This window comes from Mesorhizobium metallidurans STM 2683, from assembly GCF_000350085.1.
Taxonomy (GTDB): Bacteria; Pseudomonadota; Alphaproteobacteria; order Rhizobiales; family Rhizobiaceae; genus Mesorhizobium; species Mesorhizobium metallidurans.
This window is the reverse complement of record NZ_CAUM01000013.1, coordinates 1-107,811: the sequence shown is the minus strand read 5'-3', so window position 1 is coordinate 107,811 and position 107,811 is coordinate 1. Positions and strand designations below refer to the sequence as shown.

The 107,811-nt window shown below is 63.0% G+C and carries 107 protein-coding genes and 4 pseudogenes; 44 read left to right on the top strand and 67 right to left on the bottom strand.

Going from position 1 to position 107,811, the window contains the following annotated elements:
• Positions 1 to 32: 32 nt before the first annotated feature.
• From MESS2_RS03445 to MESS2_RS03415, 7 genes and pseudogenes are all read right to left on the bottom strand, one after another.
• Positions 33 to 326, bottom strand: a pseudogene (locus MESS2_RS03445) (transposase); the annotation flags it as partial.
• 48 nt (positions 327 to 374) lie between these two features.
• Positions 375 to 1,406: a hypothetical protein gene (locus tag MESS2_RS03440; protein WP_244439856.1), complete on the bottom strand. Its 1,032-nt coding sequence runs from the start codon at positions 1,404 to 1,406 to the stop codon at positions 375 to 377.
• The gene (locus MESS2_RS03435) at positions 1,406 to 2,356 is read right to left on the bottom strand and encodes a sugar phosphate isomerase/epimerase family protein (protein ID WP_244439854.1); all 951 of its coding nucleotides are present in this window, start codon (positions 2,354 to 2,356) and stop codon (positions 1,406 to 1,408) included. The genes MESS2_RS03440 and MESS2_RS03435 overlap by 1 nt, the downstream gene beginning before the upstream one ends.
• Before the next feature lie 14 nt (positions 2,357 to 2,370).
• Positions 2,371 to 3,435 (bottom strand): alcohol dehydrogenase catalytic domain-containing protein, encoded by a 1,065-nt coding sequence (locus tag MESS2_RS03430; protein ID WP_008872679.1) that lies wholly within the window; start codon positions 3,433 to 3,435, stop codon positions 2,371 to 2,373.
• Positions 3,422 to 4,498 (bottom strand): ROK family protein, encoded by a 1,077-nt coding sequence (locus MESS2_RS03425; RefSeq protein WP_008872678.1) that lies wholly within the window; start codon positions 4,496 to 4,498, stop codon positions 3,422 to 3,424. The genes MESS2_RS03430 and MESS2_RS03425 overlap by 14 nt, the downstream gene beginning before the upstream one ends.
• Positions 4,495 to 5,724 (bottom strand): family 4 glycosyl hydrolase, encoded by a 1,230-nt coding sequence (locus MESS2_RS03420; protein WP_008872677.1) that lies wholly within the window; start codon positions 5,722 to 5,724, stop codon positions 4,495 to 4,497. Before MESS2_RS03420 ends, MESS2_RS03425 begins: the two co-directional genes overlap by 4 nt.
• A 145-nt stretch (positions 5,725 to 5,869) precedes the next feature.
• Positions 5,870 to 7,090, bottom strand: a complete 1,221-nt coding sequence (locus MESS2_RS03415) for a sedoheptulose 7-phosphate cyclase (RefSeq protein WP_008872676.1) — start codon at positions 7,088 to 7,090, stop codon at positions 5,870 to 5,872.
• Between the two features lie 311 nt (positions 7,091 to 7,401).
• On the opposite strand from MESS2_RS03415, the gene MESS2_RS03410 reads away from it, so the two are divergent.
• A complete protein-coding gene (locus MESS2_RS03410; RefSeq protein ID WP_008872675.1) occupies positions 7,402 to 7,698 on the top strand; it encodes a VanZ family protein in 297 nt (98 codons plus the stop codon).
• Positions 7,699 to 7,741: 43 nt separating this feature from the next.
• On the opposite strand, the gene MESS2_RS03405 is transcribed toward MESS2_RS03410, so the two are convergent.
• The 10 genes from MESS2_RS03405 to MESS2_RS03360 form a co-directional block, all read right to left on the bottom strand.
• Positions 7,742 to 8,740: an NAD-dependent epimerase/dehydratase family protein gene (locus tag MESS2_RS03405; protein WP_008872674.1), complete on the bottom strand. Its 999-nt coding sequence runs from the start codon at positions 8,738 to 8,740 to the stop codon at positions 7,742 to 7,744.
• Positions 8,737 to 9,615, bottom strand: coding sequence for an NAD-dependent epimerase/dehydratase family protein (locus MESS2_RS03400; protein ID WP_008872673.1), 879 nt, complete (start codon positions 9,613 to 9,615; stop codon positions 8,737 to 8,739). Before MESS2_RS03400 ends, MESS2_RS03405 begins: the two co-directional genes overlap by 4 nt.
• Positions 9,612 to 10,529, bottom strand: a complete 918-nt coding sequence (locus MESS2_RS03395; protein WP_008872672.1) for a sugar phosphate nucleotidyltransferase — start codon at positions 10,527 to 10,529, stop codon at positions 9,612 to 9,614. Before MESS2_RS03395 ends, MESS2_RS03400 begins: the two co-directional genes overlap by 4 nt.
• Positions 10,526 to 11,719 (bottom strand): glycosyltransferase, encoded by a 1,194-nt coding sequence (locus MESS2_RS03390; protein WP_008872671.1) that lies wholly within the window; start codon positions 11,717 to 11,719, stop codon positions 10,526 to 10,528. Before MESS2_RS03390 ends, MESS2_RS03395 begins: the two co-directional genes overlap by 4 nt.
• Positions 11,719 to 12,735, bottom strand: a complete 1,017-nt coding sequence (locus tag MESS2_RS03385) for a class I SAM-dependent methyltransferase (RefSeq protein WP_244439852.1) — start codon at positions 12,733 to 12,735, stop codon at positions 11,719 to 11,721. The genes MESS2_RS03390 and MESS2_RS03385 overlap by 1 nt, the downstream gene beginning before the upstream one ends.
• 46 nt (positions 12,736 to 12,781) lie before the next feature.
• Positions 12,782 to 12,955, bottom strand: a complete 174-nt coding sequence (locus MESS2_RS34065; protein ID WP_083918338.1) for an AraC family transcriptional regulator — start codon at positions 12,953 to 12,955, stop codon at positions 12,782 to 12,784.
• Between the two features lie 204 nt (positions 12,956 to 13,159).
• Positions 13,160 to 14,143 carry an NAD-dependent epimerase/dehydratase family protein gene (locus MESS2_RS03375; protein WP_008872668.1) on the bottom strand — a complete coding sequence of 328 codons (984 nt, stop codon included), beginning with the start codon at positions 14,141 to 14,143 and terminating at the stop codon, positions 13,160 to 13,162.
• 113 nt (positions 14,144 to 14,256) lie between these two features.
• Positions 14,257 to 17,715, bottom strand: coding sequence for a chromosome segregation protein SMC (gene smc, locus MESS2_RS03370; protein WP_008872667.1), 3,459 nt, complete (start codon positions 17,713 to 17,715; stop codon positions 14,257 to 14,259).
• A gap of 66 nt (positions 17,716 to 17,781) precedes the next feature.
• Positions 17,782 to 18,525 carry a DsbA family protein gene (locus MESS2_RS03365; protein ID WP_008872666.1) on the bottom strand — a complete coding sequence of 248 codons (744 nt, stop codon included), beginning with the start codon at positions 18,523 to 18,525 and terminating at the stop codon, positions 17,782 to 17,784.
• Positions 18,526 to 18,667: 142 nt separating this feature from the next.
• Positions 18,668 to 19,168 (bottom strand): DUF721 domain-containing protein, encoded by a 501-nt coding sequence (locus tag MESS2_RS03360; protein WP_008872665.1) that lies wholly within the window; start codon positions 19,166 to 19,168, stop codon positions 18,668 to 18,670.
• Positions 19,169 to 19,220: 52 nt separating this feature from the next.
• On the opposite strand from MESS2_RS03360, the gene mutY reads away from it, so the two are divergent.
• From mutY to vapC, 4 genes are all read left to right on the top strand, one after another.
• Positions 19,221 to 20,399: an A/G-specific adenine glycosylase gene (mutY, locus tag MESS2_RS03355; protein WP_008872664.1), complete on the top strand. Its 1,179-nt coding sequence runs from the start codon at positions 19,221 to 19,223 to the stop codon at positions 20,397 to 20,399.
• Between the two features lie 134 nt (positions 20,400 to 20,533).
• Positions 20,534 to 21,145, top strand: coding sequence for an HAD family hydrolase (locus tag MESS2_RS03350; protein WP_008872663.1), 612 nt, complete (start codon positions 20,534 to 20,536; stop codon positions 21,143 to 21,145).
• A gap of 181 nt (positions 21,146 to 21,326) precedes the next feature.
• Positions 21,327 to 21,539, top strand: a complete 213-nt coding sequence (locus MESS2_RS03345) for a type II toxin-antitoxin system VapB family antitoxin (RefSeq protein WP_008872662.1) — start codon at positions 21,327 to 21,329, stop codon at positions 21,537 to 21,539.
• Positions 21,536 to 21,925, top strand: coding sequence for a type II toxin-antitoxin system VapC family toxin (gene vapC, locus MESS2_RS03340; protein ID WP_008872661.1), 390 nt, complete (start codon positions 21,536 to 21,538; stop codon positions 21,923 to 21,925). The genes MESS2_RS03345 and vapC overlap by 4 nt, the downstream gene beginning before the upstream one ends.
• Before the next feature lie 114 nt (positions 21,926 to 22,039).
• Here the strand turns inward: vapC and MESS2_RS03335 are convergent, their stop codons facing one another.
• On the bottom strand, positions 22,040 to 23,173 hold the full coding sequence (locus MESS2_RS03335; RefSeq protein WP_008872660.1) for a site-specific DNA-methyltransferase: 1,134 nt from the start codon (positions 23,171 to 23,173) through the stop codon (positions 22,040 to 22,042).
• 179 nt (positions 23,174 to 23,352) lie between these two features.
• Between MESS2_RS03335 and MESS2_RS03330 the strand changes: the two genes are divergently transcribed.
• Positions 23,353 to 24,042, top strand: a complete 690-nt coding sequence (locus tag MESS2_RS03330; protein ID WP_008872659.1) for an HAD family hydrolase — start codon at positions 23,353 to 23,355, stop codon at positions 24,040 to 24,042.
• A 39-nt stretch (positions 24,043 to 24,081) separates the two neighbouring features.
• On the opposite strand, the gene MESS2_RS03325 is transcribed toward MESS2_RS03330, so the two are convergent.
• The gene (locus MESS2_RS03325) at positions 24,082 to 24,804 is read right to left on the bottom strand and encodes a hypothetical protein (RefSeq protein WP_008872658.1); all 723 of its coding nucleotides are present in this window, start codon (positions 24,802 to 24,804) and stop codon (positions 24,082 to 24,084) included.
• A 127-nt stretch (positions 24,805 to 24,931) separates the two neighbouring features.
• On the opposite strand from MESS2_RS03325, the gene thrC reads away from it, so the two are divergent.
• From thrC to MESS2_RS03305, 4 genes are read left to right on the top strand one after another with little or no spacing between them, the layout of a single operon-like run.
• Positions 24,932 to 26,329 carry a threonine synthase gene (thrC, locus tag MESS2_RS03320; protein ID WP_040591979.1) on the top strand — a complete coding sequence of 466 codons (1,398 nt, stop codon included), beginning with the start codon at positions 24,932 to 24,934 and terminating at the stop codon, positions 26,327 to 26,329.
• Between the two features lie 14 nt (positions 26,330 to 26,343).
• The gene (locus MESS2_RS03315) at positions 26,344 to 27,636 is read left to right on the top strand and encodes a M16 family metallopeptidase (protein WP_008872656.1); all 1,293 of its coding nucleotides are present in this window, start codon (positions 26,344 to 26,346) and stop codon (positions 27,634 to 27,636) included.
• A gap of 16 nt (positions 27,637 to 27,652) precedes the next feature.
• A complete protein-coding gene (locus MESS2_RS03310; RefSeq protein WP_008872655.1) occupies positions 27,653 to 28,249 on the top strand; it encodes a GNAT family N-acetyltransferase in 597 nt (198 codons plus the stop codon).
• A 3-nt stretch (positions 28,250 to 28,252) separates the two neighbouring features.
• Positions 28,253 to 31,141, top strand: a complete 2,889-nt coding sequence (locus MESS2_RS03305; RefSeq protein WP_008872654.1) for an EAL domain-containing protein — start codon at positions 28,253 to 28,255, stop codon at positions 31,139 to 31,141.
• Positions 31,142 to 31,204: 63 nt separating this feature from the next.
• Here the strand turns inward: MESS2_RS03305 and MESS2_RS03300 are convergent, their stop codons facing one another.
• Positions 31,205 to 31,813, bottom strand: a complete 609-nt coding sequence (locus MESS2_RS03300) for a YqgE/AlgH family protein (RefSeq protein WP_008872653.1) — start codon at positions 31,811 to 31,813, stop codon at positions 31,205 to 31,207.
• A gap of 215 nt (positions 31,814 to 32,028) precedes the next feature.
• Here MESS2_RS03300 and MESS2_RS03295 point away from each other — a divergent pair, with 215 nt between their 5' ends.
• The 3 genes from MESS2_RS03295 to MESS2_RS03285 all read left to right on the top strand — a co-directional run bounded on the left by MESS2_RS03295 (position 32,029) and on the right by MESS2_RS03285 (position 33,996).
• On the top strand, positions 32,029 to 32,835 hold the full coding sequence (locus MESS2_RS03295; RefSeq protein ID WP_008872651.1) for a protein-disulfide reductase DsbD domain-containing protein: 807 nt from the start codon (positions 32,029 to 32,031) through the stop codon (positions 32,833 to 32,835).
• Between the two features lie 163 nt (positions 32,836 to 32,998).
• Complete coding sequence (locus MESS2_RS03290) at positions 32,999 to 33,481, top strand: peroxiredoxin (RefSeq protein ID WP_008872650.1); 483 nt, start codon at positions 32,999 to 33,001, stop codon at positions 33,479 to 33,481.
• Positions 33,482 to 33,519: 38 nt separating this feature from the next.
• A complete protein-coding gene (locus tag MESS2_RS03285; protein WP_008872649.1) occupies positions 33,520 to 33,996 on the top strand; it encodes a DUF2938 domain-containing protein in 477 nt (158 codons plus the stop codon).
• A 108-nt stretch (positions 33,997 to 34,104) separates the two neighbouring features.
• Here MESS2_RS03285 and MESS2_RS03280 read toward each other — a convergent pair whose 3' ends face one another.
• The 13 genes from MESS2_RS03280 to coxB all read right to left on the bottom strand — a co-directional run bounded on the left by MESS2_RS03280 (position 34,105) and on the right by coxB (position 43,927).
• The gene (locus tag MESS2_RS03280; RefSeq protein WP_008872648.1) at positions 34,105 to 34,416 is read right to left on the bottom strand and encodes a type II toxin-antitoxin system RelE/ParE family toxin; all 312 of its coding nucleotides are present in this window, start codon (positions 34,414 to 34,416) and stop codon (positions 34,105 to 34,107) included.
• A complete protein-coding gene (locus MESS2_RS03275; protein WP_008872647.1) occupies positions 34,406 to 34,687 on the bottom strand; it encodes a ribbon-helix-helix domain-containing protein in 282 nt (93 codons plus the stop codon). The genes MESS2_RS03280 and MESS2_RS03275 overlap by 11 nt, the downstream gene beginning before the upstream one ends.
• A gap of 104 nt (positions 34,688 to 34,791) precedes the next feature.
• A complete protein-coding gene (rnhA, locus tag MESS2_RS03270; protein ID WP_008872646.1) occupies positions 34,792 to 35,331 on the bottom strand; it encodes a ribonuclease HI in 540 nt (179 codons plus the stop codon).
• Complete coding sequence (locus MESS2_RS03265; RefSeq protein WP_008872645.1) at positions 35,328 to 36,290, bottom strand: homoserine kinase; 963 nt, start codon at positions 36,288 to 36,290, stop codon at positions 35,328 to 35,330. Before MESS2_RS03265 ends, rnhA begins: the two co-directional genes overlap by 4 nt.
• Before the next feature lie 7 nt (positions 36,291 to 36,297).
• Entirely contained in the window at positions 36,298 to 37,302 is a 1,005-nt protein-coding gene (gene ispH, locus MESS2_RS03260) for a 4-hydroxy-3-methylbut-2-enyl diphosphate reductase (RefSeq protein WP_040591963.1), read from the bottom strand.
• A gap of 91 nt (positions 37,303 to 37,393) precedes the next feature.
• A complete protein-coding gene (locus MESS2_RS03255; RefSeq protein WP_008872643.1) occupies positions 37,394 to 38,149 on the bottom strand; it encodes an SURF1 family protein in 756 nt (251 codons plus the stop codon).
• On the bottom strand, positions 38,146 to 38,532 hold the full coding sequence (locus MESS2_RS03250) for a DUF983 domain-containing protein (RefSeq protein ID WP_008872642.1): 387 nt from the start codon (positions 38,530 to 38,532) through the stop codon (positions 38,146 to 38,148). Before MESS2_RS03250 ends, MESS2_RS03255 begins: the two co-directional genes overlap by 4 nt.
• A 141-nt stretch (positions 38,533 to 38,673) precedes the next feature.
• On the bottom strand, positions 38,674 to 39,555 hold the full coding sequence (locus MESS2_RS03245; protein ID WP_008872641.1) for a cytochrome c oxidase subunit 3: 882 nt from the start codon (positions 39,553 to 39,555) through the stop codon (positions 38,674 to 38,676).
• A gap of 1 nt (position 39,556) precedes the next feature.
• Complete coding sequence (locus MESS2_RS03240; protein WP_008872640.1) at positions 39,557 to 40,186, bottom strand: cytochrome c oxidase assembly protein; 630 nt, start codon at positions 40,184 to 40,186, stop codon at positions 39,557 to 39,559.
• 1 nt (position 40,187) lies between these two features.
• On the bottom strand, positions 40,188 to 40,349 hold the full coding sequence (locus tag MESS2_RS03235) for a hypothetical protein (RefSeq protein ID WP_083918346.1): 162 nt from the start codon (positions 40,347 to 40,349) through the stop codon (positions 40,188 to 40,190).
• Between the two features lie 2 nt (positions 40,350 to 40,351).
• The gene (locus tag MESS2_RS03230) at positions 40,352 to 41,296 is read right to left on the bottom strand and encodes a heme o synthase (RefSeq protein ID WP_008872638.1); all 945 of its coding nucleotides are present in this window, start codon (positions 41,294 to 41,296) and stop codon (positions 40,352 to 40,354) included.
• A 74-nt stretch (positions 41,297 to 41,370) separates the two neighbouring features.
• Entirely contained in the window at positions 41,371 to 43,023 is a 1,653-nt protein-coding gene (ctaD, locus tag MESS2_RS03225) for a cytochrome c oxidase subunit I (RefSeq protein WP_008872637.1), read from the bottom strand.
• A 37-nt stretch (positions 43,024 to 43,060) separates the two neighbouring features.
• Complete coding sequence (gene coxB / locus MESS2_RS03220) at positions 43,061 to 43,927, bottom strand: cytochrome c oxidase subunit II (RefSeq protein ID WP_167332426.1); 867 nt, start codon at positions 43,925 to 43,927, stop codon at positions 43,061 to 43,063.
• 376 nt (positions 43,928 to 44,303) lie between these two features.
• On the opposite strand from coxB, the gene MESS2_RS03215 reads away from it, so the two are divergent.
• From MESS2_RS03215 to MESS2_RS03200, 4 genes are all read left to right on the top strand, one after another.
• Positions 44,304 to 44,888 (top strand): invasion associated locus B family protein, encoded by a 585-nt coding sequence (locus MESS2_RS03215; RefSeq protein ID WP_083918336.1) that lies wholly within the window; start codon positions 44,304 to 44,306, stop codon positions 44,886 to 44,888.
• Positions 44,889 to 45,024: 136 nt separating this feature from the next.
• The gene (gene tldD / locus MESS2_RS03210) at positions 45,025 to 46,437 is read left to right on the top strand and encodes a metalloprotease TldD (RefSeq protein WP_008872634.1); all 1,413 of its coding nucleotides are present in this window, start codon (positions 45,025 to 45,027) and stop codon (positions 46,435 to 46,437) included.
• A 135-nt stretch (positions 46,438 to 46,572) separates the two neighbouring features.
• Positions 46,573 to 46,848: an AbrB/MazE/SpoVT family DNA-binding domain-containing protein gene (locus MESS2_RS03205; protein WP_008872633.1), complete on the top strand. Its 276-nt coding sequence runs from the start codon at positions 46,573 to 46,575 to the stop codon at positions 46,846 to 46,848.
• On the top strand, positions 46,835 to 47,224 hold the full coding sequence (locus tag MESS2_RS03200) for a type II toxin-antitoxin system VapC family toxin (protein WP_008872632.1): 390 nt from the start codon (positions 46,835 to 46,837) through the stop codon (positions 47,222 to 47,224). Before MESS2_RS03205 ends, MESS2_RS03200 begins: the two co-directional genes overlap by 14 nt.
• 57 nt (positions 47,225 to 47,281) lie before the next feature.
• Here MESS2_RS03200 and MESS2_RS03195 read toward each other — a convergent pair whose 3' ends face one another.
• The 10 genes from MESS2_RS03195 to MESS2_RS03150 all read right to left on the bottom strand — a co-directional run bounded on the left by MESS2_RS03195 (position 47,282) and on the right by MESS2_RS03150 (position 55,405).
• Positions 47,282 to 47,566, bottom strand: a complete 285-nt coding sequence (locus MESS2_RS03195; protein ID WP_008872631.1) for a hypothetical protein — start codon at positions 47,564 to 47,566, stop codon at positions 47,282 to 47,284.
• A gap of 110 nt (positions 47,567 to 47,676) precedes the next feature.
• A complete protein-coding gene (locus MESS2_RS03190) occupies positions 47,677 to 48,918 on the bottom strand; it encodes a class I SAM-dependent RNA methyltransferase (RefSeq protein WP_008872630.1) in 1,242 nt (413 codons plus the stop codon).
• Complete coding sequence (locus MESS2_RS03185; RefSeq protein ID WP_008872629.1) at positions 48,915 to 49,679, bottom strand: TlyA family RNA methyltransferase; 765 nt, start codon at positions 49,677 to 49,679, stop codon at positions 48,915 to 48,917. Before MESS2_RS03185 ends, MESS2_RS03190 begins: the two co-directional genes overlap by 4 nt.
• Positions 49,676 to 50,077, bottom strand: a complete 402-nt coding sequence (locus tag MESS2_RS03180) for a hypothetical protein (protein WP_008872628.1) — start codon at positions 50,075 to 50,077, stop codon at positions 49,676 to 49,678. Before MESS2_RS03180 ends, MESS2_RS03185 begins: the two co-directional genes overlap by 4 nt.
• Positions 50,078 to 50,225: 148 nt before the next feature.
• Positions 50,226 to 52,139 (bottom strand): 1-deoxy-D-xylulose-5-phosphate synthase, encoded by a 1,914-nt coding sequence (gene dxs, locus MESS2_RS03175; RefSeq protein ID WP_008872627.1) that lies wholly within the window; start codon positions 52,137 to 52,139, stop codon positions 50,226 to 50,228.
• 133 nt (positions 52,140 to 52,272) lie between these two features.
• Entirely contained in the window at positions 52,273 to 53,193 is a 921-nt protein-coding gene (locus MESS2_RS03170) for a pirin family protein (RefSeq protein WP_008872626.1), read from the bottom strand.
• Between the two features lie 9 nt (positions 53,194 to 53,202).
• Entirely contained in the window at positions 53,203 to 53,469 is a 267-nt protein-coding gene (locus MESS2_RS03165; protein WP_008872625.1) for a DUF2277 domain-containing protein, read from the bottom strand.
• Between the two features lie 49 nt (positions 53,470 to 53,518).
• Positions 53,519 to 53,770, bottom strand: coding sequence for an exodeoxyribonuclease VII small subunit (locus MESS2_RS03160; RefSeq protein ID WP_008872624.1), 252 nt, complete (start codon positions 53,768 to 53,770; stop codon positions 53,519 to 53,521).
• Between the two features lie 3 nt (positions 53,771 to 53,773).
• Complete coding sequence (locus MESS2_RS03155) at positions 53,774 to 54,700, bottom strand: histone deacetylase family protein (protein ID WP_040591976.1); 927 nt, start codon at positions 54,698 to 54,700, stop codon at positions 53,774 to 53,776.
• 72 nt (positions 54,701 to 54,772) lie between these two features.
• Positions 54,773 to 55,405, bottom strand: coding sequence for a TetR/AcrR family transcriptional regulator (locus MESS2_RS03150; RefSeq protein WP_040591958.1), 633 nt, complete (start codon positions 55,403 to 55,405; stop codon positions 54,773 to 54,775).
• A 121-nt stretch (positions 55,406 to 55,526) separates the two neighbouring features.
• Between MESS2_RS03150 and MESS2_RS03145 the strand changes: the two genes are divergently transcribed.
• Positions 55,527 to 56,750 carry an MFS transporter gene (locus tag MESS2_RS03145; protein WP_008872621.1) on the top strand — a complete coding sequence of 408 codons (1,224 nt, stop codon included), beginning with the start codon at positions 55,527 to 55,529 and terminating at the stop codon, positions 56,748 to 56,750.
• 211 nt (positions 56,751 to 56,961) lie between these two features.
• Here MESS2_RS03145 and ribB read toward each other — a convergent pair whose 3' ends face one another.
• Together ribB and aroC are read right to left on the bottom strand one after the other, a co-directional pair.
• A complete protein-coding gene (ribB, locus tag MESS2_RS03140) occupies positions 56,962 to 58,062 on the bottom strand; it encodes a 3,4-dihydroxy-2-butanone-4-phosphate synthase (RefSeq protein ID WP_008872620.1) in 1,101 nt (366 codons plus the stop codon).
• A 107-nt stretch (positions 58,063 to 58,169) separates the two neighbouring features.
• Complete coding sequence (gene aroC, locus MESS2_RS03135) at positions 58,170 to 59,279, bottom strand: chorismate synthase (RefSeq protein ID WP_008872619.1); 1,110 nt, start codon at positions 59,277 to 59,279, stop codon at positions 58,170 to 58,172.
• A gap of 181 nt (positions 59,280 to 59,460) precedes the next feature.
• Here aroC and MESS2_RS03130 point away from each other — a divergent pair, with 181 nt between their 5' ends.
• Positions 59,461 to 59,724, top strand: coding sequence for a DUF1344 domain-containing protein (locus tag MESS2_RS03130; RefSeq protein WP_008872618.1), 264 nt, complete (start codon positions 59,461 to 59,463; stop codon positions 59,722 to 59,724).
• A gap of 971 nt (positions 59,725 to 60,695) precedes the next feature.
• A pseudogene (locus MESS2_RS03125) lies at positions 60,696 to 62,219 on the top strand (adenylate/guanylate cyclase domain-containing protein).
• Between the two features lie 56 nt (positions 62,220 to 62,275).
• Here the strand turns inward: MESS2_RS03125 and MESS2_RS03120 are convergent.
• Entirely contained in the window at positions 62,276 to 63,169 is an 894-nt protein-coding gene (locus MESS2_RS03120) for an alpha/beta fold hydrolase (RefSeq protein WP_008872613.1), read from the bottom strand.
• A 123-nt stretch (positions 63,170 to 63,292) separates the two neighbouring features.
• Here MESS2_RS03120 and MESS2_RS30565 point away from each other — a divergent pair, with 123 nt between their 5' ends.
• The gene (locus MESS2_RS30565; RefSeq protein ID WP_008872612.1) at positions 63,293 to 63,865 is read left to right on the top strand and encodes a CGNR zinc finger domain-containing protein; all 573 of its coding nucleotides are present in this window, start codon (positions 63,293 to 63,295) and stop codon (positions 63,863 to 63,865) included.
• 180 nt (positions 63,866 to 64,045) lie between these two features.
• Here MESS2_RS30565 and MESS2_RS03115 read toward each other — a convergent pair whose 3' ends face one another.
• The 3 genes from MESS2_RS03115 to MESS2_RS03105 all read right to left on the bottom strand — a co-directional run bounded on the left by MESS2_RS03115 (position 64,046) and on the right by MESS2_RS03105 (position 66,543).
• Positions 64,046 to 64,633, bottom strand: coding sequence for a histidine phosphatase family protein (locus tag MESS2_RS03115; protein ID WP_008872611.1), 588 nt, complete (start codon positions 64,631 to 64,633; stop codon positions 64,046 to 64,048).
• 57 nt (positions 64,634 to 64,690) lie between these two features.
• Positions 64,691 to 65,509, bottom strand: a complete 819-nt coding sequence (gene fabI, locus MESS2_RS03110) for an enoyl-ACP reductase FabI (RefSeq protein ID WP_008872610.1) — start codon at positions 65,507 to 65,509, stop codon at positions 64,691 to 64,693.
• A 107-nt stretch (positions 65,510 to 65,616) separates the two neighbouring features.
• A complete protein-coding gene (locus MESS2_RS03105) occupies positions 65,617 to 66,543 on the bottom strand; it encodes a DnaJ C-terminal domain-containing protein (protein WP_008872609.1) in 927 nt (308 codons plus the stop codon).
• Positions 66,544 to 66,772: 229 nt separating this feature from the next.
• Between MESS2_RS03105 and MESS2_RS03100 the strand changes: the two genes are divergently transcribed.
• Entirely contained in the window at positions 66,773 to 68,176 is a 1,404-nt protein-coding gene (locus tag MESS2_RS03100; RefSeq protein WP_040591975.1) for a M20 family metallopeptidase, read from the top strand.
• Here MESS2_RS03100 and MESS2_RS03095 read toward each other — a convergent pair.
• Entirely contained in the window at positions 68,173 to 68,634 is a 462-nt protein-coding gene (locus MESS2_RS03095) for an RT0821/Lpp0805 family surface protein (RefSeq protein WP_008872607.1), read from the bottom strand. The two genes, MESS2_RS03100 and MESS2_RS03095, sit on opposite strands and share 4 nt — an antisense overlap.
• 41 nt (positions 68,635 to 68,675) lie before the next feature.
• Between MESS2_RS03095 and pdxH the strand changes: the two genes are divergently transcribed.
• The 4 genes from pdxH (at position 68,676) to MESS2_RS03075 (ending at position 70,631) form a co-directional block, all read left to right on the top strand.
• Positions 68,676 to 69,293 (top strand): pyridoxamine 5'-phosphate oxidase, encoded by a 618-nt coding sequence (gene pdxH, locus MESS2_RS03090; protein ID WP_008872606.1) that lies wholly within the window; start codon positions 68,676 to 68,678, stop codon positions 69,291 to 69,293.
• Between the two features lie 66 nt (positions 69,294 to 69,359).
• Positions 69,360 to 69,992: a LysE family translocator gene (locus MESS2_RS03085; protein WP_008872605.1), complete on the top strand. Its 633-nt coding sequence runs from the start codon at positions 69,360 to 69,362 to the stop codon at positions 69,990 to 69,992.
• A 103-nt stretch (positions 69,993 to 70,095) separates the two neighbouring features.
• Positions 70,096 to 70,341 (top strand): CopG family ribbon-helix-helix protein, encoded by a 246-nt coding sequence (locus MESS2_RS03080; protein ID WP_036241144.1) that lies wholly within the window; start codon positions 70,096 to 70,098, stop codon positions 70,339 to 70,341.
• Positions 70,338 to 70,631, top strand: coding sequence for a type II toxin-antitoxin system RelE/ParE family toxin (locus tag MESS2_RS03075; RefSeq protein ID WP_008872603.1), 294 nt, complete (start codon positions 70,338 to 70,340; stop codon positions 70,629 to 70,631). The genes MESS2_RS03080 and MESS2_RS03075 overlap by 4 nt, the downstream gene beginning before the upstream one ends.
• A 36-nt stretch (positions 70,632 to 70,667) precedes the next feature.
• Here the strand turns inward: MESS2_RS03075 and MESS2_RS03070 are convergent, their stop codons facing one another.
• Both MESS2_RS03070 and MESS2_RS03065 read right to left on the bottom strand, forming a co-directional pair.
• Positions 70,668 to 71,423, bottom strand: coding sequence for a crotonase/enoyl-CoA hydratase family protein (locus MESS2_RS03070; RefSeq protein ID WP_008872602.1), 756 nt, complete (start codon positions 71,421 to 71,423; stop codon positions 70,668 to 70,670).
• A 32-nt stretch (positions 71,424 to 71,455) separates the two neighbouring features.
• Positions 71,456 to 73,222: an acyl-CoA dehydrogenase family protein gene (locus tag MESS2_RS03065; protein WP_008872601.1), complete on the bottom strand. Its 1,767-nt coding sequence runs from the start codon at positions 73,220 to 73,222 to the stop codon at positions 71,456 to 71,458.
• Positions 73,223 to 73,427: 205 nt separating this feature from the next.
• Between MESS2_RS03065 and MESS2_RS30560 the strand changes: the two are divergent.
• From MESS2_RS30560 to MESS2_RS03050, 4 genes and pseudogenes are all read left to right on the top strand, one after another.
• Positions 73,428 to 73,663, top strand: a pseudogene (locus MESS2_RS30560) (hypothetical protein).
• Between the two features lie 85 nt (positions 73,664 to 73,748).
• Complete coding sequence (locus MESS2_RS03060) at positions 73,749 to 74,042, top strand: type II toxin-antitoxin system TacA family antitoxin (RefSeq protein WP_008872600.1); 294 nt, start codon at positions 73,749 to 73,751, stop codon at positions 74,040 to 74,042.
• 62 nt (positions 74,043 to 74,104) lie between these two features.
• Positions 74,105 to 74,542, top strand: coding sequence for a GNAT family N-acetyltransferase (locus tag MESS2_RS03055; RefSeq protein WP_157357597.1), 438 nt, complete (start codon positions 74,105 to 74,107; stop codon positions 74,540 to 74,542).
• Between the two features lie 189 nt (positions 74,543 to 74,731).
• Positions 74,732 to 75,838 carry a glycoside hydrolase family 25 protein gene (locus MESS2_RS03050; RefSeq protein ID WP_008872598.1) on the top strand — a complete coding sequence of 369 codons (1,107 nt, stop codon included), beginning with the start codon at positions 74,732 to 74,734 and terminating at the stop codon, positions 75,836 to 75,838.
• Positions 75,839 to 75,847: 9 nt separating this feature from the next.
• Here the strand turns inward: MESS2_RS03050 and MESS2_RS03045 are convergent, their stop codons facing one another.
• Entirely contained in the window at positions 75,848 to 76,723 is an 876-nt protein-coding gene (locus MESS2_RS03045; protein WP_008872597.1) for an AraC family transcriptional regulator, read from the bottom strand.
• Between the two features lie 212 nt (positions 76,724 to 76,935).
• Between MESS2_RS03045 and melA (MESS2_RS03040) the strand changes: the two genes are divergently transcribed.
• The 6 genes and pseudogenes from melA (MESS2_RS03040) to melA (MESS2_RS03015) all read left to right on the top strand — a co-directional run bounded on the left by melA (MESS2_RS03040) (position 76,936) and on the right by melA (MESS2_RS03015) (position 85,870).
• Positions 76,936 to 78,402 (top strand): alpha-glucosidase/alpha-galactosidase, encoded by a 1,467-nt coding sequence (gene melA / locus MESS2_RS03040; RefSeq protein WP_008872596.1) that lies wholly within the window; start codon positions 76,936 to 76,938, stop codon positions 78,400 to 78,402.
• Between the two features lie 60 nt (positions 78,403 to 78,462).
• Complete coding sequence (locus tag MESS2_RS03035) at positions 78,463 to 80,547, top strand: ABC transporter substrate-binding protein (protein WP_008872595.1); 2,085 nt, start codon at positions 78,463 to 78,465, stop codon at positions 80,545 to 80,547.
• Between the two features lie 112 nt (positions 80,548 to 80,659).
• Positions 80,660 to 81,665, top strand: a pseudogene (locus tag MESS2_RS03030) (ABC transporter permease).
• Positions 81,666 to 82,802 (top strand): ABC transporter permease, encoded by a 1,137-nt coding sequence (locus MESS2_RS03025; RefSeq protein ID WP_008872592.1) that lies wholly within the window; start codon positions 81,666 to 81,668, stop codon positions 82,800 to 82,802.
• Between the two features lie 10 nt (positions 82,803 to 82,812).
• On the top strand, positions 82,813 to 84,480 hold the full coding sequence (locus tag MESS2_RS03020) for an ABC transporter ATP-binding protein (protein ID WP_008872591.1): 1,668 nt from the start codon (positions 82,813 to 82,815) through the stop codon (positions 84,478 to 84,480).
• Between the two features lie 19 nt (positions 84,481 to 84,499).
• Positions 84,500 to 85,870: an alpha-glucosidase/alpha-galactosidase gene (gene melA, locus MESS2_RS03015; RefSeq protein ID WP_008872590.1), complete on the top strand. Its 1,371-nt coding sequence runs from the start codon at positions 84,500 to 84,502 to the stop codon at positions 85,868 to 85,870.
• Positions 85,871 to 85,888: 18 nt separating this feature from the next.
• Here the strand turns inward: melA (MESS2_RS03015) and purD are convergent, their stop codons facing one another.
• Positions 85,889 to 87,175 (bottom strand): phosphoribosylamine--glycine ligase, encoded by a 1,287-nt coding sequence (gene purD / locus MESS2_RS03010; protein ID WP_008872589.1) that lies wholly within the window; start codon positions 87,173 to 87,175, stop codon positions 85,889 to 85,891.
• A gap of 131 nt (positions 87,176 to 87,306) precedes the next feature.
• A complete protein-coding gene (locus tag MESS2_RS03005) occupies positions 87,307 to 88,104 on the bottom strand; it encodes a phytanoyl-CoA dioxygenase family protein (protein ID WP_008872588.1) in 798 nt (265 codons plus the stop codon).
• An 87-nt stretch (positions 88,105 to 88,191) separates the two neighbouring features.
• Between MESS2_RS03005 and MESS2_RS03000 the strand changes: the two genes are divergently transcribed.
• Positions 88,192 to 89,103, top strand: coding sequence for a LysR family transcriptional regulator (locus tag MESS2_RS03000; protein ID WP_008872587.1), 912 nt, complete (start codon positions 88,192 to 88,194; stop codon positions 89,101 to 89,103).
• Positions 89,104 to 89,146: 43 nt separating this feature from the next.
• Positions 89,147 to 90,127: a 4-hydroxybenzoate octaprenyltransferase gene (ubiA, locus tag MESS2_RS02995; RefSeq protein WP_008872586.1), complete on the top strand. Its 981-nt coding sequence runs from the start codon at positions 89,147 to 89,149 to the stop codon at positions 90,125 to 90,127.
• A 48-nt stretch (positions 90,128 to 90,175) separates the two neighbouring features.
• Here ubiA and MESS2_RS02990 read toward each other — a convergent pair whose 3' ends face one another.
• The 3 genes from MESS2_RS02990 to MESS2_RS02980 all read right to left on the bottom strand — a co-directional run bounded on the left by MESS2_RS02990 (position 90,176) and on the right by MESS2_RS02980 (position 93,407).
• Positions 90,176 to 90,745 (bottom strand): DUF6101 family protein, encoded by a 570-nt coding sequence (locus MESS2_RS02990; protein WP_008872585.1) that lies wholly within the window; start codon positions 90,743 to 90,745, stop codon positions 90,176 to 90,178.
• Positions 90,746 to 90,929: 184 nt separating this feature from the next.
• Positions 90,930 to 92,357, bottom strand: coding sequence for an FAD-binding oxidoreductase (locus MESS2_RS02985; RefSeq protein WP_008872584.1), 1,428 nt, complete (start codon positions 92,355 to 92,357; stop codon positions 90,930 to 90,932).
• A gap of 24 nt (positions 92,358 to 92,381) precedes the next feature.
• Positions 92,382 to 93,407 (bottom strand): L-threonylcarbamoyladenylate synthase, encoded by a 1,026-nt coding sequence (locus MESS2_RS02980; RefSeq protein WP_008872583.1) that lies wholly within the window; start codon positions 93,405 to 93,407, stop codon positions 92,382 to 92,384.
• A 97-nt stretch (positions 93,408 to 93,504) separates the two neighbouring features.
• Here MESS2_RS02980 and MESS2_RS02975 point away from each other — a divergent pair, with 97 nt between their 5' ends.
• A complete protein-coding gene (locus MESS2_RS02975; RefSeq protein WP_008872582.1) occupies positions 93,505 to 93,945 on the top strand; it encodes a hypothetical protein in 441 nt (146 codons plus the stop codon).
• An 18-nt stretch (positions 93,946 to 93,963) separates the two neighbouring features.
• On the opposite strand, the gene MESS2_RS02970 is transcribed toward MESS2_RS02975, so the two are convergent.
• The 3 genes from MESS2_RS02970 to glyS all read right to left on the bottom strand — a co-directional run bounded on the left by MESS2_RS02970 (position 93,964) and on the right by glyS (position 97,640).
• Positions 93,964 to 94,485: a hypothetical protein gene (locus MESS2_RS02970; protein WP_008872581.1), complete on the bottom strand. Its 522-nt coding sequence runs from the start codon at positions 94,483 to 94,485 to the stop codon at positions 93,964 to 93,966.
• 181 nt (positions 94,486 to 94,666) lie between these two features.
• Positions 94,667 to 95,038 (bottom strand): hypothetical protein, encoded by a 372-nt coding sequence (locus tag MESS2_RS02965; RefSeq protein WP_008872580.1) that lies wholly within the window; start codon positions 95,036 to 95,038, stop codon positions 94,667 to 94,669.
• A 166-nt stretch (positions 95,039 to 95,204) separates the two neighbouring features.
• On the bottom strand, positions 95,205 to 97,640 hold the full coding sequence (gene glyS / locus MESS2_RS02960; RefSeq protein WP_008872579.1) for a glycine--tRNA ligase subunit beta: 2,436 nt from the start codon (positions 97,638 to 97,640) through the stop codon (positions 95,205 to 95,207).
• 343 nt (positions 97,641 to 97,983) lie between these two features.
• Here glyS and MESS2_RS02955 point away from each other — a divergent pair, with 343 nt between their 5' ends.
• Complete coding sequence (locus MESS2_RS02955; protein ID WP_040591947.1) at positions 97,984 to 98,163, top strand: hypothetical protein; 180 nt, start codon at positions 97,984 to 97,986, stop codon at positions 98,161 to 98,163.
• On the opposite strand, the gene MESS2_RS02950 is transcribed toward MESS2_RS02955, so the two are convergent.
• Complete coding sequence (locus MESS2_RS02950; protein ID WP_083918340.1) at positions 98,160 to 99,104, bottom strand: glycine--tRNA ligase subunit alpha; 945 nt, start codon at positions 99,102 to 99,104, stop codon at positions 98,160 to 98,162. The genes MESS2_RS02955 and MESS2_RS02950 overlap by 4 nt on opposite strands.
• A 239-nt stretch (positions 99,105 to 99,343) precedes the next feature.
• A complete protein-coding gene (locus tag MESS2_RS02945) occupies positions 99,344 to 101,119 on the bottom strand; it encodes a tetratricopeptide repeat protein (protein WP_040591971.1) in 1,776 nt (591 codons plus the stop codon).
• Positions 101,120 to 101,439: 320 nt separating this feature from the next.
• Here MESS2_RS02945 and MESS2_RS02940 point away from each other — a divergent pair, with 320 nt between their 5' ends.
• Positions 101,440 to 102,540: a helix-turn-helix transcriptional regulator gene (locus tag MESS2_RS02940; protein ID WP_008872576.1), complete on the top strand. Its 1,101-nt coding sequence runs from the start codon at positions 101,440 to 101,442 to the stop codon at positions 102,538 to 102,540.
• A 133-nt stretch (positions 102,541 to 102,673) separates the two neighbouring features.
• Here the strand turns inward: MESS2_RS02940 and MESS2_RS02935 are convergent, their stop codons facing one another.
• The 4 genes from MESS2_RS02935 to MESS2_RS02920 all read right to left on the bottom strand — a co-directional run bounded on the left by MESS2_RS02935 (position 102,674) and on the right by MESS2_RS02920 (position 105,693).
• Complete coding sequence (locus MESS2_RS02935; protein WP_008872574.1) at positions 102,674 to 103,090, bottom strand: DUF1284 domain-containing protein; 417 nt, start codon at positions 103,088 to 103,090, stop codon at positions 102,674 to 102,676.
• Positions 103,091 to 103,095: 5 nt separating this feature from the next.
• Positions 103,096 to 103,686: a biotin transporter BioY gene (locus MESS2_RS02930; protein ID WP_008872573.1), complete on the bottom strand. Its 591-nt coding sequence runs from the start codon at positions 103,684 to 103,686 to the stop codon at positions 103,096 to 103,098.
• Positions 103,687 to 103,917: 231 nt separating this feature from the next.
• On the bottom strand, positions 103,918 to 104,586 hold the full coding sequence (locus tag MESS2_RS02925; RefSeq protein ID WP_008872572.1) for a GntR family transcriptional regulator: 669 nt from the start codon (positions 104,584 to 104,586) through the stop codon (positions 103,918 to 103,920).
• Between the two features lie 90 nt (positions 104,587 to 104,676).
• Positions 104,677 to 105,693, bottom strand: coding sequence for a polyprenyl synthetase family protein (locus tag MESS2_RS02920; RefSeq protein ID WP_008872571.1), 1,017 nt, complete (start codon positions 105,691 to 105,693; stop codon positions 104,677 to 104,679).
• Between the two features lie 162 nt (positions 105,694 to 105,855).
• Between MESS2_RS02920 and MESS2_RS02915 the strand changes: the two genes are divergently transcribed.
• The 3 genes from MESS2_RS02915 to MESS2_RS02905 form a co-directional block, all read left to right on the top strand.
• On the top strand, positions 105,856 to 106,080 hold the full coding sequence (locus MESS2_RS02915) for a putative signal transducing protein (protein ID WP_008872570.1): 225 nt from the start codon (positions 105,856 to 105,858) through the stop codon (positions 106,078 to 106,080).
• On the top strand, positions 106,080 to 106,880 hold the full coding sequence (locus MESS2_RS02910) for a tRNA1(Val) (adenine(37)-N6)-methyltransferase (RefSeq protein WP_008872569.1): 801 nt from the start codon (positions 106,080 to 106,082) through the stop codon (positions 106,878 to 106,880). The genes MESS2_RS02915 and MESS2_RS02910 overlap by 1 nt, the downstream gene beginning before the upstream one ends.
• An 82-nt stretch (positions 106,881 to 106,962) precedes the next feature.
• Positions 106,963 to 107,811: S49 family peptidase (locus MESS2_RS02905; protein ID WP_040591969.1), on the top strand; the 849-nt coding region annotated here is incomplete at its 3' end.

Sequence of the window (107,811 nt, the reverse complement as noted above, 5' to 3'; positions counted from 1 at the left end):
TGCGATTGCGGCGGGAAGACCCTGCGGCAATCTCAGAAACGGAGAACTGTTACTGATCTCTGTCTCACCCGAGGGGTGCACTTCAGCACTTCAATGGGTGACAACCTCGTGCCGAACGGGTTGTCGATGGTCTGCAAGGTCCTCTGTTCCAGATCGATATATCCCAGATCATAGTGCATGAAGCTCACGAGCCAAATGCCGTCGTCGATTTCGGTGATGCCGAGCCTCTGACCGGCAAGCACGGTCGAGATGTTGATCTTCTTGCGATAGCAGCAGATGCGGCCGCAGGTGGTGACGGTGACGGCCTTGTCGTGAAATGGGTATTCGACCCGAAAACCCGGTTTGATCGGGCGCATAATTTTCGTTTAAGCGGCCTATTGCGAACGCTGTGCCGTGTTGTGTGCCTTGAACGCCGCGCGAAGGCTTAGTGCCTCCGGGCTGGTGCTGCCCAGCTTGGTGTCGCCGTTCTGCGATCCCCACGCGTAGGCAAAGTCAAACACTGGATTGGGGGTGTAGGTGGCCCAGCGCGCGAACATCTGGTTCGCCTGGTCAGGTGTCGGCAGTTTATAGACGTCTTTGACCCCGCCGGTATAGGTCCTCCAATTGCCGCCGCCAAAGGCTTGGAACACCGGCACGATCTTATTGAGCGGGATTCCAGCGGCAACAGCCGCCTCGACCGTTCTGTCGATGAAGTCCAAATCGAAAACCTTGCCGCGCACCGGATACGGATCGAGGCCGAAGAAATCGATCCCGGTGTTGGCGGGATTGAAGGTGTTCATGTAGCTGGGGGCGTCAAAAGACCCCATGTCCATCAGCGTGATGAACGTCACGGCCCCGGGCACATTGGCCCTGATCCAGTCGGCCTCGGCTTTGAGGGCTGCCGGGCTAACTGCCGGGGAGTGGTACTTGCCGGTGATGTCAGGCTCATCACCGAGGCGAAAGCCGAACAGCTTCGCGTTGCCGATGAACGGCTTGACCTTGGCGATGAAACGCGGCGTCACGCCGCTGGTCTCATTTAGCCAGATCAGCCCCTTCATCCCGGGAGGGAGCGCATTGAGTTGCTCGACATATTGTACATCAGCGAGGTTGAAGCCCGCGGCCGCGATTGCAGCCGCAGAACCGCCAGAGGTGTAATGCAGGGTTATGCCATTCTCCTCTGCCGACAGTTTCGGTTGGTCAAACAATAGAATGAGCAGGGCTGAGACGCACAGGATGCTTGTCCCTGCCATCATTGAGCCACCGAAAGAAATCAGAGAACCAAGACGTTCAAGCTGTGGTCGAGACCTTGCTGGCGCGGCGCCATGTTTCGGCTCGATGTTTTGCACCGCAACGGCCGGATCGACGACGATCAGCCTGGCGAGGCAGGCTGTTACAAGCCGGCAGGCATTCGCAATGGTCGATTTCATCATACAGCCCCCCATCTATCGATACATTCAAGCAGAGACATGCCTTCGGCTCTGGAGACACCGCTTCCACCTACGCAACCAACACCATCGGGGCAGCCCAGGCCACCCGCCAACATCGACCTCCCGATGAGTATCTTCAGCCGGGCAAGGTCGCGACCAATTCGAGATCCAGAATCTTCGCGATAATCGCCCTCGAGTGTGAAGGATGTAGGCCCCGGTTGGCGCGCGAATGCAATGAACGTAAGCTCCAGCTCGGCTACACCGTCGCCCAGCGGCACATCCCCATCGACCGACACCCCCAAAGCATCCTTAAGGTGGACGTCCGGAGAGGCGACGTCAGCAAGTCGCGCCCAAATTGAGGCGGCGGAATGCCCGTAGATAGCGGGATTTCCCGTATCAAACTGCAAGCAGATACCCGGCTGGCCAACGGCTTGAAGGATCTGGAGTGTTCTTTCGGAGTCGAGCCCGCTTTCATATGCCAAAGTAATCCCTGCAGCTTGGGCGGGACCAAGTGCGAAACGCAGCACTTCAGCTGTTCTAGCCACGTCCTCGGGCCTCCGAACGAGGCTTCGGCGAAAGCCCGGAATGATAATCCTGGGCACCCGCAGACGATCCGCCACTCTAATCGCGTGCGAGATACTTCGCCGGGCTTCCAACGCTTCCTCGCTACCCCTTGGCGCAGTCAGGCCAAGATCGTTGAGCCGATTGACTGCAAGAGCGGTGATCGGAAGCGCGAAACGGCGTGAGGTTGCGTCGAAGGCCGCCAGCACTTCGACATCCGTGAGATCGGGACCGCGGTTCGGGCCACCCAAGTCGACGTGAACGTGATCGAGACCCGCGGTGGCGGCGGTCTCAAAGCCGGCAAGGCCCCGATCCGCCACCTTCCAGAGCGCAACCCCGATTTGTGGTCGATAGCTACTCTGCACTACAGTCAATCGCGCGTTGCTCATCAACGGACGTTCTCTCAAGTTCGCCACCTCCGCAGGTCGATCCCAAGCTTGGTCCAAGGTCTAACCGGCGGATCCCCGACAGCTTCGCGTAATGTGCGGACAGCTTCCTCCGGGTCTGTCACGATCGTAAGAAGCGGCCGATAGGTATCGGGGCGAGCGCTAAGCTCGATCATTGCCTGGGTCAGCATCGCATTGGAAGAACCGCGGTGCCCCGTGATCGACACCCGCTTGTGGCCGATGGTTGTTTGGCACTGCTCGGTCAGTGACCGACCGACACGTCCACCGGTGTTTCGTGCGCGGACTTCGCTGAGATTGACCCCGGGCAGCCGCGGGTCTCGATACTCAGATGGGAGACCTCCGAAGAGATGGAGGGTGCCACCGTCGCACAAGGCGTCGAACCCGATACTGAGGGCGGCGGCTACATCCTGCCGCGAGGAACATAGGATCACAGTGTCGAATGTTTCGTCCTCAATACCGGACGTCTCTTTCGTCCCTGTGACGACGACGTCCCGAACCGACGCGCAGGCAGTTTTGAGCGCAATACGAAGCAGTTGGCCGATTGTACCTCGTCCTACCGCCAACACTCGTATCGGTTCCGCGACCCGCTTGAGAATGCTTCCGCAAGTCAGGACGGATGCCAGCGGCTCAGCGAGAATAGCGAGATCGGCAGCCAGTTCTGCGGGCGGCGAAACGACCAAAGACCGCAACCGAGCAGGCACGAGGAAGCGCTGCTGCATCATCCCATCGAGAGTATGGCCGAGTTCAGCGCTGCCCCAGTCTGGCGTTGGATTCACGGCAATCGTCGCGCCTAGCCAGCGCTGGTCCGCTTTCGCAGCCACTTCCTCGACAATCGCGACGCCCTCATGTCCGAGGATCCGGGCTGGATCGTCACGCACGCCGCGCAGAATCTGGAGGTCGGTTCCGCAGACGCCGGCAATGAGGGTCCGGCACACAAAATCGCCCGGTAGCGCCACGGGTTTCCGAACCTGCTCCAGTCTTGGGGCGCCCACGCCCGGCGGCCGCACCAGAGCGAGGTGCGACTTCGATCCGGTCAAGCTGATCCGATCACTGGAAAACATGGATGCTTCGCCCCTCCTCCGCCATTTCAGCGAGATGGCCAGCACCGATAAGTCCTGACAGGTCTCCCGGCGCGACGATACGGAGCCGGCGGGCGAAATAGGATGAATCGCATTCGGTGATCTGGAATAATCCGTGGTCGCGGAATTGCCGATCAAGGCTAGCCGAATAGGCTGGTTCGAGTGCATCCACGACACCCCCGGCGAGAACAATTGAATCAAGTAGCGGATCGTGCGTCAGGAGCGCCGAGAAAATAAGTGCCAGCGGTCGCGTGATCGTAGCGAGGACGTCCAAGGCAAGCGCGTCAGCGGCCGCCACCCCATGCGAGAACTCCGCGAGCATGGCATCATCGTCGCCGTCGCGTGCCGCGGCCATCGTCGAGACTGCTAGCGCATCCGGGGACCGAGATGGCAACTCGCGGAGCAGTTTCAATACGCCGCGTCCGGACGAATAGGCGTTCAGATGGTCGCATCCACCGCAATCGCAGGTAAACTTGAGACGCGTGCCGCGGAAGAAAGCTTCTACTTTGATGTGGCCAATTTCACCTTGTATCCCGTGCACGGGATCGACCGGCACGCCGCCTCGCGCGAAATCGTAGAGCCTCGCCCCGATTCCGGTGCTCACCGTGACGAACAGGATACGCGAATGGCTCCCGGGATCGCAGGTCTGTATGTAGGACGCCAGTCCTGCGGTCACGTCATTCGCGATCGTCCAGCGGGTGTCCAACCGCCGGCGTGTCAACGCCGCCTGGAGTTCGAAGGGTCCTGATCTCGGGCCCCAGAGTGGACCAGATTGCAGCACACAGCCGCTACGAGCGTTCACGGGTGCTCCAAGTGAGATGCCGGCATGCTTTATCGAGGTTCCGCTCCCCAACTGCAGGCGCTCAGTCTCGGCCACCAGGTAGTCGGCCAAAGCCTCCTGGAGTTCGACGGGACTGCGGTGAGCCGTGTTAAGGTAGTTGATCGCAGGTCGTCGCGTCACTGGACCCAGCCTTCCATTTGTCCACAGGGCCGAGCGAAAATGCGTGCCGCCGATATCAAAGACAGCAATGTCCTTGTTGGTCATTGCTGTTCTCGCACGGTCGGCGGATTGCTGGCAGCATCGCGCCAGGTCCGGAAAATTCGTGCAGCTGCAGTCCGAACTTTGTCGGAAGGCGTGATTCGATCGACTTCGAGCGCCGCACCGATCGTATCCGGTGTAGGGTCGGCGAGCGCTGCCAGGCACAATCGTTCGTGATGGTCGAACGCGGCGAGCCAGTCGCGGAATGGACCGCTCGCTGGTGCGGGATCAAGAATATCGATGCGATCACCGAGGACGCGGGCACGCAGCTCGTGAACGAGGGGGCCATCCGTCGCGACGTTTATGGTGGCGTCGTAGCCCTGCGCTCCGACGCGGGCTGCGACGAGCGGTACGACTGCTTGCGCATACCAAGGCATATCACGCTTTGCTATTTGTGGTGGGCATTGTGTGGGATCCGCGATAAGATCCTTGGCAATCGCATCTCGCAGAGAAATCAGCGCGACCGCCCGACCCTTCCCGTGCGAAGACCGGTCATCGAAAAGAGCGAAGTATTTCGTGGGTATTGCGCCAAGGCGAAGAATATCGTCCCGGAACTTCTGCGTTGCGGTATCGGAGGTCAAATCGAGGACGTGCTGCAGGAGATCCTCCCCGTCTCGGGTCCTGACGATGGGGATAAAGCCTCTGTGATTGAGGCCCTCGTAACTCCAGTTAAGTTCGGTCGAGTCGATGCGCAGCGCCCTCGCGAAGGCCTGGAGTGTGGCGAGGGGAAGCTCGCAGATGCCGACGGCAGCCAAGCCGCGGCGAAGCATCATGGCCGTCGTCAGGCTCAGCGGGTTGATCATGTTCACGACGAAGGCATCGGGACAGACTGCCTTCATACGGATCGCGAGATCGTCTACCGGCCCTATTTGACGGAAGGCAGAGAGCAGGCCGCAGGGGCCCAACGTTTCGTCAGCGATGCATCCCAGATCGCTTGCAAAGCGTTCGTCATCAGCCCTCGCCTCAAGCCCGCCGAAGCGCGTCTGGACAATCACGATCTCGGCATCGGCCAGGGCCGCATCGAGGTCCGTGGTGGATATGACCGAGGTTCCGAATGCTCCCAGCCGGTGCCGGGCATAATGTGCAACCGCATCGAGGTTTTGCACGTTGCGCCCTTGGAGGATTAACACCCATTCGCCCAGCCGGCGACTTAACGCCTTGCTTGCCTCAATCGCATCGACGAGCGCCACCGTGAAGGGCGAACTCCCGCCGAGGACGCAGACCCGCGTCATCAGGGCGTCCGGGACGAGCCGACAGTCGCAGTGACGTAGACGGTCTCCTCATCGGGCATGCACCGCACCCGACCGATGAGGAGACCGCCGTCCCATGAATTGAGATCCGGTCCGGACCTGACTTTGACAGGAAAAGGCCCTCGGCTCATTGCAGACCAATCCTGGCCAAATTTCCCTCGGCGGGGAGTTCCACCCCATATTGAGCCGTACCACTATTGGACATGCCCTCCTGCCAGCTCCGAGCGCGCAAATAAGTCAGAACCTCAAGTATCATTCCTGGCGGACACTGATCTTCCCGCTTGAGGAAGCGATAGCGGCCAATGTCGGTCGGCACGACCATGTTGATATTGCCGCCTCGATGCTTGGCGGCGGCCCGGAACGATCTCAAGACCAAGTCTTCGTTCAGATGCCCGTGCCAGACCGGCAAACCAACCGCCACCAGCAGATCGACTATGCGCAGGGCCGTTTCCTCCCTGAGCCAACCGAGGTGCCAACCGACGACACTGGAAAAAGCGAGGTCGATGGCGACGGCAAAGCCGTGGTGGAGTTCGTAATGGGTCGAAGCTTCAAGCGGGTGGGCGATCGTGTGACCCAGATCTACCGCCCTCTCATAGGATGTAACCTCGAAGGGGTTCTTCGAAAGCTCTCCCAGCATGGCGGCGATGGCCCGCTGGATGGGCTCGTGAGCCAACGAGTCGCCGTTGAGAACCCAGGACTGCAGCCCACCTCCACGAGTCTCCTCGATCATCCGGAAGAGATCTGTGTCGGAGGTACAGGCGACCTTGATCATTTCGGCCACCCCCTGCCTGACCGTATCGACGCCCAGGCTCTTGAGCAATGACGGGATCACCGCGACAGCTTCCGGTGGGTGGAAACAACCAAGGTAGTTCTTGCCTTCTCCGAAATTGACGCCACCCTTTAGTCCGATTCCGGCATCGACCTGCCCAATCAAGGTGGTGGGGATGCGAAGGTGAGACAAACTCCGGCGTAGCATTGAAGCCGCCAGCGTAACGATATCTGAGCAGACACCACCGCCGATCGCCACCAACGCACCCCGGCGATCAATCCCGGCGTCTGAGGCTGCGCTACAGACGGTCAACACGGATTCCATGGTCTTCGTCCGCTCGGTGCAATTCAACACGAGCCAGGACGGCTTCAAACCGACACTTGCGAAGGCTGCACGGATATCGTTGCCATAGAGCCTCTCGACAGTAGGGGTGGTGACCGCCAGCACAGTCCGATTACGGGTGTAGGCCTCAATCCATTCGCAGAAATCCGACGAGTGGAGACCCTCAAACAGAGCGACATTGAAGGTGTGGTCACGGGAAGACCGAAGGGAAAGCTGCTCTGGGGTGGACATCCACATGATTGAACCCGATGTTCGGCCAGAACAACTCACCTGCATGCTTGAGAGCATCTCAGCAAAAAGTCGCTCCGCATTTCTCTACGATATACTATGTACGAATTTATTAGGCTTCATCCGTTCGACCGATGCGCAGGTCGTTGCGAAGTGAAACGCACAATTTGCAAGCACAGCCGTGAGACTGAACCTTTGGATCAAAGACTGATAGACCATTGTCGCATGTAGGATCGTTCATCATCTCGGCAAGGACTGTCTTTCTAGCCACTCTGGCAGGTGTTCTCCTGCCAACCCTTTCGCCTGGGTAGCTTTTGCAGATGTTCGGCATCGCCGTTGCCCTTGGTCATGACAGACTCAATCATGTCGCTGCGTTTGGCGTGCTGGCGACCATCGGATACTTTGCCTGGCCGGACCACAGGGCAAAGCTGACTGTCCTCCTCGTTCTGACTGCCGCCGCGATCGAAGGTCTTCAAGGTCTGCAGCCGATCGGACGCTATCGGGATGCTTGGGACTGGGCTGCCGGCTGTCTCGGCTTGGCGTGTGGATTGCAGATCGCGAACTGGACAGGGAATTTCACCGGCGCCCTGAGATACGACAAGCAAAGATCCCTGTAGCTCTAGTTCGGATTTGCGAACGACTGCCCAGCGTGCCCAAGCGTCACGCTTTGGTCTCCAGTTCGAGATAATAGCGCATGACGTCGTCGACGCTCTGCGGAAGATCGACACGGGGCTGCCAGCCGAGCGCGCGCACCCTGCTGACATCGACCACCTGCCGCGCGATATCCACTCCCCGCCCCGGCAATTGCGTCAGCGCCGGATCGGCAATCCCAGCCGCGGCGACGAGCAGATCGTAGATGGTGGCGATCTGCGTCTCGCACCCTGAGGCGACGTTGTAGAAAATATCGCTGGCCCCGGCGAAGCCGATCGCGACCAGTGCACTCGCCACGTCGCGCACGTCGATGAAGTCGCGCCACGCGGTCAGCGGCCCGAGGGCGACGCCATTGCGGCGTCCTACCCCTAGCTCAGTGAGTTGGCTGGCGATGCGGCCGGCGATATGGCGCTCCTCCTGGCCCGGACCGACGACGTTGAAGATGCGCGCCACGCGGCCGTCGATCCCTCCCGCGCGCGTTGCTATCCGCACGATGTCTTCGCTGGTGCGCTTGGTCGCGGAGTACAGGTCGATCGGCTCGGTCGCGCCAGTTTCGACCAGCGGCACCCCCCCACCGCCGAGTTCGCCATAGATTGAGCCGGAGGATCCCAGCACCAGCACCGCGCCCTGCGCCGCCAGCGCATCGCAGAGATGGCGCGTAACGGCGATGTTGTTGGTCACCAGCCGATCGAATGGTTCGTCGCGCAGCGATCCGGCAAGATGGAAGACGATGTGAGGCGCCGTTTCGGCGATCAGCCGCGCCGCTGCCGCTGCATCCGACAGGTCGGTGGCGACATAGGCATAATTCGGTCCGTCGGGCACCAGGGCATCTGGCAGCGGCGCGGCGCGCTCGCCACCGCCGGAATGGATGTTGTGCGTGAAGCGTGTCGTATTCCCCGGCGAGCGCCCGACGCCGATCACCCGGCAATCGCCACGATCGCACAAGGCGCGCACCAGATAGCGGCCGATGAACCCTTGCGCGCCGGTGACCAGGATCGTCCGCGTCACGCCATCTCACCCAGGCAATCACACACGCCATCGGCCAGGGTAATCTCCGTCCGCCAGCCAAGCGTCTCGCGCGCCAGCGACACGTCGGCGACGAGATGCGCGATGTCGAGGGCGCGCGATCGGTCGCCCTGTCCCTCGACGATCAGCGCGTCCGGTCCGCCACCGGCCCTCGCGAAGGCGGCGGCGAGCGCGGCGACGTCGGTGCCGATGCCGGAGGCCATGTTGAGCGTCATCAGGCCAGGCTCGTCGCGTGCGGCAGCCATCAGCAATCCCCGCGCCAGATCGTCGACATGCAGGTAATCGCGCACCGTATCGGCCGAGAAGACGCGCATCGGCTGTCGCAGGCGCGCCTGTGCCGCCAGCCGGCCGACCAGCCCGTTCGCGCGCATCCCCGGGCCGTAGACCGAGAAGGGCCGAACAATGGTTGCCGAGTCCAGCGCCCCTCGCCGTACCGCACCCGAGACGAGTTGCTCTGCCGCCACCTTTGCCGCGCCATAAGGCGAAAGCGGCAGGAGCGGCGCGCTCTCCGATACGCACGCTGTGTCGGGGCGACCATAGACTTCGGCCGACGACACATGGACGAAGCGCCGCACGCCGATCCGCTCGGCGGCGGCGAGCAACGTCGCCGTGCCCAGTACATGCGCGCGGGCGAATGCCGCCGGCGCGTTGAACGAGGCCGCGACGGCGCTGGGCCCGGCAAGATGAACGACCGTGTCGATACCGGCGAACAACGCCTCCAGCGCCGACTGATCGCAAATGTCGATCGCCCCCGCCTCCCCGTCGACCGGGCCGACATGCGCCACGCACGCCTCCGCGCCGATCCGGCGCAGCACCGCCCGGCCGATAAAGCCGTTTGCACCGGTGATGCCGATCACGCCCCCTGCCCCCGTGCGGCAAGGCGATGGCGCACTGGCTCCGGCAACTCGTCGTCACTGAGCGTACCCGCGGCACCGACGTGGACGCGCAGCACACCGGCTTCCGTCATTGCGTCGCATACATAGCCTACATTGCCGCCCGCGACCCGGATTTCGCGTGCGACCTCCCCCGGCCACCATGCTTCGAAAGCGGCGTCACCCGAAAGCAAGGTTTCGGCGGCGACCAGCTTGGCGGCGTCGTTGACGTCGATCCATGCGGCCTGGTGGCGATAAAGCCGCACCGCCGCGCCACCAGCCGTCAACCGGTTGGCGGCATCGACAAGGCCGAGCGGCGTGCCCCGCGGCAAGCTGCGCAAAGCGGCAGCGGTCACCACTGCCAGCCCACTGCCGACCAGGATCGGATAGACCGGCTTCTCGCGATAGGCGATGAGCAGATCGGGATCATGTGCGTCCACCTCAAGCGCGCCATAGGGCATGCGAAACGGCTCGTCATGCGCCGCCAGCGTCATCGCCGCGCCGGACGCACGGTGCGCCGCGGCCAGCGCCGCCAGATCGAGCGTGGTGAGATTGTCGGCATACACCACCAGCACATCGCCGGCGTCGCCCGACAACATCGTCGCTGCACCGAAATTGCCCAGCGGCGCCTCCTCGATCAAGGGAGCTAACGCCACGCCGATGCCGGCGGCGCGCGCGGCGAAATCGGTGATCCTGTCCGCCTCACGCACTGCATCGGCACGGGTCAGCGCGATGAAGATGCGCCGGCACCCGCCACGCGCCATCATCCAGATGTTGCGCTCGAGCAGGCTGACCCCGCCGACCTCGACCAGCGGCTTGCGCCCGACCACTCCGGAGCGCGCCATTCGCTCGCCCTGGCCGCCGGCCATGATCAGACCGGTCCATGCGTCATCGCTCATGGCGGCGTCTCAATACCGGTGCGGCGCATCGCTGCCAGCGTCGTCTCCACCATGTGCTGCCGGGTGAAGCCGGACAGGAATCGGGTATAAGCAGCGGTCCGCAGCCGCTCGGCGAGGCCGGGTTCGCGGATCATCCGCTCCAGCGCATCGGCCAGCGGCGCCGGTGCGTGCGGCGGCACGACCAGTCCTTCGATTTCGGGTCGCAGGAAATCGCGCACCCCGACATTGTCGCACGCGACGATCGGGCACCCCGAGGACGCGGATTCAAGCAAGGCGGTCTGCAATCCCTCGCGATACCAGGATGGGATGCAGGCGATGTCCGCCCCGGCATACAGCGCGGTGATGCTCGGCTGGTACCCTATGAACGCTACATCGGGATAGGATCGCGCCCGCGCCAGTTCCGCTTCCGTCAGCGCGTCGGCGCGGCCGCTCATCGGGTTCGAGGTAAACACCATGCGATGCGCCACGCCCCGTTCAGACAGGATGCCCGACGCGGCGGTGGCGTCCATCACGCCCTTGTCGCGCAACAGCCGCCCGGGGACGAGTATCGTCGGCCGCGCGCCGACCGCGCGCGCTTGTTTGTAGGGGAAGTCTTCCGGCATGACGCCGCAGCCGCCGGTGACGATCACGCGATCCGGTGCGACGCCGGTGCGCCTGATCAGTTCGGCCTTGTCCTCGTGATTGTGGACGATGACGATCGCGCGCCGGCTAGCGAAGACGAAGCGATAGACTATACAGATCAGCCGCGTCGTCAGGCTGTCGCGCTGCGCGACTGAGAAGCACGCGCCCAGTCCGGTGACCAGATAGATGGCATGCCGGTTGCCGAGCCGGACCCACGGCCCGGCCAGCATGATCGACAGCGCCGACCACAGGATGAACACACTGCCCGGGCTGAACAGCGCCGCGCGTGCAACCATCAAGCTGGCGCGCGCCAGCCGCAAGAGGCTCGGCCGCCCGCGATTGCGCGAGAACGGCATGGTCCGCGTCGAGATGCCTGGCGCCAACGCATCGCGTGCGGCATCGATCGCCGGCCTGGAATCCCAGCCGGCGGTGGCGAGCCCATTGTCGTCCGGCGACCAAACTTCCACGGCGTGGCCCGCCTCGGCCAACGCGGTGCTGACATGGTTGAAATCGGAAATCCAGCGCGGCAGCGCGGTGACGACGATGATGATGCGGCGTCCCTTGCGCATCACGCGCTGTCGGTCTTGTGCCGTGCGGCGACGAACGCGGTCTGCGGGCCGCCCATCGGGAGCCACCGGCCTATCCCGTAACGCAGGAACATGTGCAGCCGGTAATAAGGCGCGGCCGCCCAGCCCTGTGCAAGAGGGGCGTGGCTGTCCGGTGCCGCTGCGACGCGCCGGCTGCCCAGCACCGTACTGAGCGCGGTCGACAGCCCGACCGGATAGCGCCGCATCGCGATTAGCTTCAGTCCGGCTGCGTCGAGCAAACGCTCGATGGCCGGCGCATCGAAGAACCACATATGCGTCGGCATGTTCGGCCGCCCGACAAGGCGCTGCCAGAAGGGCGACAGATTGGAAAACAGCCCGACCTCGAAGCAGACCGTGCCGCCAGGCGCCACCTTCGCCGCGATCGCCCCTAGCGCCGCCACCGGATCGGGGAAGTGACTCAGCAGATCGACATGGAAGGTGGTGTCGTAGCGGCCTTCGGGCAGACGGCTGTCCTCGATCAGCGCGCGCTCGACCGTGATGCCCAACGTGCGTTCAACGCGCGTGGCGCGTTCGTCGGACGGTTCGACCGCCTCGACGGTAAAACCGGCTCGGATCGCCGCCGCGGTGAACTCGCCGTCACCGCAGCCGATCTCAAGCAGCCGTCCACGCCGCGTGAATGCCTTCACCCAACCGACTCGCGCACGCGCCGGTGCGGAATAATAGACTCGGTGGTGATGATCGACCGTCGCGTCCGCCAGATGGTCCGGCAGCGGATCGATATAGATAACCCCGCACGCACACTGCCTGCCGCTGTACTCGCCTTCGCGCAACGCCACCGGACCGGCATTGGTCCGGCAGACTGGACAGGCGCCCGATCGTTGCAATTCTATGTCCCTCCATATCGCATCATCATACATGCAGCAGGACGCTTCCTTGACATCTATCTGGATGATGCCATCGTCTATAAAGCCGTTTTCAAGAACGTCATTGGTACGATCATCTGGACGCATACCTACCGGCAAGGATTCTCCCGCCATGCGAAACTGAGATTCGAGTGGCGCCTTTCCGATAACCCGCTGAAGCTCAGGCCGAGCCCTTCCTGCCTGCCCGGTCCGATTTCATCGCATCGCGCGGCGTCAGGCCGAACCGGCGTCGGAATGCTGTCGCGAAGTTCGCCGGGCTGGCATAGCCGGCAATATCGCTGGAGCGCTGGACGCTCGCCTCTCCGGATCTCAATGCGGCGAAAGCGCGTTCCAGTCGCGGTGCGACTCTTTGGTGCTTTCGCGACTAACGTTCCAGCTGTGAGGCATCGCCCAATTGGCAAGGCATCGGTCTCTTGGTACCGACATCCCCATGTTCGAAAGCGGATGACTCAGCCAATCGTCTGTCACCTTGGAGCGCGTCGTGTGATGGATCATACGGCGCGCTTTTCATCATATATGCCGCGCGCAGCAATCTTCGTTACCTACGATCTGTTACCGCCATCCATTCCGACCGGTACCAGTCGACGAAATTCTTCAGGCCATCTTCTATCGAAACGCTCGGCCGGAAGCCGAAATCGCGCTCCAGCGCCGCAATGTCGGCATAGGTTCGTTCCACATCGCTCGCCTGCATCGGCTCGTTCTTGCGGACTGCCGTGACGCCGAGCAGCTTTTCCAGAATGTCGATGAAATCGCCCAGCCGCACCGGCCGGTTGTTGCCGACATTGTAAAGCCTGTTCGGCGGAACGTCCGTGGGGGGCTTGTCGAGCACGGCGACGACAGCCTTCACCACATCGTCAACATAGGTGAAATCGCGCCACATCTCGCCATTGTTGAACACCCGGATCGGCCTGCCTTCGAGCATCGCCTCGGTGAACATCCAATAGGCCATGTCTGGCCGGCCCCAGGGACCATAGACGGTGAAAAACCGCAGGCCGGTTTGCGGGATGCCGAAGAGATGGGCGTAGGTATGGCTCATCAACTCATCCGTCTTCTTGGTGGCGGCATAGAGCGACACAGGCTTGTCGACCTGGTCGGCCTCACTGAACGGCACGGTGCGGTTGCCGCCATAGACGGAGCTCGACGAAGCATAGACCAGATGCTCGAAGGCCGGCTCGGCGCGGCAGAATTCGAGCACTTCGAGATGGCCCATGACATTGGAGCGGACATAGAGCCGCGGATTGTCGAGGGAGTGGCGCACGCCCGCCTGCGCGGCGAGGTGGACGATCCTGACGATGCCTTTGCCGGCCAAGGCGGTGGTGAGCGCGCCCGGTTCGGCAATGTCGAGCTGATGAAATGAAAAATCCCGGTGGGGCAGAAGGCGGGCGAGCCGCCCCTTCTTGAGCGTCAGGTCGTAATAGTCGTTCATGTTGTCGACGCCGACAACGGCCTCTCCCCTGTTGAGGAAATGATGGCAGACATGGCTGCCGATGAACCCCGCGGCTCCGGTGACAAGTACAGGCAACGAGGTTCTCCACACACCGATCAGGCCGGTCTCTCAGAAGAGCCAGCTGTTTCAGCAGGTGCTATAGTCGAAAGCCGGAATTGAGGCCACCGGCAAGCCGCGCTATCGGTGCCTCAGCTCGCCTCGCGCATGGTCTCGGCCGCCTGCAGGTCGACCGACACGAGCTGGCTGACGCCCTGCTCGGCCATGGTCACGCCGAACAGCCGGTTCATCCGCGCCATGGTGATCGGGTTGTGCGTGATGATGACGAAGCGCGTATCGGTGGTGGCAGCCATTTCGTCCATGAGGTTGCAGAAGCGCTCGACATTGTGATCGTCGAGCGGCGCGTCGACCTCGTCGAGCACGCAGATCGGCGCCGGATTGGTCAGGAACACGGCGAAGATCAGTGACATCGCCGTCAGCGCCTGCTCGCCGCCGGACAGCAGGGTCATGGTCTGCGGCTTCTTGCCGGGCGGGCGGGCAAGGATCTCAAGCCCGGCCTCGAGCGGGTCGTCGGATTCGATCAGTTGCAGTTCCGCGGTGCCGCCGCCGAACAGATGCGAGAACAGCCGCTGGAAATGGCTGTTGACGATGTCGAAGGCGGCGAGCAGCCGTTCGCGGCCCTCACGGTTCAGGCTCTGGATCGCTTGCCTGAGCTTGCGGATCGCCTCGATGATGTCCTCGCGCTCGGAAACGATGGTCTCCAGCCGGTCGGACAATTCCTTCTGCTCTTCCTCGGCGCGCAGGTTGACGGCTCCGAGCCGTTCGCGCTCGATCTTCAGCCGCTCGAGCTGGCGCTCGATCTCGGCCATTTCGGGCATTGGGCTGTCGGCCTCCAGTCCGGTATGGCGGATGACCAGATGCGGCGGCGTGTTCAGCGTTTCCTGGATTCGCGCCTCGACCTCCAGCCGCCTTTCGTCGGCGGCCGTCAGCCGCTCTTCGGCGCGGACACGCGATTCACGCGCCTCGGCCAGCGACTGGATCGCCGCGGTCGCGGCCTTGTCCAGCTCGGATTGCCGGTTCTCCGCCTCCTGCAGGCGATCGCCCGCCGCCTGGCGCAGGCTTTCCGCCTCGGCAAGCTGCGAAAGAAGCGCACGCCGCTTGGCGTCGATCTCGTCGGGGGCGTCGGCCAGTCTTTCGCGCTCGGCCTCGGCTTCGGCCTTGCGTTCGCCAAGTGCGGCGATCTGCGTCGATGCGTTTTCGGCGCGCTCCAGCCAGTTGCGGCGTTCCGCGCCGATGGCCTCGAGCCGGCGCATACGCGCCTCGGCTTCCCGCCTCAGACCCTCATGAACGGCGCGCGCATCGGCAAGGGCGGCGCGGTCGCGGGCGACATTGGCCGAGGACTGTTCGAGCTGCAACTGCAGATCGCCGAGATCGGGTGCACCTTGCAGCAGCATTTCCGCCTCGACGAAAGTAGCCGCCGTCTCCTCGTGGCTGTCGACGATGCGGGCGCGCGCCTCGTCAAGTGCAGCACGCCGGCTCGACAGCTCGCCGCCGGCCTTCTCGGCCTCGGCCAGCACGTTGCGCGCGGCGTCGAGCCCATGCTGGGCATCGCGCCCGGCCTGCCTGGCATTGCGTTCAGCCTCGCTGTTTAGCGCAAGCGCCTGTTCGGCTTGCGCAAGCGCCGCTTCGGCGTCGCGCAGGACTAGCGTGGCTTGCACGGCTTCGGCATCGAGCTCGGCCAGCCGGTTCTTCTGCGCCAGCCGTTGTGCTGCCGCGGTCGGCGCATCGGCGCTGGCGGTGAAGCCGTCCCAGCGCCAGAGCGCACCTTCGCGACTGACCAGCCGCTGGCCGGGCGCGAGCTGCGTCTGCAGCCGCCGTCCATCGCCTGCTTCGACGATGCCGATCTGCGCCAGCCGGCGCGCGAGTTGCGCCGGCGCGCGGACAATGCTGGCAAGGCTCCTGATACCTTCGGGCAGAGTGGCGTCGCCAGGCCGGATTTCGCTTCCGTCCCAATGCACTGGCGCGCTACGGTCAAGCGGCACGTCAAGGTCTTCGCCGAGGGCGGCGCCAAGTGCCGTCTCATAGCCACGCTCGACGCTGATCTGCTCCAGCACAGAGGGGAAGAGGTCGCCACTGGCGGCATTCAGGATCTTGGCAAGCGTGCGCGCCTCGGTCTCGATCCGCGCCAGCTCGGCCTTTGCATCCTGCACCGGCGGGCGGGCGGCACTTTCAGCCGCGCGCGCCTCGGCAACCGCCTGTTCGGCAGCGATGGCGGCAGCCTCGGTTTCTTCGAGCAGCGCCATGGCGTCCTCGACCAGAAGCCGCTTCTCGGCCGGATCGGGCAGACCGGCAACCCTGGATATGATATCGGACAGTTCCCGGTCGACATCGGCGAGCTGGCGGGCAAAGCGGTCGCGGCGCTCGGCGGTATCGCGCAGCGTGCGCTCGATCTGGTTGCGCGAGGCGGCGGCCTCGGCCCGTTCGGCGGTCAGCGCCGCCAGTTTCGCTTCGCTCGCGGCAAGCGTCGCAGCAGCCTGTTCGAAAGCCGCGCGGGTGGTGGCCTCGCGCTCGGCGGCACCTGCATCTTCGGAATTCAGCTCGGCTTCTTCCGTGCGCAGGCGTTCGAGAATGTCGGCGTTGTCGCGCACCATCCGCTCCTCGCGGGCGATGTCGCCGTCGAGCTGCTGGAGCCGGCGGTCGAGTTCGGCCTGGCGGGCGCGGATGCGGCCCGCTTCCTCCTCGATCTGCGCCTTGGCGATCGACAGGCGCTGGAAGGCGGCGGCGGCGGCGGCTTCCGCGTCGCGCAGGTCCGGCAGCCTGTGCGCCCCGATCCCTTGCTCCCTGGCGGCTGCCATTTGAGCGGAGGCGCGGTCGCCGACCAGCGCCGTGGCAGTCGCCAGCGCCGAGCGTGCCTCGCCTTCCTGCGTCTTGGCCAGCGTCCAGCGCAGATGCAGCAGCGTCGCTTCGGCCTTGCGGATATCGGCCGACAGGTTCTTGAAGCGCGATGCCTGACGGGCCTGGCGCTTCAGGCTTTCGATCTGGCTTTCGAGTTCGCCGACGACGTCGTCCAGCCGTTCCAGATTCTGCTCGGCCGCCTTGAGGCGCAGTTCAGCCTCATGGCGGCGTGTGTGCAGGCCGGAAATACCGGCCGCCTCCTCCAGCAAGGCGCGGCGCGCCTGTGGCTTCGCCTGGATCAGTTCGCCGATGCGGCCCTGCCCGACCATCGACGGCGAACGCGCGCCGGTCGACTGGTCGGCGAACAGCAGCTGTACGTCCTTGGCGCGGGCTTCCTTGCCGTTGATGCGGTAGAGCGAGCCCGCCTCGCGCTCGATGCGGCGCGAAACCTGCAACTCGTCGGCGTCGTTGAAGGCGGCGGGCGCGCTGCGGTCAGTATTGTCGAGGAACAGCGTGACTTCGGCGGTGTTGCGGGCCGGACGCGTTCCCGAACCGGAAAAGATCACGTCGTCCATGCCGGAGGCGCGCATGTTCTTGTAGGAGCTTTCGCCCATCACCCAGCGCAGCGCCTCGACAAGGTTCGACTTGCCGCAGCCGTTCGGCCCGACGATGCCCGTCAGGCCGCGTTCGATGACGAACTCACCGGGTTCGACGAAGGACTTGAAACCGAGCAGGCGAAGGCGCGAAAACTTCATTCGCGCCGCCCCACAAGAGACAAAGTGGCACGCACGCCGAAGCGCGGTCGCTTCGCTGCCGGAGCGTCAAAGCAGAGGGTCGATGATGGCCGACATTTCCTCAATCGACATCGCCCCTCTGTAGGTCTTTCCGTTGATAAAAAAGGTCGGCGTCGAGTCGACCTTGAATTCATCGGCGCCGCGTTTCTGGACCGACCTCACATCGTCCAGAAGTTTCTGGTCCGTCAAGCAGGCTTCGAAGGACTCCTGTGTAAAACCGGCGAGCTTGGAGATTTGCAGCAGCGCGTCCTTGGTATTGTTCCCGCCCACCCAGCTCCGCTGCTGCTTGAACAATACGTCCACCATCGGGAAATAATTGTCCTTGGCGCAGCGCGCCAGCATGAAACCGGCCTCGGAGCTGGGGTCGAACGGAAATTCGCGCAGGATAAAGCGGGCCTTGCCGGTATCGATATATTTCGTCTTCAGTTCCGGAAAGGTCGTCTCGGCGAAATTCGCGCAATGCGGGCAGGTCATCGAGGCATACTCGACGATGGTGACCTTCGCGTCGTCCTTGCCGAGTTGCTGCTCGGGCAGCGCACCCGGCTTCAGCAATGCCGCCATATCCACCGTGCCCTGAGCTTCAGGCGCCTGCACGGCAGCGGGAGTGGCCGGCTTCGCAGGATCGGCGGGAGCCGCAGGCTTCACAACCTCCGCCTCGGCTTTCTCGCCCGAGTCGCTGCATGCGGCGAGCAGAACCACCGCTGGAACGGCGGCCAGCGAAGACAGAAGGTTTCTGCGAGACAAGCTTTTGCTAAACGGGGAACGGGTCATACGAATCACCTGATATCGGTTGGATATTGCAATGCAAAGGCTAGAAAAGGCGAGAGTTGGTGCGAATTAAGGCATCGCCATCCCCATTCCAATCGCCAAACTTTTTGGGCGCGATCACGAATACGCGAGATTGGCGACAGTACTATGGCTTTCTTTGGCTGAGAATAGTCGCGCCAAGCCGTTCCAGCGAGGCGCGCAGTCCATCGTCCTCGATCTTGCCGACTGTTCGCGAAAGCTTTGATTTTTCCGCATCATTGAGTGGTCTGGCGGCCGGTTTCGGGCGGAGCTTTTGCGACAGAACCGGCTTCTGCACGATCCTGATCCGGCCAATGGCGTTGAAGCCAAGGAAGGCATTGACCCGGTTGATGATCTCGCCGGTCTCGTGCTGGAGATGCAGCGCGGCCATGCCTTCGCAGGCGATGACCAGCACCGCCGGCTCGAACGGATCGCCTTCATGCATGCGGCGCGGCCACTGGATCTTTTCAGGGCGCGAGCGGCCGGCGAGTCTTGGCCCGGCAATCTCTTCCCATGATTGGACAAGGCCGATCGACATGCCGGCCCGCTTGCGCAATACCGGATCGAGGATCTCGGTGGCGAGATCGCTCACCGGAACGGGATTGCCGAAGGGCCTTTTCCCTGCCATGTGCGTTCTCCAGTCACAACCTTCGCCGAGCGGTTAGGCCAGTCCTCGATCAATGGCACTGCACGACCAGACCCGCAAGTCCGCATCACAGGACAGCAGCAAAGCTGCGTCCGGGGATACCAGCAAAGCTGGATCCGGAGACAGCAAAGCCGCGTCCGGGGGGAGCGGCCATATCGCGTCTCGCCTGCTCGGCTGGTACGATATGCACCACCGCGACTTGCCCTGGCGCATCGCGCCGCGCGACCTTGCGCGTGGCATACGGCCCGATCCCTACCGCGTTTGGCTTTCCGAAGTCATGTTGCAGCAGACCACGGTCGAAGCGGTGAAATCCTATTTCCGAACCTTTGTCGGAAAATGGCCTGATGTCGAGGCATTGGCGGCGGCCTCGACCGAAGATGTCATGAAGGCCTGGGCCGGGCTCGGCTATTATTCCCGTGCACGCAATCTCAAGGCCTGCGCCGATCTCGTCGCACGGCAAGGCGGCCGGTTTCCGGACACGGAATCAGGCCTGAAGGAACTGCCCGGCATCGGCGCCTATACGGCGGCGGCGATCGCGGCGATCGCCTTCGACCATCCTGCCGCGGTCGTCGACGGCAATGTCGAGCGGGTTGTTTCGCGATTGTTTTCGATCGCAACGCCGCTGAGCGAGGCCAAGGCCGAGATCCGCGCGCTTGTCGAATGCATGGTTCCGGACAAAAGACCGGGCGATTTCGCCCAGGCGATGATGGATCTGGGCGCGACAATCTGCACGCCGCGCCGGCCGCGCTGCATGCTTTGTCCGCTGCGCGAGGATTGCAGCGCCACCGTCTCGGGCGATCCCGAGCATTTTCCGGTGAGCCTGCCGAAGGCGGAAAAGCCGTTGCGGCGCGGCGCCGCCTTCGTCGCCGTCAGGGCCGATGGCGCCGTTCTTTTGCGAAAACGCGCGGAAAAAGGCCTGCTCGGCGGTATGACCGAGGTGCCGACGACCGGCTGGACCGCGCGGATCGACGGCGCCACCACGGACGCTGCGGCACCCTTCCCCGGCGACTGGCGGCCTGCCGGGCGGATTGGCCACGTCTTCACCCATTTCGCGCTCGAACTCGACGTGTTCAAAACGGCGACCGATTGCGCCGCTCCAGCGGGACATTTCTGGTCGCTGGCCCATGAAATTTCCGGGGAAGCCTTACCCACTGTCATGAAAAAGGTAATCGAAGCGGCGATACCGGGCGCGACCAAAGCGCGTCGCGTGTGACTTGATCGTACCGCAACAACGCGCTTTGGATTGTTTGTTTTATGCATGTCGTGTTCCCAAAACCGCTGCACACTTTTGGGCGACATGCACCAAGAAGCAACGCCCGCATTGAATTGCATTGAATGAGGACGACAATGACTGAAATCCGCCACATCGTTTTCGACATCGGCAGGGTGTTGATCCACTACGACCCGAACCTGCCGTTCAGCCGTCTCATTCCGGATGCCGAGGAGAGAAAGTGGTTTTTCGACAACGTCTGCACGCATGACTGGAACGTCGAGCAGGATCGCGGACGGGCATGGGAAGAAGCCGAGGCGCTGCTGATCGCCGAGCATCCCGACCATGCTGAAAACATCCGCGGTTTCCGCCGCCACTGGCACGAGATGGTGCCGCATGCCTATGAGGACAGCGTTGAGATCATGGAGAAGCTGATCGACAGCGGCCACGACGTCACCATGCTGACCAATTTCGCCTCCGACACGCTCGCCGAAGCCCGGCAGCGTTTCGACTTCCTCAACCGTCCGCGCGGCGTGACCATTTCGGGCGAGATCGGCCTGATCAAGCCGGATCGCGGCATTTACGATCATCACGTCGCCACGTTCGGCCTTGAGCCGGCGGCCACATTGTTCATCGATGACAGTCCGAAAAATGTCGAAGGCGCCAAGGCGGCCGGCTGGCAGTCGGTGCTGTTCACCGACGCAAAGACGCTCGAAGCGGACCTGCAGCGCCTGGGGATCACCGTGTGACCCCGGGGATCACCGTGTGATTTGAATCACTTCGACAAGCCGATTGATAACCCGCTTCAAGTTTGCGCGACAATATCGAAGATAGTCCCCTCTTTCGTCGTGACGACTGTCGGCGTGACGGCTTGTTGGTCGAGAGCAGAATGTGTATATTTGGTCCAATTTATACACATCGAGCATTGCCATGCGAACCAACATCGAACTCGACGACAAACTGATCGCGGAGGCCATGGCCGCCTCCGGCCTCAAGACCAAGAAAGCGACGATTGAGGCGGCCTTGCGCGTTCTGATACGCCGGCACCGGCAAGATATGGCTATCGCCGCACTTGCTGGCGCCGGCTGGGACGGCGATCTTGAAACCATGCGGGAAGGTCGTTCGCCCGATCAGCGTCGATGATCGTCGTAGACAGTTCCGTCTGGATCGCCCATCTCCGCAACACGGACAGCGTCTCGGTAGGTAAGCTCAGGCATCTCGACGACACTCAGGAGATTCTGGTCGGAGACTTGATCCTGCTGGAGGTGCTACAAGGCGCGCGCAACGAACCGCATGCCCAACTGATTGAGCGGAACCTTCGACAGTTCGCCATTGTGCCGATGCTGGATCCGGCGACGGCAGTCGAAGCTGCCCGAAACTACCGCATGCTCCGGCATCGGGGCATCACCATCCGCAAGACAATCGATATGATCATCGGCACATTCTGCATCCAGGGCGGACACGCGCTGCTGCATGACGACCGAGACTTCGACCCGATGGTTCATTACCTCGGTCTGCAACTCGCTTGACGAAGACCCGACGACGGGACCGGCGGAACGCTTCGCGGCACTTCTCGGGTCAAGAAAGCACGATCCTGCTTCCTTCGGAAACGATGTGCAGAGAGATCGCCATAGCGGTTATTGTCAGGCCCCTGCCCGCTCCATGCCGAGGCGGGCGATGCGGCGGAGTTCGTCGATCGGGGTCAGGCCGCCGCTGCGCTCGTAGTGCCAGAAGGTCCAGCCGTTACAGGCGTCCAGCCCCTGCACTTCGGCGCCGATCTTGTGGATCGATCCGGCGCTGTCGCCGATCGCCACCGTGCCGTCGGCGCGCACCTTGGCGGCCCAGCGCTTCTTGGCATCATAGAGCGTGGCGCCCGGCTGCATCAGCCCGGTGTCGATCAGGCTGACAAAGGCGACGCGCGGCTCGGCGCGCTTGCCGGTGAGCACGGTGAGATCCGCTCCGTCCAGCGGCCGGACGGCATCGATGCGTTCATTGGCGGCGTCGATATAGGCCTGCTCGCGCTCGATGCCGACGAAATGGCGGCCAAGGCGCTTGGCCACCGCGCCGGTGGTGCCGGACCCGAAGAAGGGATCGAGCACGATATCGCCTGGCTTCGTCGAAGCCATCATGATGCGGGCAAGCAAGGCTTCCGGCTTCTGCGTCGGATGCAATTTGTCGCCATTGTCGTTCTTCAGCCGCTCGCCGCCAGTGCAGATCGGGAACAGCCAGTCGGAACGCATCTGGACGTCGTCGTTCGACGCCTTCAGCGATTCGTAGTTGAAGGTGTAGCCCTTGCCCTTCTGGTCGCGCGAGGCCCAGATCATCGTCTCATGGGCGTTCTGGAAGCGGCGGCCGCGGAAATTCGGCATCGGATTGGTCTTGCGCCAGACGACATCGTTGAGGATCCAGAAGCCGAGATCCTGCATCCTGGCGCCGACCCGGAAAATATTGTGATAGGAACCGATGACCCAGATAGTGCCATTGGGCTTCAGCACGCGCCGCGCCGCCAGCAGCCAGGCCCGGGTGAAGGCGTCGTAAGCCTCGAAACTCTCGAACTGGTCCCAGTCGTCGTCGACCGCATCGACCTTGGACTGGTCGGGCCGGTGCAGGTCGCCGTCAAGCTGCAGATTGTAGGGCGGATCGGCGAAGATCACGTCGATGGATTTTTCGGGCAGCCGGTCGAGCGCTGCGACGCAGTCGCCTTTGAGGATCGTATCCAGCCACTCGGATTGGTGAGGAGCATGGGAAAGCTCGTCGAGAAGACGCACGGCAGACATTGTTACACCCAAGGCACGCGTTACTGTTTACTCCCCGTTATGGTTACCGATCAGCGTAAATATTCGGTGAAGGCCGCAGGATCCGGACCCGGTAATTTGCGCCAGCCGGCCCATTGGTGTATGCCCGCGCCGCCCGGGCTTTCTCGGGCCAATGCCCGCCCTCCCGCTTCCGGACCGCCATGCCACAGCCAGACCTTGTTATCTTCGATTGCGACGGCGTGCTCGTCGATTCCGAAATCATCGCCGCGCGCATCGAAGCCGAGCTTCTGACCTCGGCCGGCTATGAGATATCGGCCGAGGAGATTGGCGAAACCTATGCCGGGCTGACCTTCAAGGACATCATGATGCGGGTCGAGGAGAAGTCGCGCATCCCGTTCCAGGCCTCGCTGATCGACCGCGCCGAGGAGCTGGTCGACCGCAAGTTGCGCAGCGACGTTCGCGCCATCGATGGCGTGCGCGAGGCGGTCGCCGCGGTGACGGTGCCGCGCTGCATTTGCTCGAACTCGCGCTCCGAGCGGATCGAGTTCATGCTGGAGAAGGTGCATTTGCTGCCGTTCTTCACCGGCCGGATTTTTTCGGCGATGGAAACACCGACCGGGAAAACCAAGCCGGCCCCCGACGTGTTTCTCTATGCCGCGGAAAAGCTCGAGGCCGATCCGCAAAACACCTTCGTCATCGAAGATTCCGTGCATGGCGTGACCGGCGCCAGGACGGCGGGCATGCGCGTCATCGGCTTCACGGGAGCCAGCCACAGCTATCCCGGCCACGCCGATGCGCTGACCGAGGCCGGCGCCGAAACGGTCATTCGCCGCTGGGCCGAGGTGAAAAGCGTTATCGCCGCCCTGTCGGAATGGTCGGCGGACGCGTAAGGCATGCGCCTCCGTCTGGAGGCGCGGTTCCAACCGCCGCTATTGCGTTGCGGCAACCTTCTTCTTGTCGCTCTTCTTCGGCGAGGCTTCATCATAGCCGGCAAACGCCTGGTAGTCCTTAGCGCCGGGCTCGGGAACGACGACGCTGGAATCGGTGAAGATGAACTGGGTAGCCGTCGAAGGGTCGGTAACCTGGACCTGATATTGGTGAAGCTGCGAGTAAAGGACCTCGGTGCCACGCATCACGGCGACACGGATCGGCATGGTGATGGCGCCGGGACTGAACATCGGCCCCGGAACGATTTTGCCGGCGACGCCGATCTTCATCGACAACTGGCCGTTGGCGCGGCTGCAATCGCGGGTCACGTCGGTGATCGAGGCCTGGTAGATGATCTTCGTCGGATCTTTCTGCGGATCAACTATGGTGCCGTCCGGCGCAGGCTGGTCGGCCTGTGCTGCGTCAGCGGCGGCGTCGGCCTTCTTTTTCGGCCTCGGGCCGCTCTTGGCATAGGTGTTGAAGAAAGCGGTACCGTCACGCAGCGTCACTTTCGGGCAATAGGCCAGCAATTGGCTGGAGAGAACCTTGGGGTCCGGAGGCGGCGGCGGCGACGTATCCTTCTTGCCGAAGCCGAGGATGCCATTGTCGCTCGATTGGCAGCCGGCGGCGGCAAGCATAAAGCCGGTGAGCGCCAGACCCGCGACAAAGCGACGGTTAAATGGGCGATAATAAAATGGGCGACCGTTGAACGAACAAAACGCCATGAACTGCTCTTCCCTCTCGCAAAGCCGGTGACGTATATCAACCGCGCGGCAAAAATGCGACTGAGCCAGCGTAGAAATTAACCACTTTGCCGGGATGGAGCCGCCCGGCGGCAATGGACATGTGACGATGCAATATGTGAGTACCCGCGGGGAAGCGTCCGTGCTTGGTTTTTCCGACGCGGTGATGGCTGGACTGGCGCGCGACGGCGGGCTTTACGTGCCCAGTGCCTGGCCGCATCTTTCGGCAGCCGAAATCCGCGCCATGCGCGGCCTTGCCTATCCAGATCTCGCCATTCGCGTGCTGGCGCCGTTTCTGGGCGGCGAGATCGCGATGCCGGTGTTCGAACAGCTGGTTCGCGAAGCCTATGCGACCTTCCGTCACGAGGCCGTCTGCCCACTGGTGCAGACCGGTCCCAACACATTCGTCCTCGAACTGTTCCATGGCCCGACGCTGGCTTTCAAGGACGTAGCCATGCAGCTTCTCGCCCGGCTGATGGACCATGTGCTGACCGAACGCGACCAGCGTGCAACAATCGTCGGGGCCACGTCAGGCGACACCGGCGGGGCTGCCATAGATGCCTTTGCCGAGCGCGCCCGCACCGACATCTTCGTTCTGTTCCCGCATGGCAAGGTCTCGCCGGTGCAGCAGCGGCAGATGACGACATCCACCGCCGCAAACGTCCACGCGCTGGCGATCGAAGGCAATTTCGACGATTGCCAGGGCCTGGTGAAGGACATGTTCAACGACCACGGCTTTCGCGACCGGGTGTCGCTGTCCGGGGTCAATTCGATCAACTGGGCCCGCATCATGGCCCAGATCGTTTATTATTTCTCGTCGGCGCTGTCGTTGGGCGCGCCCGACCGGCCTGTCTCCTTCACTGTGCCGACCGGCAATTTCGGCGACATCTTCGCCGGCTACGCCGCCAAGAAGATGGGCCTGCCGATCGAGCGGCTGATCATCGCGACCAACGACAACGACATTCTGGCGCGCACCCTGTCGAGCGGCGAATACCGCACGAAAGGCGTCTTTTCGACGACCTCGCCGTCGATGGACATTCAGGTGTCGTCGAATTTCGAGCGCCTGCTGTTCGAGGCGGCCGGCCGCGATGCCTCGACCGTGCGGCGCTACATGAACGGGCTGAAACAGTCCGGCGCCTTCACCATCGAAGCGGCGGAGATCGCCAGGATCCGCGCCGAATTCGATGCCGGCCGTTCGACGATGGACGAAGTCGCCGCCACCATCCGCTCGACGCTTACGGCCAGCAACTACCTGCTCGACCCGCACACCGCCGCGGCCATGCATGTTGCCGCCGCAATGGCCGCCAACACTGTGCCGATGGTGGTGCTGGGCACCGCCCATCCGGCAAAGTTTCCGGCTGCCGTCGCAGACGCCTGTGGCGTGTCGCCCGCCCTGCCCGCATGGCTAGGCGGGTTGATGACATCAGAGGAAAAATACACGGTACTTCCATCCGACCTGAAAATGGTGGAAGATTACGTTAGCCACCACACGCGGGCGGCAAGTTAGGGAGTACCAGCTATATGGGTGTTGAGGTAAGCCGTCTGTCGAACGGCCTGACAGTCGCCACCGAAACCCTTCCAAGCCTCGAATCAGTTGCTCTTGGTGCCTGGGTCAAATCAGGCGCCCGCAATGAGCGTGACGAAGAGCACGGAATGGCCCACCTGCTTGAGCACATGGCGTTCAAGGGAACCAGGCGGCGAAGCGCTTTCGAGATCGCTTCGGAAATCGAGGATGTCGGCGGCGAGATCAATGCCGCCACCAGCGTCGAGACAACCTCCTATTATGCAAGGGTGCTGAGCGACGACGTGCCGTTGGCCGTCGACATCCTTGCCGACATCCTGCAGGAGTCCGAATTCGATCCGCAGGAGCTGGAACGCGAGCAGCATGTGATCCTGCAGGAGATCGGCGCCGCGCACGACACGCCCGACGACGTCGTCTTCGATCGCTTCACCGAGACGGCCTTCCGCCACCAGACGATCGGCCGCTCCATCCTCGGCACGCCGGAAACCGTCAAATCCTTCACCTCGAAGCAACTGCACAAATTCATCGAACGGCAATATGCCGCCGAGCGCATGGTGATCGTCGCCGCCGGCGACATAAAGCACGACAATTTCGTGCGTGAGGTCGAACGGCATCTCGGCGGCTTCCGCGCCAAGGCCGAAGGCTACATTCCGCAATATGCGCAGTATGTCGGCGGTGATTTCCGCGAGGACCGCGACCTGATGGACGCCCAGATCGTGCTGGGATTCGAAGGCCGCGCCTACCATGTGCGCGACTTCTACGCCTCGCAGGTTCTGTCGATGATCCTTGGCGGCGGCATGTCGTCGCGTCTTTTCCAGGAGGTCCGCGAGAAGCGCGGCCTGTGCTATTCGGTCTATGCCTTCCACTGGGGCTTTTCCGACACCGGCATATTCGGTGTCCATGCCGCGACCGGACAGAGCGACATCGCCGAACTGGTGCCCGTCATCATCGACGAACTGCAGAAGGCCGGCGAGAATATCCTGCAGGAAGAACTCGACCGGGCGCGCGCCCAGTACCGCGCCGGACTGATCATGTCGGCCGAAAGCCCGGCCAGCCGCGCCTCGCAGATCGCCCGGCAACTGCTGCTGTTTGGCCGGCCGATCGCCAAGGAAGAGCTGATGGAGCGGCTGTCGGCATTGACGATTGATCGTCTGACGGACCTGTCGTCGCGGCTGTTCTCGACCAAGCCGACGCTGACCGCTGTCGGACCGGTGGGTACGCTCGCGCCCTATGAAGCGATCCTCGACTCGCTTTCGGGCACGCAGACCACGGCCCGCAAGCTCGCCGTCTAAGCCTGTCCAGGCGCCCGTGTTCGCGCTCCCTTTCTTTCGCCGAGACCTGCCGGCGCTGAAGGGTGACCAAGTCACGCTGCGCGTGCCGCTGACCAACGACTATCGCGAATGGACGGCGCTGCGCGGGGAAAGCCGCGCCTTCCTCGAGCCGTGGGAGCCGCGATGGACCCCCGATGAGCTCGACCGCACTTCATGGCGCCATCGCATCGGCCGCTACCGCGAGGACTATGCGCAAGGAACGGCGATCGCCTTCTTCATCTTCGAGAAAGGCAGCGGCAAGCTTGCCGGCGGCATCACGCTCGGCAACATCCGCCACGGCGTCGCGCAAAGCGGCCATATCGGTTACTGGATCGGCGAACGCTACAGCGGCCGCGGCCTGATGACCGACGCGGTCAAGGTCGTCTCACGCTTTGCCTTCGATACGCTGAGGTTGCACCGGATCGAAGCTGCCTGTATTCCCGACAACGCCCGGTCGATCCGCGTGCTTGAAAAAGCCGGATTCCGGCGCGAAGGACTTCTGCGATCCTACCTCAGGATCAACGGCATCTGGCAGGACCACTACCTCTACGCCCGGATCGCGGACGATCCGCCTGGCGCGGGAACGAAGGACTGATTTTTGACGAATTTCCTGCGAATCGGGCCGCTGTTCGCCTTTGTCCTGGCGGCAATCGTCACGCTTGGCGCGGTGTCCCCGGCCTTCGCCGTCGAACCGATCAAGATCGCCCGCGACGATGTGGCGCTCGACCTTTCGGGCGCCGTCGAAATCTATCGAAACCAGGGCGAGAACTTCCAGGTGTCGACTGCGCCTGGGCCTGACGGCATCGTGCGGCGCATCGAGGTCGAGGCCAACGATGCGCGTTCGACCGGCGACTGGGCGGTGTTCGCACTGGCCAACACCACGGACCAGCAGCTCGACCGGCTGATCGTCGCACCGCATTTCCGGCTGGTGAATTCCGGCATCTTCTGGCCTGATCTCGGCTCGACCCGCATTGCCGCGATCACGCCGAGCGAAGGCTTCGCGCTCGACCGCCAGACCAGCCCCGACGCCGATGTGTTCCGGGTGACGCTGAACCCCGGAACGGTGGTCACCTTCATCGCCGAGCTTGCCTCGCCCAAACTGCCGCAGGTCTATCTGTGGGATCCGGAATCCTACAAGGACTCGGTCAATTCCTACACGCTGTTTCGCGGCATCGTCATCGGCATCGCCGGGCTGCTGGCACTGTTCCTGACCATTCTGTTCGTCGTCAAGGGAACCTCGATGTTTCCAGCGACGGCCGCGCTCTCCTGGGCGGTGCTCGCCTATATCTGCGTCGATTTCGGCTTCCTCAACAAAATCATAGAAATATCGCCCGGCAATGAGCAGATGTGGCGGGCCGGAACGGAGGTGGCGCTGGCGGCGACCTTCGTGGTCTTCCTGTTCGCCTATCTCAACCTCAACCGCTGGCACGGCCATTTCAGCTACGGCGCGCTGGTCTGGATCCTGGGGCTGGTGCTGATCGCCGGCGTCGCCATCGTCGATCCGGCGGTCGCCGCCGGCATTGCCAGGATTTCCTTCGCCGCCACCGCGCTGACCGGGCTTGGCCTGATCATCTTCCTCGGCATACGCGGCTACGACCGGGCGATCATGCTGGTGCCGAGTTGGGTCATGGTGCTGCTATGGCTGTGCGGGTCGTGGATGGCGGTCACCGGCATGCTCGACAACGACATCGCCCAGCCGGCGCTGGGCGGCGGGCTGATCCTGATCATCCTGTTGATCGGCTTCACCGTCATGCAGCATGCCTTTGCCGGCGGCGCGCTGCATCAGGGCCTGTTCTCCGACCTCGAACGCCAGGCGCTGGCCGTCGCCGGATCGGGCGACACGGTGTGGGACTGGGACGTGCTGCGCGACCGCGTCGTCACCAAGCCGGATGTCAGCATCCAGCTCGGGCTGGCGCCCAACAGCCTCGGAGGTGCTGCCCGCAACTGGCTGCCGGTGCTGCATGCCGACGACCGCGACACTTTCCGGACCACGCTCGACGTGGTGCTCGAACACCGGCGTGGCCGCGTGGCGCAGAATTTCCGCCTGCGCGGCGCCGACGGGCACTATCACTGGTTCTCGCTCAGGGCGCGCCCGGTGATCGGGTCGGACGGCGAGGTCCTCCGCTGCGTCGGCACGATGGTCGACGTGACCGAGCAGAAGAAATCCGAGGAGCGGCTGCTGCACGACGCCGTGCACGACAATCTGACCGGCCTGCCGAACCGCGAGCTGTTCATGAACCGGCTGGAGGCGATCATTTCGATCGCCCGCACCGAAGACAAGGTGCGCCCGACCGTCTTCGTCATCGACATCGACCGCTTCAAGCAGGTCAATGACGGGCTCGGCATCTCGGCCGGCGACACCATCCTGCTCACCATCGCGCGCCGGCTGCACCGGCTGCTCAAGCCTAAGGATTCGCTGTCGCGCTTTGCCGGCGACCAATTCGCGCTGATGCTGTTGTCGGAGCAGGATCCTGCCCGCATCGCGGCCGTGGCGGACGCCATCAAGCATGCGATCAACAACCCGATCACCTTCGCCAAGCGCGAAATCGTGCTGACCGCTTCGATCGGGCTGATCACCTGGACCTCGGCGCAGACTTCGGCCGAGGACATGGTCAAGGACGCCGAGCTTGCCATGCATCAGGCCAAGCGCTTCGGCGGCGACAGGATCGAGCCGTTCCGCCCGGCCTTCCGCACCGTCGGCACCGACCGGCTGCAGCTCGAATCCGATCTGCGCCGCGCCATCGAGCGGCGCGAATTCACGCTTGCCTACCAGCCAATCGTGCGGCTGGAAGACGGCAGCGTTGCCGGGTTCGAGGCGCTATTGCGCTGGGACCATCCGCGCCGCGGCATGATCCCACCGGCGGATTTCATCCCCGTCGCCGAAAGCTGCGGGCTGATTGTGCAGCTTGGCCTGTTCGCCATGCAGCAGGCGGCCGAAGACCTCGCGGCATGGCAGAAGCAGATCGGCGACGCGCCGCTGTCGGTTTCGGTCAATCTGTCCAGCCGCCAGCTCATCCGCCGCGATCTGGTGAGCGACGTCCGCTCGGTGATCGCGCGCGCCAATCTGAAGCCCCGTTGCTTCCGCCTCGAACTCACCGAATCGCTGGTAATGGACAATCCCGAACAGAGTGCCCATGTGCTGACCAAGCTGAAGCAGCTCGGCATCGGCCTGTCGCTGGACGATTTCGGCACCGGCTATTCATCGCTGGCCTATCTGACGCGCTTTCCCTTCGACACGATCAAGATCGACAAGAGCTTCGTCGACGACGCGACGCCGAAGCGCGCGGTGCTGCTCAAATCGATGGTCAGCATGGCGCACGATCTCGGCCTCTCGGTCGTGGCCGAAGGCATTTCGGATGAAAGCGACGCGCTCGAACTGCGCCAGATGGGCTGCGAATACGTGCAGAGCTTCATGTTCGGCGCGCCGATGCCTGGCGATCAGGTGCTGAAGACGCTGAAGGAGCAGTATCCGCTGACTCAGGCTTGACTGGATTTCAGGTGTAAGTGTCGCTGTGCAAAAGATTAGCTCTAGATGATGATGTTGGAGCATTCAGGCGTGACCGGCGGCCACGCTGAGATGCGCCAGGTCGATACCGATGGAGGCGAGGATCCGGTCGTATTTGCGCTCGATGTCGGTATCGAACAGAAGCTCGGCACTTGCCGGGCAGGTCAGCCAGCCGTTCTCGGCGATCTCGGTTTCCAATTGTCCCGCGCCCCAGCCCGAATAGCCGAGCGCCATCAGCGCGTGCCGCGGCCCGCGGCCCGACGAGATCGCGCGCAATATGTCGACGGTTGCGGTCAGGCAAATATCGTCGGACACGGTCAGCGAGGATTCCACCCGGTAGTCGCCCGAATGCAGGACAAAGCCGCGGCTGCGATCGACCGGCCCGCCATTGCGCACGACGAAATCGCGGGCCTGCGCCGGCAGGCGGATCGCCTCCTGCTCGTTCATGATGCCAAGCTGCACGAGCAGGTCGGGAAACAGCATCTGCTGCGTCTGGTTGATGATCAGCCCCATCGCGCCTTCGTCGCTATGCGCGCAAACATAGATGACGGAGCGCGTGAAACGGTCGTCCTTCATGCCGGGCATGGCAATCAGGAACTGGTCGTCGAGGAAGCCGCGTGCGGCAGCCGTCTTCTTGTGGCGCAACAAGTCCATCAAGGGAGGGTAACGCGTTTCCGCACCGCCGAAAAGATGCGCAGCGCGCGATTTGGCCAAAGCTCTGCACCCGAGGCCATGCGAAACTGTGCCCGAGTCACGCGAAGTCGCGTGCCCGGGTCACGCGAAGCCGCGTGACCGAGGTCACGCAAATATGATATCAGCGACGCCATGAAATCATTGCACAGCCATCAACTGACGCTCAAATCAGCGCCATGCAAAGCTTGAGAATCCTGCTGCTCGGCGCCGCTGTCGGATTGGGAACAGGTCTTCCCGCGGCCGCCTCATCGTCGATCTGGTACAACAGCGAAGGCGGCAAGGTGCGGCTGGTGACGAGCGGCAAGCCCGACGAAGCCGGGCGCATCCACGGCGTGCTCGATATCGCGCTCAAGCCCGGCTGGAAGACCTATTGGCGCGATCCGGGCGACGCCGGCGTGCCGCCGCAGCTCGATATCTCGGCCAGCACCAATATTGCCGACGCGACTTTTTCGTTTCCACCGCCCCAGCGTCACGACGACGGCTACGGCAAATGGGCCGGCTACGACCATCCGGTCTCGTTGCCGGTGACGTTCACGCTGTCGGCGCCGAACCAGCCGGCCGTCATCGATGCCAATATTTTTCTCGGCATCTGCGAGACGATCTGCATTCCGGTGCAGACGAGGCTGACCGTCGACCCCGGCTCCGATCCGGACAATGCCGAGGACGCCGCGCTGGTGAAGGCTGCCCTTGCAACGCTGCCCACCCCCGCAAGGCCCGATTTCGGCATCAATATCTTGCCGGGCGACCACGAGACGCTGATCGTCGAGGCGAGCTTTCCCGGCGATCCGGCGGCGGCGGATTTCTTCGTCGCCGGCGAACGCGATTACATGTTCGGTGCCCCTGCGCGCGGCGAAAAGGACGGCAAGCTGGTGTTTACGGTGCCGATCCTCGACCGGCCGTCGACAACACCGACGGATGGCGGTCTCTACTATACGCTGACCAGCGCCGAAGGCGCTGTCGAGGGACTTCTGCCGTTCCCCTAGGGGTTGTTTGCTTCATGCATGTCGCCCAAAACCGCTACGCAATTTTTGGGCGACATGCATTGATGCTGGCCGCTCTGATGCCGGTTGCCGGCCAGTTGCGGGGACAGGTCTGGTCCGCTAGATCGGGACACCTTCTTCCCATTCTTCCCAAGCGAGAGAGACAATGACCATTTCCGTTGGCGACAAGCTGCCCGAAGCGACTTTCAAGACGATGACCGCCGACGGCGCCAAGGCGATCACGACGGCCGAGATTTTCTCCGGGAAGAAAGTGGTGCTGTTCGCCGTTCCCGGCGCCTTCACGCCGACCTGCAGCAACAACCATCTGCCCGGCTATCTCGACAATTACGACGCCATCCTGGCGCGCGGCGTCGACACGATCGCCGTCGTTGCCGTCAACGACGTTCATGTCATGGGCGCCTGGGCCCGCTTCACCGGCGGCGAAGGCAAGATCCTCTATCTGGCCGACGGCAATGGCGATTTCGCCAAGTCTGTCGGCCTTGACGCCGACCTCTCTGGCGGCGGCATGGGACTGCGCTCGAAGCGATTTTCGATGATCGTCGACAACGGCAAGGTCGCGGCGCTCAATGTCGAGAGCAAACCGGGCGTCGGCACATCAGGTGCGGCTCACATTCTCGGTCAGCTTTAGCTTCCGTTGGCCATCGCCTGCTTGGGGGGACTTCGGTGATGTTTGATATCTTCTGGCGCGCAGTGGCAATCGGCGTCGGCGCCACGGTGTCGATGGATATCTGGGCGATTTTCCTCAGTTTGGCGTTTGCCCAACCGCGGCCGAACTGGGGACCGGTCGGCCGCTGGGTCTGGCATCTGCGTGAGAAAGTCTTTCACGACGATATCGGCAAGGCCGCACCCTATGCGCATGAAGCGGCGCTGGGCTGGGCGTTCCATTATCTTGTCGGCATCGCCTACGGCATCATTCTTGTCGTCCTGGCGGGATCGGCATGGCTCAACACGCCGACCTTCCTGCCGGCCTTCATCCTCGGCATTGTTACCGTCGGCGCGGGCTGGTTCCTGCTGGCGCCCGGCATGGGCGCCGGCTGGGCTGCCTCAAAGCGCCCCAACCCGATGCAGATCCGGGCCCTCAACCTGGTGTCGCATACAGTGTTTGCGCTCGGGCTTTACGGGACGGCGCTGCTGATCCGCTGAGCGCCTAAAGCGCGTCGCGTTTGACCATCCTCATGCGACGCGCTTTAGGTCGTTGTCATTATGCATGTCGTTATCGCAAAACCGCTGCACACTTTTGCGCGACATGCATTAGAATAAACGGTTCAAATCTCGTCGCGCGTCCACCACACGGATAATCTCAACCCACTCAACAGCGCCTTCGTCCGTGTCTGGAGACGTTTCATAGAGCAATACAAACGGCGCCTCCACCAGCATTCGCGCCGAGGGCCGGATATCCGGTCGCCTCAAACCCATTCGCGGCTGATCCGCCAGTTGCATGGCCCGCTCTTCTATCCGATCATAATAGCGGTCGGCTGCCTGTGTATTTTCGGCGCCTATGGTCACATAGATGTCGATAAGGTCGGTCCTAGCCGCAGGCGACCAGACTATCTTAACGGCCATTCGGCGAAGCTTCCATCAGCTTCAGCCGAGCTTCCTTTCGCAAGGCGTCGAAGTCCACGGGTTCGGGTTTCCCGCTTGCCTTGCCTTCGTCCCACAGCTGCCTCAGACGGCGCACATCCTCATGCCGCAGTTCACGCTTGGCCAGCCAGTCCCGCATCGCTTCGCGCACAATCTCGCTTGTGGTGGCGTACTCGCCCGCTTCCACAGCTTCGCGCATGACGGCCGCCTGTTGCGGGGTCACGGCCACACTCATTTTTTCCACGCCTGCCATGACGCCTCCTTATTGCTCTTTGGTAGGAAATATTACTCCTATCACACCCTTGGAGCAACAGTTCGTCGTCAGCCACCGACATCGCGGCGCGGCATCTCAGAGCCTCAATAACTCTGGGTCGAGCGTCGGACAGGTTTTGATGCGGGCTTTTTCGGTGAGGCAGCTTCTTTCGCCGGCGTGGCTGCGGGCGCGGGCCTCGCTAGCCTGGGCTTGAACGGCGCCATGCCTTCCCGCGCCAGTTCGTCGGCACGCTCGTTCTCGGCATGGCCGGCATGGCCCTTGACCCAATTCCAGGTGACCTTGTGGCGCCTGTTGGCCTCATCGAGCGCCTGCCAGAGTTCACCGTTCTTCACCGGCTTCTTGTCGGCGGTCTTCCAGCCGTTCTTCTTCCAGCCATGGATCCATTTGGAAATACCGTCCATGACATATTTGCTGTCGGTATGAAGATCGACCTCGCAAGGCTCCTTCAGCGCGTTCAGCGCCGAGATGGCGGCGAGGAGCTCCATGCGGTTGTTGGTGGTTTCGGCCTCGCCGCCCGACAGCTCTTTCGTTTTGCCGTTGAAGCGCAGGATCGCTCCCCAGCCGCCTGGTCCAGGATTGCCCGAGCAGGCACCGTCGGTGAAGATTTCAACGTGCTTGTTCATGTCAGTCCGTATTCGGAGGAAGAGCTGATCGCCCGGTGGAAGCGCATGCGCCTGATATATTCGGTCGGATCGCGTTTCATGACCAGACCGCCATCGGGAACAGTCAGCCAGTCGTAGAGCCGGGTCAGCATGAAGCGCAGCGCCGAGCCGCGCGCCAGCATCGGAAGTGCGGCCTTCTCGCCGCCGCTCAAGGGCCGAACGCTCTGGTAGCCGGCAAGCAGCGCGGTGCCCTTGGTCAGGTTGAAGGAGAAATCCTTTTCGAAGCACCAGGCGTTGAGGCAGGTGGCGACATCATAAGCGTACAGATCGTTGCAGGCGAAATAGAAGTCGATCAGGCCGGACAGCTTCTCGCCGAGAAAGAAGACGTTATCGGGGAAAAGATCGGCGTGGATGATGCCTTGCGGCAGGCCCTTCGGCCAGTTGCGCTCGAAATCGGCGAAGTCGGCGTCGACCTCGGCTGCCAGTCCCGGCTCGACCTCGTCGGCGCGGACATGGGACGCGCTCCACAGCTTGCGCCAGCCATCGATGGCAAGCGCGTTCTGCCGGGTCATCGGAAAGTCGGCGCCGGCCAGATGCAGCGCCGCCAGCGCCTTGCCGACTTCCGCGCAATGCGCCGATGTCGGCCGCCGCAGCGAAAGGCCTTCGAGGAAGGTGATGATGACGGCCGGCCGGCCGGCAAGCGTTCCGATGACGCCGCCGTCGTGCGCGGTCACCGGAAGCGGGCACGAAATGCCCTTCCTGGCGAGATGGCCCATCAGGCCGAGGAAGAACGGCAGATCTGCCTTGTCGACGCGCTTTTCATAGAGCGTCAATATGTAGGAGCCGCTGGTCGTGTGGAGCAGGAAATTCGAATTCTCGGTGCCTTCGGCGATGCCCTTGTAGGACAGCAGGTCGCCGACCGGATAGGCATTCAGGAACGCGCCGAGCTCGCCTTCATTGACATCGGTATAGACCGCCATGGGCTGTTCACGCGGCTCCGTTGACGAAAGCCATGTCGGCCTTCGTCAGTTCGACATCGCGCAGCACCCGCATGACGGGGAAATCCTCGGTTTCCGTCGCCGTGATCGCCAGATCGATGGTCACGTCGAAGCGCTGGCGGAACGCATCGATGATCTCGTCGACGATGATTTCCGGCGCCGAAGCGCCGGCAGACAGGCCGAGCGTCGAGATGGCGCCGATGTCATTCCATGGAATCTCGGAGGCGCGCTGCACGAGAAGCGACATCGAGGCGCCGGCCCGCTCCGCCACTTCGACAAGACGCCGCGAGTTGGAGGAATTGGGCGCGCCGACGATCAGGAAGAGATCGGCGCCCGCGGCGGTCTCCTTGACCGCTTCCTGGCGGTTGGTGGTGGCGTAGCAGATCGATTCGGCGGCCGGCGCATGCAAATCGGGAAAACGATCCCTGAGCGCCCGGATGATGCCGGCGGTGTCCTCGACCGACAGCGTCGTCTGGGTGACGAAGCCGAGCGCCCGCGGGTCGGCGGGCACCAGTTTCGCGGCGTCGGCTTCGGTCTCGACCAGGGTGACGGCGCCATCCGGCAGTTGGCCCATCGTGCCGATCACTTCCGGGTGCCCGGCATGGCCGATCAAAAGCACATGGCGGCCGAGCCGCTGATGGCGCATCGCCTGCTTGTGAACCTTCGACACCAGCGGGCAGGTGGCGTCGAGATAGAAGAGGTTGCGCGCCACAGCGTCCGCCGGCACCGACTTCGGCACGCCATGCGCCGAAAAGACGACCGGGCTCTGGCGATGCTGCGCCGGGATCTCGGACAATTCCTCGATGAACACCGCGCCCAGGCTTTGCAGCCCTTCGACGACGTAGCGGTTGTGCACGATCTCGTGGCGCACATAGACCGGCGCGCCGTATTTCTTCAGCGCCAGCACGACGATCTGGATGGCGCGGTCGACGCCGGCGCAAAAGCCGCGCGGCTGGCAGAGCCGGATCGTCAGCGGTGGCTTGGTCTGAAGCATGATTGCGGGCCGGTTGATCGGATCGTGGACTCGTAAACTCAAGCGCGAAATGAGGTGCGCACCCCTGCCCTGTCAAGGGCGGCGACGGCGATCATGTCTCTTTCGCCGGGTGGCGCAGCTTGATGATGAGGACCGCGGCCAGTGCCGCCGCAAGGCCGTACCAGGTGAAAGCATATTGCAAATGGCTGTTCGGCAGATCGATGATGGTGACGCCGCCGACCGGCAATCCGCCGGGGTTTGGCGCCTTGTCGGCGTCGATGAAGAATGGCACCAGGCGAGCCCCGGCCGGCAGGCCGGCGCTCTGCGCCATCGCGTCGCGGTCCTTCCAGTAGAAGATGTTCTTCTTCGGATCGTTGTCGGGAAGCATCACCGAGGGCTTCGCCGGCAGCGGGTTGCGGGCCAAGCCCGTCACCGTCACTTTGCCCGCTATTTGGCCTTGTGGACGCTTGGTCGCGTCCTTCAAATCGTAAGGCACGAAGCCGCGATTGACCAGGACGAAACGGCCGTCGTCCAGCTCAAGCGGCGTGAAGACGTCGAAACCGGAAGCGCCTTCCCAGGTCGCGAAGAAATGCCGCTCGCCTTGATGCAGGAAGGTGCCGGTCGCCGTCACCGGCGTGTAGTCGACATCGCTGCTTGACGCGAATTCGTTTTCGACCTCGGCCAGCGGCCGGGGCGCGGAATGCGTGCGCTGGCCGATGGTCTGCAGAAGACCTTCCTTCCAGTACAGACGCTGGACCTGCCAGGTGCCGAGCGCCAAAAGGAAAAGGAACAGCACAAGGCCGAGGCCAAGCAGCAATGCCGTCTTCGGCCGCGAATGGGCGGCAATGGAACCGGATGCTTCGCTCATTCGCCGCGGTCCAGCGTGCCCTCGGCCGCCTTGTTGCGGTATTGCAGCGTCAGGAGCACGCCCTTGATCAGCCTGAGCGCCGTCAGGCACAGAACCAGCGCCAGCGGTATCCACAGCAAGAGATGCAGCCAGAGCGGCGGGCTCAGCGTCACTTCCGTCCACAGCGCCAGCCCGACGACGATGAAGCCGATGATCAGGATAACGAACACCGCCGGTCCGTCGCCGGCATCGGCGTAGGAATAGTCGAGGCCGCAGTTGACGCAGCGCTTGCCTACGGTGAGGAATCCGGAAAACAGCCGTCCCTCGCCGCAACGCGGGCAGCGGCCGTGCAGGCCAGCCGAAATCGGATCGACCGGTGGCCAGATCGCCTTGTCTTCACTCATGCCATCATCCTTGAAGCATGATCTCGTCCGAAAACCTGCTCCCACTTTTCGGGATCATGCTCAGACCTTAATTCGCTTTGCCGCAAAAGATAAGGCGGCCACGTCGCCGCAGCCGCCTCATCAAGTTCCGGAAGCCCTTTGTCAGCCGCCTTCGATCATCGCGCCGTTCGAGGCCCAGACATAGATGGACGCGAACAGGAACAGCCAGACCACGTCGACGAAGTGCCAGTACCAGGCGGCGGCCTCGAAGCCGAAATGCTGCTTGGGCGTGAAATCGCCTTTCATCGCGCGGACCAGGCAAACAGCCAGGAAGATGGTGCCGATGATGACGTGGAAACCGTGGAAACCGGTCGCCATGAAGAAAGTGGCGCCGTAGATGGAATCCCTGAAGGCGAACGGCGCATTCATGTACTCGTAGGCCTGCACCATGGTGAACAGTATGCCGAGGCCGACAGTCAGCACCAGGCCGTTGATCAGCCCCTTGCGGTCGCCATGGATGAGCGCGTGATGCGCCCAAGTCACCGTGGTGCCCGACAGAAGCAGGATGACGGTGTTGTAGAGCGGCAGGTGGAAGGGATTGAGAACTTCGAGGCCCTTGGGCGGCCAGACGCCACCGGTGAAGGCGGTGCGGGCGTATTGCTGTGCCTCGCCGGGAAACAGGCTGGCGTCGAAGAAAGCCCAGAACCAGGCGACGAAGAACATCACCTCGGAAGCGATGAACATGATCATGCCGTAGCGCAGATGCAGCGACACGACACGGGTGTGGTGGCCTTCATGCGCTTCCTTGATGGTGTCCGACCACCAGGCGAACATGGTGTAGACGACGATCAGGAGGCCGATGAAGAACAGCCAGGGATTGGCGATGTTGTAGCCGAAGATCGGGAAGTCGCCGGCCTTGAGATACTGCATCAGGCAGACGCCGCCGATCGCGGTCACCAGCGCGCCGACCGAACCCAGGAAAGGCCACGGGCTGGGGTCGACGAGATGGTAGTCATGCTGTGGTTTTGCGTGCGCGTCTGCCATGTCAACCCCCGAGGCTTCCTTCGGTATTTGAAATCTTGTTGCTGCTTTCGACCGGCACCGACGGCGCCACCGGCTTTTTCTTCTCGACCGGGAACATCGTGTAGGACAGGGTGATGGTACTCAAGTCCTTCAGTTCCGGCACGTTGACGATGTCGGGATCTACATAGAACACGACCGGCATGTCCAGCGTCTCGCCGGGCTTCAGCGTCGTGTTGGTGAAGCAGAAGCACTCGACCTTGTTGAAGTAAGGCCCCGCCAGTTCCGGCTGCACGTTGAAGGTGGCGCGGCCGGTGGTGGCGCGGCTGAACTTGTTGGTCGCACTGTAATGCGCCTGCGTCGTCTCGCCTATCTTGATGGTGACCGAGCGGGCGACCGGCTGGAACTGCCAGGGAACGCCGGCCGTGTTGGCGTCGAAGCGGATGGTGATATCGCGGTCGAGCACGCGGTCGGCATATTGCTGGGTGGCGCGCTTGACCGTGCCGCCATAGCCGGTCACCTTGCAGAACATCGCATAGAGCGGCACCGCGGCGTAGGCCATGCCGATCATGCCGGCGAAGAAGGCGACGCACACGCCCGCGACGATGCGGTTCGTGTTCTTCTTCTTGGGATCGGTCACGGTGTCGCGGTTCATCTCACATTGTCCCGGCAAGGTTGTGGCCAAACTTCACGACGGTGGCGACATAGAAGATGACGACAAGCAACGCCAGCGCCACGCCGATGGCGACCGAACGATTGCGCCTTGCCTTCTGCTGACGTTCGGTCAGCGAAACGAGTTCAAGATTCTTGTCAACCATGGTCATGCTCCACCGACCGCCAGCGCGCGCCCGACAACGCAATCGGCGAGATAGACGGCGAAGATGGCGAAGAGATAAAGCAGCGAGTAGCCGAACAGAGCCTTGGCCGGTCTCATCACCTTGTCGTCCGCCGCCATGCGCAGCACCTTCCAGGCATACCGGACGAAGCCGGCGCCAAGCAGGGCCGCGACGACGCCATAGGCAGGCGTGGTGAAGCCAAGCGCCCATGGCAGCACGCCCACCGGCGCCAGGATCAGCGCGTAGGCAAAGATCTGGCGCCTGGTCGATGCCTGGCCAGCGACATTCGGCATCATCGGGATGCCGGCCCTGGCATAATCCTCGGACTTGAAGAGAGCGAGCGCCCAGAAATGCGGCGGCGTCCACAGGAAGATGATCAGGAACAGGATGAGGCTTTCCAGGCTGACCGTCCCGGTCGCCGCCGCCCAGCCAATGACCGGCGGAATGGCGCCGGCGGCGCCGCCGATAACGATGTTCTGCGGCGTCCAGCGCTTCAGCCACATCGTGTAGATGACGGCATAGAAGAAGATGGTGAAGGCGAGCAGCGTGGCCGACAGCCAGTTGACCAGCACGCCGAGCGTCATCACCGACATCACCGAGAGCACCAGGCCGAAGCTCAGCGCCTCGCCGGGCAGGATGCGGCCAGCCGGCACCGGACGGCTGGCGGTTCTGGTCATCACCGCATCGATATCGGCATCGTACCACATGTTGAGCGCGCCGGAAGCGCCGGCGCCGATGGCGATCGACAGGATCGCGATCACCGCCAGAAGCGGATTGACGGTCACGGGCGCGGCGACCAAGCCGACAAAGGCGGTAAACACCACCAGCGACATGACGCGCGGCTTCAGCAGGGCAAAGAAATCGCCCGCCGTCGCTTCCGACATGTGGAAGCCCGCTTCGTCAGTCAATCTCTTGTCGACAAGGGCCATGCGTACTTAAGTCCATCATTCCGTTGGCCAAAACCGCCGGGCGAGCCGGCGATTTCGTATTCGCAGGCAACTGCCTATTTGATCTTCGGCAGCTGTTCCCACTGGTGGAAGGGTGGCGGCGAAGGCAGTTGCCATTCGAGTGTCGTCGCACCCTCGCCCCATGGATTGGCACCGGCCACCCGCTTCTTCTGGAAGGCCTCGAACACGCCGTAGAGGAAGATGACCACGCCGACCGCCGAGATGTAGGAGCCGTAGGACGACACCATGTTCCAGCCGGCGAAGGCATCCGGATAATCGATGTAGCGGCGCGGCATACCGGAAAGGCCGAGGAAATGCTGCGGGAAGAAGATGAGGTTGACGCCGACGAAGGTGACCCAGAAATGGGTGTTGCCGATGACAGGCGAATACATGTAGCCGGTCATCTTCGGGAACCAGTAGTACCAGCCGGCGAAGATGGCGAAGACCGCGCCAAGCGACAGCACGTAATGGAAGTGCGCGACGACGAAATAGGTGTCGTGCAACGGGCGGTCGAGGCCGGCATTGGCGAGCTGAACGCCGGTGACGCCGCCGACAGTGAACAGGAAGATGAAGCCGATCGCCCACAGCATCGGGGTCTTCAGCGAAATCGATCCACCCCACATGGTGGCGATCCAGGAGAAGACCTTCACGCCTGTCGGTACTGCGATGACCATGGTGGCGAAGACGAAATAGCGCTGCGTGTCGAGCGACAGGCCGGTCGTATACATGTGGTGCGCCCAGACGATGAAGCCGACGGCGCCGATCGCGACCATGGCGTAGGCCATGCCGAGGTAACCGAACACCGGCTTTTTCGAGAAGGTCGAGACGATGTGGCTGATGATGCCGAAGCCGGGCAGGATCAGAATGTAGACTTCCGGATGGCCGAAGAACCAGAACAGGTGCTGGAACAGGATCGGATCGCCGCCGCCGTCCGGCGTGAAGAAGGTGGTGCCGAAATTGCGGTCGGTCAAAAGCATGGTGATGCCGCCGGCCAGAACCGGCAGCGACAGCAGCAGCAGGAAGGCGGTGATCAGCACCGACCAGGCAAACAGCGGCATCTTGTGCAAGGTCATGCCAGGCGCACGCATGTTGAAGATGGTGGTGATGAAATTGATGGCGCCGAGGATGGAGGAGGCGCCGGCGATGTGCAGCGACAGGATGGCCAGATCCATCGCCGGTCCGGGCTGGCCCGATGTCGATAGCGGTGGATAGATCGTCCAGCCGCCGCCGACGCCGTAGGCGCCGGGCGCGCTTGGCATGAACATCGAGGTGAGCAGCAGGATCAACGCCGGCGGCAGCAGCCAGAACGAGATGTTGTTCATGCGCGGGAAGGCCATATCCGGCGCGCCGATCATGATCGGTACCATCCAGTTGGCAAAGCCGCCGATCAGCGCCGGCATGACCATGAAGAAGATCATGATCAGCGCATGCGCGGTGGTGAAGGCGTTGTACATGCTTTTGCCGCCGTCGATGGCGGCGTCGCCGTTCATGCCGTAGACCATTTGCGCCAGGCCGGTGAATATCTGGATGCCCGGCTCCTGCAGCTCCATGCGCATGACGACCGAAAGCGCGCCGCCGAGGCAGCCCGCGATGATGGCGAAGATCAGGTAGAGCGTACCGATATCCTTGTGGTTGGTCGAATACACCCAGCGGACCCAGCCATGATAGGGCTTGTGGTCGTGATCGTCGTGAGCTGCAGCCTTTGCCATGTTCCGCTCCGTTCCCTGATCTTTCCTGGCCGCGGCATCAGTTGCCGGCGGCCGCTACCTTGTCTGCGCTGTCGACCTTGGCCATCAGTGCCTTGTTGGCGCCGGGCAGGTCGGTCCTGGCCGCTGCCAGCCAGGTGTTGTACTGCGCGTCGGAAACGACGCGGATCGCGATCGGCATGAAGGCGTGGTCCTTGCCGCAGAGCTCCGAACACTGGCCGTAATAGAGGCCTTCCTTCTCGGCCTTGAACCAGACCTCGTTAATGCGGCCGGGAACCGCGTCGGTCTTGATGCCGAAGGACGGCATGGCGAAGGCGTGGATCACGTCGGTCGCCGTGACCAGCACGCGCGTCATGGTGTTGACCGGCACCACCATCTCGTTGTCGACGGCAAGCAGGCGCGGATAGACGGCGCGATCTTCCTTGCCGGCCGCCGCGCGGTCGGCATCCGTGAGGATTGCGGAATTGAAGGAAAGCGTCTTGTCGACCTGATATTCGTAATCCCAGTTCCACTGGTTTCCCGTCGCCTTGATGGTCAGCTTGGCTTCTTCCGGCGGCGTGTATTGCGCGGTGAGCAGCTGGAACGAGGGAATGGCGAGGCAGAGCAGGATGACGACCGGCCCGACGGTCCAGATCACCTCGATCAGCGTATTGTGGCTGGTCTTGGAAGGAACCGGGTTTACGCTCGCGCGGAACCTGAAGATGCAGTAGGCGAGCAGAAAAAGCACCAGGGCGGTGATTGGGACGACGAACCACATCGAATAGTTCCCGAACCACTCGATCTGCCGCATAATGTCGGTCGCCGGAGGCTGAAAGGTGGTTTCCCAGGGTTGCGGCTGGGCCGCATGAGCGGACGCGCCGGTGAAGAACGCGGCGGCGGCGCCAGCACTTGCCAGGAATTTTCTCATCGCCCTCATCATCTCCCAGTTCCTCGCGATCGGACCGCAAGACTATCGAACAGGACGGGACGGGAATCCCGGACAGTCCCAAGGGTGGTTCAAACCATACTCTATTTCCCTCCGCAAGAAAGGAGCGGAGGAAACCGTGCGGCATTTTTGCGCGCAAGCCCCGGCCGCGCCGTCGGGGTGACAAAACGCCCTCCACCGATCACCGGCGCGTGAACAGCAGCGACTGCTCCGGAGCGATGCGCCGGGCGGTCGCAATTCGGGCGAATTTGCTAGGGAAAAGCGCATAAACGCCCAGATCGGGGCAGACCGGCAGCGGTCTCATCCTTTACTTGGCCTTGGCGCGGCTTAAAGTGCCGTGATTCGCAATGGAGCCGTCATGACCTCTGGGCTTTCGAGACTTGGGCTTTCGAGACTTGGGTATTCGAGACTTGGGTATTCGAGAACCTTGGCGAAGTTCGTCTTTCTCGCAGCGTTTGGCATTGGCCTGTCGGGGGGCTTGTCCGGCATCGGCCAGGCCAGCGCCGCGCAGCCAAGCGGCACGGTCAAGTCGACGCATGGCGCGTGGTCGATCATCTGCGACACGCCGGCCGGCGCGACTTCAGAACAATGCGTGATGATGCAGAATGTCGTCGCCGAGGACCGCCCCGAAATGGGGCTTTCCGTCGTCGTGCTGCGCACCGCCGACAACAAGGCCGAGATCCTGCGCGTGCTGGCGCCGCTCGGCGTGCTGTTGCCCAACGGGCTCGGTCTCAATGTCGACGGCAAGGATATCGGCCGCGCCTATTTCGTGCGTTGCTTCCAGGATGGCTGTTACGCCGAGGTCATTCTTGAAAAACCGCTGCTCGACACGCTGAAGAGCGGCACCTCGGCCACCTTCATCGTCTTCCAGACGCCGGAAGAAGGCATCGGCATTCCCGTCGACCTCAAGGGTTTTGCCGACGGCTTCGCCGCCCTGCCCTGAAATCTGGGTTCCGCATCCAAGTCCTTGACGATGAACTGGCGCAGCCGTGTTTGGCGTCTTTGCCGATTGTCTGAGCGTGTCTTCGCGCCTACATCGTAGGGAACGACGACCAATTCTTCCCATGAATGGACCTGCCATGAACAGCCTGATCGGCCAATTCGACATTTCCGACGACCGCATCAAGGAGATCGTCAGTGAGACCATCAATGGCGCCGACGACGGCGAACTGTTTCTCGAATACAGCGAGAGCGAAGCGCTGATGTTCGACAATGGCCGGCTGAAGACCGCCAATTTCAACACCGACCAGGGTTTTGGGCTGCGCGCGGTTGCCGGCGAGGCCAGCGGCTACGCGCATTCCAGCGATCTTTCCGAGGCCTCGCTGCTGCGCGCGGCGGACGCCGTTTCAACGGTCAAGGGCGGCTATTCCGGCACGCTTGCCGCCGCCCCCGCCCGCACCAACCGCCATCTCTATGGCGAAGATAACCCCATCCCCTCGCCCTCCTTCGAGGCCAAGGCCAAGCTGCTGCAGGAAATCGACGCCTGGCTGCGCGCCGAGGATCCGCGCGTGCGGCAGGTGACGGCCTCGCTCGCCGCCTCCTGGCAGCATGTCGAGATCGTGCGCGCCGACGGCCAGGTGGTGCGCGATATCCGCCCGCTGGTCAGGATCAACGTGTCGGTGGTGGTCGGCAATGGCGACCGCCAGGAGAGCGGCTCCTACGGCATGGGCGGTCGTAAGGCGTTTGGCGAGTTTCTGGTCGAGGAGAGTTGGAAGCACGCGGCCAAGGAGGCGCTGCGCCAGGCGCTGGTCAATCTCGAGGCCATTCCGGCGCCTGCCGGCACGTTCGACATCGTGCTGTCCAGCGGCTGGCCGGGCGTCATGCTGCACGAGGCCGTCGGCCACGGGCTGGAGGGCGATTTCAACCGCAAGAAGACCTCGGCCTTCGCCGGTCTGATGGGCCAGCAGGTGGCCGCTAAGGGCGTTACCGTCGTCGACGACGGCACCTTGCCCGAACGGCGCGGCTCGCTGACCGTCGACGACGAAGGCACGCCCTCGGCCCGCAATGTGCTGATCGAGGACGGCAAGCTCGTCGGCTACATGCAGGATCGCCAGAACGCCCGGCTGATGGGCATGAAGGCGACCGGCAACGGAAGGCGCGAGGGCTATGCGCATCAGCCGATGCCGCGCATGACCAACACCTACATGACTTCGGGCGACATGCAGCCGGAAGAGATCGTCGCCTCGGTCAAGAACGGCATCTATGCCGTCTCCTTCGGCGGTGGCCAGGTCGACATCACCTCGGGCAAGTTCGTGTTCGGCTGCACCGAGGCCTACATGATCGAGAACGGCAAGGTGACGCAGCCGATCAAGGGCGCCATGCTGATCGGCAACGGCCCGGACGCCATGCATCGCGTTTCGATGATCGGCAACGACATGAAGCTCGACAATGGCATCGGCATGTGCGGCAAGGCCGGACAGGGCGTGCCTGTCGGCGTCGGCCAGCCGCATCTCAGGATGAATCAGATGACGGTGGGTGGCACCAGGGTTTAATGGGGGCGGTCGTCATCCGAACATCAAATTCGGCTGCCTGCCTCTCCATTGCGTCAAGCAGGCGTAGCTTGCGTCTTGAACGTGGCGCGAACCTCGGCTAGCTTACGTTTGTCTTACATCTAAGGGCGAGCCAAGATGGCTGCTACGGAAAAGCTCATTACCACCGTCTCGACCAAGGGACAGGTCATTCTGCCCAGTGCGATCCGGAAACGGAGGGAATGGGACGCCGGCACACGCCTTCTCGTGGAAGATACTCCAGAGGGTGTACTGCTGAAGCCTGCGCCAGTCTTCGCCGAGACGCGGCCAGAGGACGTTTTTGGATCCCTGCCCCATAAAGGCAGGCCGAAGACGCTGGAAGAAATGGACGCAGGGGTGCTTGCCGAAGCACGGCGGCGCCATGCTCGCGATTGATACCAACCTGATCGTCCGCTACCTGACGGGCGATCACCCGACGCAGTCTCCTCGCGCCCGGTCGCTGATCGACAGCCAGCCGATCTTTGTCGCCGTCACGGTGATCTTGGAAGTCGATTGGGTGTTGCGAAGCACCTATGATTATGCGCCACCCGAAATCGCGCGTACACTACGCGCGTTTAGTGGGCTTCCCACAGTGAATGTAGAAGACGGGGCGATCGTGTCTTCTGCGCTCGACCTCTCAGAGAAGGGGATGGATTTCGCCGATGCGCTGCATCTGGGCAAGTCCGCTCACTGCACTGGCTTCGCGACCTTTGACCGCAAGTTCGTCAAGGCCGCAAAGGCGGTCGGACATCACGGCGTGCAAGAAGCGTAGCGGCCCCGGCGAACCAGGAACAGGTTGGCCCGAGGCTTCCGACCTCGTGCGAGCGGCTTACGTCTTGCTGACGGATCTACGCGACGTCGCATAGAGGATCAGGAAGCCGACAACACCGCCGATCGCTTGCCTGATCCAGGCACTCAGGTAGTCGACAGCCCCATCCTGGCCGGAGACATAGAGCGCAGCGCCGACAAATGTCATGACCGCGATGCCAAGCGCATAGGATGGTAACAGCCCGATGCGGGTGACCTTTCTCAAAAGCCACCCGATCAGCGCACCGGTGACCGCCATGAACAAAGCGGCACCCAAAATCTCAGCCGCAACCCCTGATGAAAACATTTTTATTTCTCTCTACCCTAGCGTGCAATATGCCCGATTCGGTCAGCACACGCAACATGCAAAAAACAAGAATAGAGCGCGTCTCGCAAAGCCGTTCAACGCGACGCGCGTTATCGCCTTCGCCTCGGCTTCTCCAGCAGCGCGACGGCCTCGACATGCGGCGACCAGAGGAACTGGTCGATCGGCGTCACGCTTTTCAAGGCATAGCCGCCGTCGATGAGGATGCGCAGGTCCCTGGCCAGCGTGACCGGATTGCAGGACACCGCGGCGACATAGGGCACGTCGGAACGGGCGATCTGCTTCGACTGGTCTTCCGCACCCGCGCGCGGCGGATCGAAGACAAGACCGTCGAAGGCGTTCAACTCCTTGAACGTAAGCGGACGCCTGAACAGGTCGCGGCGCTCACTGGTTACCCGCTTCAGGCCGCTGGCGAAACGGAACGCCTTGTCGAGCGCCGCAAGGGCCGGTGCATCGCCTTCCACGGCATGGACTTCCGACTTTGCCGCCAGGCGTAGCGCAAAGCTGCCGCAACCGGCGAAGAGATCGGCGACTTTTCTCGCGCGCGACAGATGCTGACCGACGATGCCGGCCATTGTCTGCTCGGCGGCCTCGGTGGCCTGCAGGAAGGCGCCCGGCGGCACCGCGACGGCGACACCACCAAACAGGACGACCGGTTTCTTCGGTTCGATAATGATCTCGCCGTCGATCGACAGCCTGGCCAACCCCTCGGCGATGACGAAGTTGGAAGCGACGCGGCGCTGGTTGCCGCCGAGCTTGCCGGAATCGTGAGCCGCGACATCGAGGCCGGAGCCGGTGACTGTCACCGTCATGTGGAACGATTTGGTCGTTGTGCAGATCAGCCCGGCGAGGGTCTTCAAGCGGTCGAGCGCGGCGACGATGCCGGGCAGCGAGATCGGACATTCCTCGATTGGAATGATCTCTGACGACAATGCGCGGACGAAACCGAGCCGCATGCCGGCCTCCGTGCGCCGCGCACTGAAGACGACGCGGCGGCGTGTCCGCGGCGGACATGGCACCAGCGCGCCGACGGCGCAAGCAATGCCCTTGCTCTTCAGCGCGTGCACGACCTTGTCGCGCTTCCACCTGTCATAGGAGTCCGCCTCGAAATGCTGGATGGCGCAACCGCCGCATTCGGTGAAATGCCGGCAGGCCGGGTCGATCCTGAGCGGCGAGGCCTCCAGCACCGACATCAGCGTGGCGCGATCCTTTTCGCGCGCTGCGGTTACGGTTTCGCCGGGCAGCGTGAAGGGAATGAAAACCTCGCCGCTGTCGGTCTCGGCGACGCCGTCGCCCTGGGAGCCCAGCCTTGCGATGGTGAAGCGCGCGCTCATCGGTCCTTGATCCCGGCGAGCAGGAACTCCCGATTGCCGTCGCTGCCCTCGATCGGCGACAGGTTCAGCCCAAGCGAGCGCCAGCCGGGAATGCCGTCCAGCCAATCCCCGAGCAGGCCGGCGACACGCGCGGCATCGAAGGGATCCTTAAGCAAGCCGCCCTTGCCGATTGCCGCGCGGCCGGCCTCGAACTGCGGTTTGACCAGCAGCAGCGCGCGCGCACCTTTCCCTGCCAGTTCGAGCGCCGGCGGCAAGGCCAGCTTCAACGAAATGAAGCTGACATCGCAGACGATGAAATCCGGAACACGGCCGGCAAGATCATTGGCCAACAGTTCACGAGCGTTGAGGCCCTCGATGACGGTGACCCGAGGATCGCCCGAAACGTCCGGATGGATCTGGCCATGGCCGACATCGATCGCCGTGACATGGGCCGCGCCGCGTTCGAGCAGCACCTGGGTGAAGCCACCGGTCGAGGCGCCGACATCGAGCGCTTCGCTGCCCGAGGGATCGAGGCGGAAATGGTCAAGCCCGGCGATCAGCTTCAGCGCCGCGCGCGAAACATAGGCCTGTGCCGGATCGTCGATGGTGATGCGACAGTCGGGTAAGGCGGTCTGGCCGGGCTTGCGGGCAACGATGCCGTCGACGGTCACGGTGCCGCGCTCGATGGCGTCGCGGGCACGCGAGCGGCTGGGAAACAGCCCGCGCTGGACGAGCAGTTCGTCAAGCCGCTGGCGTATGCTGGCTGGCACGGGGGGATTCATCGACCTTCATTGGCGAAAGCCGGCCAGGAAGGCAAGGATATTGGAGCGAGAGAACGCGGACCGGCGCCGCAGCGTGTTGAATATCGCACCCAGCCCGGCAAAATGCGAGGGCGAGAGCCTCCGCGAAACCGGGCGCTCAATAGCTGGTGCCAGACCGTTGCCCTGGTCGCCGGAGCTTGCCTGCGTGGACGATCGGTGGAGACAGGCGGCGACGCGGCTTCGGGCACGACGACCAATTGCGGCGTCTGCTTATAGGAAAAGCCGCCGCGGATATCGCCCATCTTGCCGGCGACGATGCCCACCGCCGCCTTTTCGAGATTGCGGTCATAGGGCGTTTCGGCGACGGCCGGCGTGGCGACGGCAGCCAGAAGCGCCACGCCACACAGAAGCGTTCTCATTGTGTTGGTCTCCCTGCCTGATCAGACTTTAGCAGGGCGCCGTTGAAAAACGGCCAAGAGACACAGTAAGCAAAACGCCAAACGGCAGCGTGAACAACAGGTTACCATTGTTCGCCGGCAAATCGATTCAAGCAGTTGAGGTTTTGAATCAGGCGCGCTGCGCGCTGGCGGCGTGTCCAAGGGCGACGAAGACCGTGCGCACGATGCCGGTCGAGTCGAGCCCGGCGTCGGCATACATCTTTTCAGGCTTGGCGTGATCGGTGAAGACGTCGGGCAGCACCAGCGGGCGTACCTTGAGGCCACTTTCCAGCAAGCCTTCATGGGCGAGGAATTGCAGCACGTGACTGGCAAAGCCGCCGACCGCGCCTTCTTCGACGGTCACCAGCACCTCGTGCGAGCGCACCAGCCGCCGAATCATGTCCTCGTCGAGCGGCTTGGCGAAACGGGCGTCGGCAACTGTGGTGGAAAGCCCCGCCGCGCCGAGTTCGTCCGCGGCAGCCAGGCAATCCTGCAACCGCGTGCCGAAGGACAACAACGCGACCTTGGTACCTTCCCTGACGATGCGGCCCTTGCCGATTTCCAGCACAGAGCCGCGCTCCGGCATGTCGACGCCGATGCCGTTGCCGCGCGGATAGCGGAAGGCAATGGGGCCGTCATCATAGCTTGCCGCCGTGCGCACCATGTGACGCAGTTCCGCTTCATCGGCCGCCGCCATGACAACAAAACCGGGCAGCGTCGCCAGAAAGGTCGTGTCGAAGGCGCCGCAATGGGTGGCGCCATCGGCGCCAACGAAACCGGCGCGGTCGATCGGAAAGCGCACCGGCAGGCTCTGGATCGCCACGTCATGGACGACCTGGTCGTAGGCGCGCTGCAGGAAGGTCGAATAGATCGCGGCAAAGGGCCTGTAACCCTCTGTGGCAAGGCCGGCGGCGAAGGTCACCGCATGCTGCTCGGCAATGCCGACATCGAAGGTCCTTGTCGGGAACACCTCGCCGAAGAGATCGAGACCAGTGCCGTTCGGCATGGCGGCGGTGACGGCGACGATGCGGTCATCCTCGCGGGCCTCCTGGATCAGGCTTTCGGCAAAGACCTTGGTATAGCTTGGCGCGTTCGCCGGCGCCTTGGCCTGCGCGCCGGTGATGACGTCGAATTTGTTGACCCCGTGATACTTGTCGGGTGCAGCCTCGGCCGGCCCGTAGCCCTTGCCCTTCTGGGTCACGACATGGATCAGCACCGGGCCGTCCGCATTGTCGCGGACGTTCTTCAGCACCGGGATCAGGTGCTCGAGATTGTGCCCGTCGATCGGGCCGATATGGTAGAACCCAAGCTCCTCGAACAGCGTGCCGCCGGTGACGTAGCCGCGTGCGTGCTCGACCGCCCGCTTGATGGCGCGGTCGGCGCGTTCGCCGAGATAGGAGGTCAGCTTCTTGCCGAAATCGCGCAGGCCGAGATAGGTCTTGCCGGAGGCAAGGCGGGCCAGATAGGCGCTCATCGCGCCCGTCGGCGGAGCGATCGACATGTCGTTATCGTTCAGGATGACGATAAGGCGGGCATCGAGCGCACCGGCATTGTTCATGGCTTCATAGGCCATGCCTGCCGACATGGCGCCGTCGCCGATGACGGCAATGACATTGTTGCGGCCGCCGCAGAGGTCGCGCGCCATCGCCATGCCGAGGCCGGCGGAAATCGAGGTCGAGGAGTGCGCGGCGCCGAACGGATCGTATTCGCTCTCGGTACGCCGGGTAAAGCCGGACAGGCCGCCCTCTTGCCGCAAGGTGCGGATACGGTCGCGGCGGCCGGTCAGGATCTTGTGCGGATAGGCCTGATGGCCCACGTCCCAGATCAGGCGGTCATCCGGCGTGTTGAAGACATAGTGCAGCGCGACCGTCAGTTCGACCACGCCAAGGCCGGCGCCAAGATGTCCGCCGGTGTGGGACACGGCGTCGATCAACTCGGCGCGAAGCTCCGACGCCAGCTGCGGCAGCTCGCTTTCGGCAAGCGTCCTGAGGTCGGCCGGAATGCGGACCTTGTCGAGAAGCGGCGTATCGGGCTTTGCGTTCACTGGTTATGGGCCTGCTCAGGCTTTTTGTTCATCGCGAGATAGGCCGATGGCCGGCGAATGTAAATGCGTGTCAGTGACGCGGCGCGGTATTGCAAGTGTTAAAGTGAGCTCGGTGCACCCAAGATGCCGCATTCTAATTGTCCGGCAAAGGAATGAATTCTTTCTCATCTCCCGGAACGATATCGAAGCGCCCCGTCTTCCATTCTTCTTTCGCCTGTTCGATGCGTTCCTTCGACGACGAGACGAAATTCCACCAGATATAGCGCTTTGAGCCGAGCGAGGCGCCGCCGAACAACATGAAATGAGCGCCGCCTTCCGACGACACGACAATTTCGTCGCCGGGCCGGAACACCAGCAACCGCTCGGCCGGAAAGCGGTCACTGGAAATCGAAACCTCGCCTTCAAGCGTGTAGATGGCGCGCTCTTCGGCATCGGCCGGGATTTTCACCATGGCGCCTGGCGCCAGCCAGAGATCGGCATAGAGCGTCTCCGAGGCGGCGCTTACCGGAGACCGCAGCCCGGAAAACGCGCCAATGACGACACGTCCGCCGACACCATCGGCATCGATTTCGGGCAGGTGCAATGCAGCCGTGTTCTCGAAGAGGGGTGCCACCTCTTCCTTGCCGTCCGGCAGCGCCAGCCATGTCTGCAAGCCCGAGACCGACATCGGCGCGCCGCGCAACTCCTCCGGCGTGCGCTCGGAATGGACGATGCCGCGGCCGGCGGTCATCAGATTCACGTCACCGGGCTGGATCACCATCTCGGTGCCGAGCGAATCGCGGTGCCTGATCTTGCCGTCGAACAGGTAAGTGACCGTCGACAGGCCGATATGCGGATGCGGACGCACGTCGAGCGCCTGGCCGGCCCGCAGGATGGCCGGCCCCATGCGGTCGAAGAAGATGAAAGGCCCGACCAGCCGGCGCTTTGCTGTCGGCAAAGCGCGGCGAACCTGAAAGCCGCCAATATCCTTGGCGTTTGGAATGACCATCAATTCGATCTGGTCGCTAGCGAAGGCATCGCCGGCCTGCGGGTCATTTCCAGGAAAGAAGCTCATGCGCTCTCCTCAGGCGAAGCGGAGTACAGACCTGGCTTTCGCCTTGGCCGCCACTTCTTCGCGATTGCGCGGTTCTTGCGTCGTTTCCATCGAATCAAGCAGTTCGCGCGCAGCAGCTGCGATCGCCTCGACCGCATGGTTGAAGGCATGCTCGTTGCGCTTGGAAGGTTTGGTGGAGCCGCTCAGCTTGCGGACAAACTGAAGTGCGGCGTCATACACCTCGTCATTGGTCGCCGGCGGATCGAAATTGAACAGGGTCTTGATGTTTCTGCACATCGTTTGAAATCCTTTCCTGCTATCCTCTCGCGCCCCGCGCCTTTTGAAACTACTCCGCGTCCAGCGGCTCTGTCCCGACAGGCTTGCCGTCACGCGACAGCCTGATCTTCTCGACCTTGTCCTCGGCCGCCTTCAAGAGCCGGTCGCAATGCACCTTCAGCGCCTCGCCGCGCTCATAGATGCGGATCGACTGGTCGAGCGGCACGTCGCCGCGCTCCAAATCATCGACGATCTTCTCCAGCGCGTCGAGCGCCTGTTCGAAGCTCATCGCCTTGACGTCTTCATTCGCTTCACCAGCCATTCCTCATCCTTTCATCAGTCGCCCGACATGGGCGGCGACCGAAAATGCCAGTCCCTGCAGATCGTAGCCGCCTTCCAGCAGGCTGACGAGCCGATTGCCGCCATGGCGTCCGGCACATTCGATCAACTGGCCGGTCGCCCAGTCGAAATCGTCCTCGGTCAGGTTGATCTCGGCCAGCGGATCGCGATGATGCGCGTCGAAACCGGCCGAGATGATGATGAGGTCGGGCGCGAAATTGTCGAGCGCCGGCAAAACGCGCGACAGGAAGGCGTCGCGGAACATTTCGCTGCCGGTGCGCGGCGCCAGCGGCGCGTTGACGATGTTGCCGGCGCCGGTTTCGCTCCTGGCCCCGGTGCCGGGATAGAGCGGCATCTGGTGCGTCGAGCAATAGAGCACCGACGGATCGTCCCAGAAAATGTCCTGCGTGCCATTGCCGTGATGCACGTCCCAGTCGACGACGGCGACGCGCTCGGCGCCATGCTTGCGTTGCGCATAGCGTGCCGCGATCGCCGCCGTGTTGAACAGACAGAAACCCATGGAGGTCGTCTTCTCGGCGTGATGACCGGGTGGCCGGGCGGCGACAAAGACGTTGTCGGCACGCCTTTGGAAAACGTCGTCGACGGCGGCATTGGCGGCGCCGATCGCCGTCACGGCCGCCTGCCAGCTTTTCGGGCTGGCGGTGGTGTCGGCGTCGATGCGGGCGATGCCGGTGTCGGGTATGGCGGCACGAACGCGCACGACGAATTCCTCAGGATGCGCGTAGAGGATGGTCGCCTCATCGCCTTCCGGCGCCTCGGCCCGATCGAGTGCCGCAAAGGCCTCGTCGTCGAGCACGCGCTCGATGGCGCGCAAGCGGTCGGGCCGCTCCGGATGACCGGGCGGCGTTATATGTTCGAGGAAGATCGGATGGGTGTAGAGCCGTGTGACCATGTCCCCGATATAGGGGCGCCCGGCCGTTTTGACCATGTTTTCGCGCGACCAAAGCCAGACGTTCAACAGGGTTTAGTGCATGCCGCTCAAAGCGCGCATCCGGTCTTGCGGCCCGCCGGGTCGCTTCAGAAGTCCCTCCAACAGCACGTTGAAGGCCTTCACGGCCTTTTTCGATGTGGCTTTCGGATCGTCCGAATTGGCGATCCATTGCGCTGCATGCAGCGAAGCGCCGCTGATCAGCCGGGCGGCGGCTTCGACATCGACGGCAACGATAGTCCCCTCGTCGCTGAGCCTGCGAATACTCTCCGCCATGGAATGGATGCATTCATTCTGGCTCGGCCATTGCGAGGGATCGCCGAGCACCGCGGGGCCGTCGCGAAGCACGATGCGCTGGATCTCCGGCTCCAGGGCCATCTCGATATAAGCCGTGCATTCATCGACAAAGCCCTGCCAGAGATTGTCCGCCCTGGCCGAGACGACTTTCAGCCTGGCCGACATTTCCGCATCGATTTCGCGGATAACCGCCTGAAGCAGCCCCTTCTTGTCGCCGAAGTGATGATAGAGCGCGCCGCGCGTCAGCCCGGCCGACGCGGTGAAGTCATCCATCGAAGCCTCGGCATAGCCGACCGTGCCGAAGGCATGGCGGGCCGCGGCAATCAGCTTGGCGCGCGTCTCGGCGATCATCTCCCTGCGGGGTCTATGCATGGCTTCTGGCCCTATCAACATACGCTCCGTATGCCAATTGACATACGCGGCGTATGAACTATCTCATATTCATACGCTACGTATGTAATTGTCGAACCGTCCCTTGTCGAGGAGCCAGACCATGCAAAACCCCTATACGGAAATCTTTCGAGCCCCTGGCGCCAAGGGCTTCGCGGCATCCGGCTTCGTTGCCCGGGTGCCGATCGCCATGGCTCCGATCGGGATCGTGGCGATGCTGTCGCAGACGCATGGCGAATACTGGCTGGCCGGCGCCGTCTCCGCGACATTCGCGCTGACCAACGCTTTCCTGGCACCGCAGATATCGCGGCTGGTCGACCGCCTCGGCCAGACGCGGATTGTCGTGCCCACCACGGTCATTTCCGTGCTCGCTTTTGCAATCCTGATTGCGGCGGCCAATCAGGACTGGCCGATATGGACGTTGTTCGTGTCCGCACTGCTGGCCGCCGCCATGCCCAGCATCCCGGCAATGGTGCGCGCGCGCTGGACGGAGATCTTCCGGGACCGCCCCGAGTTGAATACCGCATTCGCCTTCGAATCGGCGGCGGACGAACTGGTCTACGTCGCCGGCGCGTCGCTGTCGGTAGGCCTGAGCGTCGCCCTGTTCCCGGAAGCGGGAATGCTGGCCAGCACCTTGTTCCTCGCCTTCGGCTCGATGGCCTTCATAGTGCAGCGCTCGACCGAGCCGCGCGTGCGACTGGCGGAGCATGGCTCACAGGGCTCGGCCATCCGCCTACGGCCGGTTCAGATCATCACTTTCGCCCTGATCTTCATCGGCGCCACCTTCGCGACCACGGAAGTAACCACCGTGGCGATCACCGAGGAGCTTGGCCAGCCGGGCGCCGCCAGCCTGGTCATCGGCGTCTACGCGCTGGGATCATTCGTGGTGGGGATCATCATCGGCGCGCTCAACCTGAAAATGCCGCTGCAGCGCCAGTTGGCAATCGCGATCGCCATCATCGCGCTCACCACGCTGCCGCTGCTGGTCGCCGACACGGTACCCGCCCTGGCGCTGGCCGTCTTCATCAGCGGCGTGGCGATCTCGCCGACCTTCATCACGGCGTTCGGCCTGATCGAGCGGCATGTGCCAGGGGCGATGCTGACCGAAGGCGTCACCTGGGTGATGACCGGGATAGGCATCGGCATGGCACTCGGCTCCTTCGCCGCCGGCGCGGTGGTGGATGCGTTCGGCGCCCAGAACGGGTTCTTTGTGTCGGTGGTGGCCGGCGCCATCGCACTCGCCACGGTGCTCATCGGCCAGCGCAGCCTTGCCACGTCGGATTGCGATTTCGCCGCATGCGAAGCAGGCGTTGTTCCTGCCGAGTAACAGCCCGGGGTATGTTGAGATTCAGGTCAGGCCGAGCCGAAAATGATGGATTTCGAGAACCGGAGCGCAGCGGACCTTCGGGTCCGAGCACCGGCCTACGCCGGCCGTAGCCTTAACTGCCGCGGCCGCTCATGAGTGCTTCGGCCGGCGAAGGCCGGAAGTGCAGAAAGCCATCGTTTGCAGGCCGGCATCACCTGAATATCAACGTAGCCTAAAGAATCTCGGTCCTGGCGATATGGATGCCAAACCCTTCGAGGCCGACATAGTGACGCTCGCGCGAGGCGATCAGGTTGATCGAGGAAATGCCGAGATCCTTCAAGATCTGGGCACCGAGGCCGATCTCGCGCCATTCGTTCTCGCGGCGAAGCGCCTCTTCATGGTCCTCGCGGTCGCCCGGGGCGGGGCGCTTGCGTTCCTGGTGGGCGACACCGACCGACCCCTCGCGCAGATAGACGATGACGCCGCGCTTGCGCTCACCCATCGCCTTCATGATGCCGTCCAGCCGGTGCGTGGTGCCGAAGACGTCGCTAACGACATCCTCGGAATGCAGCCGCACCGGCACATCCTCGCCGTCGCGGATGTCGCCGAAGACGATGGCGACGTGATGCATGGAGTCCCAGGGCAGCGTGTAGGTGAAGACCTGCGCCTTGCCGCCCGGCGTCTCGATGTCGGAGCAGGCGACGCGCTCAACGAGCGTTTCCTTGCGCTGGCGGTAGGCGATGAGGTCGGCGACCGAGATCTGCTTCAGACCGTGCTCCTCGGCGAATGCCTGCACCTGCGGGCCGCGCTTGACGGTGCCGTCATCGTTGACCAGTTCGGAAATGACACCGACCGGCGGCAGGCCGGCGAGCTTGCAGAGGTCGACCGCGGCCTCTGTATGGCCCGAACGCATCAGCACGCCACCTTCGCGAGCGATCAGCGGAAAGATGTGGCCGGGGCGGACGAAGTCGGAAGCGCCGACATTGCCGTTGGCGAGGTTGCGCACGGTCAGCGTGCGGTCGTCGGCCGAAATGCCTGTTGTCGTGCCGTGCTTGAAATCGACGCTGACGGTGAAGGCGGTGGTGTGGGCCGAATCATTGTCGGCAACCATCGGCTGCAGGTTCAGCCGCTTGGCTTCCTCGCGCGGCATCGGCGTGCAGACGATGCCGGAGGTGTTGCGGACGATGAAGGCCATCTTTTCCGGCGTGCAGTGGACGGCTGCGACGATCAGGTCGCCCTCGTTCTCGCGCCCGTCATCGTCCATGACGACAACGATCTCGCCGCGCTCGAAGGCGCGCAGGGCTTCGACGATTTTCTTCTGGTCGTAAGGCATAAGTGCTCGTTTCACTCGCAGGGGAGTAGGGGAATAGGGCAGTACGGGAGTAGGGAAAAGGAAAAAATTGCTGTCGCGGGAGCTGCCTAACATACTCCCCTACTGCCTTACTCCCCTACTCCCCTCCCCGTCTGTCCCCGATGGCGCAGATAGTGATCGGCGATGGCGCAGGCAACCATCGCTTCGCCGATCGGCACGGCGCGGATGCCGACGCATGGGTCGTGCCGGCCCTTGGTCATGATCTCGACGTCGTTGCCGTCCTTATCGATCGACTTTCGCGGCGTCAGGATCGACGAGGTCGGCTTGACGGCGAAACGCGCGACGATCGCCTGGCCGGTCGAGATGCCGCCAAGGATGCCGCCGGCATTGTTGGACAGGAAGACCGGTTTGCCATCATTGCCCATGCGAATTTCGTCGGCATTCTGTTCGCCGGTGATGCGGGCGGCCTCGAAGCCGTTGCCGATCTCGACGCCCTTGACGGCGTTGATCGACATCAGGCCCGAGGCGATGTCCTGGTCGAGCTTTGCATAGATCGGCGCGCCAAGACCCGCGGGAACGCCATCGGCGACGATCTCTATGACGGCGCCGACCGAGGAGCCCGACTTGCGGATGCCGTCGAGATACTGCGTGAAGACGGGAACGGAAGCCGGGTCCGGGGTGAAGAACGGATTTTCGGCGTCACTGATGAAATTCCAGTTCCAGTTGGCGCGGTCGATGGATTTTTCGCCCATTGCCACCAGCGCGCCGCGCACCACCATGCCGGGCACGACCTTGCGGGCCAGGGCTCCGGCTGCCACCCGCGCCGCCGTCTCGCGGGCCGACGAGCGGCCACCGCCGCGATAGTCGCGCAGGCCATATTTGACATCGTAGGTGTAGTCGGCATGGCCCGGCCGGTACTGGCGGGCGATCTCGCCATAATCCTTGGAGCGCTGATCGACATTCTCGATCAGCATCGACACCGGCGTACCGGTGGTGATCATCGTCTCGCCGTCCTCGTCCAGGATGAAGCCGGACAGCACCTTGACCTCGTCGGGTTCGCGACGCTGCGTCACAAAACGTGACTGGCCGGGACGGCGCTTGTCGAGCTCGGCCTGGATCTCGTCCCGCGTGAAGCGGATGCCGGGCGGACAGCCGTCGACCACGCAACCAAGCGCTGGCCCATGGCTTTCGCCCCAGGTGGTGACGCGGAACAGATGGCCGAACGTGTTGTGAGACATGAAAGTGACCCTGCCAGGCAGCGGAACCGGCTTAGAGTTGCCTTCTATTGGCGTTTTCCACAGTGGTCAAACTGTGATCCGGCGGATTTAGTTTTGACACATTCGGTTGGTTTCTGCTTCCCTTGACCGGTCTGTTGAACCCTCGCCGCCACCCTGCCGGCGCAATGATAAGAGGACGATGATGCGTATCCTGATTGGCGCCGTTGCCGCGACATTGCTGATTTCCACCGCCGCCTTCGCCGGCCAGACGGAAGGCCTGATCAAGAAGGTCGACAAGGACGCGCTGACGCTGACGCTTGACGACGGCAAATCCTACAAGCTGAACGCCGAAACCGACCTCGATGCGCTGAAGCCGGGGATGGATATCGTGATCGCCTATGACGTGACGAATGGCGAGAACGTCGTCACCGACATGCAGCTGCCGGATAGCGGTTCGGCCGAATAGAGGCTTTTCGCCAGGCCATCCCGAAGCCGGCTGGCGGAAAAGAGCACACAGCGCCATAGGCGGCCATGGGAATAACTGGTCATTGAACGACCGAAATGGGCCGAAAAACGGAACGTCCGCTATCAGGGGGCTTCACGGCGGCGGCCCGACGCCATAACGCCGGCTCGACGCGACGGGCGCCAAGGGTGACTCTATGTTCCCTTCACGATTCTCGGTTTAGTCGGTCGGCGGGTTGAGCAGCGCTCTCGAGGGCCAAGGCCAACCGCTTCTCGTCTTCGATGGCGCGATCGACCGCCTCAATTCCTCTTGGAGCGCCTTCAGCTCGGTTCCGTAGCTGGATCCGTCGCTGTCCCCGATCTGAAAGCCACTTACCCGCATTGCGTCGCGAGTATGGTGCACGTTACGGACTCCTTCGCGTCGAGTCGCGACCAGGATTTCCCTGAACTCTCCAAGACGTTCAACGTGATTGCGCGGCATTGCGTTCTCCTATTTCGTCGTCATCGTCGCCGTGAGACAGCTGAAACTTACGGAGATACTCTCGACAAAGCATGAGTGCGGAAGCTCAAATTTGAACGTCTTGCAACAGCGTAGAGCGCGGCAGGCGGAAATCGGCTTGGACCCGCCCGATCTCGGACCAGGTGCTAGACTCTTCGGCCGACCGCGGCTGCCGATTCTGGATCGCGAGGGTCCGTTTTTGAACACAGCTACGCTGGCCTCAATGTCCCGGCAAGCGGTGCCAAGCTGCTGCACGCGCGGGCGCATAAGATGCACACAGACACCATGTAACGTGCGCGATTCCAGCGCGCGCTTCAGCGACACAATCTCGGAACCAATTTCATGCAATCTTGCGCGGCAATCTCAGCCAACCAAGGGTCATTGCCGTGACAAGCGCGCAACCGGCTTCAGAGGGAAATAACAGCGTGCGGGAGCGTCGCATCTGGCCGGCTGCGATCGCGGTGATCCTTCTCCTGATGGCCCTTCCAGCTGCTGTCCTCCTCGACCTGCGTGACTTCACGCATCAACTATCCGACCGTCAAGCGAACGACATCAGCAAGATCATAACCGACATTCGCACGTTCTACGCCAATGACGTGGTCGGGCGAATCCTCCAAGCGGACGCGCATACGAAAATCACCGCGACAGATAACTACCGCGACGTTGCTGGCGCGATACCAATTCCAGCGACGTTCTCGCTGGAAATCGGGCGTCTCACGAGTTCGCGTGACAACACTGTCCGGTACGAATTTGTTTCCGACTATCCGTTCGCCGGGCGGCCTCCACACAATCTTGATGACTTTCAATTGAAGGCATTGGCATCATTTCGTGCCGACCCGAATGTTCAAACGCTTGAGGCGACGGAAGGCGGCTGGAGTCCGACCGTTCGGCTGGCTTCGCCGATCCGCATGACCGCCGCCTGCGTGGCATGCCACAACTCGCATCCGGACAGCCCAAAGAAGGATTGGAAGGTCGGTGATGTCAGAGGGATTCAAGCTGTGTCCGTCTCGCAGCCCCTGTCTCAAGGGTCGATCGGCTTCCACTATCTCTTCGCATATTTTGCGGCCGCCATAGCCACTGGAGTTGCATTCATCGTAATGCAGTGGCGGCAGTCGCGCGAACTCGCCCTGGTCAATGGCGAACTGAAGGAGGCCAACAACTTCTTGGCAACGGTGTCGCTCAAAATCGCAAAATATCTCTCACCTGAGATCTACAAAAGTGTGTTCAGCGGCGAGCGCGACGTGAAGGTGACCGCAGAGCGAAAGAAACTGACCATCTTCTTCTCCGACATCGTGGATTTCACAGCCACGACCGAGCGTATGCAACCTGAGTAACTGACCACCCATCTCAACGAGTATCTAACCGAGATGTCGCATATCGCCATTTCTCACGGCGCCACCGTAGATAAGTTCATCGGCGATGCCATTCTCGCGTTTTTCGGCGACCCGCAGACGCTTGGCCCGCGCGAAGACGCACGTGCATGTCTGCGTATGGCCTTGGCCATGCAAAAGCGTTTGGAGTACCTGCAAGTCAAATGGCGGCAGCAGGGTATCGAGCACCCCTTCCGTGTGCGGATGGGAATAAACACCGGCTACTGCAATGTCGGCAACTTCGGCAGCGACGATCGTATGGATTACACCATCATCGGCGCCGAAGCCAACCTCGCTGCTCGGCTGCAGAGCATTGCACCTGCGGGCGGAATAATGCTCGGCTACGAAACATATTCCAACGTACGGGACATGGTCGATGCGTCGGCAGGTGAGCAGATCAGCATGAAGGGGATCAGCAGACCGATCGTGCCTTATCTGGTGCGGGGTGTCCGGGAACAGTTGAGCGACGACACTGTCATAACGGAAATGGACGAGGGCATGTCGTTGACGCTCGATACCGCCGGGCTCGACCCCGCTAGGGCTGCGCGTCTGCGCGACAAACTTCAGTCGGCGCTAGCTCAACTCGAGGCTAGGTTGGCTGTGCCTTCTCCGAAGGAAACGAGCGGTTAGCGCCATCAATGTCTGAGAGGGGGCTAAATCGTTCAGAGCGATTGGATTTCGACCAACTATCGAGTGCGCGATCCTGAACTTGATTGAGCATTCAGAATGAACTCGCGCATGAGCGCCACGCACTCCTGATGGTGCGTCTCCAGCAGGAGGTGCGCGCCATCGTAGATGTGCATGTCGAGTCGGTCGAGCTCGCGGGCATAGGCAAGCACCTCGTCGATCTCGAAGTATGGGTCGTGGCGGCCCCAGAGCAGCAGCGCCGGCGGCTGACGTTCGCGATGATAGGCCGAGATCTCGGGAAAACGGGCGACGTACCGCCCATAGTCCTCGAAGATGCGAAATTGTATATCGACGAGCCCCGGCCGGCTCATTCGCTCCCAGTCCAGATGCCAGCCTTCAGGCGCGAACTGCGGTTTGAGCTGTTCCGGGATGTCACCGACATAGGTATGCCGCACCCCATCGAAGTTCAGCCACTCGGGGAGTTTCTTGCGGTTTTCGAGGGTGGGATCCGACCAGTAGGTCTTGTTTGCGTCCCAGTCCGGGCCAAGGCCCTCCTGATGGGCATTGCCGTTCTGGATGATGAGCCCCAGCACGCGGTCGGGACGCGCTAGCGCCAGATGGTAGGCGACGGGCGCACCGAAATCGTGGATGTAGAGGAAGAACCGCTCCATCCCGATCTCCCGCACCAAGGCGTCGATCGTCCGCGCCATAGCCTCGAACGTGTACTCGTAATCGTCAGGCGCCTCCGTGAAGCCGAACCCGGGCAGGTCGGGCGCAACGACCCGCGCTACCTCGGCCAAGGGGCTGATGACGTTGCGGAAGCTGTATGATGAGCTGGGTTGGCCGTGGAGAAGCAGAACGCCGGGTGCGCCGCGCCGCCCCGCCTCGCGATAGAACAGGTCCACCCCGTCCACTACGACTATGTGATGCTTGGTTTTCTGAACGTTCAGCATACTGTTCCTCCTGTTTGCAGTCGGAGATGAAACCTGATAATTTGGCTAATGTGGTTACGCAGCTGTAACCGTTTAACGAGCTATTAAAGGTTACGTTCCCTGTCGAGCGATAACACGGCCTGGGTGGCGGAACACTTCGTAGGCGGTCACCCCGCCCTCGACCTTTCGAACGCCGTGTTCGACCGGCGAAACCCACCGCCGCATAATGAACTCTTCAACTCCCCTCGGGATATCGGGACGTGGCTGCTTGCTGCAGGGTTGGCGGACGAGGGTGAAGCAGGAGCGGTCGCCGAGATACCAGATCGGCACTTCCTCAACGAAGTTCGTGAGATACGTGAATCGTCGTATGCGCTCTTCAACGCGATCGCTTCAAACGTGGAGGCGCCATCGCAGCCGCTTGGTCTTCTATTCTCACGCGCCGCCTGCGGGTTGGAAGCCCAACAAGTCGGTTGGGATGGGACGCGGCTCGATCTCTCCTCCCATCAATGGAAAAACCCTGCCCTTTTGAGCGCACTCCTTGCACACTTGTCGATTGAAGCATTCTTTACGCTGCCGCGCGCAAGGGTGCATGCGTGCCCACGATGTGGGTGGCTGTTTGTAGACACCTCACGAGGCGGGAAGCGCCGCTGGTGCAACATGCGAATTTGCGGGAATCGCGAAAAGATAGCCCGCCATCGGGGCTATATGGCATCCTAACCAGCAAGACCGACAAGGCACCCCGGAGCGCCGTGGACGGATTGGCCGCATATTTGAGGCGGCTACGGATTCAAAGAATCAAGCGCCGTGTCTTCGATGTCCGCTCGTCGCGCAACAAAAGCGCATCGCACGGTGGCAGAGGGCTAAACCCTATCGTTCAGAGTGATTGGATTTCGACCCTCAAAGCCACTCCAGGCGGCGACCCTCCAGCCGGAGCAGGCGGTCCTGCGGCACTTCCATGCTGACCGCATCTTGCGCGGACATCCCCAGTACCAGGCGGAACAGGGCGCGCACGACGCCACCATGGGTCACGCAGACCGTGTCGCGGTCGAGTGCGTCGAACCACGGCTTCACCCGTTCGAGCAGCATCTGGTAGCTTTCGGCGCCCTCGCCGGGCGGCTGGAAATTCCATTTGTCGAGACGGCGTTGCCTGGTCGAACCGGGATCCCTCGCCTCGAGTTCGGCAAAGGTGAAACCCTGCCAGTCGCCAAAGCTCAACTCCACGAGTAGCGGCTCGGTGCGATAAGCATGCGGATCGAGCTTCATCGCCGCGCGCAGGCGCTCCATCGTCTCGCGCGTGCGCCGCATCGGGCTGGCGACAAAGTCGAAATCCTGGGGGTTATGGACAAATTCGGCAAGCCGGCGCCCGTTGCGGGTTGCCTGCTGGCGGCCGAGCGCATTGAGGTCGGTGTCGGCCTGCCCCTGCAGCCGGGCCTCGGCGTTCCACTCCGTCTGGCCGTGGCGCGCGATGTAGACGAGCGGATACATCAGGTCTTCCGGGTGAGATCGGGAGCAGACAGGCAGGATTGGTGTTCGCGGAAGGAACTAGTCCTTGACGGTTGAAATGTCGGGGGCGTCGACAGCCTTCATGCCGACAACATGGTAGCCGGAATCGACATGGTGGATCTCGCCGGTGACGCCGCGCGACAGGTCGGACAGGAAATACACGGCGGAATCACCGACCTCCTCCTGGGTGACGGTCTGTTTCAGCGGCGAATTGTATTCGTTCCATTTCAGGATGTAGCGGAAATCGCCGATGCCGGAGGCGGCAAGCGTCTTGATCGGCCCGGCCGAGATGGCGTTGACGCGGATCTTCCTGGCGCCGAGGTCGACGGCCAGATAGCGCACGCTGGCTTCGAGCGCCGCCTTGGCCACACCCATGACGTTGTAGTGCGGCATCACCTTTTCCGCGCCATAGTAGGTCAGCGTCAGCAGCGAGCCGCCCTCGCTCATCAGCGCCTCGGCGCGCTTGGCGATGGTGGTGAAGGAATACACCGAAATGTCCATGGTGCGCAGGAAGTTGTCGCGCGTCGTCTCGACATAACGGCCGGTCAGCTCGTCCTTGTCGGAAAAGGCGATGGCGTGGACGAGGAAGTCGAGCTTGCCCCAGAGCTTGGCGACATTGGCAAACACCTCGTCGAGGCTTGCCGGGTCGGTGACGTCACAGTGGCCGGCGACATATGCGTTGAGCTCCGCCGCCAGCGGCTCGACGCGCTTCTTGAACGCCTCGCCCTGGTAGGTGAGCGCGATCTCGGCGCCGTGGTCGACGCAGGCCTTGGCGATGCCATAGGCGATCGATCTGTTGTTGGCGACGCCAAGGATAAGGCCGCGCTTACCGGCCATAAGGCCCTGTCCACCCGCCATGTGAGTGCTCTCCGCAAGATTTTCTGCTTTGTGGACAGCCCTATCGCACAGGCACAGAGCCCCTTCAAGCGTTCAAAACGGACAGTTCGGGGGACAAAACCGTATGATCAGCCTTTTCGGTTGCGGATCAGCGCTTCGAGATCGCTGTCGCCGCCTTCCGGCAACATCAGCCGCACATGCGCATAGAGATCACCGTGACCGCCGGCTTTTTCCGGCAGCCCCCTGCCCTTCAGCCGCAGCACCTTGTCCGAACTCGACCAGGCGGGGATGTTGACCGCGAGCTTGCCGGTCGGCGTCTCGACCGCCACCTTGGCGCCAAGCACCGCATCGGCCAGCGCCACCGGCAGGTCGGCATGCAGGTTGCGGCCATCGACGCGATAGCGCGGATGCCGGCGAAAGTGTATCTTGACCAGCGCGTCGCCCGGCTGCGGCCCTTGCTCGCCCTGCCCCTTCAGCCGGATGGTCTGGCCGTCCTCGACATAGGCCGGCAGCTTGACGGCGATCTTGCGGCCGTCGGGGAACATCGCGGTCACCTTCTCCGCGGTCGCCGCTTCCTCGATGGTGATGTCGAGCGTCACGTTCAGGTCGGCGCCCGGCTGGGCCTGCCAGCGGTCGCCCGCGCCGGTGCCGCGCGCTCCCGAAAAGGCATCGCCAAAAATCTGGCTGAAGATATCGCTGTTGCCGTCAAAAGGATCGCCGCCGGGGCGACCGGAGCGAAATTCGAAGCGCGATCCGCCCGGCCCCTGCTGTCGGCGAAAACCGGAAAAAGGATCGCCGCCGCCCGCGGCACCTTCGAAACCCTGGAACCGCGGCTTGCCGTCGGCGTCGATCTCGCCGCGATCGAAGGCCGCGCGGGCCTTCTCGTCGCCGACGATCTCGTAAGCCTGGTTGGCGGCGGCAAAACGGTCCTTCGCCTTGGGATCATTCGGGTTCTGGTCCGGATGATGCTTCTTGGCGAGTTTGCGGTACGCCGATTTTATGTCCTTGGCCGATGCGTTCTTGGCAACGCCCAGCACCTCATAGGGGTCGCGCATGCTTCCTGCCTGCAAGAGAGTATGAGTCCACGATTGCCACCTATATGCGCCCGCATAGGAAGAAATTCCAGTGGTGCATAGCCAGATTGGCGGTGGAATTGGAGCACGATGAGATTAGGTCTGGTCATTGAGCCGGCGATGGTTTGAGACAAGAGGGATTTGGTGACGGACGATGGCACGGCGGAACGGCTACTGGCCGTCCAAGACCACCGATGCTAGGCTGAGGGGCATGACGCGCGCGGCTGCGATAGCTCGGTCGGAGGCTTACTTCGATTCAGGCGCTTTCCGGGAGGATTTGGCCCGTCGGATTGGCATGCCGACGGAGAGCCAGAACCCTGATCGCGAACATGTGCTGGTTGACTATATCGAGACCGAGATAAAGCCGACATTCGAAGCACTTGGCTTTGCATGCCGAACGCTCAACCAGAACGGCTGGCCATTCTTTTTCGCCGAACGCACGGAGGACGCCGCGCGTCCGACGGTACTTGGCTATGGCCACGGCGACGTGGTTCGCGGGTTGGATGACGAGTGGGATGAGGGTCTTTCGCCGTGGCGTCTGACCGAACGTGACAACAGATGGTACGGGCGCGGCGTCGCCGACAACAAAGGCCAGCATTCGATAAACGTCGGCGCGCTTCGAGCCGTCATCGAGACGCGCGGAAGGCTCGGCTTCAATGCCAAGTATCTGATCGAAATGGGGGAGGAACGAGTCTCGCCCGGCCTGCGGGAACTGGCCAAGACCCACAAGGAATTGTTCCGCTCGGATGTGCTGATCGCCTCGGACGGCCCTCGCCTCTCCGCTGAAAGGCCGACCGTTTTTTTGGGCTCGCGCGGCTCTATCTCCTTCGACATCTGGATTGATGCACGGAAGGGCGGCCATCATTCAGGAAACTGGGGCGGTCTCCTCTCGGATCCAGCCATTCAACTTGCCCATGCGATTGCAAGCATCACCGAACCGACCGGAAAAATCCGGATTCCGGAGTGGCTTCCGACAAGCATTCCCGACGATGTGCGACGCGTTCTTGCGAACTGTGAGGTGGAGAGCGGCACGGAGGAGCCCAAGATCGATCCCGATTGGGGCGAGCCTGGCTTGACCTCTGCGGAGAAGGTTTTTGCGTGGTGCTCATTTTCGGTGCTTGCCTTCGAGGCGGGGAACCCGAGGGCACCTGTTGGCGCCATTCCGCCCCGAGCCTGGGCGCGTTGCCAGCTTCGCTTCGTCATCGGGGTGGACGTGCAAGAAGTCCTTCCTGCGTTGCGTCGTCATCTGGACTGCAACGGTTTTTCGACCGTGCAGATTGCGAAAGCGCGCGATGAAGTTTTTCACGCGACGCGGCTCGATCCGAAGCACCCGTGGGTCAGTTGGGTGGTCGATTCGATTGCCCGCACGACGGGAAAGAAACCCGCCATTCTGCCGAGCCTCGGCGGATCACTCCCGAACGACATCTTCTCCGAAGTTCTAGAAATGCCGACCATTTGGGTCCCGCATTCCTATCCAGGATGTTCGCAGCACGCGCCCAATGAGCATCTGCCGGTTGCCATTGCCCGAGAAGGCCTGGGGCTGATGGCAGGACTTTACTGGGATTTGGGCGAGCCGAACGGGCAGATCGCGCAATATGCGGTCTGGAAGACTTAAAGCGACTTGAAGTCCTGCATGCGCCAGGCGCCGGCGCCGGCCAGGCACACCTCGCCCTTGAACAGAGCGACACCGTCGAAGCTCTCGCGCGACGCGGTGAAGCGGCGGCATGTCTGACCCTTGTCCTTGAATTCCGCCAGCTCGGTGATGGAGCCGCGCGAACCGGTATCGGCATTCGCCCAGGGAATGGCCTGCCCGCTGAGTTGTTCGATGTCGGCCGAAGATACCGCATTGCCGATCGTCGTCTGGTCCGAGGCGCGGTCCTGATCGACCGGCGAAGCGTTGGCTGACGTGCTTGAGGTCAGGATCGTGCGGTCGACCTCGGCCTGCTCCAGGCTGAAGCCTCCACCACCGCAGGCGGCCAGCGGCAGGGCGACCAGAACGATCGCGGCTTTGGCGCTGGCCGAAGCAAATACGCTCCGTTGCCCGCTGTCAAAAGCTTGCGCGATACGCGACAATCGGCAATCTCCCCAGCCAGCGATCAGGATTTGGAAAAACTATGAGCGAAACCGGGTTAACAAGCGGTGACTTTACCGAGGTTGCCGAGCCGTTCCGCCTTTTTGCCGCATGGCTCGAGGATGCAACGAAGAGCGAGATCAACGATGCCAACGGCGTGGCGCTGGCGACCGTCGATGCCGAGGGCATGCCGGATGTGCGCATGGTGCTGCTCAAGGGGTTCGATGAAAGCGGGTTTGTCTTCTACACGAATTTCGAGAGCGCCAAGGGCCAAGAGATTCTTGGCAGCATGAAGGCGGCGATGTGCTTCCATTGGAAGTCGCTGCGCCGGCAGGTGCGCGTGCGCGGGCCAGTGGAAATCGTCACCGAGGCGGAAGCTGATGCCTATTATGCGACGCGCCCGCGCGGCAGCCGTATCGGCGCCTGGGCGTCGAAACAGTCGCGGCCGCTGGAAAGCCGCTTCGCGCTGGAAAAGGCCGTTGCCGAATACACGGCGCGCTATCCGATCGGAGAAATTCCGCGGCCAAAACACTGGTCGGGCTTCCGTATCGTGCCACGGACGATCGAGTTCTGGCACGACCGGCCGTTCCGGCTGCACGACCGCATCGTCTTTTCCCGCAATGCCCAAGGCGGCTGGGACAAGACGAGGCTTTATCCGTAGCAGGTTTTTCCAAGGCCGTGCGGCAAGACAGGACCCTGTGCCGCGCCGGTCGCAAAGAGGTGATCCATGAGCCTGTTCCTGGCCTTTCTCGGCGTCTCGTTCGTCATCCTCGCCACGCCCGGACCGGACACGGCCATCACCATCCGCAACGCACTTCTCGGTGGCCGCGCCGGCGGCGTGTTTACCGCGCTCGGCATCGCCGGCGCCCAGACGATCTGGGCGCTGGCCACCAGTGCCGGCATTGTCGCCCTGCTGGTGGCTTCGGAACCGCTTTTCCTGACCGTCAAATATGCCGGCGCCGCCTATCTGATCTATCTCGGCGTCAAGGCGCTGCAGGAGGCTTGGCGGCCGTCCCATCAGGCGGAGGGAGCGGCCATCGCCAAGCCTTCGCGGCGGCTGACGGCGGCAAGCGCCTTTCGCCAGGGCCTGATCAGCGATCTCGGCAATCCGAAGATGGCGGTGTTCTTCGCCAGCCTTTTGCCTCAGTTCGTGCCGCCCGGTGGGGAAAGCTTCGCGGCATTGCTTGGTCTGGGAGCGGTCTTTGCCGTCATGACCTTCGTCTGGCTGACGCTTTACGCGACGGTCGTCGCCAAGGCGGGCGATTTCCTGCGCCGGCCATCGATCCGCCGCGTCATCGAGGGCGTGACCGGAGTGGTGCTGGTCAGCCTCGGCATCCGCATTGCGGCCGAGCACCGCTAGATGGAGTGCACTTTCACCGATTGTCCTGGATGCCTCAGGGCAATCCTTGACGAACCACCTTGGTTCACTAATAATCATAGTGAACCAAATGAAAGTTATGACCATGACGGCTTTTACCGTGCGCGTCCCGGACGAAACCGCGAACAGGCTTGACCAGCTTGCCGAAAAGCTCGACCGCTCGCGATCCTATGTGGCTGCGCAGGCCATTGAGGACTTTGTAACCCGTGAAGAATGGCAACTCGCCGAGATAGAAGCCGGGTTGGCCGAAGCCGAGCGCGGCGATTTTGCCAGTGATCGTGATGTAGCCGCCGTTGTGGGAAAATACGTCAAGTCCGCCCGCCAGGCATGAGCCGCAAAAGAATCCGCTGGACCAAGCGAGCGCTGCGGCGGCTTGACGAAATCGGAGCACATATCGAGAAGGACAACCCTGAAGCGGCCGCCCGAGTCATTGCGCGCATCGTGACGGCGGCGGAACATCTCGCCGAGCAACCGGCCATGGGGCGCATAGGGCGCATCAAGGCGACGCGGGAACTCGTTTTGGTTGATATTCCGTATATCGTCCCCTATCGCATCAACGGCGACACCGTCGAAATCGTCACCGTCATGCACGCCGCCCAGCGGTGGCCGCAGACCCTGTAAAGTCGGCCATGGCCGCGTCACCAGGCCACTCTGCCTTCAGCCTGCCTTCTTTCTGGTCATGAAGGCCGTCAGCGCGACGCGAGCCTCGTCGGATTTGAGACGCTCGCGGAAATGGGCGCTCTCCTCGCCGATGCGGGCGACAAGGTCTTCGCGGGAGCCGCGCATCAGGTCACGCGCGATCTTCAGTGCCTGCGGCGGCTTGGCGGCGATCTGGGCGGCGGCGGCCAGCACCGAGGCTTCGAGCGCCTCTTCCTCGACAACCTCGTAGATCAGCCCGGCGGCCTTCGCACGCTCGGCGGAAAAGCCTTCGCCGAGACCAAGCAGCGCGAAGGCGCCTTGCCGGCCGAGCACCTGCGGTGCGAGCAGGCTGGACCCTGCCTCGGGCACCAGGCCGAGATCGACGAAGGGTGTACGGAATACGGTGCGCGGCGTGGCGAAGGTGAGGTCGCAATGCAAGTTGAGCGTGGTGCCGATGCCAACGGCGATACCGTCGACGCCGGAGACCATGGGTTTTTCCACCCTGGCCAGCGCCATCAGGAAATCCCAGACTTCGGTGCCGCCTTCGCCGCCGGTGGCGACAACCATGAAATCGGCAAGATCGTTGCCGGACGAGAAGGCGCCGGGCACGCCAAGGAAAACATGGACGCGAACCGCCGGATCGGCGTCGCCTTCGGCAAGGGCTGCCGACATTGTCGCATACATGGCGCGCGTCAGGGCATTCTTCTTGTCCGGGCGGTTCATGCGGATGATCTGGACGGCGCCCTGGCGCTCGACGAGGATATTGTCTGTCACGGTTTTTCCTTGTGAACGTCGGACTGGGAAATTCAGGTAGAAATCAGCGCCTTGCCGGCGTCGGCAAGGCTTTCGGCGCCGCCAATGACGCGCTCCTTCAGCGCGCGCACCTCGCCAAGCAGGTTTTCGGCAAAGAAGCGGCATAGCGGCAGGCGGCCTTGGTCGGCAAGCGCGCCGCGCGCCAGATAGGCGCCGCCGGCGGCAAGCGAGAACAGCCTGAGATAGGGCGTGGCGCCGGCCAGCGCCGCGTCCGAACGACCGTCGGCGAGCAGCCCTTGCAGGAAGCGCGTCGCTTCAGTGAGGTCGTCCAGCGCCTGGTCGAGGCTGTCCGCCGTGCGGCCAAAATCCCTGAGGTTCGAGGTCCGCACGGAATTGGCCACCGCCGCCAGTTCGGCAATGTAGCCATGCACGTGCTCGCCGCCGCCGAGCGGCAATTTGCGCGCCACCAGATCGATCGCCTGGATGCCGTTGGTGCCTTCGTAGATCGGCGCGATGCGGGCGTCGCGATAAAGCGCTGCCGCGCCCGTCTCCTCGATGAACCCCATGCCGCCATGCACCTGCAGCCCAAGCGAGGCAATCTCGACACCGACATCGGTGGAGAAGGCCTTGGCCAGCGGCGTCAGCAGATTGGCGCGGTCGCGCCAATGCGCGGCGTCGCCGTGCGAGACCCGCGCGCAATCGATGGCATGCGCGCAGGAATAGCTGATGGCCCGCGCAATCTGCGTCAGCGCCTTCATGGTCAAGAGATTGCGCTGCACATCGGGGTGATGAACGATCGGCGCCATGCCGGGCCCGCCATAGGTCGCGGCCTTGCCTTGCCGGCGTTCATTGGCGTAGGCGATCGCCTTCTGCGTCGCCATCTCGGCGACCGCGACGCCCTGCATGCCAATGGCAAGGCGGGCGTTGTTCATCATGGTGAACATGCAGGCGAGGCCCCTGTTCTCCTCGCCGACCAGCCAGCCGATCGCGCCAGGCGACGCCCCTTCGAAACCATCGCCATAGATCATGGTGCAGGTCGGCGAGGCGTGGATACCGAGCTTGTGCTCCAGCCCGGAGCAGAAGACGTCGTTGCGCGCGCCGAGCGTACCATCGTCGCCAACCAGGAATTTCGGCACCAGGAACAGCGAAATGCCGCGCGTGCCGGCCGGCGCGTCCGGCAGCCGCGCCAGCACCAGATGGACGATGTTGTCGGTGAGGTCGTGCTCGCCATAGGTGATGAATATCTTCTGGCCGAAGATACGATAGGTGTCGTCGCCGGCCGGCTCGGCGCGGGCACGCAAGGCATTCAGATCCGAGCCCGCCTGCGGCTCGGTCAGGTTCATCGTGCCCATCCATTCGCCGGAGACGAGCTTTTCTAGATATTTGGCCTTCAGCGCCTGCGACGCGTGCTTGTCGAGCGCTTCGACCGCGCCCATGGTCAGCGTCGGGCCTAGGCCGAAGGCCATGGCGGCGGAGTTCCACATTTCAAGCGCGGCAACGCCGAGCATGGTCGGCAGGCCCTGGCCGCCGAATTCCTCCGGCGCCGACAGCGCGTTCCAGCCGCCATCGATCCAGCGGCGATAAAGCGCCTTCCAACCTGGCGGCATGGTGACGGCAGCATCCTTCAGCACGGCACCTTGTTCGTCACCGACCTTGTAGAGCAGCGCCACCTCCTCGCTGGCGAAGCGGCCGGCTTCCGCCAGAATGGCATCGACGAGGTCTTCGCCCAGGTCGCCAAAGGTGCCTGCGTCGAGCGCCGGCTTCAGGCCAGCCACGTGCTTCAACGTGAAGGCGATGTCCTCGACCGGTGCCCGATACATGCCGCTTTGTCCTCCTCAAACTGGCGGGTCAACCTAAGACCGCAGGCGATGCAAAACCATCGGTCTTTGGGTTGCTCCTCCATCTTCTTTTTACGTAAACGTCAAATTTTGTCACGCGGATTTTGCAAATGCCGCGGCGCACGCTAAATTCAGCAAAGCCGGATCAAGCTCGCCCGGCGGAAGACCCTTGGATTGGAACCGCGCCATGCTGGCCAGACCTGACGCCTATCGCTGCATCGAATGCGGCCTGCCCTATCGGGCGACGGGCTTTTCCTACTATCATGGCATATCGAAAACGGCGCCGCCTACTGGGCGGATCGCGGTATCTTGTGTTCGCCGCAATGTTCGCTGGCCCACCATCGCAAACGCGCGGCCGAGGGGACGCTGCCGCAAGCGCCAGCGCCCGACCCATTCGAAATCCAGCCGTTTTCGCGCCGTTGACGGCCCGGCCAGCGATCATATTGGGAAAAGAACGAACTTGATATGTACGGCTATATACCGTACATTCGCATCAGAGGTGACTGTGATGCCAATGCCAAACCAACAGACCCGTACCGCCCGTCTCGAAGCTCGTATTTCGCCGGATATGCTGAACCTGGTGAAACGTGCCGCCGAAATCCAGGGACGCAGTGTCAGCGACTTCGTGGTCGCAGCCGCTCAAGAGGCGGCGCAGCGCACTATCGAGAATACCGCCATTCTGCGTATTTCCATCGAGGATCAGCGCGCCATGATGGAGGCGATCCTCAATCCGCCCGAGCCCAATGAAGCGCTGCGCAAGGCCGCCGACGCTCACAAACGGCTTGTCGTCGACTCGCATTGAATTTCGCCCTCATCATCGAATCGCTCGGCGGGTCGCATGCTCGCAAGGCGTTCAGCTGCGGCGTGTTGGCGCTCGACCGCTATATCCGGGAACAGGCCAGCCAGGATGTCAAACGCCGGGTCGGCAATTGCTTCGTTGCCGTGGATCGCGATGCAGGCGCCCTTGCCGGGTACTACACTTTGGCAGCGTCGAGCATACCGATCGCGTCCTTGCCTGAAGACCAGGCAAAACGCCTGCCGCATTATCCGATCCTGCCCGCCATATTGATCGGCAGGCTGGCAGTCGATGCCAGATACCAGGGGCGGCAGGTCGGATCGGCGCTGATCGTGGATGCGCTGCGACGCAGCGTTGGTGCTGCTCCGGCAGCCTTCGCGTTGATTGTCGATGCCAAGGATGACCAGGCGGCCGCTTTCTATCGCAGGCATGGCTTCACCCCATTTCTGAGCCGCCCGCTATCGCTGTTCCTGCCCATAGCGACAGCGTTGAAGCTATTTGGCTGACTATCATGCTCTTGTTCTCAAAGGTGCCACAATGATCCTTTCGCCAACCCCAACTCAGCCTCTTGCGCACCCGAAGCATTTCCTTAACCATGGCGGTTCAGGATCGGTGTTTGGTCAGCGGGGATTCCCTGTTTGAAAAAACCGGCGCACCCACTTCGCCGCTCGGCACTTTTCGCCCTCATCGCGGCGATGGCGCTGACGCCGGCGGCAAAGGCCTCGGATTTCTCCGAGCCGTGGAAGGATGCCGACCGGGCGCTGGTCATCGACGCCTATGAGTACAATCCGATCGACTGGGGCCAACTTGCCACCGACAAGCGGATCGTCGGCTTCATCAACAAGGCGTCCGACGGGATGCCGCCGCCCTATTTCTGTTTCGGCGACGAGACCGGGGCGCGGCTCTGCAAGACACTGTGGAAGCGCTATGCGGTGGCGCGCGAGTTGTTCCAGACGCGCAAGGTTGTGGCCAAGGCGCTCGGCCTGAAATGGGGCGCCTATCACCTCGCCCGCCCCGGCAATCCGATCGGACAGGCCAACAACTTCATCGATTTCGCCCAACCCGAGCCTGACGACCTGCTTGCCCTCGACATCGAGGACGACGATCCCACGCAATGGATGTCGCTCGAGGATGCCGAGGAATTCGTGCGCCAGGTGCATCGGCGGATCGGCCGCTTTCCGGTGCTCTACACCAATGGCAGCACCGCCGGGCACATCGCCGACAACAGGTACAAGTACCGGCTGCTGTCGCGGCTGCCGCTCTGGTATGCACGCTACAAGCCCGACATCGGCGTGCACTTTCCGATGGGCAACTGGCAAGGCTACGCGCTGTGGCAGTTTTCGGCGAAGGCGAATTGCGGCCGCTTCCGCTGCCCCTACCGGGTCGCCGGCACGCCCACCGACATCGACGTCAACGTCGCGCCGGTGGATGCCGCGACACTGCGCGCGCAATGGCCCTTTGGCGAGCTGATCGACATGCAGCCGGATTACCTGGCCTCGATACCGCTGCCGCTTTCCCGCGAAGCCGCGCTCGCGGGCAATATCACCATCACCTACGCCACCGTGGCGACGCCGCCGAGCTTCGACGAGATGGTTGCGGTGTTCAGCGCGCGCTGGGCCAGATTCCGCGATGGCTTTCAGATGCCCGTCGTGACGGCGGCGCGGCGCCTGCCGAGCGGGATTGCCGAATATGTAGCCTGGATGCGGAAGGAAAAGCGCGCCGCATCGGCCTTTGAGGCCGCGCCTGCCACAAGCGATACGGTCAGCACCGCCTCGACCGAGTCTGATCGCGGCCTGCGCTGAAGCACCCGATCAGCGGCGGCTCCCCATGCTGGCGTACATGCCGGTGGTGCGGAACTGGCTGGGCGTAATGCCGTAGCAGCGTCGAAAGACCTTCGAAAAGTAATTCGCATCCTCGAAGCCGCACATGATGGCGACTTCCTTCACCGGCAGGAAATCCGCCTTTGTCAAAAGCTTGGCCGCGCGTTGCAACCGCTGCTGCAACACGAACTCGGCCGGCGGGATGCCTTCGCTGTCAGCGAAACAGCGTGAGAAATGCGCGCGGCTGAGACCGCTGATCTGGACGAGGTCCGCCACCGGCAGGGCCCTGTCGAGATTGGCGTTGATGTGGTCGATCACAGGCTGCATGGCGCTCTGTTTTTCGGCAAAGGCGTGCGAGCCGAAAACATCGTCATAGAGGGCCATCGCCGCCTCATAGGCGACGGCCGAAGCAGCACCCGGCGATGCCGCCCCCTTGATCAGACGCAGGCTGCAATCGGCAAGATGATCGATTGTCTCCGGCTGCAGCCGAAACACGGGGCCGGAGACGCCGAGGATCGATTTGTGGATGCGCAGCGCCTCCTCGCCGTTCATTGAGATCCAGAAATATTCCCAGCGCTCATCCCTGGCCAGCCAGTAGCGGTGATTGTGCGGCACCAGCACCAGCAGCGTGTCGTTCTTCTGCAGGCGGTAGTTGCGGCTCTCGTAGCGCAGCTGGCCGGTTCCGCTGATCGTGTGCTGCAGCACGGTGAACGGGGTCTGGCCGCGCTTTCGCCCGTCCCAGTCATAGGCTTCGTCTTCGCGCACTTCGTAGCCGGTGCTTGTCGGCATGGCGTGCAGGCGCTGGCGGCCGCGCGGCAGCGAGATCGTCCGCATCGACTGTCCGTTGGCGATCAGGTCTTGCAGCACAAAATTACCCTCGAAAGCATAATCCTTCTCTGGCCGCGCTTGCGAATAAGCGCATAATCCCTCCCCAGAGAACGCGAAGACCCGCGGTCGAGGAGCGGGCGGGGAGGAGAAGAAGCCGGATTCCGGCTAAAATGGCACGCGCGCCGTGGCGCGTAGCCTTATCCTCCCTTGCTGCTCCTTGCCTAGCATTCGATTGGATCGAGGTGAAGGTGATGAGCTTCAAAATCGCTATTATCGGCGCCGGCAGTGTCGGATTCACCAAGAAGCTGTTCACCGACATTTTGTGCGTGCCGGAGTTCAGGGATATCGAATTCGCGCTGACCGACGTCAGCGAGCACAATCTGCAGATGATCAAGGCGATTCTCGACAGGGTCGTCGCGGCGAACAAATTGCCGACAAAAGTGACGGCGACCACCGACCGACGCAAGGCGATCGAGGGCGCTTGCTACATCATCAGTTGTGTCAGGGTCGGCGGCCTCGAAGCCTATGCCGACGACATCCGCATTCCCCTGAAATACGGCATCGACCAATGCGTCGGCGACACGATCTGCGCCGGCGGCATTCTCTACGGCCAGCGCAACATTCCGGTGATCCTGGATTTCTGCAGGGACATTCGCGCGGTCGCCGAGACAAACGCGAAATTCCTCAACTATGCCAACCCGATGGCGATGAACACCTGGGCGGCCATCGAGTATGGCAAGGTCGACACGGTCGGGCTGTGCCACGGCGTCCAGCATGGCGCGGAACAGATCGCCGAGGTGCTGGGCGCGAAATCGCGGCAGGAGCTCGATTACGTCTGTTCCGGCATCAACCACCAGACCTGGTTCATCGATCTGCGCCTCAACGGCCGCTGCATCGGCAAGGACGAACTGATTGCCGCCTTCGAGGCGCACCCGGTCTATTCCAGGCAGGAAAAGCTGCGCATCGACGTGCTGAAGCGCTTCGGCGTCTATTCGACCGAAAGCAATGGCCACCTTTCCGAATACCTGCCCTGGTACCGCAAGCGGCCGGACGAAATCACGCGCTGGATCGACATGTCGGACTGGATCCATGGCGAGACGGGCGGCTATCTCCGCTATTCGACCGAGACCCGCAACTGGTTCGAGACGGAGTATCCGCAGTTCCTCGAAGCGGCGTCGAAGCCCATCGACGCGTCCAAGCGCTCCAACGAGCATGCCAGCCACATATTGGAAGCGCTGGAGACCAACCGCGTCTATCGCGGCCACTTCAACGTCAGGAACAACGGCGTCATCACCAACCTGCCGCAGGACGCCATCGTCGAGTCGCCCGGCTTCGTCGACCGTTTCGGCATCAACATGGCCGCCGGCATCACGCTGCCGGAGGCTTGTGCGGCCACCTGCATGGCGTCGATCAATGTCCAGCGCATGTCGGTGCATGCCGCGATCGCGGGCGATATCGATCTCTTGAAGCTCGCCGTGCTGCACGACCCGCTGGTTGGCGCGGTTTCGACGCCGGAAGAAGTCTGGCAGATGGTGGATGAGATGGTCGTCGCCCAGGCCGACTGGCTGCCGCAATATGCCGATGCGGTTCCGGCCGCCAGGGAGCGGCTTTCGAAATCAAGGGTGAAGACCCGCGAATGGGCAGGCGCGGCACGGCGCAATGTTCGCTCGATCGAGGAATTACGCGCCGAAAAGGCCGCGCTGAAGCAGGCCGGCTGACGCCTTCAAGGAGAAGCGGAGCAGCAGCAACAAAGACTTCGAAACACTTGGGAGGAGACCATGAGGAATTTACGCAGCATCGGCATTGTCGCGGGACTGGCGCTGAGCGTTTCCGTCCCGGCACTCAACGCATTCGCCTCGGAGCGGACGGTTCCACCGGCGCCGGCGCTGTTTCCGGCCGAGGGCAAGATCAGCTACGTGCCGCGCGACTCCATCCTGGAGTTCAAGGCGCTGCCCGAATATCACGAGCCGGACTGGGTCACCCAGAAATACGTCAAGACCGGCAAGCTGCCGCCGGTGAAGGACAGGCTGCCGAAGGAGCCGCTTGTCTTCAAGACGGCCAACATGCCGGACGGCATCGGCGTCTATGGCGATACGATGCGCCATGTCATCGGCGGCCGGCCGGAAGGCTGGAACTACGGCGCCGGCCAGACTCAGGGCTGGGGCGGTATCGATATCGGCCTTTCCGAATGCCTGACACGCACGGCGCCGCTGTTCCAGGTCGAGGCGAAGGACACCGAACCGTTGCCGAACCTGGCCAGGAGCTGGGACTGGTCGAGCGACGGCCACAAGCTGACCATGCGTCTGATCGAAGGCGCCAAATGGTCGGATGGCGCACCCTTCAACGCCGACGACGTCATGTTCTACTGGGACGATGAGGTCGTCGACCCGAACGTCTCGCCGCTGAACGGCGCGACGCAGGAGACCTTCGGCATCGGCACGACGCTGAAGAAGATCGACGACTACACCGTCGAGTGGACCTTCAAGGAAGCGTTTCCCAAGCAATACCTCTACGCCATGGCCTATGGCACTTTCTGCCCGGGCCCGGCACATATCCTGAAGCCGCAGCATCCGAAATATTCGAAAAACACCTACGACCAGTTCAAGAACGCCTTCCCGCCGGAATATATGAACATGCCGGTCATGGGCGCCTGGGTGCCGGTCGAATACCGGCCGGACGACATCATCGTCATGCGCCGCAACCCCTACTATTGGAAGGTCGACGAAAAGGGCAATCAGCTGCCCTACCTCAACGAGCTGCAATACAAGCTGTCGACCTGGGCCGACCGCGACGTCCAGGCGGTGGCCGGTTCGGGCGACTTCTCCAACCTCGAGCAACCGGAAAACTTCGTCGCCTCGCTGAAGCGCGCGGCGGAGGCGAATGCACCGGCCCGGCTCGCCTTCGGCCCACGGCTCATCGGCTACAATCTGCGCCTGAACTTTTCCGCCAATGGCTGGGGCAACCCCGACGAACGCGGCCAGGCGATCCGCGAGCTGAACCGCAACGACGACTTCCGCAAGGGGGTCACCATGGCGCTCGACCGCAAGGCGCTCGGCGACTCGCTGGTCAAGGGTCCGTTCACCGCCATCTATCCCGGCGGCTTCTCCTCGGGCACCAGCTTCTATGATCGCAATTCGACCGTCTACTACCCCTTCGATCTCGATGGCGCCAAGGCCGAACTCGCCAAGGCCGGCATCAAGGACACCGACGGCGACGGTTTCGTGAACTTCCCGGCCGGCACCGCCGGCGGCAAGAACGTCGAGATCGTGATGCTGGTCAACAACGACTACACCACTGACAAGAGCCTCGCCGAAGGTGTCGTCGCCCAGATGGAAAAACTAGGGCTGCGGGTTGTGCTGAACGGGCTCAACGGCACCCAGCGCGATGCCTCGCAATATTCCGGCCGCTTCGACTGGCTGATCAGGCGCAACGACCAGGAACTGACCTCCGTCGTGCAGAACACCGAGCAGCTTGCCCCGGTCGGTCCCAAGACCAGCTGGAACCACCGCGCGCCGGAAAGCGGCGAGGTCGACCTGATGCCGTTCGAGAAGGACCTCGTCGATATCGTCAACAAGTTCGTCTCGTCCGAAGACAATGACGAGCGCGCCAGCCTGATGAAAAACTTCCAGAAGATCTCGACGGAACACGTCTACAATGTCGGCCTGACGGAATATCCCGGGGCACTGATCATCAACAAGCGCTTCTCGAACATTCCGCAGGGCACGCCGATCTTCATGTTCAACTGGGCCGAGGATTCGATCGTCCGCGAACGGGTCTTTGTCGCGGCCGACAAGCAGGCCAAATACGAGTTGTTTCCCGAGGAGCTTCCCGGCAAGCCCGGAGACAAGGGCCCGATGGATTAGGTTTACCTCCCCTGACTGAGAACTCCGGCCGCGCCAGCTGGCGCGGCCGGACAAAGCCAACCTCCGTACGCTCAAAGGGAGCGACCGGCGAGACAAGGAAGCGGACCGTTAGATGCTGCGATTCCTGCTCACGCGCATAGCGTCGGCAATCCCGGTCCTCGCCATTTTGAGCCTGGTCACCTTCGCCATCATCCAGGCGCCGCCGGGCGACTATGCCGACTATATCCGCTCGCAGCTGATCAACCAGGGCGGCGCCTCATTCGCCGAGGCCGACGCCCAGGCCAAGGCCTATCGGATAGAACATGGTCTCGATAAGCCGCTGCCCGTCCAGTATCTCAACTGGATCGGCGGCATCGTCACCCGGGGCGATTTCGGCTACAGCCTCTATTACAACAAGCCGGTGGCCGATGTGGTGGGAGAGCGCCTGCCGCGCACGCTGCTTCTGGCGCTGGTGTGCCATCTGCTGGCCTCGGTGCTCGGCATCACCTTCGGCATATGGGCGGCGACCCGGCAATATTCCTGGATCGACTCGACGCTGTCGGCCATCTCCTTCCTCGGCATGACGGTGCCGCGCTTCCTGATGGCGCTGATCATCGTCTACCTGCTGGTCTTCCAGTTCAACGTCTCGGAGATCGGCAGCTTCTTCTCGCCGCAATATGGCGGCGCGCCATGGTCGTGGGCCAAGTTCGTCGACCTGGTGAAGCATGTCTGGCCAGTGGTGGCGATCGCGACCTTCGGCGGGCTCGCCTAACATGCGCGTCATGCGCGGCAACCTGCTCGACACGCTGAATGCGCAATATGTCGAAACGGCAAGGGCCAAGGGCCTGACCGGCAGCGCCGTCGTGATGCGCCACGCCGTGCCCAACGCTCTGCACCCGCTCGTCATGTATCAGGGCGTGGTGCTGCCCTATATGCTCACCGGCGAGATCGAGACAGCGATCATCTTCGCGCTGCCGACCGTCGGCCCGGCTATCGTCGGCTCGATGGCGGTCGGCGACGTCTATGTCACCGCGACCTTCATGATGGTGCTGTCGGCGACGCTGATCGTCGGCAACATCATCGCCGACATGTTGCTCGTGCTGCTCGATCCGCGCGTGCGCCAGTTCGGGGAGAGGTAGATGCTGGCGCGCGACACATCGCTGCCGCCGCCGGCCGAGGGAATCCCCGTAACCAAACCGGCGCGCGGCAATGAGAGCTATATCGCGCTCGTCTGGCGCCGGCTGAAGCGTTCCTGGACCGGCATGGCCGGGCTTTGCCTGGTCGTGCTGCTGCTGGTCATGACGGTGTTCGCCGAATTCCTGGCGCCGATGGACCCGAAGGCGACGGATGTAGGCTTCGCCCCGCCGCAAATGCCTGTTTTCCAGGACAAGGACGGCAATTTCGTCGCCCGGCCGAGGGTCTACGCGCTGGCCGATTCCGCCGATCTCGATCCGGTCACCTTCCAGCCCATCGTCGGGCCCGACTATGACAATCCGCGGCTGCTTGGCTTCTTCGTCGAGGGCGCGCCCTACAGGCTTTTCGGGCTCATTCCGGCGAACCGGCATTTCTTCGGCTCGCTGGATGGCCAGCCGGTGCATTTCCTCGGCACCGACAAGTTCGGCCGCGACGTGCTGTCGCGCGCCATCCAGGGCTCGCGCGTCTCGCTGATGATCGCGCTGACGGTCGTCTTCATCATCACCATCATCGGCACCACGGTCGGCATGGTCTCCGGCTATTTCGGCGGCAGGTTCGATGTCTGGATGCAGCGCTTCGTCGAACTGGTGCTCGCCTTCCCGCAACTGCCGCTCTATCTGGCGCTGACGACGCTGATCCCGGTCACCGCTCCGACCAACGTCTTCCTCGCCTTCGTCATCATCGTCATGTCGGCGCTCGGCTGGGCGCAGATGTCGCGCGAGGTGCGCGGCAAGACGCTGGCGCTGGCGCAGATCGAATATGTGCGCGCCGCCATGGCGGTCGGCGCCACCGACCGGCGCATCATCATGCAGCACATCTTCCCCAATGTGATGAGCCATGTGATCGTCGCCGTGACGCTGGCGATCCCGACGGTGGTGCTGCTGGAATCCTTCCTTGGTTTCCTCGGCTTCGCCGTCAAGCCGCCGCTGATCTCGTGGGGCCTCATGCTGCAGGACACCGCGACTTACTCGGTCATCGGCACCTATCCCTGGATCCTGTCGCCGGTCGGTTTCGTGCTCGTCACCGTCTTTGCCTTCAACGCACTCGGCGACGGTCTGCGCGATGCCGTCGATCCGTATTGAGGTGGCAGAGATGACCGTCGCACTCACTGAGCCCTTCGCACCAGCCGTCCGGTACGACCATGACGGGCGCCAGGATCAACCCGTCATCGACGCCCGCAATATCGAGGTCGCCTTCAAGGTCGAGCACGGCATCGTCGAAGCGGTCAAGGACGTCTCGTTCCAGCTTTATCGCGGCGAGACGATCGCCATCGTCGGCGAATCCGGTTCCGGCAAATCGGTGACGGCGCGCACCGTCATGGGGCTGCTGTCGCGGCGGGCCACGGTGTCGCCCAAATCGAGCGTCGAATACGACGGACAGAATATCCTGAAGTTCCCCGAGAGCGCCCGGCGCAAGCTGCGCGGCAACCGCATCTCGATGATCTTCCAGGAGCCGATGAGTTCGCTCAACCCGATCTACACGGTCGGCAGCCAGATCGTCGAAGCGATCAGGGTGCATCGCAAGGTCAGCCGCCGGGAGGCCTGGGCACAAGCGCTGGAACTGCTGCAGCATGTCCAGATTCCCGACCCCGCCGCGCGGCTCAAGCAATACCCGCACCAGCTCTCGGGCGGACAGCGCCAGCGGGTGATGATCGCCATGGCGCTGGCCAACGATCCCGACGTGCTGATCGCCGACGAGCCGACGACGGCGCTCGACGTCACGGTCCAGGCGCAGATCCTGAACCTGATCCGCAATCTGCAGAAAGAGCTGCGCATGGCGGTGATCCTGATCACCCACGACCTCACCGTGGTGCGCCAGTTCTCGGACTATGTCTATGTCATGCAGCACGGGGAAATGCGCGAGCACAACGTCACGGAACGGCTTTTCGCCGATCCGCAGCATCCCTATACGAGGCGGCTGCTTGCTTCCGAGCCGCGCGGGCGGCCGAAACCGCTGCCCGAGGGCTGCGGCACCATTCTCGAGGCGAGCGGCGTGCGCGTCTGCTTCATGCTGCGCCATGGCAGCTTCCTGAAACCGGACTGGCGCGAGTTGGTCGCCGTCGACGACCTCGACCTCAACCTGCGCCGCCATGAGACGCTGGGACTGGTCGGCGAATCCGGCTCCGGCAAGACCACCTTCGGCCAGACCCTGCTGCGGTTGACCGACGCCAAACGCGGCGAGATCCGCTTCGACGGCAAGCCGATCCACGACCTGTCACGGGCCGAGATGCGGCCGCTGCGTTCGCGCATGCAGATCGTCTTCCAGGATCCGTTCTCCTCGCTCAATCCGCGCATGACGATCGGCCAGATCATCGAGGAAGGACTGATCGTCAACAGCATAGGCGCGACGCGGCGCGAACGCATCGAACGGGTCGCCGAGGCGCTGGTCAGCGCCGGCATGCCCGGCGACATCCTGTCGCGATTTCCGCACGAATTTTCCGGCGGCCAGCGCCAGCGCATCGCGATCGCCCGCGCCATCGCGCTCGAACCCGAATTCATCCTGCTCGACGAGCCGACCTCGGCGCTGGACCTCTCCGTCCAGGCGCAGATCATCGATCTCCTGCGCAAGCTGCAGGACGAGCGCGGCCTCAGCTATCTCTTCATCTCGCACGACCTCAAGGTGGTGCGCGCGTTGTGCCACCGCGTCATCGTCATGCAGCACGGCAAGATCGTCGAGCAGGGACCCGTCGACGACGTCCTGTCCAATCCCAAGACCGCCTACACCGAACGGCTCGTCAGGGCCGCATTCGAAGTGGCCTGAACACATGCCGGAGGTTAGCGTGGCAAGAAATCCCAAGATCACTTTCATCGGCGCCGGCTCGACGGTGTTCATGAAGAACATCGTCGGCGACGTGCTGCAGCGGCCGTCGCTTGCGGGCGCGACGATCGCGCTGATGGACCTCAATCCGCAGCGGCTGGAAGAAAGCGCCGTCGTCGTCAACAAGCTGATCGCGACGCTCGGCGTGAAAGCCAAGGCCGAGACCTATTCCGACCAGCGCAAGGCGCTGGCGGGCGCCGATTTCGTCGTCGTCGCCTTCCAGATCGGCGGCTATGAGCCGTGCACCGTCACCGACTTCGAAGTGCCGAAGAAATACGGCCTGCGCCAGACGATCGCCGACACGCTCGGCGTCGGCGGCATCATGCGCGCCTTAAGGACCGTGCCGCATCTGTGGAAGGTCTGCGAGGACATGCTCGCCGTCTGTCCGCAGGCGATCTTGCTGCAGTACGTCAACCCGATGGCGATCAACACCTGGGCGATATCGGAGAAATATCCCGGCATCAAACAGGTCGGCCTCTGCCATTCGGTGCAGGGCACGGCGATGGAGCTGGCGCACGACCTCGACCTTCCCTACGAGGAGATCCGCTATCGCTCGGCCGGCATCAACCACATGGCCTTCTATCTGAAGTTCGAGCATCGCCAGCCGGACGGTTCCTATCGCGACCTCTATCCCGACCTCGTGCGCGCCTATCGCGAGGGCCGTGCGCCGAAGCCCGGCTGGAACCCGCGCTGCCCCAACAAGGTGCGCTACGAGATGCTGACGCGGCTGGGCTTCTTCGTCACCGAAAGCTCGGAGCATTTCGCCGAATACACGCCCTATTTCATCAAGCAAGGCCGCCCCGACCTGATCGAGAAATTCGGCATCCCGCTCGACGAATATCCGAAGCGCTGCATAGAACAGATCGAGCGCTGGAAGGGACAGGCGGAGGCCTACCGCTCGGCGGACCGGATCGAGGTCGAGGAGTCGAAGGAATATGCCTCCTCGATCATGAATTCGGTGTGGACCGGCGAGCCCTCGGTGATCTACGGCAACGTCCGCAACAATGGCTGCATCACTTCGCTGCCTCAGGACTGCGCGGCCGAGGTGCCGTGCCTGGTCGACGCCTCAGGCATCCAGCCGACCTATATCGGCGACCTGCCGCCGCAATTGACGGCGCTGATCCGCACCAACATCAATGTGCAGGAACTGACGGTTAAGGCGCTGATGACGGAAAACCGCGAGCACATCTACCATGCGGCGATGATGGATCCGCACACCGCGGCCGAGCTCGACCTCGACCAGATATGGTCGCTGGTCGATGATCTGCTCGCCGCTCATGGCGACTGGCTGCCGGCATGGGCACGAACCAAACGCAAGAACCAGGCGGCCTGATCGCCCTGCCGGATGGGATCAGGATCCGGCGTCGGCGTTCTCTCGCGCAACGGCCTGCCAGCCGATGTCGCGGCGACAGAAGCCTTGCGGCCAATCAATCCGGTCGAGCGCCGCGTAGGCTCGGCTCTGCGCCTCGCCGACCGTCCTGCCGATCGCCGTGACGTTCAGCACACGGCCGCCATTGGCGACCAGCGCGCCGCTGTTGATGGCGGTGCCGGCATGGAAGATCTCGACGCCATCGCTGGCCGCCTCTTCGACGCCGCGAATGACCGAGCCTTTTTCCGGCGTGCCGGGATAGCCCCTCGCCGCCATCACCACGGTCAGCGCGGTCTCATCGCGCCAGCGGATGGAGGTGTGCGCGAGCTGGCCGTCGACGGCGGCGTTGAGCAGCACCAGGAGATCGTCCTTCAGCCGCATCATCAGCACCTGGCATTCGGGATCGCCGAAGCGGGTGTTGTATTCGATCAGCTGCGGCCCCTTGTCCGTGATCATCAGCCCGGCAAACAGCACGCCGGAAAACGGCGCGCCTGTTTCAGCCATGCCGCGCATGGTCGGCTCGATGATTTCGCGCATGGTGCGGTCGACCATGTCCGGCGTCATCACCGGCGCTGGCGAATAGGCGCCCATGCCGCCGGTGTTCGGGCCGGTGTCGCCGTCACCGACACGCTTGTGGTCCTGCGCGGTGCCGAACGGCAGCGCGGTGACGCCGTCGCAAAGGCAGAAGAAACTCGCCTCCTCGCCGACGAGGAATTCCTCCACCACCACTTCCGCGCCGGCCTGCCCGAAGGAGCCGTCGAAACAGGCATCGAGCGCGGCCAGTGCTTCGGGCAGCGTCATGGCGACGGTGACGCCCTTGCCAGCCGCCAGCCCGTCGGCCTTGATGACGATCGGCGCGCCCATGTTCTGGACGTAGATCCTGGCCGACGCCAGATCGCCGAAGCGGCCATAGGCGGCCGTCGGAATATCGTATTTGGCGCAAAGGTCCTTGGTAAAGCCTTTCGAGCCTTCGAGCCTTGCTGCCGCCCTGGACGGGCCGAAGACCCGGATGCCCGCGGCGCGCAAATCATCGGCAATGCCGGCAACCAGCGGCCCTTCCGGACCGACGACAACAAGATCGATTTTTTTCTCCTGGCAGAAGGCGGCGAACGCGGCATGATCGCCAATGTCGAGCTTGACCAGTTCGGCATCGCGGCCGATGCCGGGATTGCCGGGCGTCGCGTAGAGCTTGGTCAGCAGCGGCGAGGCCGCGATCTTCCAGGCCAGGGCATGTTCGCGGCCACCGGAGCCGATCAACAAAACGCGCATGCCCATGTTCCTTCATTCCACAACAGGGACTGCGCTATTGCGCCTCGCACGACGGGTCAAGACATTTGGGCAGGTTGAGCGCAGTTGCACACGGGAGCGTCAGACATCAATTCCCGGTGATCGCCCCGCGATCAGCTGCGAAAGACGACCGGGAACCAATCCTCGCGCAGCTTCTGTCCCGGCTTCATGTCGTGGCCCGGGTAAGGAGGAGAGGTGCGGCCGGGCCGTTCGACATAGCGCGCATCGTCGCCGACCCAGCGCAGCGACAGCGCGCGGCGCCGTGCCGAAGTCATGTTGCCGCGGGCGCCATGCGCGGTCCTGAAGTCGAACAGGATGGCGTCGCCCGGTTGCATTTCCCATTCGAGAACCTTCATGCCGGGATCCTGGTCGGGATCGGGCACCGGGAGATAATCGCCCTCGCCGGCGTAGAAATTGCTGTCGTCGAGCCAGCGCACCGGCAGGATCATCCTGTCCCATTTGTGCGAGCCGGCGATGACGCGCAACGTGGCTTCCTTGACCGGATCGATCGGTAACCAGAAGCTGACAGTCTGCCGCCCGTCGACGAAGTAATAGGGGATGTCCTGGTGCCAGGGCGTCGGCTTCTGCGTACCCGGCTCCTTGACCAGAACGTGATCGTGGAAGAACTGGGCGGTGCGCGACTGCATCACCGCCGCCGCCAGCTCGGCTGCGGGTGATTCCCGCACCACTCTGGCGAATTCGGGAATGCGCTCCCAGTTGCAGTAATCGTCGAAGAAACTGCCGCGGCCATTGGCGATGTCAGATGCGGTAGCGCTGCGGTTCCGGATGTTGCGCTCGATCCCGGCGGCGATCGTGTCGACCCAATCCTTGAAGGCGCCGCGGATGCAGACGGCGCCATCGCGCTGGTAGTCTTCTACGGTTTCGGCGTCGATCTGATGCTGGGAAGCCATCGGGTTCTCCTACGGGGTGGCGAACTATCGCAACCGCCGAACATCAGGTAAAATAATAACTTTCCATACCTCATATAGAACCATCCTATGAACATGACTCTCACGCAGTTGCGCTACCTGGTCGCCGTGGCGCGACATGGCAGCGTCACATCAGCCGCCCGGGCGTTGAACGTCTCGCAGCCGTCGATTTCCGTGGCCATCGACACGGTCGAGAAGAATTTCGGCCAGAAATTGTTTGTCCGCCAACGGGGAAGCGGCATTGCGCTGACATCGTTCGGCCGCGTCGCCGTGGCGAAGGCGAAACAGGTTCTGGTCGAAGCCGACGAGCTTGCCGAACTGGGAACCCGCCAGGCGGCTGTCAGCGGCGAACTGGTGCTGGGATGTTTCGAGGATCTGGCGCCCTATTTCGCACCGGCCCTCATCCGTGCGTTCTCCCAGCGCTGTCCAGCCGTCGAGATCGTCATTCGCGATGAGACGTTCGATACGCTGGGACGGCGGCTCAGCGACAGCGCCATCGATCTCGGCCTGACCTACGATCTCGGCCTGCCGGCCCATTTCGCGCGTATTTTGCTGCATGAACTGCGGCCGCATGTGCTTCTGCCCGCCGGTCACGCGCTGGCAAGCCTTCCGGCGGTGAGCCTGGCCGACATTGCGGCCTACCCACTGATCACCACGGATCAGCCGCACAGTTGGCAGCATATGCTCGACCTTTTCCTGAGCCGCGGCCTTTCGCCGGTGGCCCAATCCACGACGAGTTCGTTCGAACTCCAGCGCAGCATGGTGGCCAATGGCTTCGGCGTCGCGGTCAGCTACACCAGGCCGCATGGCGACTTGAGCTATGACGGCCTGCCGCTGATCTGCAAGCCGCTTTCCGATCCCCTTCCCATGCAGCGTATCATTCTCGCCCATGATACGCGTCAGCGGCTGTCGAATGCGGCGCTGGCTTTCATCGACGTGGCGAAGGCGTGGTTCTCCGCCCACGAAATCTTCACCTCATGATATCGGTCTTGACGGCTTTCGCCGCTGCTGCCACTTCAGCATCATGGAAACCATCCAATCGAAAGCGACCCAGGGCCGTGTTGCCGATGCGCCGAGCGGCCACTGGGTCTATCGGGTGCTGCCACGCTGGATCTGGCCCTATGCGCAGCTTGCCCGATGGGACCGGTTCGGCTGGCAGTTGCTGCTGTGGCCATGCTGGTGGTCGGCAGCCCTTGCCGCAAGCGCCTATCCCCGCCCATCGGATCCGCTGCTGACGCTGCTGCCGGCGCCATGGTATCTGCTTTTGTTCCTGATCGGCGCCATCGCCATGCGCGGCGCCGGCTGCACCTACAACGACCTTGTCGACCAGGATATCGACAACCAGGTGGAGCGCACGCGTTCGCGGCCGCTGCCGGCGGGAAAGGTCACGCGCCGGCAGGCCTGGGTGTTCTTGGTCATCCAGGCGCTGGTCGGCCTCGCGGTGCTCGTGCAGTTCAACGACTTCGCCATCCCGCTCGGCATCGTCTCGCTCGTCATCGTCGCCGTCTATCCATTCATGAAGCGGGTAACCAATTGGCCGCAACTGGTTCTCGGCCTTGCCTTTTCCTGGGGCGCGCTGATGGGCTGGGCGGTCGAGTTCGGCGATCTCGATGGCCCCGCCATCATGCTCTATATCGGCTCGATCCTGTGGGTGATCGGCTACGACACGATCTATGCGCATCAGGACAAGGAGGACGACGCCATCGCCGGCGTGCGTTCGACCGCGCGCCTGTTCGGCGACAACACCAAGACCTGGCTCGTCGGGCTTTATGGCGGTGCGCTGGTCTGCTTCGCCATCGCCTTCGCCTCGGCGCAGGCGCCGGTGCCGGCGCTGGCCGGGCTGATCGCCGCCGGAGCCCATATGGCGCGGCAGATTGCAAGGCTGGACATCGACGATCCGGACCAGTGCCTCAAGCTGTTCAGGTCGAACAACCAGGTCGGCTGGCTGATCTTTCTCGGCCTGATCGGCGGCGCGGTATGGGTGGCGCTAAAGCCGCTGATTTAGGGCCTGTTCCCTTCTCCCCTTTGTTTGGACTGGGGAGAGCGCTCACCACTATTCGTCGCGCGAGATGATTTCCTCGCCGCCGATGACCAGCCTGAGGCCGAGGTCGCCGGCCCTGCGGCGGGCGAGGAAGCGCGGGCGGCGCGTGGTCGAAACGCGGCCCTTGCGGCGATCCTGCGCCGGCAACGTCTTGATCGCGGCGCCGAGCGATTCCTCCAGCGTGCGGGCTACGCCGTCGGCCTCGATCAACAGCATCGGCAGGCGGTAGGCGTCGGCCCAGGCGCGCCAGTCGGCGGCGACATCGTCGAGATCGTCGGCCACCAGCAGCGGCACCGACAGCATGGGATCATTGTGCAGCAGTTCCAGGGTCACCGTGACATTGCCATCCGGATCCTCCATCGCGCGGGCGGCCACGCCGCGAAACGCGTTGGCGGGCAGAGCGATGATCGCCGGCACGCCGCTCATCTCCAGCGTGCGGCGAATGACGGCGCCACGCTGGTCGATGGTGAAGGTAACGTCGCCATAGTCGTCGCGGGTGGCGTAGCTTGCCATCTGCGGCAGGCGGAATGGGTCGAGGCGCATGTTGCACCCGGCCCAGACTGGCTTCAGTCCGGTGTTCATTGATTGCCTTTCCTGTCTCTCCTGAGAGCCGGCTTGCGGTTCTCTCCGGGCCGGTTTGTCCAGCCTCGTTGTGGAGAAACATTAGCGCGCGCTTCTTACCGCGGCGCTTAAGAAAGTCAGTTAAATTTTGCTGATCTCAGGCGATGGTTATCGGAATGCCACCGGACCCGCGCCGAGGAAAGGATCAGATAACCTTACCGGGGTTCATGATGCCGGCCGGGTCGAAGGCCGCCTTCACCTTGCGCATCAACTCGATCGCCATCGGCGGCGCCGTGGCTATCAGTTCGTCGCGCTTCAGCTGGCCGATGCCGTGCTCGGCCGAGATCGAGCCGTGAAAGCTGCGCACGACATCGTGCACGGCCTGGTTCATGGCGTGGTAGAGGCCGAGAAACGCCACGTCGTCGCCATCCACTGGCCGGGAAATATTGTAGTGGAGGTTGCCGTCGCCCATATGGCCGAAGCAGACCACGCGGGCACCCGGGCTGACGGACTGCACGGCGCCAGCCGCCTTTTCGATGAAGGACGGGATCGAGGCCACCGGCACCGAGATGTCGTGCTTGATCGAGGCGCCCTCCGGCTTCTGCTGGTCGGGCAGCACCTCGCGGAAACTCCAGAAGGCGTCGCCCTGAGCGATGCTTGCCGCAATCGCCGCATCACCGATGATCTCCTGCTCGAGGCCTTCCGAAAGCACCTCCTCGATCAGCGCTCGTGCATCCTCGGCCGAGCGGCCCGACGATATCTGCATTAGCACATACCACGGCCAATCCTCGGCCAGCGGCCGCACCACGCCTGCGTGGGCAAGCGTGAAGTCGTATGGCCTCTGGCCAATCAGCTCGAAGGCGGTGAGTGCGGCGCCGGCGCGGTCCATCGCCAGGCTGAACAGGGAGAGCGCCGCCTCGGGCGAGGACATTCCGACAAAGGCCACCTCGCGCCCCTTGGGCTTCGGGAAAAGCTTGAGCACGGCGGCGGTGATGACGCCGAGCGTGCCCTCCGCGCCGACGAACAGGTTCTTCAGATCGTAGCCGGTGTTGTCCTTCTTCAGCTTGCGCAGATCGTCGAACACTTCGCCCGTCGGCAGCACCACCTCGACGCCGAGGCAGAGCTCGCGCGCATTGCCATAGGCAAGCACGCCGGTGCCGCCGGCATTGGAGGAGAGATTGCCGCCGATCTGGCAGGAGCCCTGCGCGGCGAGCGACAGCGGGAATAGCCGGTCGGCGGCATCGGCCGCTTCCTGCAAGGTCTGGAGGATGACGCCGGCCTCGACGGTGACCGTGTTGGACAAGACGTCGATCTCACGGATGCGGTTCAGCCTGGACAGCGACAGCACGACCTCGCGGCCGGACCTGTCCGGCATCTGGCCGCCGACCAGCCCGGTGTTGCCGCTTTGCGGCACAATCGGCGTGCCGGTCTCGCTCGCCAGTTGCATGATGCGGCTGACTTCTTCGACGCTGCCGGGCCTCAGCACCAGCGCCGTCCTGCCATGCCACAGGCCGCGCCGTTCGGTGAGATAAGGCGCGATATCCTGCTGGTCGCGAAGCGCGTATCTGTCGCCGACGATTGTCGCGAAGCGGTCGATGAGAGTGGGGTCGAGATCCCGGGATATGTCGTTCATGGCTGGAAACCTCAATCAATCTTGTCACAGGATCTTGTCACGAGGGGCGGCGGCGCGCGACAGCCGGTCGTTGATCGCTTCGCCCAGCCCGTCGGACGGGATCGGCTCGACGGCGATGGTTCTGGCGCCGCTGCGGTCGAGATCCTGCATATGGGCGAAGAGGTTGCTCGCCGCTTCGCGCAGATCGCCTGTTGCCGACAGGTTGCGCAGGGCGGCAGCACCCTGCCAGCCTTCGGCACGGTGGCCGCCAAAAGCCAGCAGAGCCTCGCCCTTGGCAATCTTGTCCGCGTTGACCCGCACCGCGGCGCCAGGCGCGTAATGCGAGGCGAGCATGCCTGGCGCCTCGATGCCTTCAGCGCCGCGCAGCAGCGCCATGCCGGCGGCTGCCTCTATGTCGCCGGCGGCAATGCCGCCCGGCCTCAGCAGCCGCAGCTTTGTGCCCTCGACCTTGACGATCGTCGATTCCAGCCCGACCGGCGTCGCCCCGCCATCGACCACCAGTTTGATTTTGGGGCCGAGATCGGCTGCCACGGCTTCAGCCGTCGTGGCGCTGATCCTGCCCGAGGAATTGGCGCTGGGCGCCGCAAGCGGGCGGCCGAGCCTGGCGATCAGTTCGCCGCCAAAACCCCGGGGCATGCGCAGCGCGATCGTGTCGAGCCCCGCGGTGACCAGCGGATGAATGCCGTTGCCGGGGCGTTGCGGCAGCACCAGCGTCAGCGGCCCCGGCCAGAATGCCTGCGCCAGCCGTTTCGACAGCGGGTCGAACAGAGCGATGCGCTCGGCCATCACCAGGTCGGCGACATGGGCGATCAGCGGGTTGAAGCGCGGCCGGCCCTTGGCCTCGAAGATGCGCGCCACGCCGACGCCATTGGTCGCGTCCGCGGCCAGCCCGTAGACGGTTTCCGTCGGAATGGCGACGACGTCGCCGCTTTCGAGCAGCGCCAGCGCCATTTCCATCGCATCGCCGACGGCGCGTATTTCAACCACGGTCGTTACCTCACAGATGCCGGCTGCGTAGTACGGCGGCGGCCGTGGGGCAAGTCCGGGCATGAGCGAATCCTCAACCGCTAAAATGCGATGTTTCCCCGCAAGCCCGCATCAATCACCGCACAGTATGGTGCCGGCTTCTTGGGCAAGAGGAATTGTCATGGTTTCGTTGCGCATTCTTGGAGCGCTTGGTTTCGTCCTGGCGGCGGGCGAAGCGCAAGCTTCGTCCATCATCATTCTCGGCGCACCGTCTTCGACGCCATCCGTCGTCAAGCTCGGCGCGCCCGAGACGGTGACGATGGCCGAGAGCACCAAAGCTGCTCCCTCGATGCCATCGATCGTGGCGCTCGGCGCCGCTGAGCCCGACGTCACCTATGAAAAGGTCGCGGCGATCCCGAACCAGCCCGGGCACAAGCGCGGTTTCATGCCAGGCCCGATGATCATTCGCGGCGGTATTGTCGGTGGCGACTTTTCTATTCCAGCACCGGTCACCGCCGCCGCAGCACCTCAAGCAGCATCCGGCAACAAGACAGAAGCGGCGAATAGCCCGCCCGCGACGCCGCAACCGACACCCATCCCCGAGACCGACCAGGCCAGATAGAGTTCGAAGCGCTTTGGCTCAAACGCCCGCAATCGCCAAGAGCCAGGCCAGGATATCGAACAGCAGAAAGAACAGCGCAATCTGCAACGCCACGCGGAGCCGCTGGATAATTCGCCAGTTGCTGGCCATGTCCGCCTTGATGCGAAGGGCAAGCGCGCGGCGCATGGCCGACATCGTTGCCGGCCTGTCGCCATCGACATATTGATGGAGCAGTTCTTCGGGGTCGAAGCGGAATGTGTATTGGTGGTAGGGCCAAAGCATGAAGACGATCAGCCCACCGATGGCGAACAGCAGCGCCACCGCGATCCAGTCCCAAAGTCCGAGCCCGTTGGCAAGGGCCGCGCCGCCGAGCAACGAGTTGGCAAATGCGGTGGCAAAGATAAGGCTGCCGGCGCGGGTGCTCATGTTCTCCACGAGGTTCTGCTGCTGCGTGAGACCTCGCACCGCCTCCTGATAGATAAACGCAAGACGCGGATCGTCGTCGGCAAAACTGCCTGCGGCGATGCCGTTGCTTTCTCCTCCACTCGGGCGTTCGGCCATAAGGGTGCTTCTCCAGCGCGGCAGGGATGCGCCAGCTTAGCTCAAAACCCTTCGCCGTAAAAACACGGGAGCATTTTGCAGCCAGGTGGAATCACCTGGCACCGCACGAATGCGACCAGAACAAATGAATGGAGCGGGATGCACGCATCCCGCTCCAATGAATTCCGGCGCCTGAAAAATCTCAGGCAGCGACTTCCTTGCTCGCCTCGTCGGTGGAGGCCTCGTCGGATTCTTCTTCTTCTTCTTCGTCTTCGTCGTCATCTTCTTCGTCAGCGTCGTCGGCTTCGGCCTTCACGCTGTCGTCGTCTTCCTTGTCATCGTCGTCTTCGTCCTCATCATCGTCCGAGAGGGTAGCGGCTTCTTCGTCTTCGTCGCCTTCCTCTTCCGATTCTTCGCTGTCTTCGTCGTCGCCTTCCTGCTCGTCATCAGACAGGACGGCGGCCTCGACCTCGGCAGCGGCGGTCTGGTCGACGGTGGTTTCGGCAGCGGATTCAAGCGCCTCGGCGGGGGCCGGGGTTTCTTCTGTCACTTCGATTTCGTGAGCGGAATTCATGGAAGCCTCCGTGGGGTTGGGGAACATGTCCTTTTTGCCACGGAGAGATCATCGTCATATGACTGTAAGCCGGCTCGAATGGCCGGCCAGCAAGATTTTTTCCGCTATTTTTGTTTGAACATGATCCTTGTCCGAAAACTGGTATCCACTTTTCGGGATCATGCTTTCAGCCCGCGATCCTGGAGAAATCCGCGACCTGATCGGTGGCAGTCCGGATGCGGGCGAGCAACGCCAGGCGATTGGCGCGGACGGCCTGATCCTCGTCATTTACGAGCACTTGCTCAAAGAATGAATCAACCGGCTCGCGCAACACGCTAAGCGCCAGCATGGCGGCGGAAAAGTCTTCGTTTCGAATCGCTTCGCCGGCTTGCCTCTCAGCCTGATTCACCGCCGCAAACAGCGATTTCTCGGCATTCTCGCGAAACAGCGCCGGCTCGACATGGTCGGCGATCGCCGTTTTCTTCTTCTCCTCGGCGGCCAGGATGTTTGCCGCACGTTTGGTGCCGGCAAGCAGGTTCTTGCCATCCTCGGTGTCGAGGAAGGAGCCGAGTGCTTCGACACGGCGGACGATTTGCAGGAGGTCGTCGGATTGCGATTGGCCAATCTCCCCCCTTGCGGGGGAGATGCCTGGCAGGGCAGAGGGGGGTGCCTCGCGCCGAGATGTCGGCGGGACAGCACCCCCCTCTGTCGGCTTCGCCGACATCTCCCCCGCAAGGGGGGAGATTGGGCGCGAACCGGCCGCCAACACAGCATCGATCAAATCATGACGTGCGCCCTTGTCGCGCAGATAGACCTTCAGGCGGTCGTGGAAGAAGGTGAGGAGATCGGCGCCTATCTTCTTTAGCGCTGACATCTCGAGCGGAAACTCGCGAGCCTCTTTCGCTAGAAGTTCCTTGGCGAAGGTCATCTTCGGGTCGATATCGCTGCCTTCAAACCACCGCTTTTCCGTTTCCCAGTCGAAGTTCCTCTGCGAGATCAGCGCTGAAATGAGTTCGCCTGCCCTCGTTACAAGGATGGTGTTAAGCCCCAGTCTAATCCTGTTTTCCAGCACCAGCCTAACCACTCCCAGCGCCGCCCGCCTCAGCGCATAGGGGTCTTTCGACCCCGTCGGCTTTTCGTCGATCGCCCAAAACCCCACCAGCGTATCCAGCTTGTCGGCCAGAGCGACGGCGACCGACACCGGATCGGTGGGCACGCGGTCGGACGGACCCTGTGGCTTGTAGTGTTCCTCAATCGCGGCGGCGACGGACGGATGCTCGCCTTGCAGCAAGGCGTATTTCCTGCCCATCGCGCCCTGCAGCTCCGGAAATTCACCGACCACTTCGGTGGTGAGGTCGGCCTTGGCCAGGATGGCGGCACGGCGTGCGAGCGCGGGATCGGCGCCAACGATCGGCGCCAGTTCTTCCGCCAGCCGCTTGATGCGCTCCACCCGCTCGCCCTGCGTGCCGAGCTTGGCATGGAATGTCACGCCGAGATGGTCGAGGCGGGCCATGCGCTGGTCGAGCGGTTTCTCGAGATCGAGCCCGAATTTTTCGGCCGACGCCTTGAGCTGATCGAGATCAGGCAAATCTCCCTGGTCCGTCTTCCAGAAATAGAGCGCGTCGGAGAGACGCGCGCGCACCACCTTGCCGTTTCCGTGTGCGATCTCCTTGCCGCCATCCTTGGCCTCGATATTGGCGGTCAGGATGAAGCGGTTGGACAGATCCTCGCCAGCGCCCTGCGGACGCGTCACGAAACACTTCTGGTTGGCGCGGATGGTCAGCCGGATCACCTCGGCGGGTATCGCCAGGAAATCCTGCTCGAACTCGCCCATCAGCACGACCGGCCATTCGACCAATCCGGACACTTCCTCCAGCAATCCCTCGTCCTCGACCAGGTCGAGCCCATTGGCGAAAGCGAGGTTCCTGACATCGGCAAGGATGATCTCCTTGCGCCGGTCGGCATCGAGCACGACCTTGGCCGCCTCCAGCTTGCTCACATAGTCGTCGAAGCGGCGCACGGTGATTTCGCCCGGCGCGAGGAAGCGATGGCCGTAGGTGACATTGCCCGAACGGATGCCGTCGATCTCGAAATCGACCACCACCGGCTCCTCGGTCTCCGGGCCGAAGGTGCATAGGATCGATTGCAGCGGCCGCACCCAGCGCAACGATCCCGGCTTCGCTGAGGCCGGCCCCCAACGCATCGATTTCGGCCAGGGGAAATTGCGGATGATGCCTGGCACCAGCTCGGCAATGATTTGTTCCGCCGCCCTGCCCGGCCTGGAGATATGGGCGACATAGAAATCGCCCTTCTTCGGGTCGGCATGGACATGCGCCTCGGCGACCGAGGCAAGACCGGCCTTGCGCAGGAAACCCTGGACAGCCTGTTCGGGCGCCTTGGTCGAGGGGCCTTTGATCTCCTCGTTGATGTCCTTCGAGCGCGCGGTCAGGCCTCTGATATCGAGCGTGAGACGCCGCGGCGTCCAGTATTCGCGCGCCGCCTCATAGGTCAGGCCCGCCTCGACCAGACCGTCGGTCAGCATCTTCCTGAGATCGCCGGCAGCCTTGCGCTGCATGCGGGCAGGGATTTCCTCGGAGCGAAGTTCGAGCAACAAGTCCGGCATCAGAGTTTCTCCACCCGCATGCCGTTTTTTTGTTTGCGCGTCCTCGCGCCTTCGGCGCTGCGGGCGCGCGGCTGGGCGGGGATTTCCTCGGAGCGAAGTTCCAGAAGCAGGTCGGGCATAGGGGCAGCTCATGCGGGAGAACGGTCGGGCGGGGCATAGCAACTCGGCTGGCCGCTGTCACCCTTCAGCGCAACATCGGGCCATCCACCGGCGATTTCCGAAAAAATTCGACGGACTGTCGGGCCGAGGCGAGCCCGCCCGTCCTTGGGTCAAAGATTTCCATGAACCGAACGCGGCGCTGGAGCGACCCACGCTCAGGCAGAGAGCTATTGGCTGAACGACCATGAGAACGGCATCGACATTCCTGCAGATCCTGGCGCTCAGCGCCTGCTTTGCGGCGCAGGTCCACGGCACGTTCGCGATGCCGGGTGTCAGGCAGGCGCTGAGGACAATGGCCGGCCCGAGTAACCAGGGTGTGTTGCCCGTCGGCACTGTCACTGTGACCGCGGCGGACGTTTGCTAGGCCGCCAGCCCGCCAGCCTGCGTCAGCAAAAACGCCTCGCCGCAGGCTTTCGCCAGATTGCGCACCCGCAGGATATAGCTCTGGCGCTCGGTGACCGAAATCACGCCACGAGCATCAAGCAGGTTGAAGACGTGGCTGGCCTTGATGCACTGGTCATAGGCAGGAAATACCATACGATGCATCGCCAGATTGTCGCCTGGAGCCGGCGCTCCCGCATCAAGCAGCGCCTTGCATTCGGCTTCGGCGTCGTCAAAGTGCCGGAGCAATATCGCCGTGTCGGCGAATTCGAAATTGTGGCGCGAATATTCCTGCTCGGCCTGCAAGAAAACGTCGCCATAGGTCACCTTGTCGGCGCCCTCGCGGCCATTGAAATTGAGGTCGTAGACATTGTCGACGCCCTGCACATACATGGCCAGCCGCTCCAGCCCATAGGTGAGCTCGCCCGCCACCGGCGCGCATTCGATGCCGCAAACCTGCTGGAAATAGGTGAATTGCGACACTTCCATGCCGTCGCACCAGCACTCCCAGCCCAGCCCCCAGGCGCCCAGCGTCGGGCTTTCCCAATCGTCCTCGACGAAGCGGATGTCGTGCAGCAGCGGATCGACGCCGATCGCCTTGAGCGAGCCGAGATAGAGCTCCTGCAGATTGGGCGGGTTCGGCTTCAGGATCACCTGATACTGGTAATAATGCTGCAGCCGGTTCGGATTCTCGCCGTAACGTCCATCCTTGGGCCGGCGCGAGGGCTGCACATAGGCCGCGTTCCAGCGCTTGGGCCCGAGCGCGCGCAGCGTCGTCGCGGGATGAAAGGTGCCGGCGCCGACTTCCATGTCGTAGGGCTGGAGGACGACGCAGCCATAGTCCGCCCAGTAATTGTGCAAGGTCAGGATCAGCCCCTGGAACGAGCGGCTGGGATGCATATGGGCGGGAACGGCAACAGTCACGGCGGCCTCGACGGAGCGGCGGGATGCGGGCACCTCCTAGATGCCTGGCCAGCAAGCGTCAAGGCAGAGGGGGTCAGGCCTTTGAAGGTGTTCCCTTCTCCCCTTGTGGGAGAAGGTGGCCGAGCGAAGCTCGGTCGGATGAAGGGGTGTTCCAGCTTGGCTCCGGCCAGCACCCCTCAACCGTCTCGGCGCTGCGTGCCGATCCACCTTGCTCCCACAAGGGGAGAAGGAAAGAAGGGTCACCCCTTCGGCGCAGGCACCGGCTCGGGCTTCACCTTCGGGGTTTCCTGCGCCGTGTTGGATTCGATCGGAGGCAGGCCCTTCAAAAGCTTCCGCAGCACGGCGGCGAGCACATCCGGGTCCGGCTTCAGGTCGCGGGCCTGGTTCCACTGGAAGGTGGCTTCCAGCTTGCGGCCGACGCGCCAGTAGGCGTCGCCGAGGTGATCGTTCAGCACCGGATCCTCCGGCTTCAGCGACACGGCTCGCTCCATTTCACGCACAGCGTCGTCGAACCGGCCAAGGCGGTAATAGGCCCAGCCCAGCGAATCGACGATGTAGCCGTCGCTTGGCCTGAGATCGACCGCCTTCTGGATCATCTGAAGGCCTTCCTTGAGGTTCATGTTCATGTCGACCCAGGAATAGCCGAGATAGTTCAGAACCTGCGGTTGGTCGGGGAACAATTCCAGCGCCTTGCGGAAATTCGGCTCGGCCTTCGGCCATTCCTTCAGCCGCTCGTAGGCGATGCCGCGCTGGTAGAAGATGTTCCAGTTGGCGCCGGTCGGCGTCTTCAGCACCTCCACCGCCTTGTCGTAGACATTGGCCGCGGAGCGGAAATCCTCCTTCGAGGCGTAGACGCCGCCGAGCGCCAGATAGGCGCGCATGTCGTCGGGATGCGCGTCGACCAGGGCCTTCAGATAGGTCACCGCCTCGTCTTGACGGTCGAGATCGGCAAGGTTGAGGCCGAGTTGCAGGTCCGAAAGCTGCTTCAGCGGCGAACTGGCCGGAATGCGGCGATACAAGGCGATGGCGCCTTCGCCGTCCTTCAATTGCTCGGCGACGGCGGCGAGCTGGACGAGGGCCGCGTCGCTGTCGGGCTTCAGCGCCAGGGCATATTGCAGATAGAGGCGCACGAACGGCTCGCCGCCGCCGCGATTGAGCGCGGTGGCGAGGTCGAGCAGGATTTCCGAGGCGCCGTCGGACGGGCCGGCAACGAAGGGCTCGACCTTTTCGCCCTTGGTGATCTTGTCGCGAAGGGCCGATATCTCAACCTTGCCGGGCGCAAACGTCTCCGCCTGGTCGAGGACGGAAAGCGCCTTGGCCTTGTCGCCCTTACGGGCGAGGAAAGAGGCATAGGCCTGCGCGTTGCGCAGCCAGGTTTCGGGCGCGGCACCGCCGGCCGTCGTGTCAGCCAAGGTCGCGGCATAGATCGCATCCGCCTTTTCGGTCTGGCCCGACACGTCGGCGATCAGCGCGCGATGGAAGGATTTGAACAGGCCGAACCAGTCAGGCCCCTGCAGCTTGTCGACGAAGGCCAAGGCATCGCTGCTGTCGCCGGCGCCCTGCTTGGCCCAGCCGGTCATGACGCCCGAGATCAGCCGGTCGAGATCGGATTCGAGCGAAAGCTTGAGCCAGTATTCGGCCTTGGTAAAGTCCTTCTTATGGAAGGAATCGACGGCGAGCGCCAGGCGCGAGAACCGCTCGACGTCGGGAACCGTCTTGAGCTTGTCGGCATAGACCAGGGATTCGTCGAAGCGGCCCTGCGCGATCAGCGACAGCATCAGGCTTTGCTGCAACGAGGTGTTGCTGGGATCGAAGGCGAGCGCCTGCTTGTAGTAGGTGATGGCGTTGTCGAGATCGTTGTCGCCTTCGGCGGTCCGCGCGGCGAGATAAGCGCCCGAGAAGGATGTGATCTTGACCGGTTCGGTGGTCTGTTTGGCCTGGGCCGGCAGATCGGACACCGCCATGGCCGTCACAATTGCCAGCCCTGCCAGCCAGCGCGCACATCCTTGCCGCATCATATCCCTTTCAGCCTGGGGCTCCCGCATCAGCGGGGTCACCGTAGACTCGATCTTTTCCGGGCAAAGCATGGCCTTTTTTGGGTCAAGCATCAATCCGGCCCGAATTCACAATCGGGTCATGCGCTTAAGAAAGCATGGCGACAAGCGAATGCACCTCTTCGAATATCGCTATGCGACGTTCCAATGTGACGTTGTTCACTTCAATTCCTCCGATGTTCCCGTAAGCGATGCGTAAGCAGCAAGGGGCGAGAACTGCCGCAACGGAATGACGCGTGGTGCGTGCGGATGGATGCGCTTGCCACGCCGAGGAGGTGCCGATGCTGGAAATGCCGCGCAACGAGCAAGCCTTCGCCATTGTCGATCGGATCTACGAAGCGGCGTTCGCAGCCGAGCTGTGGCCGGATGCGCTGGAAGCGGCCAGCGCGCTCTCGCGCTCGGCGGGCGGTGCGATTTTCGTGGTCAGCGACCATGCGCCGGTTCGCGCCATCGGCGAGGCGCATCTCCTGCCCTTGCTCGACGCGTTCATGGCGAGGGACAACTGGACGCTTTCCCAGAGCGTGCAGCGCATGTTGAGCGCACGGCCGGCAAGCTTCGTGCGGATCGACGATTTCATGACCGGCGAGGAGATCGAGCGCGATCCCCTTCATGCCAGCGCCAGAACGTTCGGCGTCGGATCGCCTGTATGCACATCGATTTCGATGCCCAGCGGAGAGCTTCTCCTGTTTTTCTTCCAGCGCTGGCTAAAGGACGGCGGTTACGATCAGGCCACGATCGATCTGTTGAACGGGCTGCGTCCGCATCTGGTACGGGCTGGCCTCATTGCCCAGCGCCTGGGTCTGGAACGGGCAGACACGGCCGTGTCCGTCCTCGGTGACATGGGATTGCCGGCCGCCGTCACAGGCGGATCGGGCCTCGTGCTGTTGGCCAACAGCCTCCTGGACGGGATGGCGGACGTCTTCCTGTCCCTGGCTCATGGCGGCATGGCGCTTGCCGACGAACCGGCAAACGCGCTTTTCCAGCAGGCCGTCGTACAGAACAGGGATAATCGCGTCGTGCGATCCATCCCCGTTCCGGCCGCGCAGGAGCGACCCGCGCTGATCGTTCACCTGTTGCCGTTGCGCCGCGCCGCGCACGATATTTTTTCGGGCGCCGAAATTCTGGTCGCCGCGACCACGGTAAGCGTCGATGCCACCATTGCGTCGCCGAGCATCCTTTCGGCCCTGTTCGACCTGACGCCGGCGGAAGCCCGGCTGGCCGCCGCGCTTGCTTCGGGCCGTTCCACGCAGGAAGCGGCCATGGAGGTCGGCGTCGCGGTCAAATCGGCTCGGTCCTATCTGGAACGAATCTTCCGAAAGACCGGAACCAACCGCCAAAGCCAACTCGTGGCGCTGCTGAAAAGCGCGCGGTCGTTTTTGTAGGCTGCAGGCCTGGCTGAGCGATATGCGTCACAGCGGGATGCATTTGGATTGGAACGGGGGCATCCCGCTCTATCTGTTTGTTTTAGCCGCATTTATGCGACGCCAAGTGTAACCACTTGGGCTGCAAAATGCTCTAGAGCCGGGTGCCGCGATAGCCGCTGGCGGCCACGGCGCTGCATAGCCCGGCCCATTCGCAGCCCTGGCATGCCTGGCGTGTGTGCCCGGCCGAAAAGGCCTCGCGCATCGCGGCCAAAATTCCGGGGTCGAGGCTGACACGGGCGCCAGGCTGGATCGGCCGAGCCAGCAAATTTCCAACGTCGCGCGCCGCAAGCCGGTCCCGCTCGGCTGCGCTTTCGCGCAGGCAATGCGGCTCCGGCTCGCCGAGCAGCGGCGCGCAGATGTCATCGGGGCCGGAGACGATCAGGATATCCTCACTCCGGCCAAGACGCTCCGCGATCTTGTCATAGTTTGCCGTAAAGGCGGCGCTATAGCCCTTGCCGACATAGGTCAGCAGACACAGCAGATGATGGGAGCGCAGCCTGACGGTCATCGCTTTCAGGAGATCTGATCCACCTTGTTGCCGGCAAACAGCTTCAACGTCGCGGCGCCCAGCGCCGACTTGAGCAAACCGCCAACGATAAACGGCAGAAAGCCGAAAGTGATAGCTTTTTCGAGACCGATCATGACGGCAAGCCACGCCGTACCGAGAGCCAGGCAAGCGAGGTTGCCAAGCAGCATGGCGGCAAAGGCCAGCACGACCCGGTTGCCGTTCCAGCCGCGTTCGGCCAGCCAGCCGACCAGCGCGCCGGTAAGCGGGAAGGCAAAGAGATAGCCGCCGGTTGGCCCAAGGAAATGCTGCACGCCGGCTGCGCCGCCGGCGAGCACCGGAAAGCCCACTGCACCCTCGACAAGCCAGGCCGCGATGGTGACAGCGCCAAGCCGCCAGCCATAGAGAGCACCGATCAGCGTCACGGCAAAGGTCTGCATGGTCACCGGCACCGGCACCATCGGCACCTCGATATAGGACGACAGCGCCAGAAACAGCGTGCCGAGGACAACGGCTCCGGCCTGCCAGCCGAGAGAGCGGTCCTGCAGGCGAAGTGGGCTGAAGGACGGCTTGCGGGATGAAAAGGCGATCTCGGTCACGATGGTTTCCTCGATTGGTTTAAAATTATAGATAATTTTTGTATTCGATCTATTATCGAATCCATATTTCTGGCGGCATGGCAATCCCTCGCTCCAAAAAAGCTTCAGAGCCTCGGCTTTTCGAGCGTTGCGATGCAGAATCTTGGAAAGAAGGCCGGAGGGGGGTGTGAAGGATCGCTACGGCTGACATTCTGCTCCGCTGCGCCGAGGGCCGCCTGCCTTCGCTCGCATTTAGCCAACGATAGCGAAGGCGTCCCGCGTCCTGCCGGACGCCGTCTTGACCGGCTTCTGGCCGATCCACTGCACATGCCGGCCAAGCGTGGCGGCGGCCGATTCGGTGTTGCCTTGCCGGAGCGCACTCAGGATTGCCCGGTGATCCTGATCGGTGCGGGTTTCCCATTCCGATCGCCAGGCGGCGAACAGGAAGCGGGCGCTTGCGGCGTGCAGGTCATCGATGGTGGCGAGCAGACGCGGCATGCCGCATGGCGCCAGGATCAGCCGGTGAAAGGTGCGGTTGGCCTCTTCCCAGGAGCGGACATCGCGGGATTTGTCGCCGGCCTTGGTCGCCTCCTCGGCGAGATGAAGGATGGCCGCCGTCAGATGTGGCGCGGCGTGGCGCAGCGCCAGCACTTCGAGGGCGGCCCGCATCTCGGCGACTTCCCTGACCTCGCCGAGATCGAAGGATGCGACGCGCACGCCGCGGCGCGGCTCGCCGGTCGCCAGCCCTTGCGCCTCGAGACGCCGGAAAGCCTCGCGTACCGGAACATGGCTGGTCTGGAATTCCTCGGCGATGTGATCCTGCCGCAGCCGGGCCCCCGGCTCGATGACGCCGGAGATGATGCGATCCGCCAGCACCTTGCTGATGCGGACGGCGATGGTGTCGTCTGCGGTCTTTGCCATGTTTTATAGATAATTTGCATCGCAACGGCTTGTCGAGACGGCCGCTGCGGGATTTTCGCGCCAAAGTTGCTTCGGCGCACCGGGCGCTGGTCAGTTCACCCGGCTGATGCAGAAATCGATGACGTCGATCAGCGCCGACTTCTGCGGCGTCGCCTCGAGCGGCGCCAGCGCGTCGCGGGCGATCTCGCCGAAATGGCGGGCACGCCCGATCGTGTCGGCGATCGCCCCGTGGCGGGTCATCAGGCCGATCGCCTTTTCCAGCCCCGCGTCGTCGGTGACATTGTCCTCGATGGCGCGCTTCCAGAAGGTGCGTTCGGCCTTGGTGCCGCGCCTATAGGCGAGGATCACCGGCAGCGTCACCTTGCCCTCGCGAAAGTCGTCGCCGACATTCTTGCCCAGATCCTTGCTGGTGCCGCCATAGTCCAGCGCATCGTCGATCAGCTGGAAGGCCAGGCCGAGATTCATGCCATAGGAGCGCAGCGCCGCGCGATCGTTGCGCGTCGCCTGGGCGATGACGGGCCCGACCTCGGCGGCGGCCGAGAACAGGGCCGCGGTCTTGGCCTTGATGACGGCAAAATGTTCATCCTCGGTGGTTTCGAGGTTTTTTGCGGCGGCAAGCTGCATCACTTCGCCCTCGGCGATGATCGAGGCAGCGCTCGACAGGATGTCGAGCGCTTCCAGCGAACCGACATCGACCATCATGCGGAAAGCCTGACCGAGCAGGAAATCGCCGACCAGCACGCTTGCCTGGTTGCCCCAGATCATGCGGGCGGTCTTCTTGCCGCGCCGCATGCCGCTCTCGTCGACGACATCGTCATGGAGAAGTGTCGCCGTGTGCATGAATTCGACCGACGTGGCGAGTTTGACGTGGCCCTCGCCGGAATAGCCGAACATCTGGGCCGAGGCGAGCGTCAGCATCGGCCGCAGCCGCTTGCCGCCGGACGAGATCAGGTGGTTGGCGACCTCCGGGATCATTTCGACATCGGAACCGGCCTTCGACAGGATCAATTCATTGACCCTTGCCATGTCGGCCGCCGTCAGATCGATGAGATCCTTGATGGACGCAACTTCACGCTTCCCGTTTTCAATGTTGAGAACGACACCCACGACAAAACTCCCAACCTCAATATGCACGACGGCACGTTGGTCCCTTGAGGGGGACTCTAGGGCGCTACCCACGGGGGCGGCAAGGGGCGAATTGGCGCGGGCGCCCTGGCGCCTGGGTCCATCCACATTTACATCAACGCCGCAAACTGCGAACCTTGCCCGATGATAGAGCTCATCCGCACCAACGATGCCGTGATCATTTCCTTTGTCGAATCGCTGATGCGCGACGCCGGCATCGGCTGTTTCGAGGCCGACCAGAACATGAGCGTGCTCGACGGGTCAATCGGCATCCTGCCCCGGCGCATCATGGTCGACGCCGATCAGGCCGACGCGGCGCGGCGCATCCTGACGGATGCCGGCATCGCCAACGAGATCCGCCTGACATAATGTCCGTCTCGCACGCCACCCTTGTCCGCGACACGCCGGCCCATACGGTCGATGCCTTCCATCGCGGGCGCTTCTGGCTGGTGCAGCCGAAACAGGCGGGGCACCGCGCCGGCATGGACGCGATGATGCTGGCCGCTTCGGTACCGTCCGCCTTCACCGGCCGCCTCGCCGATTTCGGCGCGGGCGCCGGTGCCGCGGGCCTTGCGGTGCTGTCGCGCTGTCCGGCGGCCGAGGTGGTGCTCGTCGAACGCTCGCCTGAAATGGCGGGTTTTGCCGCAACCACGCTCGCCCACCCCGGCAACGCCCATCTCGGCGACCGCGCCTCGGTGCTCGCCGCCGATGTCACCCTGTCGGGCCGGGCACGGGCAGGCGCCGGCCTTGCCGACAATTCCTTCGATTTCGTCATCATGAACCCGCCTTTCAACGCCGCCGAGGATCGCGCCACGCCCGATGCGCTCAGAAAGGCGGCGCATGTGATGGAGGACGGGCTGTTCGACCACTGGATCCGAAGTGCCGCGGCGGTGGTCAGACCGCGCGGCGGCCTCGCCCTTATTGCCCGGCCGGAGCAGCTCGGAGCCATTCTGGACGTGATGTCGGGCCGTTTCGGCGACGCCGAGATGCTGGCCGTCCACCCGCGCCCCGATGCGGCGGCGATCCGCATCGTCGTCAGGGCAATACTTGGTGCACGCGGAAAACTGTCGATCCGGCCGCCGCTGATGCTGCATGCGCAATCGGGAGACGGCCCAACGGAGCGGACCGAGATGATCAACAATGGACTGGCGTCGCTGTTTGGCGATTGATTGATTGCTGCTGGCCGGCGGCGCGGCATTGCGGTTGGCCGGCGAATCCCTACATGCTTTCAACTTGTTGACCGGAGACCTCGTGAAACGCTTCCTCAACCGCCTGCTGCCGAAATCCTGGCGCTCCGACGTCGTCGTCATTCCGGTCATCCGGTTGCACGGCACCATCATGGCCGGCGGCGGCCAGTTCCGGCCGAGCCTGTCGCTGGCTTCGACCGCCGGCCTCATCGAAAAGGCGTTCTCCTTCGCCGCGCCGGCGGTCGCCATCTCGATCAATTCGCCGGGCGGTTCGCCGGTGCAGTCGCGGCTGATCTTCAGGCGCATCCGCGACCTGGCGAACGGGAAGAACAAAAAGGTCCTGGTCTTCATCGAGGATGTGGCGGCGTCCGGCGGCTACATGATCGCGGTCGCCGGCGACGAGATCTTTGCCGACCCCTCCTCCATCGTCGGCTCGATCGGCGTGGTGTCGGCCTCGTTCGGCTTTCCCGAACTGATGAAGAAGATCGGCGTCGAGCGCCGCGTCCACACCGCCGGCCAGAACAAGGCGGTGCTCGACCCGTTCAAGCCGGAGAAGAAGGAGGATGTCGAGCGGCTGAAGGCATTGCAGCTCGAGGTGCACGAGACCTTCATCGATCTCGTCAAGGACCGGCGCGGCACAAGGCTCAAGGACGATCCCGACCTGTTCACCGGCCTGTTCTGGACCGGCAAGAAAGGACTGGAGCTCGGCCTTGTCGATGCGCTGGGCGACATGCGCAGCGTGCTCAAGACCCGTTTCGGCGCAAAGACCCAGCTCAAGCTGATCACCGCGCCGCGCGGCCTGTTCGGGCGGTTCGGCCTGTTCGGTTCGCACCAGGGCTTTTCGGCGCCCGATATCGCCGCCGCGGCCGCCAGCGGTGTGATCGATGCGGCGGAAGAGCGCGCGCTGTGGGCT

Coding starts and splice junctions, on each gene's coding strand:
- MESS2_RS03440 (WP_244439856.1), bottom strand. CDS start 1,406: ATGAAATCGACCATTGCGAATGCCTGCCGGCTTGTAACAGCCTGCCTC.
- MESS2_RS03435 (WP_244439854.1), bottom strand. CDS start 2,356: ATGAGCAACGCGCGATTGACTGTAGTGCAGAGTAGCTATCGACCACAA.
- MESS2_RS03430 (WP_008872679.1), bottom strand. CDS start 3,435: ATGTTTTCCAGTGATCGGATCAGCTTGACCGGATCGAAGTCGCACCTC.
- MESS2_RS03425 (WP_008872678.1), bottom strand. CDS start 4,498: ATGACCAACAAGGACATTGCTGTCTTTGATATCGGCGGCACGCATTTT.
- MESS2_RS03420 (WP_008872677.1), bottom strand. CDS start 5,724: ATGACGCGGGTCTGCGTCCTCGGCGGGAGTTCGCCCTTCACGGTGGCG.
- MESS2_RS03415 (WP_008872676.1), bottom strand. CDS start 7,090: ATGTGGATGTCCACCCCAGAGCAGCTTTCCCTTCGGTCTTCCCGTGAC.
- MESS2_RS03410 (WP_008872675.1), top strand. CDS start 7,402: ATGTTCGGCATCGCCGTTGCCCTTGGTCATGACAGACTCAATCATGTC.
- MESS2_RS03395 (WP_008872672.1), bottom strand. CDS start 10,529: ATGAGCGATGACGCATGGACCGGTCTGATCATGGCCGGCGGCCAGGGC.
- MESS2_RS03390 (WP_008872671.1), bottom strand. CDS start 11,719: ATGCGCAAGGGACGCCGCATCATCATCGTCGTCACCGCGCTGCCGCGC.
- MESS2_RS03385 (WP_244439852.1), bottom strand. CDS start 12,735: ATGGCGGGAGAATCCTTGCCGGTAGGTATGCGTCCAGATGATCGTACC.
- smc (WP_008872667.1), bottom strand. CDS start 17,715: ATGAAGTTTTCGCGCCTTCGCCTGCTCGGTTTCAAGTCCTTCGTCGAA.
- MESS2_RS03365 (WP_008872666.1), bottom strand. CDS start 18,525: ATGACCCGTTCCCCGTTTAGCAAAAGCTTGTCTCGCAGAAACCTTCTG.
- MESS2_RS03360 (WP_008872665.1), bottom strand. CDS start 19,168: ATGGCAGGGAAAAGGCCCTTCGGCAATCCCGTTCCGGTGAGCGATCTC.
- mutY (WP_008872664.1), top strand. CDS start 19,221: ATGGCACTGCACGACCAGACCCGCAAGTCCGCATCACAGGACAGCAGC.
- MESS2_RS03350 (WP_008872663.1), top strand. CDS start 20,534: ATGACTGAAATCCGCCACATCGTTTTCGACATCGGCAGGGTGTTGATC.
- MESS2_RS03345 (WP_008872662.1), top strand. CDS start 21,327: ATGCGAACCAACATCGAACTCGACGACAAACTGATCGCGGAGGCCATG.
- vapC (WP_008872661.1), top strand. CDS start 21,536: ATGATCGTCGTAGACAGTTCCGTCTGGATCGCCCATCTCCGCAACACG.
- MESS2_RS03335 (WP_008872660.1), bottom strand. CDS start 23,173: ATGTCTGCCGTGCGTCTTCTCGACGAGCTTTCCCATGCTCCTCACCAA.
- MESS2_RS03330 (WP_008872659.1), top strand. CDS start 23,353: ATGCCACAGCCAGACCTTGTTATCTTCGATTGCGACGGCGTGCTCGTC.
- MESS2_RS03325 (WP_008872658.1), bottom strand. CDS start 24,804: ATGGCGTTTTGTTCGTTCAACGGTCGCCCATTTTATTATCGCCCATTT.
- thrC (WP_040591979.1), top strand. CDS start 24,932: ATGCAATATGTGAGTACCCGCGGGGAAGCGTCCGTGCTTGGTTTTTCC.
- MESS2_RS03315 (WP_008872656.1), top strand. CDS start 26,344: ATGGGTGTTGAGGTAAGCCGTCTGTCGAACGGCCTGACAGTCGCCACC.
- MESS2_RS03300 (WP_008872653.1), bottom strand. CDS start 31,813: ATGGACTTGTTGCGCCACAAGAAGACGGCTGCCGCACGCGGCTTCCTC.
- MESS2_RS03295 (WP_008872651.1), top strand. CDS start 32,029: ATGCAAAGCTTGAGAATCCTGCTGCTCGGCGCCGCTGTCGGATTGGGA.
- MESS2_RS03290 (WP_008872650.1), top strand. CDS start 32,999: ATGACCATTTCCGTTGGCGACAAGCTGCCCGAAGCGACTTTCAAGACG.
- MESS2_RS03285 (WP_008872649.1), top strand. CDS start 33,520: ATGTTTGATATCTTCTGGCGCGCAGTGGCAATCGGCGTCGGCGCCACG.
- MESS2_RS03280 (WP_008872648.1), bottom strand. CDS start 34,416: ATGGCCGTTAAGATAGTCTGGTCGCCTGCGGCTAGGACCGACCTTATC.
- MESS2_RS03275 (WP_008872647.1), bottom strand. CDS start 34,687: ATGGCAGGCGTGGAAAAAATGAGTGTGGCCGTGACCCCGCAACAGGCG.
- rnhA (WP_008872646.1), bottom strand. CDS start 35,331: ATGAACAAGCACGTTGAAATCTTCACCGACGGTGCCTGCTCGGGCAAT.
- MESS2_RS03265 (WP_008872645.1), bottom strand. CDS start 36,290: ATGGCGGTCTATACCGATGTCAATGAAGGCGAGCTCGGCGCGTTCCTG.
- ispH (WP_040591963.1), bottom strand. CDS start 37,302: ATGCTTCAGACCAAGCCACCGCTGACGATCCGGCTCTGCCAGCCGCGC.
- MESS2_RS03255 (WP_008872643.1), bottom strand. CDS start 38,149: ATGAGCGAAGCATCCGGTTCCATTGCCGCCCATTCGCGGCCGAAGACG.
- MESS2_RS03250 (WP_008872642.1), bottom strand. CDS start 38,532: ATGAGTGAAGACAAGGCGATCTGGCCACCGGTCGATCCGATTTCGGCT.
- MESS2_RS03245 (WP_008872641.1), bottom strand. CDS start 39,555: ATGGCAGACGCGCACGCAAAACCACAGCATGACTACCATCTCGTCGAC.
- MESS2_RS03240 (WP_008872640.1), bottom strand. CDS start 40,186: ATGAACCGCGACACCGTGACCGATCCCAAGAAGAAGAACACGAACCGC.
- MESS2_RS03235 (WP_083918346.1), bottom strand. CDS start 40,349: ATGGTTGACAAGAATCTTGAACTCGTTTCGCTGACCGAACGTCAGCAG.
- MESS2_RS03230 (WP_008872638.1), bottom strand. CDS start 41,296: ATGGCCCTTGTCGACAAGAGATTGACTGACGAAGCGGGCTTCCACATG.
- ctaD (WP_008872637.1), bottom strand. CDS start 43,023: ATGGCAAAGGCTGCAGCTCACGACGATCACGACCACAAGCCCTATCAT.
- coxB (WP_167332426.1), bottom strand. CDS start 43,927: ATGAGAAAATTCCTGGCAAGTGCTGGCGCCGCCGCCGCGTTCTTCACC.
- MESS2_RS03215 (WP_083918336.1), top strand. CDS start 44,304: ATGACCTCTGGGCTTTCGAGACTTGGGCTTTCGAGACTTGGGTATTCG.
- tldD (WP_008872634.1), top strand. CDS start 45,025: ATGAACAGCCTGATCGGCCAATTCGACATTTCCGACGACCGCATCAAG.
- MESS2_RS03205 (WP_008872633.1), top strand. CDS start 46,573: ATGGCTGCTACGGAAAAGCTCATTACCACCGTCTCGACCAAGGGACAG.
- MESS2_RS03200 (WP_008872632.1), top strand. CDS start 46,835: ATGCTCGCGATTGATACCAACCTGATCGTCCGCTACCTGACGGGCGAT.
- MESS2_RS03195 (WP_008872631.1), bottom strand. CDS start 47,566: ATGTTTTCATCAGGGGTTGCGGCTGAGATTTTGGGTGCCGCTTTGTTC.
- MESS2_RS03190 (WP_008872630.1), bottom strand. CDS start 48,918: ATGAGCGCGCGCTTCACCATCGCAAGGCTGGGCTCCCAGGGCGACGGC.
- MESS2_RS03185 (WP_008872629.1), bottom strand. CDS start 49,679: ATGAATCCCCCCGTGCCAGCCAGCATACGCCAGCGGCTTGACGAACTG.
- MESS2_RS03180 (WP_008872628.1), bottom strand. CDS start 50,077: ATGAGAACGCTTCTGTGTGGCGTGGCGCTTCTGGCTGCCGTCGCCACG.
- MESS2_RS03170 (WP_008872626.1), bottom strand. CDS start 53,193: ATGAGCTTCTTTCCTGGAAATGACCCGCAGGCCGGCGATGCCTTCGCT.
- MESS2_RS03165 (WP_008872625.1), bottom strand. CDS start 53,469: ATGTGCAGAAACATCAAGACCCTGTTCAATTTCGATCCGCCGGCGACC.
- MESS2_RS03160 (WP_008872624.1), bottom strand. CDS start 53,770: ATGGCTGGTGAAGCGAATGAAGACGTCAAGGCGATGAGCTTCGAACAG.
- MESS2_RS03155 (WP_040591976.1), bottom strand. CDS start 54,700: ATGGTCACACGGCTCTACACCCATCCGATCTTCCTCGAACATATAACG.
- MESS2_RS03150 (WP_040591958.1), bottom strand. CDS start 55,405: ATGCATAGACCCCGCAGGGAGATGATCGCCGAGACGCGCGCCAAGCTG.
- MESS2_RS03145 (WP_008872621.1), top strand. CDS start 55,527: ATGCAAAACCCCTATACGGAAATCTTTCGAGCCCCTGGCGCCAAGGGC.
- ribB (WP_008872620.1), bottom strand. CDS start 58,062: ATGCCTTACGACCAGAAGAAAATCGTCGAAGCCCTGCGCGCCTTCGAG.
- aroC (WP_008872619.1), bottom strand. CDS start 59,279: ATGTCTCACAACACGTTCGGCCATCTGTTCCGCGTCACCACCTGGGGC.
- MESS2_RS03130 (WP_008872618.1), top strand. CDS start 59,461: ATGCGTATCCTGATTGGCGCCGTTGCCGCGACATTGCTGATTTCCACC.
- MESS2_RS03120 (WP_008872613.1), bottom strand. CDS start 63,169: ATGCTGAACGTTCAGAAAACCAAGCATCACATAGTCGTAGTGGACGGG.
- MESS2_RS03115 (WP_008872611.1), bottom strand. CDS start 64,633: ATGTATCCGCTCGTCTACATCGCGCGCCACGGCCAGACGGAGTGGAAC.
- fabI (WP_008872610.1), bottom strand. CDS start 65,509: ATGGCGGGTGGACAGGGCCTTATGGCCGGTAAGCGCGGCCTTATCCTT.
- MESS2_RS03105 (WP_008872609.1), bottom strand. CDS start 66,543: ATGCGCGACCCCTATGAGGTGCTGGGCGTTGCCAAGAACGCATCGGCC.
- MESS2_RS03100 (WP_040591975.1), top strand. CDS start 66,773: ATGACGCGCGCGGCTGCGATAGCTCGGTCGGAGGCTTACTTCGATTCA.
- pdxH (WP_008872606.1), top strand. CDS start 68,676: ATGAGCGAAACCGGGTTAACAAGCGGTGACTTTACCGAGGTTGCCGAG.
- MESS2_RS03085 (WP_008872605.1), top strand. CDS start 69,360: ATGAGCCTGTTCCTGGCCTTTCTCGGCGTCTCGTTCGTCATCCTCGCC.
- MESS2_RS03080 (WP_036241144.1), top strand. CDS start 70,096: ATGACGGCTTTTACCGTGCGCGTCCCGGACGAAACCGCGAACAGGCTT.
- MESS2_RS03075 (WP_008872603.1), top strand. CDS start 70,338: ATGAGCCGCAAAAGAATCCGCTGGACCAAGCGAGCGCTGCGGCGGCTT.
- MESS2_RS03065 (WP_008872601.1), bottom strand. CDS start 73,222: ATGTATCGGGCACCGGTCGAGGACATCGCCTTCACGTTGAAGCACGTG.
- MESS2_RS03060 (WP_008872600.1), top strand. CDS start 73,749: ATGCCAATGCCAAACCAACAGACCCGTACCGCCCGTCTCGAAGCTCGT.
- MESS2_RS03050 (WP_008872598.1), top strand. CDS start 74,732: ATGGCGCTGACGCCGGCGGCAAAGGCCTCGGATTTCTCCGAGCCGTGG.
- melA (WP_008872596.1), top strand. CDS start 76,936: ATGAGCTTCAAAATCGCTATTATCGGCGCCGGCAGTGTCGGATTCACC.
- MESS2_RS03035 (WP_008872595.1), top strand. CDS start 78,463: ATGAGGAATTTACGCAGCATCGGCATTGTCGCGGGACTGGCGCTGAGC.
- MESS2_RS03025 (WP_008872592.1), top strand. CDS start 81,666: ATGCTGGCGCGCGACACATCGCTGCCGCCGCCGGCCGAGGGAATCCCC.
- MESS2_RS03020 (WP_008872591.1), top strand. CDS start 82,813: ATGACCGTCGCACTCACTGAGCCCTTCGCACCAGCCGTCCGGTACGAC.
- purD (WP_008872589.1), bottom strand. CDS start 87,175: ATGCGCGTTTTGTTGATCGGCTCCGGTGGCCGCGAACATGCCCTGGCC.
- MESS2_RS03005 (WP_008872588.1), bottom strand. CDS start 88,104: ATGGCTTCCCAGCATCAGATCGACGCCGAAACCGTAGAAGACTACCAG.
- MESS2_RS03000 (WP_008872587.1), top strand. CDS start 88,192: ATGAACATGACTCTCACGCAGTTGCGCTACCTGGTCGCCGTGGCGCGA.
- ubiA (WP_008872586.1), top strand. CDS start 89,147: ATGGAAACCATCCAATCGAAAGCGACCCAGGGCCGTGTTGCCGATGCG.
- MESS2_RS02990 (WP_008872585.1), bottom strand. CDS start 90,745: ATGAACACCGGACTGAAGCCAGTCTGGGCCGGGTGCAACATGCGCCTC.
- MESS2_RS02985 (WP_008872584.1), bottom strand. CDS start 92,357: ATGAACGACATATCCCGGGATCTCGACCCCACTCTCATCGACCGCTTC.
- MESS2_RS02980 (WP_008872583.1), bottom strand. CDS start 93,407: ATGCCCGGACTTGCCCCACGGCCGCCGCCGTACTACGCAGCCGGCATC.
- MESS2_RS02975 (WP_008872582.1), top strand. CDS start 93,505: ATGGTTTCGTTGCGCATTCTTGGAGCGCTTGGTTTCGTCCTGGCGGCG.
- MESS2_RS02970 (WP_008872581.1), bottom strand. CDS start 94,485: ATGGCCGAACGCCCGAGTGGAGGAGAAAGCAACGGCATCGCCGCAGGC.
- MESS2_RS02965 (WP_008872580.1), bottom strand. CDS start 95,038: ATGAATTCCGCTCACGAAATCGAAGTGACAGAAGAAACCCCGGCCCCC.
- glyS (WP_008872579.1), bottom strand. CDS start 97,640: ATGCCGGACTTGTTGCTCGAACTTCGCTCCGAGGAAATCCCTGCCCGC.
- MESS2_RS02955 (WP_040591947.1), top strand. CDS start 97,984: ATGAGAACGGCATCGACATTCCTGCAGATCCTGGCGCTCAGCGCCTGC.
- MESS2_RS02945 (WP_040591971.1), bottom strand. CDS start 101,119: ATGCGGCAAGGATGTGCGCGCTGGCTGGCAGGGCTGGCAATTGTGACG.
- MESS2_RS02940 (WP_008872576.1), top strand. CDS start 101,440: ATGCTGGAAATGCCGCGCAACGAGCAAGCCTTCGCCATTGTCGATCGG.
- MESS2_RS02935 (WP_008872574.1), bottom strand. CDS start 103,090: ATGACCGTCAGGCTGCGCTCCCATCATCTGCTGTGTCTGCTGACCTAT.
- MESS2_RS02925 (WP_008872572.1), bottom strand. CDS start 104,586: ATGGCAAAGACCGCAGACGACACCATCGCCGTCCGCATCAGCAAGGTG.
- MESS2_RS02915 (WP_008872570.1), top strand. CDS start 105,856: ATGATAGAGCTCATCCGCACCAACGATGCCGTGATCATTTCCTTTGTC.
- MESS2_RS02910 (WP_008872569.1), top strand. CDS start 106,080: ATGTCCGTCTCGCACGCCACCCTTGTCCGCGACACGCCGGCCCATACG.